We start from the raw sequence: 115343 nt of genomic DNA on the forward strand, positions 1-115343 counted from the left end.
TCCGCATTTCGACCGGGCACCATATGATGGCTTTGCTGTCAGGTCAATTGATACCAGTGAAGCAAATCTTGCAAATCCAATACAATTTGAGGTCATTGATCATATAGGGGCTGGAATGGTTTCACAGAAACAGGTACATAAAAATCAAGCTGTTAGAATCATGACCGGTGCAATTATGCCAGAAGGAACTGATGCTGTGGTCATGTTTGAAGTAGCCAAAACCTTTGAAGAGAATGGTACTCCATACATGTCTATTAAGCGGCAGTTTAAAAAAGGCGAAAATGTTTCGTTTAGAGGGGAAGATGCTAAAGAGGGCGAGGTTCTTGTCAAAAAAGGAACATTGATTAATCCTGGCATTCAGGCAATGCTCGCTACTTTTGGCTATAAGCATGTTCCGGTTGCCAAAAAACCGACCGTTGGCTTATTCGCGACCGGCACTGAACTACTAGAGGTTGAAGAAACGCTCGTACCAGGGAAAATTCGCAACAGTAATTCGCATATGATTGCGGCTCAAATTGAACGAGTTGGTGCTCATGTTCAATATTTTGGGAAACTGCCGGATGAATTTGATACCTGTTTTGAAGCAGTTAGAACTGCACTAGACAAAGTGGATATTTTAATCACGACGGGGGGAGTTTCCGTTGGCGATTTTGATTATCTTCCGGAAATTTATGAAAAACTGAATGCTCAAGTGTTGTTTAATAAGGTAGCTATGAGGCCGGGAAGCGTAACGACTGTAGCACACTTTAACGGAAAGCTGCTGTTCGGATTGTCAGGCAACCCCTCAGCCTGTTATGTCGGATTTGAATTATTTGCCCGGCCGATTATTCGCAGAATGTTATGTTCAGAAAAACCGCATTTAAGAAAAGAAACTGCTATCCTAGATGTTGATTTTCCAAAAGCCAACCCGTTTACAAGATTTGTCCGCAGTGCCGTATCCATTGAAAACGGAAGACTAAAAGTAAGCCCAAGCGGCTTAGATAAGTCCAATATCATCATGAGCTTGGCTGGAGCCAATTCGTTAACCATTTTGCCCGGTGGAACAAGAGGATTTACCGCTGGCAGTGAAGTAGATGTGCTGCTGCTTGAAGACCAAACCGGCAGTGAATGGCCTTGGTAAAACCAATTATTTTTCAGGTTGCTGGTTATCAAAATAGCGGCAAGACCACCTTTACATTGAAGGTAATTCAAGGTCTAAGAGCCGCGGGAATCGCTGTTGCCACGATTAAGCATCACGGCCATGGCGGCAAACCAGAGGTCCAGGAGAATAAGGATTCGCTGAAACATCTTTCAGCAGGTGCCTCCGCTTCGATCGTCGAAGGATGTGGCAGAATGATTCTCCAGGCAGAGGGAACCGATATTGGTTTGCAGGACCAAATTGAGTTGTTGAGTTTTTTTGAATCGGATGTGATTTTAGTTGAGGGGTATAAACATCAACCATTTCCCAAGGTTGTACTGATGAGAACTGAGGCAGATTTGCCATTGCTATCAGAACTAACCAATATTAAAGCCATAATCTATTGGCAGGATGATTTGAGGGAAAACATTGCGGCCCAAATGGATCTGGATGTGCCTAGGTTTCATATTAACGACGGTAACAGCGTGGAGTGGACCGTAGAATTATTAAGAAATTGTGTCGAAGAGAGAGGCTGAGGCCTCTTTTTTGTTTTTTTGTGATGTGATTCACACTTTATTCCCCTGTGCTCCATTATAGTGAAGATAGTTGGATTAAGGAGTGAAATATGATGAAGATATTTCTACCAAAACAGCATGGTGCATGGGCAATGTTAATTATCCCGTTTTGGCTCGGGGTCATTAATGGAGGATTTATTTGGCAGCATATCCCGTTTTTCCTCGGTTGGCTGTTATTATATTTGGCAACCTATCCGATGCTGCTTCTTTTTAAAAAGAAAAAGGTTCCTTTTTATACAAAGTGGACGTTAATTTATCTGGTACCTGCTTTGTTACTGCTATTAATACCTTTGGTCGAACGGCCGACAATTGTCTATTTTGGACTGCTGATGCTTCCATTCTTTGTGATTAATACCTATTATACCGCGATTAACCAAGATCGCGCGTTCATGAATGATATCAGTGCCATTTGCGCCTTTTCCATTGCTGGGCTGGCCAGCAGTTATTTCGGCAGGGGAAACATTACAGTTGAAACGTTATTATATACATTTATCGGCTCAATGCTCTTCTTCGCAGGCTGTACTTTTTATGTAAAAACCATGATCAGAGAAAAGAAAAATTTACAATTTAAGTGGGTTTCGTGGATATATCACCTTATTTTGGTGATTTCATGGCTGGTACTCGGGTTTTGGGTCGTCGCGCTTGCCTATATACCAAGCTTGGTCCGGGCAGTCGTCTTTTATGGAAAAAAACTAACCCCAAAACAAATTGGTATATACGAAATTGTAAACTCGGCGATATTCTTCGTGATTATGGCACTACAAATCCTTTATTTTCACTAATACCAGCAAAAAAATCGGTCCCTTGACAGGACCGATTTTTTTATTCTAATCAACTTTACAAATTTCCGTTGGGCAATCCTCACAATCAATCTCCGTTTTCAAATAATCCAAATCATGAATGGTTATCTGGCCTCGTTCAATCGAGATTACGCCAGACTTTCTTAGGTCACTTAACAAACGATTGACCACTTCTCTTGATGTTCCGCAGAAATTGGCCAATTCCTGATTGGTCAGCGGCAAATCAATATAGATGCCTTTATTGGTCTGTATACCATAGCTGTTGCTGATCCGAATCAGAGTGGAGTAGAGCGCACCTTTTTTTCCGTGTAACACCAAGTCACGGAAACGGGTTTGTGTTTTGCGATATTGCTGGCTCATCCATTTTATAAATTCAAAGGAGAGCGGCAAATCTTGTGAAAGCTTTTCTTCAAATAAATCTCGTTTGATTACAGCTACCTCACCACTCTCAATGACACGTGCACTCAATAAATATTTAGGTGACGGGGAAAATAACTGTAATTCACCGACGAAGTCACCCCCTGAGCACATGCGTAATGTAAGCTCGCGGCCGTCAGGGATTATTTTACTAATCTGAAGAATACCGCTTTGAATGATATACATTTCTTCTGCAGCTGCCCCTTCTTGGAATAGAAAGCAACCTTTCTCCATTTTCTTGATATAATGAATCGTCTCAAAGAGATGTGTCAACTGTACAGGTATTTCTTCAACTAACTGCATAAGAGTAACCACCTTTAACGGGTTAATCAATCTTAGTAAAAGGTTGTATGAATTTGTGCCACTTTTCTATTATCCAAATGACAGCCAATGTTATATTTTTACAAGATTCTACTATCATTATATTGTTAACGGAGAATCTTTAGCAATATCTGTAGAATAAGTTCATACAATCGTCAAATGTTGAAAAATAAAGGGTATTGGAAAATAACGTAAGATTTTTTGAGGACGCATGAAAGAACTTCCAATAATGGTGTGAATGGAAACGGAAATAATAAAGTTGTAACGTTAAGGAGGGAAAAGAATGGGTCAAAATCGTCAGTTTCGCTCAGGGCAAAAAGCCCCCAATAATGGCGTATATATTGAAGTTGGAGACACGGGGAGCAATGTAATCAATCCGAAAAAAATAAAGCTGAAAGCCGGGGACAGATTCCCTGAATCCTCAAACGATGAACGAGTTTGGACGTATCAGCGCAAGCCATAATAGTAAAAAACCAAGAGTCATCCAAACCTGGATGGCTCTTTCTAAATTTTACTTTCAACGCAGTGTTATAATATAATAAAGAAAATAGGTCAAGAAAGGTCAAATAAGGAGTTGAGAAAATGGACTTAAACAAAATGACGGAGAGGCTGCAAAAAGGAATGATGGATGCTCAGAGTCTGGCGGTTAAAAATAATCACCAGGAAATAGATGAGCCTCATTTATTTTTGGCTTTATTGGGCCAGGATGACAGTCTGATTGCCTCAATTATGGAACGGGCTGGGATTTCACCGGAAAAAGTTGAATATCGCTTGAAGGAAAGCATGGGGAAAAAGCCGCAAGTGATCGGCAGCGGGGCTGAACACGGGAAACTGTATATAACTTCTAAATTGCAAAAGCTGCTGGTAAGTGCCGAAGAATTCGCTGCCAAGCTGAGTGACGAGTATTTATCGGTTGAACACATTCTTATGGCCGCTGTGAACGGAAATGATTCTGAAATAAAAAGGATTATTGCAGGATTAGGCGGAAGCCCAGAAAAAATACTTTCCGCCATTAAAGAAATTAGGGGGAATCAAAGGGTGACTTCACAAAATCCTGAAACAGGTTATGAAGCATTAAAAAAATATGGCCGGGATTTAGTGGCAGAGGTAAAGGCAGGAAAAATTGATCCTGTGATTGGCAGGGATACGGAAATCCGCAATGTGATTAGGATTCTGTCAAGAAAAACCAAAAACAATCCAGTGTTAATCGGCGAACCGGGTGTAGGAAAGACAGCCATTGTGGAAGGGCTTGCCCAACGAATTGTTCGCAAGGATGTTCCAGAAGGGCTGAAGGATAAAACCATCTTCTCGCTTGATATGAGCGCCTTGATCGCCGGAGCTAAATTCAGGGGAGAATTTGAAGAAAGACTGAAAGCCGTTTTAAATGAAATCAAAAAAAGCGAAGGGCAAATCCTGTTGTTTATCGATGAAATTCATACGATTGTCGGTGCGGGCAGAACCGATGGTGCCATGGATGCCGGCAATATGTTAAAACCAATGCTCGCACGGGGTGAACTTCATTGTATTGGAGCAACGACACTTGATGAGCACCGGAAGTATATTGAAAAAGACCCGGCATTGGAACGGCGCTTTCAGCAAGTGTTAGTCCAAGAACCTGATGTCGAGGACACCATTTCCATTTTGCGGGGCTTAAAGGAGCGTTTTGAAGTCCATCATGGGGTAAAAATACATGACCATGCTTTAGTAATCGCTGCCACTTTGTCAGATCGCTATATTTCTGACCGTTTTTTGCCTGACAAAGCCATTGATTTAGTTGATGAGGCTTGTGCGATGATTCGGACTGAAATCGATTCGATGCCAACTGAACTTGATGAAGTCACGCGCAGAGTGATGCAACTTGAAATTGAGGACGCCGCCTTAAGAAAAGAGCATGATGAAGTCAGCAAACAAAGGCTTGAAACTCTGCAAAAGGAATTAGCCGATTTAAAGGATCAAGCAAATAGTATGAAAGCCAAATGGCTTGGGGAAAAAGAAACCATCCAAAAATTGCAGGAAAAACGGGAGCAAATCGAAAAGCTACGCCGGGAGCTTCAGCAGGCAGAAGACCGATATGATTTAAACCGGGCTGCAGAGCTGCGGCACGGAAGAATCCCGCAAGCTGAAAAAGAATTAAAGGAGCTTGAGACAGAAACACAATCCGAAAATCGTTTGCTGCGTGAGGAGGTAACCGGCGAAGAAATATCGAATATTATTTCTAGGTGGACAGGCATTCCACTGGCAAAACTGGTTGAAGGCGAACGTGAAAAGCTGCTCAGGCTGGAATCAATTTTGCAAGAACGGGTTATTGGTCAAGATGAAGCGGTCAATCTAGTAACAGATGCGGTCCTCCGCGCCAGGGCGGGAATCAAAGACCCCAACAGACCAATTGGTTCGTTTTTATTTTTGGGACCGACCGGAGTTGGAAAAACAGAACTGGCTAAAGCTCTAGCGGAAGCGTTGTTCGACAGTGAAGAACATATTATTCGCATCGATATGTCCGAATATATGGAAAAGCATGCCGTTTCCCGTCTCATTGGTGCACCTCCAGGATATGTCGGCTATGAAGAAGGAGGTCAGTTGACGGAAGCCGTTAGAAGGCGGCCGTACTGTGTGATATTAATGGATGAAATAGAAAAAGCACATCCGGAAGTATTTAATATCCTCCTGCAAGCTCTCGATGATGGCCGGATTACTGACTCACAGGGAAGGGTGGTTGACTTTAAAAACACCGTCATCATTATGACATCCAATATCGGTTCCCAGTTTTTGCTCGATAGGGCCGAAGATGAGGAAGGGATTTCAGAGAAGGCTAGGGAAAATGTGTTAAGCCAGTTAAGAGCTCATTTCCGTCCGGAATTTTTAAATCGGATTGATGAGACAATTTTGTTTAAGCCATTATCGTTGGGCGATATCAAAAATATCGTTGTGAAGCTGTTAAAGGAGCTTCAAGGAAGATTAAAAGACCAGCAAATTGAAATTTCCATCAATGATGCAGCTAAAGAATTCATTGCCATTAACGGTTTTGATCCTATCTATGGTGCGCGCCCGTTAAAGCGGTATATTCAGAGAAATATCGAAACCAAGCTTGCCAGGGTTATTATTGCCGGAAAGCTGCATGAGGGGTCGAGAGCAGAAATCATTGTCAATGATGGAGAAGTTGATATAAATATAGACTAATGAAAAAAGGTCTTCCACTCATGGAAGACCTTTTCTGAAAATCTAATGTTTGCTGCTGGCCGGTTCATTCGGAATGATCGCAGAAGCGGCGTAAATAAGAATAGTGACAATCACAGAAACGATAGCCCCCGCCTTAAAATCAAATCCAACACCCGACATGGAACTAACTACATATGTAAGCATTTGTACTAAAAGAAAAGTCCAGAAAAATGTCCAAAAGTAACGCACTAAATATCACCTGCCTATTTTACATCATTTCTAATATTACCACATGATAATAAAAATATAAAACGTTTTCTTTATTTATTACCGGGAAATAGGCGAAGTCCCTAGCATCTTTTGTGAAATGACATACATTATCATGAGGAAATATGTAAAAGGAGATATACCAATGGAAACTCGCAGTTTTCAAATTGATACCCAATGGAATATTATTTATTACCCGGAGCAGCCTACCGGATTTGGGATCTTGGTAATCGGTGATGAACGGCATTATGTGGACGAGGGAAAGTGCTTCTGGACGCAAAATGAGGGGAAACAAACGATTATTGAAGATTTAAAAGAAAGTGGGTACACCATTTTTTCCTCAAATCTGTATGGACGCAACTGGGGAAGTGAAAGTGCCGTCGACCTTGCGCAAAGATTATATCAGCACATCATTCGCAGTGAAATCATAAATAACAAGATTCATATTTTGGCAGAAGGTATGGGGGCTTTGGTAGCCCTGCAATTGATGGAGAAAATGAATGAACAAATTAGGTCAGTTGTGCTGCTTAATCCGATTCTTTCATTGAAATATCATCTTGAACAAGAGAAGGAACATAAATTTTTTTATAAGAAGTTAATAAGGGAATTAGTATCTGCCTACGAAAAAGATCAACATGACATTGAAAGCAGGATAGCCAGTATGGAGGATGCTATTAAACTCGATGATGGCTGCCCGGTCAAAATTATTCATATCCTGTCAGGAGGTCGATTATATAATCAATCCAAGCAATATCAACAAGTTACAGTAACCCCGAAACTAAATCCTACCTTTATTCTTCCAGAAAAAAAACTACAGATTGGGAAAGTGTGCATTAAGTTTTTTAAAAATCATGAATATGACCTTTAAAGCTTCCTCCTCTTCCGGTGAAATATTTCCTTATTGATCTGCATAGGATTCAGTAAGGAAGTTGGAGGAGGAAGAACTTATGGACAAGGTCGTAATTTTGGGCGTTTATAACTTTGTCGGCTTTCAAATGTGTAAATCTCTGTTAGATAACGGGATTGAAGTAAGCGGCGTGTCAATTGGAGATATGGAGCGAACATCCTATCATGATGAAAAAAGACTTGAAGTCGGCAGAAATGCAAATTTTTCTGAGTATACCTTAACGAATTTAGTCAATGAGGAAGTGGACCCAACAACAAAGAGAACAGTTATTTTATCATTATATGATTTCTATATGCTTGGCCAGGAACGTACTTTGTTAAATGATGATATAAATGAGGAAATTATTGGATTTATGAGCCGATTTCATACGCAGGCAGATACTGCGGTCATTCTGCCAATCCAATTGCTTCATTCTGACTACCATTTGCCTTTGGACGGGTTGACGGAAAAGTTGAAGGAACAAGCTGGGACCTATCAAGAAATCTACTTACCAACCATCTATGGTCCTTGGCAGCCTTCGGTCTTTCTGTTTCAACAGGCCATCCTGTCCTCGATAAACAAAGGCAGGATTTCTGGCGCGCAAAGGGAATGGCTTGGGGACGCCCTGTTTGTGGAAGATGCAGTTGAAACGATGATTGACATTTTGGAAACCGGAAAGTCTGGGGAGTTTTTATTGGAAAGCGGCAAGGATAACTATTGGCAGCTATGTGCCGACTATTTAAAGATTGAGCCAAGTCTTACCGACTTAAACAATGAACATTTAATTAGCAGGGATATTGTCAGAATGCCGGTAAAAAAAGTTACAGCATTGGCTGATTCGTTCGCAAAACAAAGGGACCATACTAGATTACTTTTTCAAAATCAGGATTGAGGGAATGAGTTATTCCGGAAGAAACAAGCTGCCGTAAGCATGACGGGAGCTTGTTTTTTTGGGTAAGTTAAGAAAAGGTTGCTTAAATAGAGTTTAATCTGCTAAAATTAGTACCAAGTCATAATAATTGATATTAATTAAGGATATATATTCTTCATAAATCCAAAGGAGATGGAAGTATGAGAGCAGGAATAATCGGAATTGGCCGGTATTTACCAGAAAAGATTGTGACTAACGCTGATCTGGAAAAGATGATGGATACCTCCGATGAATGGATCCGTACCCGAACCGGAATTGAACAACGCAGAATTGCTTCAGATGATATTGATACATCCGATATGGCTTTTTTTGCCGCAGAAAAAGCAATTGCGGATGCCGGAATTGGGCCGGAGGACATTGATTTAATTTTAGTTGCAACGGTTACCCCGGATACCCCATTCCCTTCTGTAGCATGCAGAATTCAGGAGCGTCTTGGGGCAATGAAAGCAGCAGCAATGGATATTAGCGCTGCATGTGCAGGATTTATGTATGGGATAGTTACGGCCAAACAATTTATTGAGACCAGCGTATATAAAAATGTCTTAGTCGTTGGCGTTGAGAAGCTTTCGAAAATTACCGATTGGAATGACCGCAATACAGCCGTATTATTTGGCGACGGGGCCGGAGCCGCCGTGATTGGTCCTGTATCGGATCACCGCGGGATTCTTGCGTTCGAGCTTGGTGCCGATGGGACAGGAGGAAAACACCTGTACCAAGACGAATATATTATTATGAATGGACGAGAAGTGTTCAAGTTTGCCGTCAGACAAATGGGCGAGAGCTGTATCCATGTTCTTGACAAGGCTGGACTTAAGAAAGAGGATGTAGACTTTCTGATTCCGCACCAAGCCAATATCCGTATTATGGAAGCATCCAGACAAAGATTGGAGCTCCCAGTTGAAAAAATGTCTAAAACTGTGGATAAATATGGTAACACTTCAGCGGCATCTATTCCCATTTCCATTGTAGAAGAACTTGAGGCAGGAAAGATAAAGGATGATGATTTGATTGTAATGGTGGGATTTGGCGGCGGGCTCACTTGGGGAGCCATTGCCATTCGCTGGGGAAAATAGTAGGTAGATTTGCTAGAAACAAATTTTAGGGAACAGTATGAAAAGAGAGAGACAGAGTATTATTAAAGGAAAAGTTACGTGAAAAAGGAGATGTAAGAATGGTAAATCGCAGGGTTGTCGTAACAGGCGTTGGAGCGGTCACACCACTTGGAAACGATGTTGAAACAACTTGGAAAGGAATCCTGGAAGGGAAATCTGGAGTTGGACCGTTAACAAGATTGAACCCGGATGAGTACTCGGCAAAGGTTGCCGCGGAGGTCAAGGATTTTAATCCGGAACTATTTATCGATAAAAAAGATGTCCGCAAAATGGACCGTTTTACTCAATATGCTGTCGCCAGTTCAATTATGGCAGTTAAAGATGCGAATCTGACTATCAATGAAGAGAATTCACATCGTGTCGGAGTTTGGATTGGCTCCGGTATCGGCGGCATGGAAACGTTTGAACAGCAATTTGAGGTATTTCAAAAACGAGGCTATCGTCGTGTCAGCCCATTCTTTGTCCCGATGATGATTCCCGACATGGCAACTGGCCAGGTATCGATTACCCTTGGTGCAAGAGGCTTTAATTCCTGTACTGTTACGGCATGTGCAACAGGAACTAATTCGATTGGTGATGCCTTTAAAGTCATTCAACGCGGGGATGCCGATGCCATGGTAACCGGCGGAACAGAGGCTCCGATTACAAGAATGGCGGTTGCAGGCTTTTGTGCCAACACTGCATTGTCAACCAATCCGGACCCGCAAACTGCAAGCAGACCGTTTGATAAAAATCGCGACGGCTTTGTCATTGGTGAGGGTGCCGGCATTGTTATATTGGAAGAATTGGAACACGCGTTAGCTCGGGGTGCAAAAATATATGCCGAAATCGTTGGTTATGGTGCTACTGGCGATGCCTATCATATCACCGCTCCTGCTCCTGGGGGGGAAGGCGGTGCCAGAGCGATGAAGATGGCACTTAATGATGCGGGATTGAAGCCAGAAGACATTGATTACATTAATGCTCATGGGACCAGCACAGAATATAACGACAAGTTTGAAACGGCAGCAGTGAAGGAAGTGTTTGGTGACCACGCTTATCATTTGGCAATGAGCTCCACAAAATCAATGACTGGACACTTATTAGGGGCAGCCGGTGGTGTGGAAGCCATTTTCTCAGTGCTAGCTATTAAGGATAGCATTCTGCCGCCAACGATGAATTACGAAACACCTGATCCAGAGTGCGATCTGGACTATGTCACAAATGCCGCCCGTCCAAAAGAAATAAAGGCCGTAATGAGCAACTCATTAGGTTTCGGCGGCCACAATGCCACAATTGTATTAAAGAAATATCAGTAATTGATGAAAGGACCGGGCTAACACACCCGGTCCTTTTTGGCACGAACCTCCTTATCCTTCCTTCATAAACTGTAAAATAGAGATTACAGTAAAATGGGGTGCAAGAATGGGTGTCATTCGTACCGATCAATGGATGGAAAAGAACTTTGATTTACCAATGAAAATCTGTTCCAAGCTGCGGCCCTTTTTTAACAATCAAAAAGCGGCCGAAATATATAATGAACTGTCAAAATTCGGAATGTACAGACCGTCTTGGCAGTCAAAAAAATACTTGGATAAAATGCTTGAGGCTGATGTCTGGAACCTAGTTAACAAAATGTTTTACAAATATAAAGAAAAATGGTCCGGTCCGGATATCCCTGTATTTCTTTTCCCTATGGAAAGAAAAGGTGGACTATTCACAAGAAAAGAGGAGCGGAGGAAAGCGGGAGTATCCTATCCCGACAAAATGTTCCTATTTCTGTCACACTATGATGACGCTAAGGAAATCGAGGCATTGCTTGTTCATGAATATCATCATGTTTGCCGATTGCGAGCATTAAATAAAAAAATGGAAGATTACACGTTGCTGGACTCGATTGTCATCGAAGGCTTAGCAGAGTATGCAGTATTAAAGCATTGCGGGAAAGAATACTTAGCCAATTGGTGCCATATGTATTCAGAGGAAGAACATATAATCTTTTGGGAACGGTTTTTGAAACCGCAATTGAAAAAAAAGAAAAATGAAAGAATTCATGATGAACTGTTATATGGGGGAGGAAGATACCCTCAACTGCTTGGATATTCCTCTGGGTATAATATTATTGGAAAATTTTACGAGAACCATCATTATTCTGCAAAACTATCTTTCACTATTCCAGCAAGCGAATATGTTAAATAAGACAATATTAATCCTAGAGAAAGCCTATTTAAATAGGCTTTTTTTAATTTTGTGTTAACAGAATTGATTTACTTTCCAAAAAAGTCTTGCAATTGTAACAATTCTGTAATAGAATTCTATTTAAATATAACGAATTCACAGAATAATTCAAAAAAGTAAGAAGGTGTACTATGAGCGCAAAAAAAACACTTCTTCAAGAGGCACCATTGCTTGAAGTGAAAAATTTAGAGACAGCCTTCGATATTGATGGGACGTACTATAACGCTGTAGACAATGTTTCGTTTAAGGTAAGACCTAGACAAATCGTCGGGGTTGTAGGTGAATCCGGCTGTGGTAAGTCCGTCATGAGCTTGTCAATCATGCAATTGCTTCCCAAAGGGATTGGTAAAGTAAAATCAGGTGAAATCATTTTTGATGGTATAAATCTTGATAAAATGTCTGAAGCTCAAATCAATAAAATCCGCGGCAAGGACGTTTCGATGATTTTCCAGGAACCGATGACCTCATTAAATCCAGTATTCACGATTGGTTATCAGCTTCAAGAAGTATTATTCAATCATATGAAAATATCGAAACAGGAAGCAAGGCAAAAATCAATCGCGCTTTTAAAAAGTGTTGGAATTTCCAGACCAGAAAAAATTGTCGACGAATATCCGCACCAATTATCTGGAGGAATGCGGCAGCGTGTTATGATCGCGATTGCGATTGCCTGTCAGCCTAAGCTGCTAATCGCAGATGAACCAACAACAGCTTTGGATGTTACAGTTCAGGCGCAAATTCTTGAGTTGCTGAAGGAAATCCAAGAAGTGAACGATATGGCTATTATCCTGATTACCCATGACCTTGGTGTTGTTGCCGAAATGTGCGACGAGGTTATTGTCATGTACGCAGGAAGGATTGTAGAGCGTACCGATGTGGATACCTTATTTTATAATCCAAAGCATCCATATACAAATTTGCTGCTTGGAGCCATCCCGAAAATGGATCAAGAAGAAGAAAGACTTAGTTCAATTCAAGGGATTGTACCATCGTTGACCAATATGCCTCAGGTTGGATGCAGATTCGCCCACCGCTGCCCGAAAGCGATTCCGGAATGCTTTACAACCACACCGCTGCTTGCGGAAAATGAGGAAGGTCACGAGGTTGCCTGCCTGCTCTATGAAACTAGCAAACCAAGAGAAGGGGTGAGGTAATGAGTACCGTTTCTGTACATAAGAATGAGGAAAAACAATCGTCACATTCTGAAAATCTGTTAGAAATACAAAATCTTAAAACCTATTATCCTGTCAAAGGCGGATTTTTCAAGCGGACAGTCGGCCATGTGAAAGCTGTTGATAATATCTCCTTTGAGATAAAAAAAGGGGAAACTTTAGGACTAGTTGGGGAATCAGGCTGCGGTAAATCTACTGCGGGCCGAACTATTCTCAGGCTAATAAAACCAACAGAAGGAAAAATCCTTTTTGACGATAAAGATATTACAAGTCTTTATGGAAAGAATTTACGAGAAATTCGCAAGGATATGCAAATGGTATTCCAAGATCCATATGCCTCTTTAAATCCCATGCAAATGGTTGGGGATATTATTGCCGAACCAATCTATAACTTTTCGAAAAAAAGTAAAGATGAATTAAAACGAGAAGTGATGGATTTATTGGAAAAGGTCGGCCTGCCGCCGGATGCCTATTACAAGTATGCGCATGAGTTTTCTGGAGGTCAGCGTCAGCGGATTGGGATTGCCCGCGCCTTGGCATTACGTCCGAAATTAATCATTGCGGATGAGCCGGTATCCGCATTGGACGTATCTGTTCAATCTCAGGTCTTAAATCTACTAAAAGATTTGCAAGAAGAATTTGATTTGACATTCTTATTTATTGCTCACGATTTAAGTGTCGTAAAGCATATGAGTGATCGAATCGGTGTTATGTATTTAGGGAATATGGTAGAGATAAGTGAAAAAGATAGCCTTTACGCTGAACCGCTGCATCCATATACCCAAGCATTAATTTCAGCCATTCCAAGTCCAGATCCACGTCAAAAGAAGGAGCGGATTATTTTAAAGGGAGATGTACCAAGTCCAATTAATCCACCGTCAGGATGTCCATTCCATCCGCGCTGTCCGATGGCCATGGAAGAATGCTCGAAATCCAAACCTATATTAAAGGAGGTGAAGCCATCTCATCGAGTAGCTTGCCACCTTTATTAAAAAAAATCAATTAAAAACTCTTAGGGGGGAAACCAATGAAGAAGAGAAGTATGCTTTGGCTTGCTGCGTTAATGCTTGTTCTTTCAGCATTTTTAGCAGCGTGTTCAGGCGGCGGTGAAAAAACCGGCACAAAGAACGAAGAAAATAATGGTAAGTCTGGTGAAACAGCAGATAAACCTCAGGATGGCGGTACATTAGTATACGCACTTGATTCATCTCCTGAAGGCAAATTCAACTATTCATTTTATGGAAATGCTACTGATGCATACGTCATCGATTTCTTTGATGAAAACTTAATCGATTACGATGCACAATTAAAAGCACAGCCACATATCGCTTCATGGACTACAGAAGACAATAAGGTTTTCAAGTTCAAGATTAAAGAAGGCGTTAAATGGCACAATGGCGATGAATTATCAGTAAAAGACTGGGAATTCGCATTATACACAATTGCTGACAAGGACTATGACGGTCCACGTTTTGATAACGTGAGAAACATTGTTGGCGCACAAGATTTCCACGATGGTAAAGCTGACAAAATCGAAGGTGTTAAAGTTGTCGATGACTACAACATCGAAATTACTTTTGACAAAGCACGCGTTAACAACTTGGATAACCTTTGGACATACCCAATGAACCGTACTGCATTTAAAGGCATTGCCGTTAAAGACATGATGGGTTCTGACCCGGTTCGTGTTAAGCCAGTAGGCTTGGGACCATTCAAAGTTTCAAAAGTAGTTCCTGGTGAATCCGTTGAAATGGAACGTTTTGATGACTACTTCGGCGGCAAACCGCATATCGAAAAGGTTGTTGTAAAAGTTATCGATCCATCTCTATCTGTTGGAGAGCTGAAGAACGGTACACTTGATATGACTTCTTTCCACCCAAGCATCATCGATCAGGTAAAAGCACTTGATAACGTTGAAGCTGTAACATATCCAGGCGTGAGCTACTACTATGTTGGTTTCCGTTTAGGAACATGGGATGGCGAAAAGAACGTAATGAACGAGCCTAAATACCAAGAAAAGAAACTTCGTGAAGCAATGTACTATGCAATCAACCGTGAAGAGTGGGTTAAGGCGTTCTTCTTCGGTGTAGGTAAGCCGGTTAACCGTCCAATTCCTACTAACCACTGGATTTCTGCAGACAACAAAGATTTAGAGCAATACAAGTACGACCCTGAGAAAGCTAAGCAATTGTTAGACGAAGCTGGATACAAAGATGTAAACAACGACGGTTACCGTGAAGATCCAAATGGTAAAGAGTTCGTTGTAAACTTCTCTCACTATGCAACTCAAAACCCAACATTTGAAGCACGTGCGAAAGCATTGACTCAATATTGGGAAGAAGTTGGCTTAAAATCTAAATTATCTATGACTGATGTAAACCTTTACTACGATATGCTTGAAAAAGCTGACAAGTCTATGGAAGTATTCTTCGGCGGCTGGTCAACTGGTGCCGATCCAGATCCAACTCCACTTTGGGGCTCTAAAGCTCTTTGGAACTACCCTCGCTGGGTAAGTGAAGAGAGCGATAAGTTATTGGATCAAGCACTTGATATCAGCGTAGTTGGTACAGATAACGAAAAACGTAAAGACCTATATGTACAATGGCAAAAAGAATTCATGAAGGAACTTCCAATCCTGCCAATTGCTGAACTTGAAGAAACTATGGCAGTTGCGAAGCGTGTTCAAGACGTTAAATTTGACGTATCTGGTATGAACCGTCCAAATGAATGGTGGATTAAACAATAATTACAGCAGACTAACATGCATTAGACTATGTTAAATGCTACCTAGTTGTTAATTCATGCCTAACATTTAAAGGGGATTAAAGGGGCAGAAGGTTTCAAGCCTTTCCTGCCCCACCCATTTAAACCAATTAGGTTACAAACCTCATTGTATTTTTCAGTATTTGACATAGTTTATAGACAAGGAGAATGCATATGCTGAAGTATTCGTTGCGAAGAATTTTGGGCATGATTCCGATGTTGTTCCTAATCTCGATTGTAGTCTTTACACTGGCAAAATTAATGCCAGGAGACGGAATTAGCGGTGAGATTGATCCTAGAAACACGGATCCGCAATATATCGAGGAAATGCGGGAAAAATTGGGCTATAATGACCCGATGCCACAGCAATATTTCCGATGGATCTCCAATTTTGCTCAAGGCGATTTTGGAAAATCTACGCGCTTTAAAATAGAAGTTTCAGATGTTATTGGTGAACGATTGCCAAACACGATTATGCTGGGATTAACATCCATTCTTATTACCTATATCCTTGCCTTTATCATGGGTACCTATTCAGGACGAAAACCGTATACCATTGGTGATAATCTGATAGGCGGGCTAAACTATTTGGGATTATCTATTCCATCGTTTATTGCCGGGGTTTTTGCTATTTTCCTATTTTCTTTTACACTGGGATGGTTCCCATCCAATGGTTCTGTTGATATCGGAATGACAGAGGGAACATTGGCTTATTGGCTGAGCCGATTCCACCATGTTTTACTGCCAGCTTTGGTTTTAGGTTTATTAAGTACTGCAAGTTACACACAATTTTTGCGTAATGACATCATTGAAAACAGCCGTAAGGACTTTGTCCGGACAGCACGTGCCAAAGGCACACCGGAAAGAAAAATTTATAATGTTCATATTTTAAGGAACTCTATTATTCCACTTATAACCTTTTTAGGATTTGACCTTGTAGCAATCATTAGTGGTGCCATTATAACAGAGACCATTTTTACCTATCCTGGTTTGGGGCAGCTATTCCTGCAATCGGTTGGAACAAGGGATTATCCAGTACTAATGACTTTGACAATGCTATTCTCCTTCTTGACACTAATCGGCAACCTTGTGGCTGATGTACTGTATGGTGTCGTGGATCCGAGAATTCGTTTAGATTAGGGGGAAAGAGAATGGAAATCGTTACTCAGAAGGACACAAAGATGACAGCAGCACCCCCGAAGAAAAGTTTATCACCTTTTGCGATGGCCAGGCGTAAGTTTATAAAAAACAAGCTGGCAATGACAAGCCTATTTTTTCTTATAACGGTTGCCATTATTTCCATACTTGCACCGTATATTACTACAGCGGATATCACCAAGGTTAATATTGGACAAATGTCGTTAGTGCCTTCTGGTGATCATTGGCTAGGTACAGATAAATCGGGCCGTGATGTTTTTACACGCTTACTTTACGGCGGAAGAATTTCACTCTTGGTTGGGATAAGCTGTACCATGTTCGTTATTGTTCTGGGTACCCTGATTGGCTCAGTTGCCGGTTATTTTGGCGGGGCTGTTGACGGGTTATTAATGAGATTTACCGACTTCATCTTAAACTTTCCTTTCCTTGTATTTGTTATCGTATTAAACGCGATACTATTTGGAAAAGTGAATGGCCTTTGGGTGTTGATCATTACTATCAGTATTTTAAGCTGGGGTGGAATCGCCCGGATTGTCCGAAGTAAAATTTTGGCCGAAAAGGAAAATGAATATATTACCGCAGCTATTTCGATTGGATGTTCACCAGCAAAGGTGATTGTAAAACACCTTTTACCAAACATCCTATCAACAATTATCGTTCAAGCAACCATTACCTTCGCAACGATGATTGTTGCCGAAACAGGCTTAAGTTTCTTAGGATTTGGTGTACCGCAGGAAATTCCAAGCTGGGGCAATATGTTAAACTCGGCAAATGAACCTGATGTTCTACAATTTAAGCTATGGATTTGGGTACCGCCAGCATTGATTATCACAATCACTATTCTTTCAATTAACTTTATTGGTGAAGGCCTTAAGGATGCATTTAATCCAAAATCAAGAAGATAAAAATCTACCATCCATATATGGTAGATTTTTTATTTGCTTATTTTGAAATGGAGCAATCTTTATCTACAGGAATAATTTAACTAACGACTGCCCATACTGATTGAAAACAGTTTCTTGAAGTGAGGGGTAGATGTAATGTTATATCTTCATGATGTTTGGGTTAATTGGTTTGAAGGGGAAGAAAATGGTTATAATGTTTGCCATTTTCATGAATGGCGCAAGGATGATGGAGTCGAATTGTTAGACCAGGTACCGCTTTTAAAGGTCGAGCATATTTTGTTTAATTACATAGAAAATGACCTGTCTGAACTGCCTCAACAGCTTATGGATGATATCTATCAAAAAGCATACCTGAGAAAAAACCATGAAAGAATTCAGCTTGACTATTGTTTTGTTGTGACCGATGGTGTTGGTATTCTGGCAGTTGATACAATCGGTTATAATATTCCAATTCGTAAGAGCCGATTAATTCCTAGACAGGAACAACTGGTCTACGAAATGATCAGCACCCATGAACACACAAAATATAAATTTTCCGGACCTTCGATAGATAAGGACTTTCATATTCTATCGCCGGAGCCAATGTTAATGACAGGACTAACAAGGAAAGAACGACAATTAAAACAGCTATTATTTATGGCACTTGATCAATTATTTGCTTCTAACAATGAGGCTGAAATTCGCTATTGGTTCACTGAATGGTGTCCTGAACGCTATCCGGTCATTCAAGAATTGAATTTTGCCGATGCATGGGAGCAGCTTTACGAGGAAATAAAATACGGCTGGACTAAAAAGCATGAAATTTTTTGTGAGAATTTAATAAAGGGACAACCATTTTTTGAAAAGCTTTGGGAGATGGAGCATGGTCCGAAGGTAAATTAAAAAAGCCTGACCCAAAAGGTGTGAACAACATACCTTTTGGAGGTCAGGCTTTTTTATTTCTATTTTCTGCCGCGGCCTAGTCCCATTGCAGTTTCCATTTTCTTTAGGGTAACACTTGCCACTTGATTCGCTTTTTCTGCCCCTCGATCTAAAATATCATCCAATTCAGTTGATTCCATTAAGTTATAGTATCTTTCTTGAATTGGTTTGAAGAAATTCACTACAACTTCAGCTAAATCACCTTTAAATGCGCCATAGCCCTTGCCATCGTACATTGCTTCTAGCTCTGCTATCGATTTTTCGCCCAAAATGGAATAAATCGATAGGAGATTTGAAATGCCGGGTTTATTTTCTCTGTCAAATTTTACAATTCCGTCTGAATCCGTTACGGCACTTTTGATCTTTTTCGCCATTTGCTTTGGATCATCAAGCGGTGTGATAAAGGCCTTAGTATTTGGATCGGATTTGCTCATTTTTTTTGTAGGCTCCTGAAGTGACATAATCCGTGCTCCTACTTTCGGAATGCGGACATCCGGGATTGTTAAAACGTCCTGGAATTTTTTGTTGAAACGTTCAGCTAGATCCCGAGTAAGTTCCATATGCTGCTTTTGATCTTCACCAACCGGGACAAGATCGGCATTATATAACAAGATATCGGCAGCCATTAAAGGCGGGTACGTTAATAAACTTGCAGAAACGGCTTCTTTTCCTGCAGATTTATCCTTAAACTGAGTCATACGTTCCAGTTCACCAATATAGGAAACACATTGCATCATCCATCCAGCTTGGGCATGGGCTGGAACCTCGGATTGAATAAATAAGGTTGCCTTTTCTGGGTCAAGTCCCACTGCAAGATACAACGCAGCTAAACTGCGGATGTTTTTCCTTAATGTCGCAGGGTCTTGGGGAACGGTAATCGCATGCTGATCAACAATACAAAAAAAACAGTTATATTCATTCTGCAATTCAACAAATTGCTTCAAAGCCCCAATGTAGTTGCCAAGCGTAATTGTTCCGCTTGGCTGTATACCTGAAAATATCGTTTTCATGAAAATCCTCCTAAAAAATATGTAAATAAAAAAAGCCACTCATCCCAATACTGTAGGGACGAATGGCTCGCGGTACCACCCTAATTACTCATAAAGAGTCACTTAAGCTCCACATCCATCTTATTTGACGGCGGGATTCTCTTTAACGCAGAGATACGTCTATTCCTACTAGTTCCAATCCTTGATTAAAGGTTCAGAAAGAAGCTCAGGAAGCCCATTCCGTATAATTCACGTGTTTGTTTCCACCAGCCACAAACTCTCTAAAAACGGTATTATACGTACTATTCTTTCGTCATTGCTTTATTCCTATTTTATCATTATTTCCCATTATATATGATTTGTATAGATGTTTTCAAGTTAGTTAACCATAATAAGCGACGAGGGCTAATACCATGAACAGACCAGTCACTAGTCCGTGAAATAAAAGCGGCTTATTATCAAATGTTACTATCTCGGATAAGGAGGGAATCTCTTTGAAATTTCGTTTCCTATCTTTGGAAAAGACAAGATTAAATGACTTTCCAATTACATCATAAAAACCGCTTTGAATCGTATAGACCAATAAGAAGGTAAGTAATAAGGCTGAAGAAACATAAAAAGATATATTAATATAGCTAATTAAGGAAATTTTCCGATAAAAAATAAAGGAAAAAATTAAAATAGCAAATTGTGTAAGCGCAACCAATAATGCTCTTTTCTTTATTTTGGAGAACACGATTAACCTCCGGAATTGTGATATTATAAGGGTTTTTCTTAAAAAAAACACCTTATAAGAGTAAAGTATAACACAGTTATTTCCCAGTCAAACGTAAAAATTGTTGCTATTGTGTAAATAATTTTTAAAAAAGTAATGTACATTAATTTAAAAATATGTATAATAGGGAATGTAGTAATTTTTCAGAATAATAGAAAAGGGAGGTCTACTAGTGAAGAAATCAAAACTTTCACTACTTTTAATTCTAACACTAGTTCTAAGCATGTTCCTTGCTGCATGTAGCGGTGGTGGCAAGAAGAACGAAGGTAAAGAGACAGACAAAGGCGGCGGCGAAAAAGCTGCTGAAGAACAACTTGCAGATGAGCAAGTACTTAACGTACTTGAATCTTCTGAGATTCCAGCAATGGACAGCGTATTAGCAGAAGATACAATCGGTTTTACCATGATCTCTGCGACACAAGAAGGTCTATATCGTTTAGACCCAGACCAAAAGGTTATTCCTGGAATTGCTGAAGCTGCTCCAGAATTTAATGAGGACAATACTGTTCTTACAATCAAATTGAAAAAAGATGTTAAGTGGGCAGATGGTACACCTGTAACTGCAAAGGACTTCGTTTATTCTTGGCAGCGTGCAATTAACCCTGACACTGCTTCTCCATACGGACCATACTTCATGGAAGGCAAAATCAAAAATGCCTCTGAAATCGTTAAAGGTGAAGCAAAAATTGAAGATTTAGGTATTGTTGCGAAAGATGACAACACTTTGGAAATTACGTTAGTAAGACCAATTCCTTATATTGAATCTTATCTGACTTTCCCATTGTTCTACCCGCAAAACCAAAAGTTTGTTGAAGCACAAGGCGACAAATATGCTTCTTCAGCAGCTAACCTGATTTCAAACGGTCCTTTCAAAATGACCAAGTGGGATGGCCCAACTGCAACTGAGTGGGTATTAGAAAAGAACGAAAATTACTGGGATGCTAAAAACGTTACGTTAACTAAAATTAACTTTAACGTATCAAAAGACCCGCAAGCATCTGCTAACGCCTTTACTGCTGGTGAAGCAGATATCACGCCTAAACTTGCACAAGCAGCAATCCTTTCTCAATATGAAGGTGATCCTGCATTATTACAATACCAAGAGCCATCTATTTTCTGGATCAAAATGAACCAGACAAATCCAGCTCTTAAAAACGAAAATATCCGTCGTGCAATTGCACTTGCTGTTGACAAACAAGCTCTAGTTGATGATGTATTAGCAAATGGATCAATTCCTGCTAACTTCGTTGTTCCAAAAGGATTTACTTTCTTTGAAGGTAAAGATTTCCGTACTAAAGAAAACGAATTCTTGAAAACAGATAAAGACGAAGCTAAGAAGCTTTGGGAAAAAGGTTTACAAGAACTTGGTGTTAAAGAAGTTAAGCTAGTTTACGTTGGTGGCGACACTGAAACTTCTAAACTTTCTGACGCATTCGTAAGAGATCAGTTAGAAGGTACACTTACAGGTTTAAAACTTGATGTTCAACCAGTGCCTTTCAAAATCCGTATTGACCGTGAAAACAATAAAGACTATGATCTATTGTTCGGCGGCTGGGGTCCAGACTATGCTGACCCAATGACATTCATGGATCTTTGGTTAACAGGCGGAAGTCACAATAACATGGCGTACAGCAATGCTGAGTTTGACAAGATGATTCAATCTGCAAACGAAGAAACTGACTTAGCTAAGCGTTGGAAGACATTGCAAGACGCTGAAAAAATGATGCTAGAAGATGATGCAGCTGTTGCTCCAATGTATCAGCGTTCAGTTAACCTATTAATCCAACCTACGGTTAAAGGTTTTGCACACCATGCCTTTGGACCAGATTATAGCTATCAGTGGATTAAGATTACAAAATAAGCTATACTAACCAAATAAAGAAAGAGAGTATATTTAAAAGATATACTCTCTTTTTCCCTGTATTGGAATTGTCGAAAAATGACGAATTTTACAAATTAGGAGGTGTAGGCATGGCCAAATATCTTGTGCAGCGTTTTATTTATATGTTACTTACACTGTTCATCGTTGCATCCGTTACTTTTTTCCTCATGAAGCTAATTCCTGGAAGCCCGTTTAATAACTTTCAAAAGCTATCAGTGGTCCAGCAGAACATTTTGTTGGATAAATATAACCTAAATGACCCCGTGCCTGTTCAATATTTCAACTATATGAAGAATCTAGCACAAGGGGATTTAGGCGTATCATTTCAATTTAATAATACCCCTGTATCAGAACTACTTGGAAACCGAATTGGCCCATCTGCTGTATTAGGTGTACAAGCAATGGTATTTGGTGCGATCATTGGAATCTTTTTAGGTGCTATTGCAGCATTAAGGCAAAATACATGGATTGACTACACATCCACTTTCCTTGCGGTTGTAGGTAAGTCTATTCCTTCATTTATTTTCGCCGGGCTGCTCCAATATTACGTAGCAGTTAAGTTAGGGTGGTTACCAGTTATGTTGTGGCGGGGACCGGAATATACCATCCTTCCTACAATCGCCTTAGCCATGTTCCCAATTTCGATTGCAGCACGTTTTATGCGTACTGAGATGATTGAAGTGTTAGGGTCTGATTACATTACATTGGCTAGAGCAAAGGGCGCCAGCTATTGGCAAATAAGCATTAAGCATGCACTTAGAAATGCGCTAATCCCAGTTGTTACGGTATTAGGACCTTTAGCGGTCAGCTTAATGACAGGATCTTTAGTTATTGAAAAAATATTCGCTGTTCCTGGTTTAGGGGAACAATTCGTAAAATCGATTTCCACAAATGATTATCCAGTTATTATGGGTACGAATCTTCTTTTTGCCCTTTTATTTGTGGTTGTCATCTTAGTGGTAGATATTCTATATGGAATTATTGATCCGCGTATTCGTATTTCGGGGGGGAAAGCTAAATGATCAACAAAGAAAACATCATTTCAAAAGATATGTTTGCGCCCGCCCATATCGATCCATCAAAAAGTGAGAAAATTGCTAAACCGAGCTTGAACTTCTGGCAGGATTCTTGGCTTCGTGTCCGAAAAAATAAAGGTGCCGTTTTGAGCATGATCCTTCTTGTGCTTTTCATCATTATGGCCTTTGTTGGTCCGTTACTAACACCTTATGAATACGACGCTCAAAATACAAAGCACAACAATCTGCCGCCAAGAATCCAAGGTCTTGAAAATGTCCACTGGCTTCCTTTTGATGGTACATTACAGAGACGGAATGGCACAGAGTATAACGCCTATGAGGTACGGAAGATAGATGCTTATTATTGGTTTGGTACAGACAGTTTAGGACGTGACCTTTTTGCCCGTGTTTGGAAAGGTACACAAATTTCCCTATTAATTGCGTTTTTAGCAGCGTTAATCGATATGGTTATCGGAGTAACGTATGGAGCGGTATCAGGTTATGTAGGCGGCAAAGTTGATAGTTTCATGCAGCGGATTATTGAGATACTCGTAGGTATTCCAAATCTAATTGTCGTTGTGTTAATGATTATGGTTTTAAAACCAGGTATTTTTCCAATCGTTATTGCGTTAACCATTACTGGGTGGACTAGTATGGCGCGTGTAGTCCGGGCGCAGGTTTTAAAATTTAAAGGTCAAGAATTTGTATTGGCAGCCAAAACATTAGGGGCAGCGGATTCTTCTATCGTTTTTAAGCATATGATTCCAAATATGTTCGGTGTCATTATTATTAATACAATGTTTTCGATTCCAAATGCAATTTTCTTCGAAGCATTTTTAAGTTTTATCGGATTAGGATTACAAGATCCGCATGCATCCTTAGGTTCATTAGTAGAAGATGGTTTCAAATCAATGATTGCATTCCCGTACCAAATGATTATTCCATCGATCATGATTGCATTAATCATGGTATGTTTCAACCTCGTTGCGGACGGTTTACGTGATGCACTAGATCCAAAAATGCGAGATTAGAGGGCAGGTGAATGGTAGTGGAGAAAATCTTAGAAGTAAAAAATTTAAATATATCGTTTCATACCTTTGCTGGTGAAGTAAAAGCAATCAGAGGTGTCAGCTTTGATTTGCTTAAAGGGGAAACGTTAGCAATAGTTGGTGAGTCAGGATCGGGGAAATCTGTCACAACAAAATCAATTATGCGGTTGCTTCCCGAACATAATTCGGAAATCAAAGGTGGAGAAATCCTGTTTGGTGGAAAAGACCTCACAAAATTAAGTGACAAACAAATGCAGAAAATTCGGGGGAAAGAAATTTCAATGATCTTCCAGGATCCAATGACTTCATTGAACCCGACGATGAAAATAGGCAACCAAATCATGGAGCCGTTAATTAAGCATCAAAACATGAGCAGGCATGCTGCCAGACAAAGAGCATTAGAATTGTTAAAGCTGGTTGGTATTCCGAAACCGGAAATTCGTATCGATCAATATCCACATCAATTTTCCGGCGGTATGAGACAAAGGGTTGTTATTGCGATTGCATTAGCATGCAATCCAAAGGTATTAATTGCTGATGAGCCGACAACAGCACTTGACGTGACCATCCAGGCGCAAATTTTAGAATTGATGAAAGACCTGCAAAAGAAAATTGATACATCGATTATTTTTATCACCCATGATTTGGGGGTAGTTGCCAATGTAGCGGACCGTGTTGCCGTTATGTATGGCGGTAAGATAGTTGAAATCGGTACAGCAGACGAAATATTCTATAATCCGCAGCATCCATATACATGGGGATTAATCAGCTCGATGCCGGATATGGAAACAGAAGATGAAGAGTTATATTCAATTCCGGGTACTCCGCCTGATTTATTAGAGCCTCCTAAAGGAGATGCCTTTGCACCGCGGAATGCTTATGCTATGAAAATTGATTTGGAGCAGGAGCCGCCATTCTTTAAGGTATCCGATACCCATTATGCAGCGACTTGGCTGTTGCATCCGGATGCACCTAAGGTGGAACCGCCTGAAGCTGTTAAAAGGCGTCAAAATCAATTTGTTGGCGCAAAGGGGGGGAAATAGATGGCAGAAAGAAAAAAATTACTCGAAATCAAAAATTTAAAGCAATATTTTAATGAAGGAAAACCCAATGAAGTAAAGGCAGTCGATAATGTATCCTTTGATATTTATAAAGGAGAAGTTATGGGACTTGTTGGTGAATCCGGCTGCGGCAAATCGACAACTGGACGGACTATTATTCGTTTGTACGATGCTACTGGCGGGGAAGTCTTGTATGATGGAGTTAATGTTCACGGCAAGAAATCCAAGAAAGACTTGAAGCAATTTAACCGTAAGATGCAAATGATTTTCCAAGACCCATACGCATCATTAAACCCTCGTTTGAAAATTGCTGATGTTATTGCCGAGGGAATTGATATTCATGGTCTTGCTTCTTCCAGACAGGATCGAATGGAACGCGTCTATAACCTGCTTGAAACAGTTGGCTTGAATCGTGAGCATGCTAACCGCTATCCGCATGAGTTTTCCGGCGGTCAGCGTCAACGGATTGGAATTGCCCGTGCTTTAGCTGTTCAGCCAGAGTTTATTATTGCGGATGAGCCAATCTCAGCATTGGACGTTTCCATTCAGGCTCAGGTCGTTAACCTAATGAAAAAGCTGCAGCATGAAAAAGAGTTAACTTATTTATTTATTGCCCATGACTTATCAATGGTTAAATACATTAGTGATCGTATCGGTGTTATGTATTTTGGTAAAATGGTCGAACTGACAACAGCTGAAGAACTTTACCGTAATCCACTGCATCCGTATACTCAATCATTATTGTCTGCCATCCCGGTTCCTGACCCAATCAGTGAACGCACTAGGAAGCGGAAGTCTTATGATCCGGCTAGTCATAATTATGAGGACAATGAACCAGTTGAATTTCGTGAAGTGACTCCAGGGCACTTTGTACTATGTTCAGAAAAAGAGTACAAGCAATATCAAGCACAATCAAGATGAAAAAAGACGATCTCTGCTATTGAGATCGTCTTTATCCTTGATATCAGAAATTATTTTTTCTTGCCGCCAACTTGTTTCCAGCCTGTTTGGAATTTGGCACTTTGATCGACAAATTCAGTGCGTCGTTTTCCACCAAATACCCTTTCACCCAATCCATTTGTAATGGGACCCATTAACGCTGTAATCCCTATGACCAACAGAGCAACAATCGAGAAATCTGTTATGTATGCAACCATGTTCGTCCCTCCATTCGTAGCAATCAATAATTTCCCCTACAGTCTATTTTAAAAGAAATCAACATGGAATGAAAGAGGAAAATAACAAAGGGCAATCTAAGTTAAGTTAAATAATGAATGCGTTTTCAATTAACTGTTTTAAATGAGAATTCTTTCAATTACCCACAAAAAAAGGCCTGTCCAAGCGAATATTATGTGAATGAAAAAAAAGATTTCTATAAATTTTTCAAGAGAATACCCTAAAAAAATGTGAAACTTTTCCGAGACTTATACGTCATATATAGTAGGACTTGTTAAAATAATTGTTTTTTTATGACGTTTAATATTTTTTAAAAAAGGATACCTTTTTCAAGGGTTGTGGTGTATAATTAATGATATAAATTACTTATTTATAATAATTTTAATTTTACATTGTTAGATTAACTTATCTCTATATACTGGTTACCTTATAGATTAGTAAATATTAGAGGAGTGTGAAAAACGGATGGTTACACTTTACACCTCACCAAGTTGTACATCATGTCGAAAGGCAAAATCATGGCTCGAAGAGCATGAGATTCCATACAAAGAAAGAAATATTTTCTCAGAGCCGTTATCTATGGAAGAAATAAAGGAAATTTTACGAATGACAGAAGATGGAACTGACGAAATTATCTCAACGAGATCCAAAACTTTTCAAAAGTTGGATGTAAATTTGGATACTATGCCGCTGCAGGATTTGTTCAAATTAATTAAAGAGAATCCAGGATTGCTGCGCCGGCCGATTATTATCGATGAGAAACGTCTCCAAGTTGGCTATAATGAGGATGAAATCCGCCGCTTCTTGCCAAGAAAGGTTAGAACATTCCAATTGCGTGAAGCGCAAAGAATGGTAAATTAATTGAATAACAAAAGGGCTTCCAATGGAAGCCCTTTTTAAATTGAACCATTTGATGTTTCCTTTTTAATTTGTTATAATAAAAGGAATATCTAATTAAGATATATCCCTTTAAGGTTTCATTAATCCCTGTTCATATGAAAATAGGCAGATGTAGGGTTTTTGTGTTTTTAAGTTTTTTATTTCCCTTATTAGTTTATTTATCATAAAATGTAAGTACCAGAAATGCTTAAGCATTATCTGCTGGGGGTATTTAGTCCCTTCAATATGGACAATGGAAGGGAGAGGTTTAAATGGAAATTGAGCGCATCAATGAGAACACGGTAAAATTTTATATTTCTTATGGTGATATAGAAGAGAGAGGCTTTGATCGCGAGGAAATTTGGTACAATCGAGAACGAAGCGAAGAACTCTTTTGGGAAATGATGGATGAAGTCCACGATGACGAGGATTTTGTCGTTGAAGGTCCGCTTTGGATTCAGGTTCAGGCATTGGATAAAGGACTAGAAGTTTTAGTGACTAAAGCACAGATTTCAAAAGATGGTCAAAAATTCGAACTCCCAATTCCGAATGATAAACTAAAAGATCTTCCTGTTGATGAAAAGATAGAAGAGCTATTAGATCAGCATTTTAATCCGAACTATTCGGAAGACGAGGATTTGCTTGATGAAGAAATATTAGAGTTTATCCTTAGCTTTAGGGATTTTGAAGATGTGATCAGCCTATCGAAGCGTCCTGGACTGGATAATATCGTTACTAAGCTATATCATTTTGAAGGAAAATATTATCTATATACGGAATTTCCGGAAGATTCATTTGAAGAAGATGAAATTGATGACCTGTTAAGTATCCTCCTTGAATATGGGAATGAAACACAGCTGACCATTCATCGACTTCAAGAATACGGTAAAGAAATTATTTCGGAAAATGTTTTTTCAGAGTTGAGAAAACATTTTGGCTAAATAAGATACCGATTTCACATCTGAAATCGGTATTTTAGCTTGAAGTAGGTTTTTTGGTGGGGTGAATTATTTGAAAAACACGGTAAGGGTTGTTATATATTTAGCAGTGCTTTCCGTACTATTGTTTTTCTTTAAGGATCGGTTGGAGAGCGGTGTACTAGGATTCTTAAGTGTATTAATTTCGCTGTCCGTCATCTTTATAGGATTTGTGATTTTTTTAGAAAATCGACACCCGGCCCAAACCATCACTTGGCTGATTGTCCTTGGCAGTTTCCCGCTTGTTGGATTTATTTTTTATTTGCTGTTTGGCCGAAACTATCGAAAAGAACGGATATTTCGCAAAAAGTATTTCCTTGATAAACAGGCCTTTTTGACTGTTGAAGGGGACGATGATCCTAGAAGTGAAGAAAAACTGGAGTTAATGGGTGAGCATCAAGGGAAATTATTTAAACTGGCACAAAAGCTGGCTAACAGCCCGATTTCTTTCGATACTGCCACCAAGGTTTTAACCAATGGGGAAGAAACCTTTCGGCATATTCTTGAAGAATTAAAACGGGCCAGGCATCATATCCATATGGAATATTATATTTTTCGGCATGACCAAATTGGCCAGGAAATAAAAAACATATTAATACAAAAAGCAAATGAAGGTGTAAAAATCCGCTTTATGTTTGATGCAGTCGGTTCCTGGCAGCTTTCAAAGGCCTTTATTAATGATCTTAAAAGCGCAGGTATTGAAACGGTGTCATTTGGGCCTGTTAAATTACCGTTTTTAAATAATAAATTTAACTTTCGCAATCATCGGAAAATTATTGTGATTGATGGAAATATTGGCTTTGTCGGGGGATTAAATATCGGTGATGAGTATTTGGGAAGAGACAAGGATATTGGCTTTTGGCGAGATACTCATTTAATGCTCAGAGGCGAAGCTGTGCGGACACTTCAACTAATCTTTCTTCAAGATTGGTATTACATGACAAATCATAGTTTTTTGACAGCTGAGTATCTATCACCGCAAATTGATGATAAGAGTCATGGCGGAGTTCAGTTAATTGCTGGCGGCCCAGATAATGTACATAGCGTTATAAAAAACATCTTTTTCTCCATGATTGGTTCGGCCAGTCAATCAGTTTGGATTGCCTCACCCTATTTTATCCCGGATGAGGATATCTTTTCAGCGATTAAGGTTGCGGCCTTGAGTGGCATTGATGTAAGGCTGCTGGTTCCAAATCGTCCGGATAAGCGCATCGTGTTTCATGCATCCCGATCCTATTTCCCGGAATTGTTGGAAGCAGGAGTTAAGATATATGAATACGAACGCGGCTTTATGCATAGTAAAATTGTAATTGTAGATGGAGAACTGGCTTCGATCGGTACATCGAATATGGACATGAGAAGCTTTCATTTAAACTTTGAGGTCAACGCTTTCCTGTTCCGGACTAAAAGTGCGCAGAAGCTTGTAGCTGAATATTTAAATGATCTAGAGTACTCGAAACAATTGGACTTAAAAGCATTTCAAAAGCGTCATATTGGATTTAGATTATTAGAATCCACGGCAAGGCTGCTTTCCCCTTTGCTCTAAGAAACTCGCCCGAGAGAGGCGGGTTTTTTTGCTTTTAAAAAGGATTTTGGCAATATTTGTCGAATAATAACTGGGAAAGGAGAGTTGCCAATGTTTACAGCACAAACAAAAGCAGGTAATATCGTCTGTTTGGCAAATGTGCAATCAAAGGAAACGCTAATGAGGCTGAGAAATTATGAAGAGTTTATCTGTCCGGTATGCGGTGAGCCTGTCTTATTAAAATTGGGAGAACTGCGGATGTTTCATTTTGCCCATAAAAGCGGGTATACGTGTCAAGAGGCCTATGAACGGGAAACAATCACACATATGGAAGGAAAGTTTCAGCTATATCAATGGCTTGCAGGCCAAAGAATACCTTGTATTCTTGAATATTACGACAGCAACATTAGGCAGCGGCCTGACATCCTGTTCCATTATCAGGGAAAAAAATATGCGTTAGAATTTCAATGCTCGTCAATACCGGAAACAGTATTTATCAAACGTACGACAACCTATCTGGAACATGATTATACACCGCTTTGGATTCTTTCCAACCACCATCTTCAACCCAATGCTAAGGGGATACTTCCTCTATCTCAGTTTCATTACTTATTCTTACGAACTTCAGCCTCACACCATTCTTATATACCCGCTTATTGTCCAAAAACCAAAAATTTCCATATTGTAAATTCGATCATACCGTATTCCATAAAAAATGCTTTCGTCCGACATTCTCGCTACCCGCTTCAGAAGACAGTAGTAGGAGACCTATTGGAGCCAAATGCCAGCCCAAATTATCAAAGATACACAAGTTGGGTTAGGGAAATTGAAAACTATTCTTTAAAATGGGCGCTACATTCCGGAGCCGGTCATCATGTGTTTCTGCAAGAGCTTTATAAACATCAACTTAATCTCTTTTTATTGCCCCCAGAACTCGGCCTGCCTTTGACCCACTCCTTTTACATTACCACTGCGCCGATCATTTGGCAGACCTATCTTTATCTTGATCTCATTGCGAATAAGAATCCCGGCGATCCCATCACAATAAAAGAAGTAATCTGGAGGTTAAATAAACGAATAAGCACAAAAGAAATTATACCTCGGCATTTGCCTCAGTTGGAAAGGCCAGATCCAATGGTTCCAGTCCTGGAGTATTTCCAGCAACTTATTGCGTTCGGTATTCTTACAAGAAAAAGTGCGACTGTTTGTCAAATATCCCGGAAAATCAATATTCCTAAGTCCAATCGAGAAAAGGAAGAGGCAAAACAAATTTTCCAACAAAAGAATAAGCAGTTTTTAATTTAGAGATAAATGAATACAAGTCAATGGGCATAATATAGGAAACTGCATAACATTTTTTAAGCATAATGAAGGAAATAGATTGAATAAAAAGAATATAATGAAATAGTACTACATTTTTAATGATGAATTGGAATGGAGGGTTTGAAAATGGCAAATGAAGCTGCTGTAAAATCATTGCCGGCAAGAAGTGAAATACCTGTTGAAGATACGTGGAAATTAGAAGATATTTTTGCCAGCGACGAGCAATGGGAAAAAGAATTTCAAGAGGTGAAGAACTTAATCCCTGGAATTAAAGAATTTGAAGGGAAGCTGGGGACCAGTTCTGAAACTCTATACCAAGCACTTCAGTTCCAAGATCACCTAATGGAACGGCTAGGCAAACTATATACATATTCCCACATGAGATATGACCAGGATACAACCAATTCCTTTTACCAGGGGCTGGATGATCGGATAAAAAATCTTTACTCGCAGGCAGCGAGTCAACTGGCCTTTATTGTACCTGAATTGCTGTCTATTGAGGAAACCCAATTGAATGGCTTTCTAACAGAAAAGCCCGAGTTAAAGCTTTATGAGCATGCTTTAGAGGAAATTAACCTGCAACGGCCGCATGTACTGAGCGCAGAACAGGAAGCACTGCTAGCCGAAGCTGGCGAAGTGATGAATGCCTCGAGCAACACGTTTGGCATGTTAAATAATGCTGATTTGGAATTCCCATCCATTAAGGACGAGAACGGGGAAGAAGTGGAGATCACCCACGGCCGCTACATTCGTTTCTTGGAGAGTGAAGACCAGCGTGTAAGAAGGGATGCCTTTAAGGCAGTTTATAAAACATACGGGGATTTTAAAAATACTTTTGCGAGCACACTGAGCGGAAATATTAAAAAGGACAATTTCTACGCAAGAGTCAGGAACTATGATTCTGCCCGTCATTCCGCGCTGGCGGCAAATAATATTCCAGAGTCGGTTTACGAAACACTAGTCAATACAGTAAATGAAAACCTCCATCTTCTGCATCGTTATGTCAAGCTTCGCAAAAAGGTGTTAGGGTTGGATGAACTCCATATGTATGACCTTTATACTCCGCTTGTTAAAGACGTAAAGATGGAAATTAAATATGAGGAAGCAAAAGATTTGGTCATTAAAGGCCTGGAACCGCTTGGTGAAGAGTATTCCGGTATTTTAAAGGAAGGCTTCGAAAATCGCTGGGTTGATGTCCATGAGAATAAGGGTAAGCGCAGCGGAGCCTATTCCTCAGGAGCGTATGGAACCCATCCGTATATCCTGATGAACTGGCAGGATAATGTCAATAACTTATTTACACTAGCTCATGAATTCGGCCATTCCGTGCATAGTTACTATACTCGGAAGACTCAGGCCTTTCCATATGGTGATTATTCGATTTTTGTGGCTGAAGTGGCTTCTACCTGTAATGAAGCACTGCTTAATCATTATCTCTTAAAAACCATCGATGATGAACAGAAACGAATTTATCTGTTAAATCATTATTTAGAGGGCTTTAGAGGGACGGTGTTCCGCCAAACCATGTTCGCGGAATTCGAGCATCTCATCCACCAAAAAGCACAAAATAATGAAGCGCTGACTGCGGACGCATTAACACAACTTTACTATGACCTGAATAAAAAATATTTTGGCGAAGAGGATATTGTGATTGATGAAGAAATTGGCTTGGAATGGGCAAGAATTCCACACTTTTATTACAACTATTATGTTTATCAATATGCTACCGGTTTTAGTGCGGCCACCGCGTTAAGCAAGCAAATCCTGGAGGAAGGCGAGCCTGCGATTAAACGTTATATTGAATTCCTCAGTGCCGGAAGCTCTGATTACCCAATCGAGGTACTTAAAAAAGCCGGTGTCGATATGACAAGCGCTGACCCAATTAAGAATGCATGTAAAGTATTTGAAGAAAAACTGAATGAACTTGAACAGCTTTTATCATAAAGAAAGGGATGGCGTCAAAGTGGCGCCATCCTTTTAAAATCCCTTAAATCTTTTTCTGTCGTTAATCAACACAATTGGAATAAAAATAGCGATTAATAGAAGAGGTATACTGATGAACAACGGGAAAATCTTCATTAAAGCCAATAGATGAAGGAAGAAAGCTATGATAAAAAACAGTACAACTAATACGCTTGAAAACTTTTTCAATATAATTTCACCTCTTTGTAGAATCCTTTTTAAAACTTCTTTATAACATGTCTATTGTCGATTTTGTGAAAGTATGATTATTTGACAATATTGTGAAACAAGACACAAGGATATTGTCATGAACTTGCACCCCGTGCTATATTAAATACGTGAAGTTGATCACAACAAACATATACCCCTTTGTTTGACCGTGAAAAATTTCTCCCATCCCCTTTGTTCGTATTAATAGAAAAATGCCTTGCAGCGGAAACTGCAAGGCATTTTCGTTTTTACGGAATAATAACAAAAATGCCGGACATCTATGCCGGCATTTATCTATTCATCAATGTACCGCCAAAATGTTCCGTATTTTGCCGGGATTTGTTCAACCACTTGCTTTAGGACCAACTTTTTCATTTCCCGCTCAATTTGGGATACCGTCATGTTATAAACAACCGCTATTTCTTTTGAAGCGACAAACCTGAATATCTTCAGGAAGTTCTCCAATGGTGGAGGGGATGATTTAACTGGCACCTCAGTCAACATTTCCTCTAGGATTTGTACATACACTTCATACGGGTAACTGCCAGTAATCTTAATTCCCTCATCCTCGACATTTTCATTAAAAAAGACAAGAGTCGGGATTTCATGGACATCCATTTCGGAAGTGATTTGCAAATCATTTTGAAAGGCCTTCGCCGCTGAATCCGAATGTATATCTTTGAGGAATTCTTCCACATCAAGTCCAGCATTTTCGGCGCAGGCCTTTAATACTTCCATTCTTGAAATATTTTGCTTTTCTAAGAATAACAGTTCCTGCACTCTGCGTAAAAAGCGGATACCTGCACGTCTTCCTTGAAGTTCGGCAGCTTTTATAGCAATTGAAACGTTATAAGGAGCGTCGACAGGATTTTTCTGCCACAGGCTGCCATCACATGACATTCCTGACCTGCTAGCCGTTTTTTCCCATAGTTCAGCCAAACTTTCGTAATTTTTCTTTTTGCTAAGATTTAAATCTGCCAATCTTCCACTTAAAATATGCTTTAGCGAAAAGTATCGTCCGTATTCAATCTGAAGTTTCTTCAAGTTGGGTTCAAGGGCCCAGCATTCCGGACATAACGGGTCAATAAACATGTAGATTTCAAGCGGTTTTTTATCACCGCCGCTGCAATGATGCTTTGAACCTTGAGACCAGAAATTATTCACGGCTTTCACCCATATCTTGTTCATTGTCTGGCGTATTAATCATATGTTGAGCCGTTAAATAAAGGCGGGAATAAAATTCGTTCCTCAAGCTGCCTGATAATCCAACCTCATCCATTGCTTGGGACATGCAGGAAAGCCATGCTTTTGAACGAGTTGGCGTGACTGGAAATGGCAGATGGCGGGCACGCATCATCGGATGACCGTGTTCCTCGGTATATAACGGCGGTCCGCCTAAATACTGGGTTAAAAATTGCTTCTGTTTGCGGGTGATTTCCGTAAAATCATTCGGGAAAATCGGAGCAAGATCAGGATGTTGTGCAACAAGGCCATAAAATGTTTCAACCAGACGATGGAGGGTTTCTTCCCCAATGGCCTCAAAAGGTGTTACGCTTTTCTTAATCATGTTGACAACTCCTCTAATTACTTTATAACAATTTTTTACAAAGCCTTCTATAATATCACTGTTTGTTTTATTTTATCAATGCCCATTTCATATCTCAAATTTCTTGCCTTGAAATAGTAGTTTCTCACCATATTTACAATATTAATCTGCGTATTTTTGCTCGTAAAACCGGCGAATCTTGTTTTTGGTTTTCCGAGTCGGTATGCCAAAGCTCTTAAGTAACGATAAAAAACTATTTTTACCATGCTCTTCGTCATTTACCTCAAGCTCTAGTTCATAATCCTCAGTATTTAGATAAAGGCTGTGGTCAAGAACAAGCAGTCCCTTATTATAATCTACTTCTACACGGTTTGTAATCATGGAACCAAAGTACCCGAGATTTGAAAAAGGAATTCCCAACTTTTCGATTATTTGCTGGATTTCCCCTGTTGGTAGCTTGTTAAACTGTATAGCTTTAAGGGCCTCCTCTTCACTTAATGGCTGATTTGTCTCGAGCAGTCCAACATCTGCTGGTTGCTTTAAGGTCATTTCATACCCATTCGGCTTCTTCCTGATCCTGAGAGCGGAACCAAGTGATTTTAAGGCAAATTCACTACTATCGAAATAGTGGTTTTCCTGAGAAAAAATCTGCCTTTTGTCGATGTTAAATTCGTTGAGCAATTTTTCGTATTCATCTTTTGTAAGCATATTTTTGAATTCTATTTCAATGTTTTGTGACATCATTATGTTCCTTTCGAGGGTTTCATTTCTACATTATCTCATTTTAAAATCAAACTGCAATCCTTGGGAGAAAGGGTGTAATTATGCTAAAATAGGGAGGAAGATGGAGGTGCGCAGCTGAAAATGATGAAGAAGAAACGTATAACTGTAGAGAAGGCGGATATTACTGCCAACAAGCTGCTGATTATTGGAGATGAAACACTTAAAGATCTGCAACCAGCGGGACAGATTCTCGTCGATTCAGATAACTTTTCCTTTATTTACTTAATGGAGGGGCAAGTTGAGTATACATATATCGTTTTACCTGAAGGGATATGGCCGATATTGAAAAAAGCACTTGATGAGGCTTTGCCAGTATATATTACATATGAAGATGTACATATACAGTTAAGTGATTTTCTTGAAGAATTGGACTATGTGATTAGCAACATTAAAGGAAATAGCAATTATGGCAAAGAAATGGTTGCGAAAGTTGAAGAGATTTTTCATTCTTAATTTGTTATCGTTGAGGTGTAGTCATGAAGCATTGGGATCAATTTTTGGCACCATATAAACAGGCCGTTAATGAGTTGAAAATAAAATTAAAAGGGATGAGAGGGCAATTCGAACTCGATTCTAGCCATTCACCAATCGAATTTGTGACCGGCAGGGTTAAACCGATTGCCAGCATCCTTGATAAGGCCAATCAAAAAGGCATCCCGCTTGACAAACTGGAAGAAGAAATGCAGGATATTGCCGGCATGCGAATCATGTGTCAGTTTGTCGAAGATATCCGCCGTGTTGTGGGATTATTAAGAAAGCGCAATGATTTTGAAATTGTCGAAGAAAGAGATTATATTTCCCATGAAAAGACCAGTGGGTATCGTTCTTATCATGTCGTCATCGCCTATCCTGTTCAAACCATACATGGCGAAAAGAAGATTTTAGCCGAAATTCAAATCAGAACCTTGGCTATGAATTTTTGGGCCACAATTGAGCACTCACTTAATTATAAATATAAGGGTGCATTTCCTGCCGATATCAGAATGCGGCTGCAGCGAGCTGCTGAGGCTGCCTTCCAACTAGATAAGGAAATGTCGTTAATTCGTGGTGAGATTCAAGAGGCCCAGGCCTTTTTTTCAAGAAAGAAAGAATTGACCGGGGAAGAAAATAAATGAAAACTCGCGGACTGGCAAGTCCGTTAGGACGAAGACAGAGGCGTAGTTGAATTTATGCGCGCGAAGCTGAGATGAAAAATTCTGATTAGCCAAATGAAAAGCGGAAGCATACCAAAATAAGGGGTTATCGAGATGAAGTTTGCCATTACGTCTAAAGGAGATCAAAACTCAAATATTTTGATGCATAAAATGAGGACCTATTTACTTGATTTTGATCTAAAATACGATGAAGATCAACCGGATATTGTCATATCAATTGGCGGGGATGGGACGCTGCTTTATGCTTTTCATCGCTACAGCAGTCGTTTAGACAAGACCGCCTTTGTTGGGATTCATACAGGACATCTGGGATTCTACGCGGATTGGACGCCGGATGAAATCGAAAAGCTAGTGATTGCGATTGCGAAAACTCCTTATCAAGTAGTCGAATATCCGCTGCTCGAGGTGATTATTCGCTATTCCCATGCTGGGAAGGAGTCCCGTTATTTAGCATTAAATGAGTCGACTGTTAAAAGTGTTGAGGGCACACTCGTTATGGATGTAGAGATTCGCGGGCAGCATTTTGAACGGTTCCGCGGTGACGGACTTTGCGTGTCAACGCCATCAGGGAGCACAGCCTATAATAAGGCTTTGGGAGGGGCAATTATTCATCCGTCGATTTCCGCCATCCAAGTGGCCGAAATGGCCTCTATCAATAACCGAGTGTTCCGTACAGTGGGATCCCCATTAATCCTTCCAGCCCACCATACGTGTATGTTAAAGCCGGTGAATCGTACTGATTTTCAAATTACGGTTGATCATTTGACTTTACTTCATAAGGATGTGAAATCCATCCAATTTAGGGTTCCAGATGAAAAAATCCGCTTTGCCCGTTTCCGGCCGTTTCCATTCTGGAAAAGGGTCCATGATTCATTCATATCTGATTAAGTTGAGGGATAGTAATGGCAGCAGAGTTTCAATTAGAATGGGTCATCGATGGCAGTAATACCGGCCTTCTCATAAAGGACTTTTTAAGAAATTACGAAATATCGCGTACAGCACTGACCGATATTAAGTTTAAGGGCGGGTGCATTCTTGTTAATGGCAAGGAGGTGACTGTACGTTATAAGCTGCTGAAAGGTGATGTATTACGAATTATTTTCCCTCCTGAAACCCCAAGCTTTCAAGGGGAGGACATCCCATTAACAATTTTGTATGAGGATGATTTTCTGCTAGTGGTTACCAAGCCGTATGGAATGAACACTATCCCGTCCAGGGAGCATCCTGCCGGCAGTCTCGCTAATGCTCTGGTCGGATATTACAATAGAATTAACCTAAGCGCCACGGCCCATATTGTAACTAGACTTGACAGGGACACGTCAGGAATCGTCCTTGTTGCGAAACATAGGCATGCCCATCATTTGTTCAGTTTGATGCAGCGTACAGGAAAGATAAACCGGAAGTATGAGGCATTGGCTGGTGGTAATATCTTATTTGATTGTGGGACAATTCGGGAACCAATCGGCCGTAAGGAAGACAGCATTATTGAACGGGAAGTGCGCGCTGATGGTCAGGAAGCCTGTACCCACTATCGGGTTTTAAGGCGGTACCAAGGCTTTACCCATGTAGAGTTGGCCTTGGAAACCGGGCGTACCCATCAAATCAGAGTCCATATGTCCTATCTTGGCCATCCGCTTTTGGGCGACGATTTATATGGAGGGGATACCACTTTACTGGACAGGCAGGCACTCCATTGTAAGAGTATTACCTTTATTCATCCGTTTTCCCGCGAGGAAATGAGCTTTAGCACACCGCTCCCCGCAGATATGAGTGATTTGATACTGGCTGACCCGGAAAGATAAGGGTCAGCCTTTTTTCTTATTTTTAATCAAATCGTTTAAATTTTTCCTCAATATATGGCATAGTAGAAAAAACAGAAACAAGTTCCATTTCCGGATATCGCAATGCCGTTAATTTTCCGCCAAATACACAGCCAGTGTCAATATTATAGGTATGGTTGATGATTCTTGGCTCGGTTACCGGTGTATGGCCGTAGACAATGCAGGCGTTACCGTTATAGTATTTTGCCCAATCTCTTCTGACCGGTGATCCATCGGGGTGCTTTTCGCCGGTAATGTCTCCATAAAGTACAAACGTTTTTACTTTAGAATTTTTTTTACCGATAAATTCTTGTTTTATGCCTGCATGGGCGATTATTAGCCGATTATTATCTAAAACTAAATAAAGTGGGGCAGTTTCATAAAGCTCAATAAATTTTTTGCGAATGGTTTGTTGGTCTTTTTTATATAATGATTCATATTCTGCAACCGTTGTTTCGAGCCCATGGGTAATTTGAACTTTATTACCCAGAAAGTAGCGGTATAACTTGTTGCAATGATTACCCGGTGTATAATGGGCCTGTTTTTGTTTTACAACCAGATTCCAGACGATATCAATCACCTTTAGAGACTCCGGACCTCGGTCGGTCAAGTCGCCGACAAATCCAAGTATTCTGCCTTCTGGATGCAGCGGAATGTTATCCTCCCACAAATAGCCGAGCTTTTGGGTGAGTTCTTTAAACTCGGAGAAGCATCCGTGGATATCACCAATAATATCAATTTTCATGACTTGGCCTCCTTTAACCTTTCTTATTTTTTGTTTGGAGGTATCTTTTAATCCTTTCTTCAAAGGGGGAAGAAAAAATGGAACAGCATGTATCTGTTACATCATTGCTCATTGTCGTGACGATGGCATTCTTAACACCAATCCTGTTGCATCGATTTAAATTAACTGTAATACCTGTTGTGGTGGCGGAAATTATTGTCGGTCTTATCATTGGCAAGAGCGGTTTTGATATTGTGCATCAGGATATGTGGCTTGCCACGCTATCAACTCTTGGGTTTATTTTTCTAATGTTTTTAAGCGGACTGGAAATCGATTTTTCTGCTTTTTCCGGCAGCAAGAAACGAGAAATCTTACCCAACGGAAAAAAAGAACCAAATTCATTTGTAGTATCTTCAATTATTTTTGCAGGAATCTTTATTCTTTCGCTCGGTCTATCTTATTTGTTCGTGCTTGCGGGTTTTATTGATAATGCTTTTCTAATGACCTTAATCATTTCAACCATTTCATTAGGAGTCGTTGTCCCAACGCTTAAAGAAGCACATCTAATGAAAACAGTCATTGGGCAAATTATTTTGCTTGTTGCCGTTATTGCGGATTTGGCAACGATGATTTTGCTGGCAGTTTTTGTATCCTTACAGGAGTCAGAGGGGAATACTTGGCTGTTATTGATTTTGTTCGGTGCGGGAATCATTCTCTATTTTGTCGGAAAGAGATTTAAAACGAAAACCTTTATTGAAACCTTATCAACCGGGACAGTTCAAATTGGAACAAGAGCGGTTTTTACTCTGATCATTGTGCTCGTTGGACTATCGGAAACGGTTGGTGCTGAAAACATCTTGGGGGCTTTTTTGGCCGGGGTGCTTGTTTCGCTCCTGTCACCCAATCAAGAGCTTGTACATAAGCTTGATTCATTTGGATATGGATTCTTAATCCCCATTTTCTTTGTCATGGTTGGAGTAGAATTGGATATTTGGTCGTTATTTAGTGAGAAAAAGTTACTGTTATTAATCCCATTACTTCTTTTGGCATTATTAGTATCGAAAATTCTGCCCGTCTATCTTTTAAAAATTTGGTATGATACGAAAACTGTTACAGCTTCAGCATTTTTACTTACTTCTACCCTCTCGCTGGTCATCGCAGCAGCAACGATTGGGGAGCGGATCGGAGTTATTTCAGAGCAGATGAGAGGGACTTTAATCTTAGTTGCGGTTATCACCTCAATCTTTACGCCAATCGTCTTTAAAAAGCTGTTCCCAAGAGAAGAGGTCGGGAATAAGAAGGTACCGGTAGCATTTCTGGGGGCAAATCAAATTACTTTGCCCGTATCAAGAGAGTTAAAATCAGGTCTTTATGAACCAATTCTTTATCATACAAAAATAGAAAAAACGGAGAAACAAATTTCCAATTCTCTTTTTGAAATTGAGGAAATACCGGACTACTCGTTGGAGTCGATTGCCAAGACAAAAGTGTTTGAATCCGAAATTGTCGTGATTTCTACCGGCAATGAGGAACTTAATGCTAAACTGGCCATTGCCGCAAAAGAACAGGGAGTCCAGCGGGTGATAGCCCGAATAGAAGGTCCTGAATGGGAGAAAAGTCTTAGAGAACAGAATGTTGAGGTATTTTCTGCGATATTGTCGACAAAAGCATTGTTGCGGGCGTTAATCGAATCGCCAACGGTAATTAACATTTTAACAAACACAGAAACTGGCCTTTATGAAATTGTCATGAGAAATGAATTATTTGATGGGATGTCCTTACGGGAATTCCCGTTTACCGGAGATGTAATTTTTGTAAGGATCTTCCGTGGTAAGGATTCAATTGTTCCCCATGGCGACACTGAATTGCAAATGCACGACAGATTAATTGTGACTGGATCAAAGGAGTATGTCGATGAACTGAAGCAAGAGCTTGAATTTCATGAAGCAAGTAAGAGCTTTTATTAATTTCACCTAGCTTTTCATTTTGTAAAGATTAGTGTACAATTAGTACCAAGTACTAATATCTTGTAATATAGTAGGGGGATGTTTATAAAATGAATCTTTCACTAGCTGGAAAAACATTTGTCGTTATGGGGGTAGCCAATAAACGCAGTATCGCATGGGGAATTGCCCGCTCGCTACATAATGCGGGGGCAAGATTAATCTTCACCTATGCTGGAGAAAGACTTGAGGGCAGTGTTCGCGAATTGGCAGAATCACTGGAAGCGGAAGGGACATTGGTACTGCCGTGTGATGTTACTAGTGACGAGGCAATTGCAAAATGTTTCGAAGAAATTAAACAAGCCGTGGCCACTATTCATGGGGTTGCCCACTGTATTGCTTTTGCTAATAAAGAAGAGCTTCAAGGCGATTATATGAATACAACTAGAGATGGCTTTTTATTGGCCCATAATATTAGTTCCTATTCCTTAACTGCTGTCGCAAAAGAAGCCCGCGGCCTTATGACCGAAGGGGGAAGCATTGTGACATTGACGTATCTCGGCGGTGAGCGCGCGATTCAAAACTATAATGTCATGGGAGTAGCCAAGGCGTCACTCGATGCCAGTGTCCGTTATTTGGCTGTAGATCTTGGCAAGGAAAACATTCGCGTCAATTCCATCTCTGCCGGCCCAATTCGCACTCTATCTGCCAAGGGAATAAGTGATTTCAATTTAATTCTAAAAGAAATTGAGGAAAAGGCACCATTAAAAAGAGCAACAACCCCGGAAGAAGTTGGCGATACCGCACTATTCTTGTTTAGTGACTTGTCCCGCGGAATTACCGGTGAAAATATTCATGTCGATTCTGGTTATCATATTCGCTAATCTAAAAGCCCGCTGCTCAAGCGGGCTTTTATCATGCCAAAAAACTGTGAACGAGTATGGGCCATTTGCATACATATAAAGTGTAGGAAAGGGAGGTGTGGTCATGTCAAATAAGAAGGGCAAAGGTCCAACGCTGTTTATTCAACAGTCTTTTTCAAGGACTCCATCCGACACCCATATGCAGGAGATTTATATAAGCAGGCAAGAGCCTGAGCCTGCCCAAGAGGAAATTGTTCCAACTAGTGTGAAGCCTGAACAAAGTGAAAGTATCCCTCCATCAAACGGAGCCACTCAATCTGACAAGATGCATTCCGGCTTCAACCGGGTCAAACCGTTCAAAGAATTGAGTATTCAAGAGCGATTGGACTATTTAATAAACTATCCAAAGGTTCTGCCTATGGTCCCGTGTGTGTTTTATACCGAAGACGAGAAGATATTGGGAACTCTTAGTGGAGCAGATGATCTTCAAGTAATTATTCAAACTGCAGATAAACTAGAAAAAACGATTGCAATAAAGGATATTAAAAATATCATTATGATTGGTATTAAAAGGTAATAAAAAGGCCAGCCGATTACCGACTGGCTAATTTATTTAATCGCAGATTCCAAGGTTTACGTCTGCAATACATTGAATGGCACAGAAGCAGTTTAAGTCTACAGTCACACAATCGTTGCTTGCCATGAAGGCTGTTACTTGACAATGCTTAGATAAATTAATGCAGCATTTATCATCGCAATTAACCAGGTTCACTGGAACAAAGTTTGTGCCTTCTCTTTTTCCTGGAACAAGAACGCGCAGTGTGGCACAGCAGTTGTCAAATACATCTTCAACACGGAAGTAGATGGATACACACGCATTGTCATCATTGTTAAAAAATGCATGGAATGGAGAACCATCTTTTGTTTTTAGTACGAACACGCGAGTGTCTACCGTTTCCCTTACTGGTGAAACAAGTGAACCGAGGGGCTCGTTAAAACAACTGGTACAGGCTTGGCATTCTTCTTCTTGAGCGTTGTCTTGAATATCTTTAATCGCGCGAACTACTTGACATACACAGCCTTCGTGGTCGCGATCGTGACGAGATTTTCCACAACCCATTTATTTTTCCTCCTTAATCCTTAATATATCTTACAGTACTAACATATTTCACGACTGCCTTTTGGGTTACGGACAATTGCCTTATTTAGTAAAATTAGGCTTTTTCCATCCCCTTATATGAGTCCATAAACGAAAGGATTTTTCATTTATGAACATAACCTTTTTCACTTTTCTGCTCCTGTCTCTTGCTGCCTTCCGGCTGACGAGATTGATCGTCTTTGATAAAATTACCGAGTTTATCAGAAATCCCTTTTTTGATGAAATAGAGGAAGTAAACGAAAATGGAGAGATTGAGATTTACTATATTCCCAAAAAATCTGGGTTGAGACATTTTTTTGGTGAACTTCTTAGCTGTTATTGGTGTACGGGGATTTGGGCTGCTGCGGGACTTGTTGGCTTGTATTTTCTACTTCCGGGTATTGCGCAGGTAATCATCCTCATTTTGGCTATTGCAGGCATCGCTGCTATTTTAGAAACAATTGTACAATTATTTTTAGAAAAATAAGGTTCTTTGCCTGAGACATGACTTGTCTCTTAATCATATCCTATAGAAATACCATCAAATTAGGAGGAAAAAAGATGTCAAAGAATAATAAAAAAAGTACAGGCTCAACCAAGAATGGCAAGGTTTCACAGGCGATTAAAAAAGGCGGCTGCGGATGCGGTAAAAAAACAAACAAATAAAAAGCCCTTAAAACTGCTGGTTACGCTGGCAGTTTTTAATTTTTTTTTAGCAAGAGTCATAATTTATCAACTACTCGAAAAAACTATTGTGTAGAGAATCTAATCGTAAAGGGAAGGGAACGTTATGCTGAATTCCTATCGAGTATTGATCATCGCCAGCCTTTTACTCCTTGCAGGCTGCAATCAGGACCAGCAGGCCAAGGATAGTCAATTGGCGCTTGTGAAGACAACAAATCCAAAACCGGTTGTAACGGATGGCAAGAAAACCCCAGCTTGGGTAGAGGAAATTAGGCAAGAGGTAAGCTCTTTCCCGGAACTATATGATGTTGCCGTAGTAAAAGGAAAAGAAGGAACTATTGTCGTTTACAAAGTAAAACATTTACAAAGATTTAAAATGAAGAAGATAGAAAAAGAAGTAACGAAAACCCTCGAAAAGAAGCATCCAAAAGAAAAGTTCACGGTATCGAGTGACTATAAGATTTTTTTGGAAGCAATCAGGCTTGATGAAAAGATGAAATCATCAAAGAAGTATTCTGATAAGGATGCTGAAAAGCGATTCAATGAAATTGTTGAAATGACGGAAGATATGAAGTAAAGAAGGGAGAATCGAGATGGCAAGCAAGCAAAAAAACATGACACCCCAGCAGCAAAATTATCAGCAGCTGCAACAAAAACATGAAAAGAAACGTCCGGTTTTGAAGAATTGTATCAAGGCGTTTTTTGTTGGAGGGTTGATCTGTACAGTTGGCCAAGCCATCAGTTATTTTTATATTTACTTTTTTAATTTCACCGAGCAAAATGTCGGAAATCCTACTGTGGCAACGATGGTATTTCTGTCCATGCTGTTGACTGGTTTTGGAATATATGACAGGCTGGGGCAATTTGGTGGCGCAGGAAGTGCAGTTCCTGTTACCGGATTCGGCAACGCTGTGATCTCAGCGGCAATTGAACACAGGACAGAGGGAATGGTTCTCGGCGTCGGCGGCAATATGTTCAAACTTGCAGGATCAGTGCTTCTTTTCGGCGTGTTCGCCGCCTTCGTGGTAGCACTTATCAAAACGCTGCTTTCCATGTGGGGGGTTTTATAATTGTTAAAAGGACATCAATCATGGGTGTTTGCAAACCGGCCAATGATTACTGCAACCGGGGTTACAGGTGGTCCGTTTGAAGCGAATGGGAACTTGGCAAATGATTTTGATCTCCTGTTTGAAGATCTTTGGATGGGACAGGAATCTTATGAAAAAGCGCATCGAATCTTGATGGAGGAAGCAATTAAAATAGCTTTGAACAAGGCAAAGCTTGAAAAGGAACAAATCCAGTTTTTGTTCGCCGGTGATTTAATTAACCAGATTACGCCAACCAGTTTTGCGGCCAGAACCATGCAGATTCCTTATTTCGGACTGTTTGGGGCCTGCTCCACTTCGATGGAGGGATTGGCGTTGGCATCGTTTGTAATTAACTATCAAGGTGCAAAAAATGTCCTGACGGGTGCCTCAAGCCATAATGCAGCAGTTGAAAAGCAATTTCGCTATCCAACGGAATATGGCAGCCAAAAGCCTCCGACGGCACAATGGACGGTAACCGGGGCTGGTGTTGCCCTTGTTCAGCCAAATGAACCGGGAATGAATTATCCTGTAACGACGGCAGCAACGATTGGCAAGGTCATCGATATGGGCTTAAGCGACCCATTTAATATGGGCGGGGCAATGGCGCCCGCCGCTGCTGACACGATTATTGGTCATTTTCGGGATTTACAACTCGATCCTTCTCATTATGACCTTATTGTTACTGGAGATTTAGGAAGAGTGGGTCATGACACGGCTTTTGAATTGATCAATAAAAGCGGTCTCGAACTTAAACGAGGGCAATTTCAGGATTGCGGCCTCCTGATTTATAAAGATAATCAGCCGGTCCAATCCGGGGCAAGCGGCGCTGCCTGTTCAGCAACAGTTCTTTATGGACATTTACTTAACGAAATGAAAAAGGGTACTTACAAACGAATACTGCTCGTGGCGACAGGTGCCTTGCTATCACCTTTAAGCTTTCAGCAAAAAGAAACAATTCCATGTATTGCTCATGCTGTTGCCATTGAGATGAATGTATAAAGGAGGGATGCTTATGTTGGCCATGTTTTTTTGGGCATTTGTGATTGGCGGGCTCATTTGTGTGATCGGCCAGCTGCTGTTTGATGTTGTCAAGCTTACCCCAGGGCATACTTTAAGCTTGCTGGTAGTGGCCGGTGCGATTCTAGCTGGGTTTGGTTTATATGAGCCGCTTGTCGATTTTGCTGGTGCAGGAGCAACGATACCGATTACCAGTTTTGGGAATTCCCTTGTACACGGAGCGCTTGATGATGCCAGAAATCATGGGTTGATAGGAGTGTTAACCGGAATGTTTCAGGTAACAAGTTCAGGAGTATCGGCAGCGATTATTTTTGGATTTATTGGTTCGTTACTTTTTAAACCAAAAGGATAAATGCTGATTTTTTTCCTGGAAGAGTGAATAGCTTATTCATGCCTATACACTTTTTTTAGTGATTTCATATGTTATTAATGAGATTACTAAAGAGAGGTGAAGATTCTATGTGCTTCGGATACGGAGGTTACGGCTACGGTGGATTCGGATATGGCGGCAGTTTCGTTTTAATCGTAGTTCTATTCATTCTATTGATCATTGTGGGTGCAAGCTTCTATTAATCGGTAAGAGAAGCTAAGGAAAGGGCTGGTCAAAATTTTGGCCGGCCTTTTTCTGTTTTTTTCACCATTTCACTCTTCCTTCATACAATAAAGTAGTTTATGAAGGAGTGTGAATCTTGAACATGGATAATGGTTTCTTTAAAAATATAGAGAAGAAAACGGGCGTAAATATGAAGGACATCTTTGATTTGGCCAACTCCTTGCAGCATGCAAATTTTAAGGACGAAAAAACAGTTCGTAACGTTATTAAAAAAGTGTCCCATTTGGCCAATAAGCCGGTAAGCAAGGATTTAGAAGATCAAATTGTTAACACCATTGTTAAAGATGGAAAAAGTCTCGATTTCAATACTATTTCCAATATGATCAACAAAAAATAAGCCAAAAGGCCGTTTTCCTTAATGGAAATTGGCCTTTTTGGTTTTAAGCAGCGGTGTTAAAAATCTCGAACGATGGGCCTTTTTGCCCCTTCTGTTTTCCGGAACAGAAATGAATAACTGTTCCTGTGCCCTGGTCATAGCAACGTAAAATAGTCTCCGTTCCTCCTCAAGAGCGGAAAAGTCACCATTGCGGGCGGCATCCAAAGCAAAGTCATGCGGCAGGCTGCCATCAACACCTCCCAATAAATAAACGCATTTGTATTCCAGGCCTTTTGCTCCGTGGATGGTACTAAGCGTGATGGCCTCTCGAAAGTGCTTGCTTAAGTTTTTCATTTCCTTGTTCATAGCCGACATATGTTCGGCATGAGCCAAAAGTACATCGATGGTTTCAAAATTTTTAGCGGCTGTTTTTAAATCCTTTAAATCATCTGACCCTTTTTCCAGTTTATTCGATTCATTGCCCCGCTTTTTTAGAAAATCAAGGAACCCAATATCCTTTTCGATTTTTTCAATCGCTGCGGCAGGGGCCATCATTTTTAATCCGCGGATTAGTGGGACTGCCTTTTTTAACTTTTTCTCTTGAAAAGAATGGGTTGTCTTCAGGCAGGTTATTGCCTCCAGCAGGCTGCAATCCTGAAGGATGCTGAGTGCCTTAATATCTTTTAAAACACCTTGCTTCAAAAATAATAACGGCAGGATGTCGGCAATGCTTTGCGAATCCTCTTCATTTAGGCTGATTTTCAAAAATGCCAAGGCACACTTAACAATGTATCGATCATAAAATGCTTCCGTTGCCATGTCGATTTTAAACGGAAGATTTGAGTTGGCCAACCGTTCAAATACAGCACGGGAGGCCGCGTTGGTTCTATACAGTATGGCAAAATCGGCTGGATTAGCCCCTGCAGCAATCTGCTCTTGGATATCGGTAACAATCATGGTCGCTTCCTCTTCTTCATCATAAGGAAAAAACAAGGACGGCTGCAAGCCAGTAGAATATTGTGCAACCATTTTCTTGGTCCTGCGAACTTTATTGGCTGCGATCATTTGATTGGCAGCACTAACAATTTCATGTGAAGAACGGTAATTTTCTGATAATATAACGAGTTTGGAATCCGGAAAGTCATTTTCAAATTCCAGTAAAAATGCCGGATTACTACCCCGGAAGGAGTAGATGGCCTGATCATCATCGCCAACCGCACACACATTTTTGTGTTTATCTGACAATAGTTTAATTAGTTCATATTGAACCTTATTAATATCCTGATATTCATCGATTAAAAAGTAGTGAAAACGGTCCCGATAAAACTGAAGAATTTCAGGGGCTGTTAAAAACAGTTGATAGCAGCCAATCAGCATATCATCAAAATCAAACAATCCCGCTTTTGTTTTATATTCTTCATATTTTTTATATAGTTGGGCGCAGGTCTTTTCCCATTCAGAATTCGGCTTCACGTCTTCTGGCATGATTAAATTATTTTTCCAATTGCCGATTTGTTGCAGTGCTACATCATAGGCAAATTCTTTCTCCGACAAATCCAGCAATTTACCAGCATCCTTAAGGATTTTATCACGCTGCCAATTCTTTTTAATCAATTTATCGGCAGACCAATTGACAGGTTCATGGAACAGTAAAATTCTATAAAAAATGCTGTGAAACGTTCCAGTAACGAGCTGATTAATTCGTTCCCGCGTCATTTTCGGATAGGACAGGAGCCGGTTCTTCATTTCAGCAGCCGCTTTTGTGGTAAAAGTAACGAGCATAATTGAGCGTGGGTCAATCTGTTTGACCTCAAGCATATAGGCTGTGCGGGCAGTAAGGACTCGAGTTTTTCCACTGCCAGCTCCGGCAAGTACTAATAATGAACCGTTTGTTTCCGTTACTGCATCACCTTGATTTTCATCCAAAACTATTCCGTGATTTGCCAGCTCCTGTAAAAATTCCGGAAGATTCTGTTTTTCCGCATACTCCTTTGGCATAAATGGAATAGAGGTGCCAACTGCCCTGGACTGTTTGAAAACCTCAACCGCCTTGGCTGATTCTGTAATCGCCCTTCCTTTAGGGATATTAAATCCATTATGTTCGATAAAGTCAGGATTCTGAACTGGAGTAACAGTTGGCTCGGGACAGTATTGATTGGGTGCATGAGGATGGAAGAAATAAGGCGTTTCGCCCTGAATACCAAGAAAGAGATGAACGTTTTTATGGCAGACTGAACAATGTAAGTTGCCGTTTTTTCCGGCCAGGTAAATTTTTTGATATTCATCCCGGCTTAATTGTTGTAGCGAGATGATGCGCTCGCGGTATAAAGCAGTTTTCATAGTAACTTATACTCCTATTAAAAAAATCGGACATGTTCTATCATAGCAAAACCATTGAAGAGGGGGAAGGGGAAATAAAAAACACTTGCTGAAGTAATAACAGCAAGTGCCCTAATCACTATATAGACTTCATCATGGTTTTATGGGGAATTCCGGCATCGAGGAATTCATCAGAAACCACTTCATAGCCAAGACCGGTATAAAATGGTATTGCATGTGTCTGTGCATTTAGCTTAAGCTTGTGAAATCCTTTTTCGTGCGCATAATCCTCAATTTTCTCCATAATGGCTTTCCCAGCACCAAGTTTTCTTGCCTCTTTTAGGACACAAATCCGCTCGACCTTTCCATAGCCGTCAACCTCACGGAAGCGGCCGGCACCTATTGGGGCGTCATCTTGATAAAGGACGAAATGGGTAGCTTCGTCTTCGTATTCATCGATTTCTTCCTCAACAGGAACGTTTTGTTCATCTACAAAAACGAATTTTCTAACAGAATAAGCATCTTCAAGTTGTTTCGGGTTATTAATAATTTTAACAATCACAAGAATTATTCCTTTCCTAGACGAAATGTTTCATAAACGGTCCAAGACCCATTCTCTAATTGATAGAGTAGGTGAAACCGGTCCACAACCTCTTCAAAATTAATTTTGGTCATTCTGAGGGAGCCGAATACATCGGAGTGCTCGTCATTGGACAGCTTTTGACCAATCGTAATATGCGGAACAAACGCATATTCTTGATTTTGTTCGCTGTATTCTTTATTAATTTCAGCATGTAAGTCAGTAAGCTCTTTTGATGGGTCTATTTTAAAATATATGACATTATTAACTGGGTAAAATGAACTGATTTTAGAAGCTGTTAATGTGAATGGTCTTGAATTGCTGGCGATTTGCCTTAATTTATCCGCAACTGCTTTTGCCTCCTCTTCGGTTGCTTCGAAAGCATTTTTTAAAGTAAGATGCGGAGAGATTAAGGCGTAGTGAGGGTCATAGCGTTTTCGGTAAGAATTTGCAATATCCTGCAATTTTTTTGATGGGAAAATGACAACACCAAATTTCATAGGTAAACCTCCAAAAAATTATTTTTTCTATCAAATGTCAGGCCGTTCCGACAAGAGGAAATAGGGTAAAAAAGCTTTCTAAATATTATAGCAAATTTTCGGAATATAAGAAAATAATATTCTAATTATTGTCTAAAACATCATACGAAGGGCCCGTCTTAAATCAGGCTGCCAGTAGGTCCAGGTATGATTGCCATTAAACTCTTCATAAAAATAGGAGAATGGCTTTTGGATGAGCAGGTTTGAAAGCTTTCGATTTGTCGCGAGGAAATCAATCAGCCTGCCACCTGTTGTTTTCACTTCGGTTTCCTGCTGTCCGATTACATGGTAAATCTCTAGCGGCAGGGGTTCAGTATATTCCCTGACATTCTGCAGCACCTGATTGTCGACATATGGTGATTGCATAATGACCTTCCCAAATGTGTGCGGATATTGCAGCGCTGTCATGAAAGATACAGTAGCAGCAAGTGAATCGCCAATTAATGCTCTTGTTGTCCCCATATGGTAGGTGGGAAACTCCCTATCCAAATAGGGTACAAGTTCATGGGCAAGAAACCGTATGTATTGTTGATTTTGGCCCCCGTCGGGATGGTATTTCCTGTGACGGTCCTCGACATTATTATAGGATACCCCGATAATAATTAAATTTTCTATTTCTCTGTTATATAAATACTCGTCTGCCAACCGCCCAATCCTACCCAGTTGAAAGTAATCGCTTCCATCTTGGGCAATCAGCAGCGAGTATTTATAAAGCGGCGAAAAATTCGCAGGCAGGTAAACTAGCAGTTGAATCTCTTCCTGGAGTTCGTTACTGTGGATCGTGAGTTCTTTCATTGTGCCCTTTGGATATTCCATATTTGAAAAATCCCCCCGTGTTTCATTCATTACAATTTGAATTTTACCATAACATGGGTGGAAATACTTGTATCGAAAGTAAGGGATAGTGGGGGAAGAAGTTTAGTGAAGGTAGCGATGTTTGGTGCGGGCTTCAGGCATAATTGAGAGAATATTATCGCGTTTAAAGGTGCGGACTTGTTTTCGAAGCAGGCAGTAAGCCTTGATATATTCATCTGTCACTTCCTTAATAATAAGGGTCCGCTGGGTAATTTCCTGGTTATCTGCTAGATAAATCATCTCTAAAGGCATATGTTGCTCAATTGAGCGTACCAATAGTCCTTCCATTATGAATCCCTCCTTTCTACACTATCATTATAACCGAACATTCGTTCTTTATGCAAATATTAATTCGAACATACGTTTTGTTTTTGCGCTTGTTGATAAAATTTTGAGAAAAGCTATTGACTATTTTAGTTTTCTAACTATAATTATATTTGTAGCTTAATAAGAGATCTGTTAGCTCAGCTGGGAGAGCGCAACCTTGACAGGGTTGAGGTCGGGGGTTCGAACCCCTCACAGGTCATAAAAAAACCTAACATCTATGATGTTAGGTTTTTTGTTGTGCGCCCGGCATGGGTGCAGTCTATAGGGTGTAAGTCCCGAGCCACGAAGGCAGTAGTAGTGGTTAGCTTAACGCAAGGGTGTCCGCGGTGACGCGGAATCTGAAGGAAGCGAGCGGCAAACCTCCGGTCTGAGGAACACGAACTTCATACAAGGCTATGTACCATTGGATGAGTCTGCAACACAAGACAAAGTCCATACTGCCGAAGGTGGTATAAAGTAAATGAAGCAGATAGATGGAGGGAAAGATTGCACTCTTACCCGGGGAGGTCTGATTGTAACGCCAAGTACACTTGGTAACCTATTTAGTAATGGATAGCTGAACAATCAGAAGTCAGCAGAAGTCATAGTACCATTCTACCTCGAGAAAGAATGGGAAGGACTGAACTGTTAAGAAAGAATGAAATCTGCACATTCGGTGATTGCATTGAACACAGACAATCCGTAAGGACTTACCTAAAGGAGGAAGCGGTGAACCCGCTGGGGACTCTAGGAGGGTGGAGCAAGAATCGGCATAAACAGAAACTTCATTCACGTAGAAAGGAATAACATCATGTTAATGGAACAAATCTTGTCACGAGAAAATCTCTTATCTGCCCTTAAGCGGGTAGAGCAGAACAAAGGAAGTCACGGCATAGACGGAATGTCCGTAAAATCCCTACGACGACATCTCTATGAAAACTGGGATTCCCTTCGGGAAGCTTTGAGAACAGGTAACTATCAACCTTCCCCTGTTCGCCGTGTCGAAATCCCGAAACCAAGCGGAGGGGTAAGGCTCTTAGGAATACCTACTGTGACAGACCGTTTCATTCAGCAGGCAATTGCCCAGATATTAACCCCAATGTATGACCAAACCTTTTCTGAAAATAGTTATGGCTTCCGACCTAATAGGAGTGCTCATGGTGCAATAAGAAAGGCAAAGGGATATATCAAGGAGGGGTTACGCTGGGTAATTGATATGGACTTAGAAAAGTTCTTTGACAAGGTCAATCATGACAAATTAATGGCTATACTCGCTAAAAGAACTGAAGACCGTATGCTTCTCAGACTAATCCGGAAATATCTTCAGTCAGGTGTAATGCTTAATGGTGTCGTTCAATCAACAGATGAAGGTACTCCGCAAGGAGGACCTCTCAGTCCTCTACTTTCAAACATAATTCTTGATAAATTAGATAAAGAATTAGAAGCCAGAGGGCATAAGTTTGTCCGATATGCAGATGACTGCAACATTTATGTTAAGTCATTAAAAGCAGGGCGACGTGTCATGGAATCAGTTACGACATTTATTGAGCAGAAACTAAAGCTGAAGGTAAACAGGGATAAGTCGGCAGTAGACCGTCCATGGAAACGGAAGTTTCTTGGTTTCAGTTTTACTTGGAACAAAGAACCGAAGGTGCGAATTGCGAAAGAAAGTATCAAGCGCTTTAAGTCGAAGATTCGTGAAATTACCTCACGGTCAAAACCTCTTCCAATTGAAATAAGGATTGAAATGTTAAACCGTTACCTAACAGGATGGTGCGGGTACTTCGCTTTAGCTGACACTCCAAGTAAATTCAAAAAATTCGATGAATGGATTAGAAGAAGGCTCAGAATGTGCGAATGGAAACAGTGGAAGAAATCCAAAACCAGAGTTAGGAAACTAATTGGCTTTGGTGTCCCTGAATATAAAGCATATGAATGGGGCAACACCAGGAAGAAATACTGGAGAGTCGCATGTAGTCCAATATTACACAAAACCCTCGATAACTCTTATTGGAGTCATCGAGGGCTTAGAAGTCTATATAATCGTTATGAAATTTTGCGTCAATCTTAATAGAACCGCCGTATACCGAACGGTACGTACGGTGGTGTGAGAGGTCGGGGGTTAGTCACCCCCTCCTACTCGATCGTATTGTAAAAACTTTTATAAGAAATAGGCTATAAAATACCTAGATAGAGGGCTTTATAAGCAAAAAAATTGCCACCCCCTGAAATCTAAGGATAATTGAGGTTACCACACACCCAACAACCTAGATTAAGGAAGTGACAAGTTGTACCCTCAAATTATAACCTATTTATTAACTTTTATTAAGTACCAAGAACAAATAATTCGAACATTACTTACCCTTCTTATTGGGAAGGGGATGTTTGAAAAGCCTGAGGAAAAACCTGTAAATAAACCTTATCGTAAACTCCAGGTGGATGATCTTCCGATCATCGAAACCATTCAGAAACTTGATTACCGAAGCCTCCTAACCGAATACCTGGAGAAGAACGGTAAACAACTAAAACCTGTTCAAAGGCGTTCGAATACAAAGGCATGTGTGCCCAAGTCAATGAAATGTCCGCAGTGTGGTGCTCCAGCGGATTATCTTTATGCCAATAATGGAGGCAAAGGACAGTTTCAATGTAAGGTGTGTGCCTGTCTTTTCAATGATAAAAATCGCTATTCGAAGGAGGCTATTTTGAAGTGTCCTCATTGTTCTAGGACCCTTGAGAAAGTCAAAGAGCGAAAAGACTTTGACGTGTACAAGTGTAAAAATAATGACTGTTCCTACTACCAGCAGAAACTGAATGGCATGTCTGCGAAAGAGAAGAAACAGTTTAAAAAGGATCCACAAGCCTTTAAATTAAGATATATCTTCCGGCAGTTCCACATTGATTTTCAGCCATTGTCAAAGGCTTCTCCTAAGAAACCAAAGGTTGACTTGGCCAGGCTTTATGTGTCGCCACATACATTGGGGCTTATTTTAACCTATCACGTTAACTATGGCCTTTCGGCCCGGAAGACAGCTGCACTCATGAAAGATATCCATGGTGTTTCTATATCGCATCAAAGCATTTTAAATTACGAGAACGCAGTTGCATTAATCCTTAAACCTTACGTAGACCACTATCCCTACGAGCTTTCTGATCAGTTCTGTGGGGACGAAACCTATATTAGGGTTCAAGGTCGTTGGCATTACTTGTTCTTCTTCTTTGATGCGGTAAAAAAGATCATTCTGTCTTATCCAGTGTCAGCAAATCGAGATACAGCGACAGCAATCCGTGCCATTGATGATGTCCTAATGAAATTTAAAGAGATTCCGGAAGATCTTACATTTGTGGTGGACGGCAATCCGATATATCTCTTAGCCCAACACTTTTACGCCCAGCATGATATTCACTTTGACATTACTCAGGTCATTGGGCTTACCAATGAAGATCCTGTATCAAAGGAGTATAGGCCTCTCAAACAAGTGATTGAAAGACTCAATCGCACATTTAAGGGCAATTATCGCTCAACACACGGGTTTGGGTCCGAACATGGGTCTGTTTCGTTTGTGACGCTTTTTGTGGCTTACTTTAACTTTTTACGGCCTCACTCAGCGTTAGAAGGTAATGTGCCAGTGGTTAATCCAGAGCTCTTACTGCGACCGAATATGCCTGCACGCTGGACTAAATTAATAGGTTTAGCTCAAGATTGGATCATTGAACAAACAGTCTAACTTTTTGTTTAGCAGAGCCCTTGAACCCACTAGCAACCGGCGAAGCGAACTCTTGACAAACCGAACTTGCCAATGGTTTAAAATGGAAATACCAAGGGCTATTTGGCATGCCTTCTTTTTGTCCCCGTCGCCCTTGATAAAGGAATCTCAAACCATTGGCGTGTTTGTCAAGAGCGGTTGCGGGGCCGACGCACCCAATATGTGGAAAGGAACCTAACCCCTTAAGGAGTTTTCATAGAACTTTTGACACTACCTACTCGATTATCTACAATGGGATTGGGTTATAACGCTTTAGAAAAAATAGTGATATATCTTGATGTTTATAACTGTCTAGAAGAAAACCAGCTGAACGTCAAGTAAGAGAGGTTACATGACGTATTTGAGAAGAAAATTAGGCGAAACGCGTCATGAGAGCAGGTTGCATGACGTGTTTGAGAAGAAAACCAGGTGAAACGCGTCATGAGAGCAGGGTTCATGACGCGTTTGAGAAGAAAACCAGGTGAAACGAGTCATGAGAGCAGGTTGCATGACGCGTTTGAGAAGAAAACCAGTTGAAACGCGTCATGAGAGCAGGTTGCATGACGCGTTTGAGAAGAAAACCAGTTGAAACGCGTCATGAGAGCAGTGTGCATGACGCGTTTGAGAAGAAAACCAGTCGAAACGCGTCTTGAGAGCAGGTTGCATGACGCGTTTGAGAAGAAAACCAGGTGAAACGCGTCATGAGAGCAGGTTGCATGACGTGTTTGAGAAGAAAACCAGTCAAAACGTGTCATGAGAGCAGGTTGCATGACGCGTTTGAGAAGAAAACCAGTTGAAACGCGTCATGAGAGCAGGGTACATGACGCGTTTGAGAAGAAAACCAGGTGAAACGCGTCATGAGAGCAGGGTACATGACGCGTTTGGGAAGAAAACCAGTTGAAACGCGTCATGAGAGCAGGGTGCATGACGCGTTTGAGAAGAAAACCAGGTGAAACGCGTCATGAGAGCAGGTTGCATGACGCGTTTGGGAAGAAAATCAGTCGAAACGCGTTATGAGAGCAGTGTGCATGACGCGTTTGGGAAGAAAATCATTCAAAACGCGTCAAGAAAGCAGGTTGCATGACGAGTTTGGGAAGAAAATCAGGTGAAACGCGTCAAGAAAGCAGGGTACATGACGCGTTTGAGAAGAAAACCAGGTGAAACGCGTCATGAGAGCAGTGTGCATGACGCGTTTGGGAAGAAAACCAGTTGAAACGCGTCATGAGAGCAGGTTGCATGACGCGTTTGAGAAGAAAACCAGGTGAAACGCGTCATGAGAGCAGGTTGCATGACGCGTTTGAGAAGAAAACCAGTCGAAACGCGTAATGAGAGCAGGTTGCATGACGCGTTTGAGAAGAAAATCAGTCAAAACGCGTCATGAGAGCAGTGCATGACGCGCCTAGCTGAATACGTCATGAGAGCTGGGTACTTGAAATAGATACTACTAATTATTTAATAGTGTTTACATATAAAAGCGATAGTTCCTTTCCCCAACACATTTAAAATTTTGAATTAAGACCCTTCTAATAGTCCTTTTTAACACAACTCCTCCACACCACTCATAAACAACATTGGTCGTTATCCGAATCTCCGGAAACAGCATCATTAACTCCCGCACATTCCGGACAATAGCAGCGTCTACCAGCTCTTCTGTTCCGCAATTTCGACAAACCAGCTTATTTCCATTCACAAAAGTTGAAAGCTTGTGGCACATTCCGCAGCTGTTACCCTTTTTCAAACTCGCAAAGTCATATGGAGGATACGTCGCAAAAGGAGAATCCACTAAATCAAGTGACATTAACAAATCTGCCAGTTTCTCATGACCGTCGTTTAGCTTTGAGTATTCTGTATTTAACTTTTTTAAAAAACGATTTACTTGTGTCGGGAGTATAATAGATTCATTTTTAGGAGCATATAAGGTAAATTCGGGGTTGATATAAACCAAGTAAGATTCAATCGTAAAGTGAAGTCCATATTGTTGGAGTAGTTGGCCGAATAAGTCGTCAGCACGTTGTAATTGATTCAATGGGTTTTTCAAGATTTTATCCGCTTTTCTTAAACGTCCATCAGGGTCGTACTGGTAGTCGCCTTCGTAGTTTTTTACATCAATGAGATAAATCTTTTTCTGGAAAGTCATGACCTTGTCAATCTGAAAAATGCTATCGCCAGACTTGAGCCACAGTCCGTTTATGATGTTGCATTTATTCTGGAGCATCCCATCAGTCATGGAATCAAATTTAATCTCTCCCGCAAAGCCCTTTTCTAATCTCCATAATTCGGATTCTAACAGAACATTCCTTGCATTCAACGACCTTGACATCAATAGTTCCTTTGGCACCTGCCGGGGTTTCTTCAGCATAATTCCACCATCCTTTATTTAAAAAGTACCAACTATAATTTTACAAAAAATTCCCGGCATTAAAGATAGAACAAATGAATCTTTTGTTAACTTTTGTTGATTCAATAAAGTGGTGTTACAAATTTTAAAAAATGAAGCTTCTACATCAAACGAAAACAAAAAACTCACAAAGTGAGGACTAAAAAAACATTCCCAACTTTATGAGTCACGATACTCAAAATATTGAACCGCCGTTAACAAAACCGTACGTATAGTGGTGCTAGAGCTAGTGGATTATATTACCCTCCTACTCAGTTTTATCATAATCGCCCGTAAAATAAGCCCTATGATCAAACCAGGTATTACAGATAACATCGGCAGCCAGACAGGACCAAACAAGATGCCGAGAATCTTTAAATCAGAAGAATAGATACAACCAACGGTGACAAAATAAGCCGCAAATACAAATGGCAGGAAGGAATACTTGTCACGGCCCCCGCCAGCATCCTTAAATGCATCCCACATGGCAAAGAAATATAAACATGGATAAAACATCAGCCACTGGTAATTGGCAAGCGAAATCGCCTTTTCAATCTCCCAGTGAAAACTTAACATAATGATTGAATTAAAATTAGCCTGAGAGTTCACAAGGAATTCCAAAAAAATAAAAACAAGGCCTTTGAGGTATTTTTTATTGAGAAATTGCCCAAATCCTGGAAGGGCAATGCTCCAAAGCAATTTTTCAATCGGGTTAGACACATTTTTTTCTCCTTCCAAGGAGTGTGTGAGATACAAAAGTCCTATGTATGATGCAATGCTATATTTATATTCAATTTGCCCTAAAATTGTAGAGAATATGAATCCTTATGCGTTATAAAATCCATTAGAGCTACAGATTCCCACAAATTTTTTTCCTGTCCTAAGCTATTATATGGGTATGCGATATTTATTTATGTAATGTGTGGAGGGGATTCTAATGAGCGTAGGGATAACCAATTTCAGAACACCACAGAGTATTGTTTTCGGAACAGGAGCATTTGAAAGAATCGGCGAAGAAGCCAAATCAAGAGGAGAGAAAGCCCTAATCATTTCGGATAAGGTGATGGACTCCCTTGGTTTTGTAAAGAGATGTATTGATAGCCTGGCACACCAAGGTATTACTGCCAGAATTTATTTAGGGGTAGACACTGAGCCAACCGATCTGTATGTAACCGAAGCACTTGACCTTTTTATAACTGAGAAATGCGATATCTTGATTTCACTTGGAGGCGGGAGTTGCATTGATACTGCCAAAGCGGTCTCAGTAATAGCGTCGAACGGCGGTGTGATAGGAGATTACGCCGGAGCAGGAGGAAAGGTGGCTTTATTGTGGCCGATTCCCCATATTGCCATTCCGACAACGGCCGGGACTGGTTCGGAAGCAACTGACGTCACCGTGATAACAAATGCGGTGACTGATGTAAAATTAATGGTCAAGCAGGAAACGCTGGCCAATCTGGCAGTGGAATCTGTAAAAAATCTTTGCCTACAGTTGAAAATTCCAAATCTTAAGGACTGGGGTATAAATCATGCTAATTTCACAGCATCCATCGATAAGATGGCACAAGATGCGCTTGATAGCGGCAGCCCGGCTAATAATCCAAGAGTACCAACGAAACAGGAAATCAAAGACTTATATCGGATTTGTTATGATTATGATTTTACTGTTAAAAGTTTTATATAACGGCAGATACTGTTAAAATGGATATGATCGTAAAATAAATCTAAATAAGGAGGGTCAGCAATGAAATACATAAAGATCGCCAACAGTGACTTAAACGTCTCAAACATGATTATGGGCAACATGCGTTTAACTCAGCTTGCCATCCCAGAAGCAAAAAAATTAATTCGCACAGCAATGGAAGAAGGCATCAATTTCTTTGACCATGCGGATATCTATGGGAGAGGAAAGTGTGAGGAAATTTTCTCTGAAGCAATTGGAATGAATCCAAGTATCCGTGACAACATGATACTGCAAAGCAAATGCGGGATTCGCGTACCGGAGGGCTATTTTGATTTCTCAAAGGAGCATATTATCCGGTCTGTAGATGGGATTTTAAATCGGCTAAATACGGATTATCTTGATATTTTACTGTTACATCGACCAGATCCGTTAATGGAGCCTGAGGAAGTCGCGGAAGCATTCCAGCAACTACATAATAGCGGCAAAGTAAAATATTTTGGGGTGTCGAACCACAATCCGGCCCAAATTGAACTGCTGCAAAAGTACATTCCATATAAACTGATTATCAACCAATTGCAGTTAAGCATTGCTCATACACCAATGATTGATGCCGGGATTGCGCTGAATATGAATATCGACCAAAGTATTAATCGTGATAGCAGTATTTTGGAATATTCCCGTTTAAACGAGATGACCATTCAGGCGTGGTCACCATTCCAGCATGGCTTTTTTGAAGGTGTTTTTCTGGGGGATACGGAGCGTTATCAAGAGTTAAACAAAACAATTGATTTGATAGCCGAAAAATATGGTGTAACCAACACGGCTATTGCTGTTGCTTGGATTACTCGTCATCCGGCCAACATTCAGGTCGTCCTTGGCACGACAAACCCGCAGCGGATGAAGGATGCATGCGCCGGTTCCGAACTTAAGTTAACGCGGGAAGAGTGGTACGAAATCTATAAAGCAGCCGGGAATATTGTACCTTAATAATAAAATAAAAACTTGGAGCATATCAATTTTGCTCCAAGTTTTTTCAATTAGAGTATTAAACTTCTTGCGGTGTCAGGCACTGTTTCAGGCTTTGAACTGCCTGAACAGGATTGACGGAAAATCCCATTTCATTCATCGTTTCTCCAATTATAGTAACCGCTTTTTCTAGCATTTCCTCTGTAGTATTGCCCATATGTCCGATGCGGAATGCTTTGCCTGCCAGATGGGCAAGTGATCCGGCAACAATTACGCCTTTTTCTGCAAGCGCGGCACGGAAAGCTGCGTCGTTTAATCCATCCGGATATAATATACAGCTTAATGTTGCAGCCGCGACTTTCTCTTCTGCCAGTGCCTTCATGCCGTATTGAGCAAGGGCTGTCCTTACTGCTTTACCATAGAGTTGATGACGGCGATAGCGTTTCTCCATTCCTTCGGCAAGGACCAATTTCATTCCTTCATCGTAGGCGTAAATCAGGTTGACCGGTGGTGTGGCAAAATACTTACCCGGGTCATTCATAATTGGAATCCAATTATAAATATCACAATAATAAGCAGGTACCCGTTCGATTTGTTCCCGGGCTGCCAACGCTGTTTGGTTGAAAGCAACAACAGCCAGTCCTGGCGGCACACCAATAGCTTTTTGCGATCCGGTTAATACCACATCAATTTTATAATCAGGTTGTCCATAAGTCTTGCTCATATCTTCTTCCATTGCAGCCGTTGCGCAGACTCCGTCGAGAATCACTAACGCACCATGTTTTTTAATGATTGGTACGAGCGCATCCAAATCAGCGGCCACCCCTGTAGAAGTATCGGCATGGGTAATACTTACTGCCTTATAATTTCCATTAGCTAGCTTCGCCTCAACCTCGGACGGCTCAACCTGCTTGCCCCATTCTGATTGCAGAACATCCACCTGTATGCCAAATGCCTTCCCTAAATGGATAAACCTGTCTCCGAAATACCCCTGGCTAATAACAAGAAGTTTCTCATCTGCGGTAACAGTATTTACAAGGGCCATTTCCATTGCCAATGTTCCAGAACCGGAAATAACAAATACTTCTCCATCTGTTTTAAGCATTTCTCTTGTTTTCTCAATTGCATTTTTGTAAATGGTAACAAATCTTGGGTCAGTATGACCTCGTGTTTCTTGACTCAGTGCATCATAAATGGAATCTACGACAGGTGTCGGTCCAGGTATGAGCAGCATCTCTAGGTTACGCATGTATGTATCCTCCTGTCTATCTGATAATAGTTCCTAATAATTAATCTTCGATATGAAAAAAGTAAATCCTCTTTTTTTTTGAAAACTAATAGTTTGTATAAATAATCAGGGGATAAGAATAAGGGGACTTTAAAATGATTAACAGAGTCTTCAAGGGAAATGTGAAACTTTTCTCGAACATTGTCGTATAATCAAATTGTAAAGTTTTTTACATAATTGGAAACAGGGGGTTATACGATGGAAATGCAAAAGAAAGAGAATCCTAGTTTAATAGGGATGTTCACCAGTCCAGGGGAGCAGTTCGAAAGAATCAGACAGAATCCAAAAACTTGGATTCCGTTGCTTCTTATAAGTATCCTTTATGGCGTCGGCATGGGATTAATGGCTTTATCGATGAATGTGACAACGTTAATTGACCAAGGAATCCCTGAGGACCAAGCCGAACTTATTCTTGGTATTACGAGAATTACAGTTGGGGTTACGGGCATTATTACACCGATCATTAGTATTTTGGTCAGCAGTGCGATCTATTTGTTGATTGCCAAAATTTCGGGTTCATCTGTTTCGTTTAAGCAATTATTTTCAATGAATACATTTATTATGTTTATCGGGGCTATTGGTCTCCTGCTTAATATGGTAATCCGCTACGCCATTGGCGGAAATCCGGAAGTCTACTTGACAAGTTTGGCCGGAGTATTAAATCTGGATAAACCAGGAGCTCTAGGGTCCATTGAGGTATTTGGGATCTGGACAACGATTCTAACCGCGATAGGACTTCATAAAACAGGAGGCTTCTCAAAAGGTCTGGCGTGGACGGTGGCCATTGTCTTCTTCCTAATCACCATTGGTTTCGGACTGATTGGGACTGCTCTACAAGGAGCTCCAAAGCTATAAATGAATTGAAATCACCAAAACCTTGCACCAAAAAAATTGGCATCAATTGAAAGGAGATTAAGGTCAAGGCTGCTGACCTGGATTTTACCGGCCTAGCCTTGACCGATTTAATATGAAAAAGAAAACATGGATTGTCATCGGCGTCGTAAGCTTGCTAGTCATTATGATTTCTGTAAGTGTTTACCGTCAGGCGTTTGCCAAGGGACCGGCTGTTAAAACAATAGAGCTAAGCAAGGAGGAAATTTCTTCACTCTTGATGGTCCCGGGGACTGTTAAACTTGAGGCAGAACAGCTTGTATATGCCTCGCCGGAAAAGGGAGAATTTAAGGAGATTTTAGTAGAGGAAGGACAAAGCGTCAAGAAAGACAGTGTTATCGCCCGATTGCAAAATCCTCAGCTTCAATTAGAAATCGAGCAAAATAAAATCGCGATTGAAACGGCAAATTTAAAAATCTCGCAGCTTGATAAACGAACAAAACAATTGAAAGATAAGGAAAAAACACTGATTGATCAAGTTGGGAAGGACCAAGCGAAAAAACAGCTTGATCCTGAATTCGAACAAATTGATATGGAAAAGAAACTGGCCAACCTTGATTTGAAGCAGGCTAACCTGCAAAAAGATATGATTGCAACGCGCCAAAGTGATCTAGAAATAAAAAGTACAATCGATGGCGTGGTGCTAATCGCAAAAAAATTGCCAATATCTTCAGCTGCAAATGCCGGAGCAGAGCCGATTATACATATAGGAAAACTGGATAGTATGAATGCTTCAGGACTATTATCGGAATATGACACCTTAAAGGTAACCGGCGGCCAGAAGGTTGTTATTCGTTCTGATGCGGTCCCGAATCAGGAGTGGCAGGGGGAAATTACCAAGATTGCCGTGCTGCCGCAAGCTAGCCAGGCAGGACTTGCAGATGGCAGCCAAGCCGTCCAATACCCTGTAACTGTAAAAATCACTGGAGACCTAAAATCTTTAAAACCGGGTTTTCAGGTGTTGATGGAAATCGAAACGGAAAATAAGACTGCCTCGGTCCTGCCAATTGAAGCTATTCATGATGATGGTGACGACCCGTATGTGTATCTAGTAAAAGAAGGTAAGGTTTACAAACAGAAAGTGAAAACGGGGATTACCTCCGGTGAGAAAATAGAAATTCTTGAAGGGATTTCTGAAAAAGATATGATTATCGTAAAGGGGCCGGATAAATTGCGTGATGGGATGGAAGTGACAACGCAATGATCCGGTTTGAATCTATCACTAAATCCTTTTTGGTTGGCAAAGAATCCATAGATATCTTGAAGAATATTAGTCTTACAATTGAAGAGGGAGAATTTGTCGCGATTATGGGACCATCGGGTTCCGGAAAGTCTACTTTAATGAATATCATCGGCTGTTTGGATAAGCCGAGCTCAGGGCAATATTTTCTTGGCGGTGAAAATGTTTCGACCTATAACGATAAAGAACTGGCCCGAGTCCGAAATATGTCAATCGGATTTGTTTTTCAGCAATTCCATCTATTGCCCCGGCTGACAGCTTTGAAAAATGTGGAACTGCCGATGATTTACGCCGGTATATCCAAAGGAGAACGTCAGGACCGGGCTGAAGACGCACTAAGAAAAATGGGTCTTGATGATCGCATGGATCACCTTCCGAATGCCTTGTCAGGCGGGCAAAAACAGCGGGTGGCCATTGCCCGTTCGATTGTCAACAGACCAAAACTCATTTTGGCAGATGAACCGACTGGAGCACTTGATACCAAAACAAGTATGTCGATTATGGAACAATTTCGTGAGTTGAATCAAGAAGGGGTAACAGTTGTCGTTGTCACCCACGAGCCAGAGGTGGCACAGTTTGCCAACCGAACCATTTTCGTCAGGGACGGTTTAATTCAGGTGCCGGTTGCTGCAGAAGGGGGGCATTAGCAATGAGTTTTATGGAAAATTTGCTGATGGCGCTGAGCTCCCTTAAGGCGCATAAACTGCGGAGTATACTGACCATGCTCGGGATTATCATTGGTGTCGGCGCAGTCATTATTGTAGTAGCAATTGGTCAGGGTGGAGAAGCAATGTTAAAGTCGCAAATTACCGGCCCTGGAAATACAATCGAAATGTTTTATCAGCCTTCCGATGAGGAAATCCGCGCCAACCCCAATATTTTTATGGAGGCTCCATTTAAGCAGGAGGATATTCGGGCACTTGAACAGCTTCCGGAAGTCAAACAGGTCGTGGCATCAAGTACGAAATTATCGGCAGCCCGGTTTCAGCAGGACAGAGCGGATGTTTCCTCGACTGGGATCAATCAAGCCTACCTTAAATTAAATCAATTAAAGGTGGGGAAAGGCAGGAACTTTTCGACTGCGGATTTCCTCGGTGGCAGACGGGTGGGAGTAATCAGTCATAAGCTGCAGGAAGAACTTTTTAAAGGGAAAAGTGCCGTCGGAAAAATTATTACGCTGGCCAATCAGCCAATTGAGATCATTGGTGTACTTGAGAAACCTACAGGGCTCTTGGCCTTTGGATCGATGGAAGTGTATCTCCCATTTCAAACATGGAAAATTATTTATGGCAGCAGTGATTTTACTCAAGTAACCATTCAGGCTGAATCCTCAGAACAGCTGCAGGTGACTGGTAAAAAGGCTGCTAGTCTATTAAACAAAATGCATAATAGTGAAAAATCCTATCAGGTTATCAATATGGAGGAAATCGCTCAAGGTGTGGGGCAGGTCACAAAAATCATGACCTTGATTATCGGAAGTATCGCCGGCATTTCCTTATTCGTAGGCGGTATTGGTGTTATGAATATTATGCTCGTATCGGTAACGGAGCGGACAAGAGAAATCGGGATACGGATGGCTCTTGGCGCAACAAGGGCACAAGTATTAACACAATTCCTGATTGAATCCATTACCTTAACATTAATTGGCGGAATCCTGGGAATATTTCTTGGCTGGGGCACATCCGAAATTGTCAGCTTCTTTGCCGGATGGCCATCCTTGATTTCGTGGCAAGTGGTAGTGGGCGGTGTTTTATTCTCGATGATCATAGGCGTTATTTTCGGTATCCTGCCGGCCAATAAAGCTTCTAAGCTGGATCCAATCGAATCATTGAGGTATGAATAAACGAATGCTTGAATCGAAAGTGTCCACTTTCGGTTCTTTCTTTTTTAAACAAGCCTGCAGGTTTTGAACATTTTGAGGCGAATCATGTATATACTTGAAAGTTCATAAGAAGAATGAGATGGTTAATCAAATAAAGTTAAAATGGTCGTGATGACAATGATTAAAAGGAAAGTTCGGCAAATCTCACGTTCCCGTGATATTGTTTATGCCTTTACCCGACATGGTTTTGGGTTTCTGGTAAAGGAATTAGGGCTGCTGGATTTGTTGGCAGTCCCCAAAAGACTTTTTGTTGAAGGAAGCAAGAGCAGTGAGGGAAAATCGACTGGTGAACGAGTCAGACTATTTCTGGAAGAGCTTGGACCAACATTTGTGAAGATTGGCCAAATTGCCAGTACCAGACCCGATATCATTCCTCCTGAAATCATTAAAGAGCTTGTAAAGCTTCAGGAACAGGTGCCGCCATTTCCCTTCGAAGAGGTGAAGGCAATCGTCGAACAAGAATTGGCAGACTCCCTGGATAACACCTTTGCACAGTTCTCAGAAGAGCCAATTGCCGCAGCCTCGATCGGACAAGTACACGCTGCTACCTTGCTTACAGGGGAAAAAGTAGCGATAAAGGTGCAGCGACCTCAAGTAAAGCAACTGATGGAAACGGATTTGGAAATCCTGCAGGAGCTGGCCAGGCTGGCGGAAGCAAGGATTGAATGGGCAAGAAGATATCAGGTACGGGAAATTATGGAGGAAATTGCGGCTTCCTTGAAATTGGAGCTGGATTATAAGATTGAAGCACGGAATTCAGAAAGAATCGCCAAGCAATTTATTGACAACCCGAAAGTGCTGATCCCCAAAATCTATTGGGAATATACAAACTCGAAAATGATTACCATGGAGTATATTGAAGGAATTAAACTAAATGAAGAGAACATGCTGCACCAAGCAGGCTATAACATTAAAAATCTTGGGGAAACGGTGGTTAATTCTATATTTAAACAAATATTAATACATGGATTCTTCCATGGAGACCCCCATCCAGGCAATATTCTAGCTCTGCCGGGCGAAGTGATTGCTTTAATGGATTTTGGAATAATCGGGCGGCTTAGCCCCGATATGAGAAATCATCTAGCCTCATTTGTTATTGCGTTAATGAATCGAAATACCGATGAAGTTGTCCGTGGGATTACCAATATGGGCCTGGTACCGGACGATGTCAACCACAAACAGCTTCGGCAGGATGTTGATCGGCTGCGTGAAAAATATAGTGATGTTCCGTTTAGTCAGATGAGCATGGGCAAGACTGTCAATGATTTATTTACTGTTGCATTTCGGCATCGGATTCAGTTGCCGACAGATTTGACTATTCTCGGTAAAACACTGCTGACAATTGAAGGTGTCATTGAAAAGCTGGATCCGGAATTAAATATTGTTAAGATTGCCGAACCTTTTGGCCGCCAATTGCTGAAAGAACGGTATCATCCTAAAAATATGGCTGAAAAAATGTGGAGTCAAGTCAATGAGTATGGAGATATATTAACCGAATTGCCTAAACAAGTTAAAGAAATGGCGGCGATCATGTCAAAAGGCAAAATGAAAATTGACCTGACGACTCCGGAAATAGATTTTTTCGTCAAAAAATTAAATCGAATCAGCAACCGAATCTCTTTCAGTATGATCTTCCTTTCTGTCAGCATATTAATGGCCGGAATTATTATCGGGATTTCCATTTCAGGGCAGACCTCAAGTTTTCTGCAGGAATTTCCGATAGTAGAAATTGGCTTTACTGTTGTCATCATCATGTTTCTTTGGTTATTATTTTCCATTTTTAAATCCGGAAGGTTTTAAATAAAAACTGCCAACTGTGTCATTTGCTGTTGGCAGTTTTTTTGCTGTCAAAAGTTATTCACAAAATAATGTTAAGATTTTGTGAACACTCTCTATCTATTTGACAATCTTCGACGACATTACTAGGTTGACAATTTAATTAAGTTGATTTTATCACTGCCCAAAATAAGAAAATCAAGGATACTTGCTGAATCCTGTCGAGATAAGTGCGTTTACATTTTTTCGATTCATACCAATAATTTAAATTGTATTATGCTTCATTAAGTATTTTTATTATTGAAATTTCACAGTGAAGCATGAGGAAGAAACTTATCTTTAAGGAGGATGTGTTTATGGTTTATCAGCAAAAGCCTTGGTTAAAGTGGTATGACCCCAGAGTGGATGAGCATGTAAGTGTAAAGTACGAGTCGCTGTATGATTTTCTGGAAAATGCTGTTACGCGGTTCGGAACAAAACCAGCCTTTACGTTTTATGGCAAGGTATTTAGTTACATTGAAACCAAAATGATTGTCGATCGTCTTGCGGCAGCATTACATAGAGAGGGCTTGAAAAAGGGTGACCGGGTCGCGATCATGCTGCCGAATTGCCCGCAGTACATCTTTACCTTATTTGCGATTTTTCGGTTGGGAGGAATTGTTGTCCAGGTAAATCCAATGTATGTGGAACGGGAAATCGAATTCGTTCTCGAGGATTCCGGGGCCAAGTTCATGGTTGTTCTGGATGGTTTTTATCCGAAGGTGAAAAAAGCACAATCCACTTCCTCCTTAAAGAAAATGTTCGTTGTTAGTTTTGGCGGGGAAAGAATGGAGATTGACGAAGAGGATGTTTACTTTGATGCAGCCCTTCAAGGGGAAACAACGGTCCTGGAGGTTGAAATCAATCCACACGAAGATGTTGCTGTGCTGCAATATACTGGCGGCACTACCGGTGTTCCAAAGGGAGTAATGCTGACCCACTATAATTTGTTGGCCAACTTTAACCAAGTTTGTGATTTTATTTATAATACATGGGACGAAGTGCCAGAATCCTTTAAAATGATTACGGTCCTGCCAATGTTCCATGTGTACGGACTTTCAAGTGTCGCCCTTTGTGGAATTCGGGAAGGTGCCAACCAAATTATCCTTCCGCGGTTTGATGTAAAGGAAGTCATGGAGACGATCAAGCGGGAGAAGCCATTAATCTTTGCGGGGGTCCCAACGATGTTTTTTGCACTAAATAGCCAGCCTGAAGCATTAAAGCAATGCTCATTAGAAGAAGTGCATTATATTGGAAGCGGCGGGGCGCCGTTGCCAGTGGAACAGGCGAAAATATTTGAAAAAATCACTGGCACTACTCTAAGAGATGGGTATGGGCTTTCTGAGGCAGCACCGACGGTTGCTTTTAATCCTCCGTTCTTGCCAAGGAAATATGGCAGTATTGGAATACCGGTTCCAAGTACGGTGATTAGAATTGTTCGCGAAACGGAGGACGGTGGATTTGTCGATGTATCGGTGGGTGAATCAGGTGAATTAATTGTCAAAGGTCCTCAAGTAATGAAGGGATACTGGAATCGTCCGAAAGATACTGAAGAGGTATTAAAGGATGGCTGGTTGTTTACGGGGGATATCGCGAAAATGGATGAAGATGGCTATTTCTATATCCTTGACCGTCAGAAGGATATGATAATCGCCAGTGGTTACAATGTTTATCCGCGCGAAGTTGAGGAAGTGCTCTATAAACTTGACGGAGTTGAAGAAGCTATTGTCGTTGGCGTGCCTGATTCATATCGAGGAGAAACGGTAAAAGCGTTTATAAAGCTTAAGGCCGGCTTTACGCTTTCTTCTGAGCAAATTATTCAGTTCGCAAGGGATAACCTGGCGCCATATAAGGCACCGAAGGAAGTGGAAATCCTTGCTGAGCTGCCGAAATCATCGGTTGGAAAATTGCTTAGACGGGTATTGCGTGATCAGGAAATCTCAAAGGTAAAGGCTTAATGCTAGATTAATAGATCGATAGGGGAAATCGCAGAGCAGTGAATGGTCAAAAAAGGGGAATCTTATACAAACGGCCCGGTCGAGATTGGCCGGGCTGTTTCCATCCTTATTGTTTCTTTAAAAATTCTAACACCTTTGTGTTTACTAAATCATTTGCTTCGGTTACATAAATATGGCCCGCGCCGTGAATTGTTAAAAATTCGGCATTTTGTATACTTTCAGCCAATGTCACGCCGTTTTCATATGGGACCAGTTTGTCCTCATCACCGTGTATTACCAGTGTCGGTACCTTGATTTGATCCATTTCGTTAAAAGTATCATGAGCCATGCAGGCTTGTAATTGAAGCAAGTAGGCGAAAGGAAGCACCGGTATTTCAATTCGCCGTTTGATGTCTTCAGCCACTAAATCACGATGATTATTGATAAAGTCCTGACTGTATAAAATTGGGGCAGTTGCCCACGCCATCTCCTCTGGGGTTGCAGTTGAAGAGGCTCTTGAAAGCATCTGCATGGAAACATCCGCACTTGGTTGAACGTGGTTTGTGCCTCCTGATGTGGTACAGCCGAGAATTAAAGACTTTACCCGTTCTGGGTACTTTAACGCAAACCTTTGGGCAATCATACCGCCCATGGAAATGCCATACACATGTGCCGCTTCAACACCTGCCGCATCGAGAACGGCTTTGGTATCGTCCGCCATAAGCTCGATTGAATAAGGGGTATTCGGTTTCCCGCTCATACCAACCCCACGGTTATCAAAAATAATAACTTTATACTGTTCACTTAAAGCGGGCAGAGTTCGAAACCATGATTTGGAGGTAAGTGATAATCCCATAATCAATAATAAAGGTTCTCCTTCACCATGAATTTCATAATAAAGGTCAATTCCAATTGCTCTCGTTATTGGCAATTAAGCACACTCCTTCAATTAATGATAGTAAATGTATATGACAGATGTCCTATAAGCATGTTTATTTAATAAACATAAATACTTAAAAGTTAAGGTGAAGGGTGCCGTTGTTATCCTGAAAAAAGAAAGCGCTTTCCTGACAAAAAGAGATTTTTCATTAATAGTGAAATTGGAGGCAGTTTCCTAAATATTACTAATGACTTTCCGACAAATTTCTACACCTTCCATCTATCGGAGAGAGTACTAATGGCTTTCTGTGTCGACATCTAACTTGGTCTTTCAATCGTTTTATTAGTAGTTATATAGGAATATGTTAATTAATAGGGGATTTTGTCGAGAATGTTAGGTTTACAAATCCAATATCACCATTAATAATTAAAATTATATTAATATTCTAATTATTGTTTTGTTACATAAAGAGCCGCAAAAGTCCCTCTTTTTCTATTTGGAATATTAATGGGATAAAAATCATGAGGAGGCATCAAGTATTTATGGTCTATCAGCAAAAGCCGTGGCTAAAATTCTATGATTCAAGAATTGAAGAGCATGTCAGTATTGAACACGATTCACTTTATGACTTTTTGGAGGCTTCAGTTAAGCGTTACAATACCAAGCCTGCATTTACTTTTTTCGGCAATGTATGGAGCTATAACGATACAAAAGCGATAACCGACCGCTTTGCTTCCGCTTTGTATAAAGCCGGATTCAACAAAGCTGATCGGTTGGCAGTTATGCTTCCAAATTCCCCGCACTATCTATTTAGTTTATTCGGGACTTTCTGCCTTGGAGGGATTACAGTCCAGGTGAACCCGATGTATGTGGAGAGGGAAATTCAACATGTTATAAATGATTCAGGAGCGGAATACATGGTCGTTCTTGATGCCCTTTATCCAAAGGTAAAAAAAATCCAAACAGAGACTAGCTTAAAAAAGGTGATTGTAGTAAGTTTTAGCGGCACTAAATATGAACTTGCGCCTGGGGACCAATATTTTGATGAATTCCTAAACACAGAGGTAGTGATCCCTGAAGTTGAAATCAATCGTGATGAAGATGTTGCCCTGCTTCAATATACCGGGGGAACCACTGGGCTATCTAAAGGTGTCATGCTGACGCACACAAACCTTCTTGCCAATTTCAACCAAGTCTGTGATTTTGCCTATAAGGCATGTGACCATAAACCAGACAATTTAAAGATGATCACGGTTCTGCCATTTTTCCATGTTTATGGACTTTCTAGTGTTGCCCTTTGCGGGATTAGGGAAGGGGCAAATCAATTTATCCTGCCGCGATTTGATCCGCAGGAAATCATTAAAATCGTAAAGGAAGAAAAACCATTCCAAATGTCAGGTGTCCCGACGATGTATTTTGCTTTAAACAGCCAGCCCAATTTGGAAGAGAGCGGCTTTGGCGAACTTTATTACATAAGCAGCGGCGGAGGTCCGCTACCGGTTGAAGCCTCCAAATTGTTTGAAAAAAGAACAGGAGCCATGCTGTTAGATGGGTACGGCCTCTCAGAAGCAGCACCGACAGTTATTTTCAATCCGCCATTTGTGCCAAGAAAATTCGGAAGCATTGGAATACCGGTACAAAGCACGGTTGCGAGAATTGTTCAGGAAACTGATAATGGCTATGTTGATGCCCCGGTTGGGGAAGAAGGGGAATTGATTATTAAAGGGCCGCAGGTGATGAAAGGATATTGGAACCGACCTGAAGAAAGCACTATGGTTCTGAAGGATGGCTGGCTGTTTACAGGGGATATCGCCAAGATGGACGAGGATGGATATTTTTATATGTTAGACCGAAAAAAGGACATGATTATTGCGAGCGGCTACAATGTATATCCGCGTGAAATTGAGGAGGTCCTTTATCAGCTTGATGAAGTCGAAGAAGCGCTGGTGATCGGAGTCCCTGATGCATACCGCGGTGAGACCGTAAAGGCTTACGTCAAACTGAAACCGGGAAAATCGATTTCACCTGAGTCAATCAAACAATTTGCCAAGGAAAACCTCGCGCCATATAAGGCTCCGAAAGAAGTTGAAATTCTCGCTGAACTGCCAAAATCAACGGTTGGGAAGTTGCTCAGGAGAGTATTGCGAGACCAAGAAAAAACGAAAGTCAAAGCTTAATAGTTTATTAGTAAAGGAGAAACCCATTATGAATCTACAGGACTTATTTAGTCTCAAAGGAAAAACAGCGATTATAACTGGCGGCGGAAGAGGTTTGGGCCAGCAAATTGCCACTGTTTATGCTGAAGCAGGGGCAAATGTGGTTGTTTGCTCTAGAAATCTTGATGCCTGCCAAGCATTTGCAGATGCACTTCGGGAAAGAGGAGTTCGTGCCTTGGCATTTAAATGCGATGTCTCCAATCCAGATGATATTCAGTATGTTGTCGATGAAACGGTGAAGGTGTTCGGCACGATAGACATTCTAGTCAATAACAGTGGAACAAGTTGGGGAGCACCAGCATTGGAAATGCCGGCTGACAAATGGGATAAAGTAATGGACATTAATCTGAAGGCAGTGTTCCTTTTCTCCCAGGCAGTTGGGAAAATTATGAAGGAGCAACGTTCAGGTAAAATCATCAATATTGCCTCAATTGCCGGAATGGGCGGTCAAGACCCATTAGTCATGGATGCCATCGGTTATACTGCAAGTAAAGGGGCGGTTATCGCCTTTACCAAAGATTTGGCCGTCAAGCTTGCACCACATAATGTTCATGTTAATGCCATTGCACCAGGGTTTTTCCCTACTAAAATGGCAAAAGCAATTTTGGATTATTCAGGGAAAAAAATTCTCGAGCGTACTCCAGCTGGCCGGTTTGGCTCTGATGATGATATGAAGGGTCCTGCACTATTTTTGGCGACTAAGGCATCCGACTATGTTTACGGCCATGTTTTGGTTGTCGATGGTGGAACAACGGCAGGAGTGCAATAGTTTTTCGAAAAAATTTGCCACTTTTGAAACTTTTCTAAATTTAGCGCCGATTCTCTTGCTGGCTTCCGGTAAATGTGATTAGATAAACATAATAATGTATATGTTTATTAATACATACCTACTGGTTAGTTAAGAGGGGTTTAAATGGAAACCAAGCATCAAGATTCTGTTGAATATTTTAAACACCTAGAGGCCGAAATGAATAAAAGAATCCATTCCCTTATGAATTGCCGCAGCTTTACGTTAGCCTTTGGCAGGGCAATGGAATTCCATTTAAAACAGGTAAAAGTTCACAAAAGATTAACAACCAGATGGTTAAAAGAGTTGGATCTTCCTAATAAAGATGAATTAGCAGCTATTTCAATAAGATTAGTAGATTGTGAGGATCGATTAGATGTGCTCGATGAGACCATTTACCTCATTAGTAAAGACCAGCGTGCAAATCTAGAGCAATTGAAAATCGTCAGACAAACCTCGAAAGAACTGTTGGTATTCTTGAAACAAGAAGCAATAGATATCCACAATGGTAAATTAATGACATTGGAAGAGGAATTGTTGGACCTAAAAAAAATATTCGAGACATAGGATGCGAATGGAAGGGGTATGAATATGACAGAAAAATTAGAAAGAGAACAAGAAACAACTGCTGATGGCGAAAAGCAGCTATCAAGTCTTGAGCTTATTTGGAAGCTGGGATTTGATGAATTGGATGCTTGGGCAGAACGCTACAATAAGCGGGATGAGCTGTTTTTGGAAGCAGTCAAAAATTATGTTGAAACCATTAAACGAAATCAGGAAAACGTTAAGGCTGTTTCGGAGCAATTCAGCCAAGAGCTAAAGGCTTGGGAAAAGAGCGCTCGTGAGGAACTGCTGGTAACAACAACCACACTTCAGCATTTCTTTCCTGTAAAATCGTACGAAAATATTAGTGAAGTAGTAGATGATATTCAAACGAAGACCACTTCTATCTTATTAACACCATTCCGTTCAGTGAACAGTTCACAAGCACTAGATAAATATTTGGAGACTGTTGAAAAATATCTTGCTGTTAGAAAAAACGGCAGGGAAAAATATATTGAAAGTGTTAAAAAAACAACCAATATCGTATATGGAAATCAGAAAGTGTTTGTGGATCTATTTTCAAAGCAAGTAAAATCGGCCTTGTTCCCATTTCAAAAATATATGAAAAACGTTGTAGAACCAACCAAATCCTAAATGAGGTGAAAAGGAATGTCGGATAAAAAAACTTTCGACCCATATGATTCTTTCCATAAAATAAGTTTATTATGGGAAAAGCAAATTAATGATTTTATCTATCTTTGGACGAACAACAACGAGTTTGTCAAAATGACCGGTATGGGAACGGAACTCCAATCCCGATATCTGGAAACCTTGAAAAGAAATCAGGAAGCTCTTGCAGGTGTTCTTAATTTGCCAACGAAAAGTGATGTCACCAATGTTGCAAACCTGACGATCCAAGCCGAGGAAAAAATGGAGGCACTGGAAGAACAAATTTGGGAACTTCAGGATTCTGTCAAATCGCAAAGCAAAGAAATTGAGAGTGTCGTAGAAGTATCCAAGGAAATTATTAAACTGACAAAACAACTAAAAACTGAATTAGTAAAAACAAAAAAAGAGCTTGCAGATACAAAGAGCTTGCATGCCGAGCTGCAAGAAATGAAGTTTGAATTGTTGAAATTAAGCAATTTTAAAGACGAATTTGATGAGCTAAAGGGGCTAATTACAAAGGAACAAACAGCGGAGCCTGTGTTAACTGGGGCAGGTCAGGCTAAATAATTAGAGGGGAGTGAGTTGGAACCGTGGCAACAGAGACACCTAGTAAAAATTTGATTCCGGAATTTGATTATAAAAAAGAAACTAATCGGTGGAAGAATGTGTTCAAAGCTTTAACAGAACCTGAGCCCAAGATGGGTCACACACCGAAAACAGAAGTGTGGAGAAAGAATAAATCGGTCCTATGGCATTATCCAGCCAAGCAAAAAAAATATCAGATTCCTTTATTTTTTGTCTACTCCTTATTTAATAAACCATACATTCTTGACGTCGCCCCTAATACAAGTGTTATTGAAGGACTGACGAACATGGGCTATGAGGTTTATCTGCTTGACTGGGGTGCACCAGGCTATGAGGATAAAAAAATTGGTCTCGATACGTATATCGATAAGTACCTCCGCACTGCCGTAAAACGGGCAATCCGCCATTCAGGTGCGGACGAGATTACCTTGGTTGGCTATTGCTTGGGAGGGACAATTGCGTCGATTTATGCTGCAGTAGCGGTTGAACCGATTAAAAATCTAATCGTAGCAACGGTGCCGATTGATTTCGGGCCATTTATCGGACCAGATAAATGGGCTGAGGGTATAAGAAATGGTGATATTAATTTCGATCATTTTATTGATGTCTATGGTAATATTCCGCCTAAAATGGTGGAAGGTATGTTCCGAGCTATGGGCGCGCCGATTTATTTTACCAACTATACGATGCTGCTAGCGAGAGCCCATGACCATCGCTATGTTGATAAATGGCGCCGGATGAACAAATGGACCCTTGATCAGGTGCCGTTTGCCGGTGAAGCTTATCGCCAATTGGGGAATGATCTTTTTAAAGAAAATAAGCTGGTCAAAGGGGAATTAGTGATTGGCAATAAGAAGGCTGATTTGAAAAATATTAAGGCCAATCTCTTCGTCGTTTCCGGTTCAAGAGACAATTTAATCTTAGAAGAACAAAGTAAGCCGATTATGGATTTAGTGTCCAGTGAAGATAAAACCTATGTGACAGTGGAAACAGGGCACGTCGGCTTGGCGTTATCAGGTTTGTTTGCCAAGATTGTTGATCAGTGGGCAGCAAGCCGTTCCAATAAGCTTTCATAAAAATTAGGAATAAAGTCAGGTACAAGGTCATATATAAAGTATGGGGAGTTAGGAGAGGAAGGAATGTTCCTTCCCTTCTAACTTGCCATTTTGTGTTTATTTAAAAATTCTCTCAGTACTCGATTAAAGGCATCCTTGGCCTCAAGTTTAGCGACATGACCGGTATTCCTGAATATCACGAATTCGGAGTGACGGATTTGTTTATGCATTAAATATTGGATCCAAACAGGTGTGACTGAATCATATTGACCGCCGATAATCAGGGTTGGTACATTAATTTTTGGCAGCAACGTCAAATTATTTACTTTAAGGCAGGCGGCCATAGAGTCCAAGTAATATTCACGATTAGGCCGATAGAATTGATAAAACTTCTCAAGATTTTCTTCCGACCAGGAATATAGGCAAACCTTTGCCGCTGTTTCCCTTATTAATTCAGGTGTATTATTTACAGAACGCGCCTTACGATAAGCTAAATATAATTTGCCAAGCCGCTTGGGGGCATAATGGAATGTGCTCACCAACAATAAGGAGCGGCATATTTCAGGAGCCTGACGATAAATTTCTTGGGCTACCATTCCACCCATCGATAAGCCACAAATGTGGGCGCTTTCAATCCCTAGACCTTTTATTAGGGCAATGACATCACGGGCAAAATTTTTGATTGATATTTCTCCAGGTGATTGATATTCACCGTGCCCGCGTAAATCAGGGATAATCAAGTCGTACTGATCGGCTAACTCAAACTGATTTGACCAGCCCTCTTTGACTTCTCCCAGTCCATGAATAAAAACTAAAGGTTCACCGGCACCAAGACGCAAATAAGGAATCTCAAAACTACACTTGAATACATGATTCAAATTTTATTCCTCCCAGTGATTATTTAATACCTTTGTTCCCATCATTTTCACTATATAAACATTAAAAAAATGAACTGATTATTTAATTATATAACTAAGGTTGACAAAATATTACACATAGGTGTAAATTACATATATAGACTAGCATGGATGAACATCATTGAAAAAATAAATTTTCCGGGAGCGGAACAGACATTTAAGGAGGAATGAACAGTGGGTGCTGCATCAAAGCAAGATGGACAAGCAGAAGTTCGGAATAACCAATTCGTAGATACGCTTTGGAATCAATACGAACAATCGGTTGAACGTGCAAGAAAGCTCAGTGAAAGAAGAGAAGACGCTTACCTTAATACCGTTAAAGAAGTTGTGAAATTCAATCAGGAATTCAGATTTTCACTAGGAAATCTCTTTCAAACCACAAGGAAAACCAATAGTGAATTAGTAAAAGGAGTATCTGGCAGACTCAGTAAAAATGCTGAAGCAAAACAAGTTATCGGCCCGGAAGTAAAGGAACAATTTGGTGAAGTTTCCGAACGCCTCGAGCAGCTGGCAGCAGCTCCAATCGCAGCAGGTCTTGACTTAATTGCCCGTTTGGAAACTAATTTCATCGAGAGCAGCGAAAATTATGTTAAAGGAGCAAGAGCACGCCGCCAAGGCTGGCAGCAGGTTACTGACGAGTATGTTAAGCTGGCGAGAGTAAATAATCAAAAATTAGTTAACCGCGTTGAAGATAGCCTTAAGGTATTTGTAAAATAATCGATGATAAAAACTCCACGGTTCTGGCGGCCGATGGAGTTTTTCTGTTATGATAAAGGATAATGATTTATGCGAAAAAAGAGGTACCAAACATGATCAAAAGGTATTTAACATTTCAAAAAAATAATGGAATCGCCCCGTACATTTGGACGATTCTTTGTATTTTGCCGTTTTATTTTATTTTCCAGGCTCCCACAACGGCGCAGATTGTCGTGGGAATATTACTCACATTAGCGTTCTTTATCCTTTATCGTATCGCGTTTATTTCAAAAGGCTGGCTTGTTTATGTCTGGACATTAATCTTAATCGGAATATCGATTACGGCCACAAGCGTTTTTAGCTATGTCTATTTTGCCTTTTTCTTAGCTTACTTTCTTGGCAATATAAAAGACCGGGTTGCTTTTTTTACTCTGTATTTTATTCATTTATTAAGTACTACCATTTCGATTAATTTCAGTATTGTCATGAATGAGAAATTATTTTTGCAGCAATTGCCGTTTGTTGTAATTGTTTGGGTCAGCATCATTTTGCTCCCGTTTAGTATCTATAATCGGAAAGAACGTGGCCAACTTGAAGAAAAGCTCGAGGATGCCAACAAACGGATTTCCGAACTGGTGAAAATAGAAGAGCGGCAGCGGATTGCCCGCGATCTTCATGATACACTTGGGCAAAAGCTCTCCCTTATTGGGTTAAAATCTGACTTGGCTAGAAGACTAATTACTAAGGATCCCGAGCAGGCCAAGAGTGAATTGAAGGATGTTCAGCAAACAGCCCGGACGGCGCTAAGCGAGGTAAGAAAAATGGTTTCCTCAATGCGGGGAATTCGCTTAAAAGATGAGATTGGGCGAGTAAAGGAAATCCTTAAAGTTGCTCAGATTGATATAGTCTGCAGCGGAGATTTTTCACCGTCGAATGTCTCGCCGTTTACCGAAAATATATTAAGCATGTGTTTAAAAGAGGCTGTGAATAATGTTGTTAAGCACAGCGGAGCGAAAACCTGCTTTATTTCCATAAGGCAAATCAGCGATGAAATTGTCATGGTGATAAAGGATGATGGAGTATTTAAGGAGACGTCAGGTCGTTTGAACGAGGGCCATGGATTGCTCGGTATTAAAGAGCGGCTTGAATTTATTAATGGAAGTTTGGACGTGGAAACAAGTAAAGGAACAGAATTAATCATTAAAGTGCCGGATGTAGTGACACCTCGTCAGGAAAGAGGGATTGGAAATGATTAAGATTGTCATTGCCGAGGACCAGAAGATGCTTTTAGGTGCTTTTGGTTCCTTGCTAAGTTTGGAAGACGATATGGAAGTGGTCGGGAAGGCAGCAAATGGAGAAGAGGCTGTCAAGCTTGTGAAAAGCCTGAAGCCTGACGTTTGCATTATGGACATTGAAATGCCTGGAAAAAGCGGACTAGACGCTGCAGAAGAGTTAAAGGGATTAGACTGCAAGGTAATCATTTTAACCACATTTGCCCGTTCCGGCTATTTTCAACGGGCCTTGAAGGCCGGCGTCAGCGGTTACTTGTTAAAGGACAGTCCCAGTGAAGAATTGGCCAGTTCCATTAGAAGTGTCATGGCAGGCCGGCGCATCTATGCCCCTGAATTAATGGATGATGTTTATTCGGAAGAAAATCCTCTTACAGATCGGGAAAGGGAAGTGCTAGAATTGGTGGCAGACGGTAAGAATACGAAAGAAATTGCCGAAGAACTTAGCATTAAAACCGGAACAGTCCGTAACTATATCTCGATTATTCTCGATAAACTTGAGGTTAAAAATCGGATTGAAGCGATCACACAATCGAAAGAAAAAGGCTGGTTTAAATAGAATACCTATGAAGCTTTAAAAGGATGCCCGGGAGGCATCCTTTTTGTTGAGTGCCGATGTTAGGGTATCGTTTAAATATTTTATTGGGATAAAGCGTGACATTTTCCCAGAAATCCTTTGATAAACTCATAAACCTCCGTTGGCCGTTCTTCAGGGAGGGCATGACCGGTCTCTTTTAATATAATGAGCTCCGAATTGGACAAATCTTGATTTAATTTTTCGCCAATCTTTAGCGGCACCGATTTATCGTGATCTCCCCAAATCAGCAGGCAGGGAGTCTGTATTTGCTTTAGTACATCTGGAGGCAGATCACCCTCGCGGTCTCGAATCATCCTAGTAAGTGCAACAAATATTTCATCCTGCAAGAACGGCTGAAGATAACCGTTAATCATTTCTTCATTAATAATAGAGTGATTATAAAGTGCCGATTGTAGATTCTTTTCCACGCCTGTTCGGGCAAAGTAGTATTTCACGAAACGGTGAAAATAGGGAAGATAGCTTGACAGGATCAGCGGAAGCTTCGCTCGTTTCAGGTAAGCTGAGCTGCAAAGCAGAATGGCTTTTTCCGCAAGCTCCTGTCGTAAGTGGAGAATATTCAAGACGATTTGCCCGCCCATGGAATGCCCGATAAATATCATCTTTTTTAATCCCAGCGACTCGATTAGTCCAATGACGGTTTGGGCCAAATTCTTGTAGGAATACTCGTAGGTGCTGCATTTTGCACTTTTTCCGAACGGGGGCAGGTCCACAGACAGAACCTGATAATCACGTTTCAATAAAGAAATTAAATGGCGAAAGGTGAAGGTGGATGAGAGAAATCCATGCAGCAGGACAAACGTTTTGTCTGCTGTTTGATTAGGATAAAATTCATAATAGACATCCATGTTATTTACCGCTTTAAAATCAGCAAGGACAGTTGTCATCAAGCCTTCCTCCTCATGAGCACTAGATAGATAGAATTTAATGTTCCCCCAAATTTAACACCTTACACCCGAAAAAAAACTGGAACTGGTACATATTACCTATTAAATCTAAAAACTTTAAGAAAATACACTACTTGTCTGGGGGAAATCTGATAAAATTAAACTAAAATGGTGAATATTGGCGAAATGTTCACCTGTGGTGGACACAATAGGGGGAGTGCAGGGTGGATATCATTGAGGTGTTGGGTGTGGAGAAGGCGTTTGCGGGGCGGTCAATACTAAGTGATGTGTCTTTTACTATTCGTGAGGGAAGTATAAATGGACTGCTAGGGCCGAATGGTGCCGGCAAGACGACGATGATTCGTTTGTTAAATGGAGTGATTGATGCGACAGGCGGTTCCATGAAGGTGATGAATTACGACCCAAAAACGCATGGGGATGAAATCAGAAAGAGGGCAGGAATTGTGACAGAGAGTGCCGCACTTTATCATGACATGAGTGCGTGGTACAACCTGGTGTTTTTTTCAAAAGTTTATTCTGCTTACGATCCTAAGCGCATTCGACAGTTACTGGAACAATTCGAAATGTTTGATAAGAAGGATCAATTAGTTGGTACATTTTCTACAGGGATGAAAAAGCGAATAACTTTAGCTAAGGCACTGCTGCATAAGCCAAGGCTCTTGTTTCTCGATGAGCCAACAAATGGCCTGGACCCTGAAGGGATAAATGATGTGATTCATTATTTAAAACAGGTGAATGAAGAAGAAAAGGTAACCATTGTCATTTGTTCGCATGTGCTTCATCAGCTTGAAACGATATGTGACTCCTTCCTGTTTTTAAAGGAAGGCAAAATAATTGAAAAGGGAACAAGAAGGGAACTGGAGGACAAATATTTGTCTGAAATTAAACTGTTAGTTGAAACAGGACTGCAAACAGCTGATCCTAATGTATTTCTAGGGTTCCCTTACAAAAGGAAAGGTCCAACACAGCTTGAATTCACCTTGAACGGCAAAACGGAGATTACCAGGCTGCTTAAAGGGATTTTAAATGAATCCTGGATTCATTCCTGTGAAATCACAAATAGAAGTCTGGAAGCCCTTTATTTCAAAATACGAGGTGAGAGTCATGAATAAGCAAATTATCTCGGCCATAGCCAGAAAGGATTTAAAAGCGACGTTCTCCTCAAAAAAGGTGTGGTTGCCAATGATCATTCTCCCGTTATTATTGTGCATCCTGTTTCCGGCTATCTTTACATACCTAGGTCTCCATACGGGCATCATGGCCGATGAAAGCGCCAAAGATTTGGAGAAACCAATTAATGTCTTTATTCAAAGTTTTCCTAATTCGGATCTGCGGGATACATTGGTGGCATTGCCAACGCTGGGGATGAAATCGATTTATTATTTCTTAAATTTTATGATGATCCCATTTTTCTTGATTGTTGCCATCATCAATTCGATGGTTACCTCTTCTAACAGCTTTGCTGGGGAGAAAGAGAGAAACACATTGGAAACATTATTGTTTGCTCCTATTTCAGTTGCTGAATTATTTGTGGGTAAGGTTATTGCCTCACTCATTCCATCTGTAGTGATTACCTTTGCTGCCTTTTTGGTTAATGCGCTGATTGTAAATATTATTGCTTATCCGTTTTTTAAAGAGGTATTATTTTTCAATGCAAACTGGCTGATATTAATGTTTTGGGTGATACCAACCTTAGTACTATTCAACATTGTCCTGAATGTTTTAGTATCAGCAAGAGTAAAATCGTTTCAAGAGGCACAGCAATTTGGTGGTTTGATGGTACTGCCTGTCGTTGGCATCATCGTCAGCCAGGCAAGTGGATTCTTCTTCTTAAGCCCGCTCATTTTGCTGCTGATCGGTGCCGGATTTTTAATTGGGAATGTACTGTTGTTAAAACTCATTACCAAATTCAATCAGCGAAACGCATTATTTGAAAGCCAAATTCATTAACAAGGGTTTGGGTGTCCACCATAGACGGACAAATGTCCACAGGTGGTGCCTGACACCCTTTTTTGTTTTCAAAAATTTTTGAATTTCCAGCATAAAGTGTTTGAATTTTTCGAAAACTGACTGTATAATGATAAAAAGCTTAAGGAGTTGATTTCCATGGAGAGAAAATTACTTAACTCACCACAACATTCGGATGAAAACACAGATGCTGTTATTGCAGAGATGTTCTTAAACAATGCCCTTCTAGAATTTAAAAGGGAGAAAATCCGCAAGGAAATCGACCAAACATTACTTGAGGGAAATAAAGAACTTTTCCTACAACTAACGGAGCAACTAAAAAAGATCAGCTAATTGATTATTAACTAACTGCCTATGGCTATAAGAAGCCCTATCCAAATTGGATAGGGCTTCTTGGCCTTTATGAAACTATCTTCACTACCGCTTTTTACCTGATGTTAATTTCCATTATTATGGAATCAATGGTTGATTTGGGACGTGTATCCTTGTAGTAAGGAGTGAATTTGTGATGAGGGAAAAAATTATTGAGGAGATAAGGAATATTGAAGTGGACCATGAGGTGAAAATTTGCTTTGCCGTGGAGTCCGGGAGCAGGGCATGGGGATTTCCTTCAAAGGACAGCGATTATGATGTTCGGTTCATTTATGTTCATAAACCTGAGTGGTATTTATCGATTGAGCAAAGACGGGAAGTTATTGAGCTTCCTATTAACGATTTACTGGATATAAACGGCTGGGAATTGCGAAAAGCACTTAGGCTGTTTAAGAAGTCCAATCCGCCGCTGATGGAATGGCTTCATTCCGGCATTGTATATTATCGGGCTTTTTCTTTGGTAGACAAAATGCTTTCGATTCAAAATGAGGTATTTTTACCTCAATCCGCATTGTATCATTATTTAAATATGGCCAAAGGGAATTATCGGGACTACCTGCAAACCGAACATGTTAAAATTAAGAAGTATTTCTATGTCTTGCGGCCAATTCTAGCCTGCAACTGGATTGAAAAATACAACAGTTTTCCACCGATTGAGTTTCAGGCATTAGTTAACGATATTCTTGAGGACGGGCAGTTGAAACAGGAAATACTCACATTATTAAATAGGAAAATCAATGGGGATGAACTAAATCTCGAACCCAAGATTACCGTCATCAATGATTTTTTGGAAAGGGAAATCATTCGTCTGGAGGACTACACCAAGACTCTTTCAGTCGTAAAACAAGACATCACTCCGCTGTTGGATGAATTATTCAGGGATATCCTAAACGAGGTATGGGCTTAACTAATTTATTGTTTGGCAGCCATAGTCACTATTTTTATGATAGTGGCTTTTTGTTTTAAAAAGGAAAATAGCAAGTTGACAGCGAAATAAATATACTACATTAATTGTAACTATCAGCCTTGAGACCTAGTGCAAATTCAATCTCAAGATTGTTTCATAATAACTGGAAAATTCTTAAGCTTAACTAAAAGGGGAAGATGCAAATAGGGGGAGCAATCATGACTAGGAAGGTATATATACTTCTTACCGATACTGGTTCGGTTTTAACAAGATTAATAAAATTATATACAAAAAAACCACTTAACCATGCTTCGATTGTACTCGATGACCATTTCAGCCAAGTCTATAGTTTTGGCAGAAAAAAACCGAGCAATCCGTTTTTTGGGGGTTTTGTCCAGGAAAATATCCGGGGTGGATTATTTCGTGATGCTGACTGTGCCATTTTTTGCTGTACGCTAAATGAGCAGCAATTCCTCCAGCTAAAAAACAAGATTAAAGTAATGGAGGAAAATAAGCATGCCTACAAATATAACTTTATCGGATTATTTGCGGTGATGCTAAACAAGGAGTTTAACAGAAAAAATGCGTTCTTTTGCTCGCATTTTGTCGCTGATCTGCTGCAGGAATCCGGGGTTCCTATTAATCGCCAAAAACCTTTATCCTTGATTACACCACATGATATTAAGGAATCACCATCATTAGAATTCCTTTACGAAGGAAAGTTGTCTTCCTATGTAAATGAGCCGGCCAGCCAGAGGGAAAAGCCGCAGCCAGCACTGAAAAGATATTATACAAAGCTTATCCTCGAACGTTTAAAAGCCATATAAATAAAAACTCGCCCCAAAATGCACGCTGGCGAGTTTTTATTTATAAAGGGATCTCTTCACTTGTCCGCGCCTGTTTTCTTTGTAAATATACCACCAAATGCTTAAATACCAATAGGGACCTTTGGAAAACAGGACTTTGAATAAAGGTATAAAAGAACGTGGCAATAAAAACCGGCCCGCCTAATAAAAATCCAATAATAAGCACAAAGCTTTCTACAAGAATCCGAGCCTGACTGACCGAAAACCGAGTCCTGTCTGCAATGGAAAGCATAAAGCCATCGCGGGGTCCGGCACCGATTCCTGCAGCAACATACATTCCGCCACCAATTCCTGTAATCACGATACCGGAAAGCAGAATGAGGTAATCCAACCAGGTGTTCGTTGCTTTTGGCAGGAAGTCAAGCCAGAGGAAAAAATCCATAATTGGTCCAATGAGCAAGGCGTTTAAAAAAGTTCCAATGTTAATGTATCTTCGCGCTGCAAAATAGGAAATCCCAATCAATACCAACCCACAGACTACACCCCATGTTCCAATCGTTAGACCAAAATGCTGATAAAGCGCTACATTCAGTACTTCCCAAGGATGTAGTCCAAGGAATTTGACGTTTACGGCAATAGCGTTGCCTAAGCCAAACAACGTTAATCCTGTAAAAAATAAGCTATAACGAAAAACTTTCAATCCAGTAACCCCCAACAACCGGCTTAACTATCAGAATTTTACAAATCTATCTTCCTATCTTAAAATACGAATCTCAAATAATCAATGATAAAATGGATGTACGATTGATACAGCATTTGAATGAGGGATGATTGAAAAACCTTCTTCTACAAACCATATTCTAATCATATACCTTTACAGAAGACCTTCACTACCCAGAGGGTCTTTTACTATGAAAAAGGAAAGAGGGAAGTTATGCCAAGCGGAATACACCAAGAAGATCTGGATGTGCCAATTGATGTGATATGGGATTTCGTGAAGGATATGGACAATTGGGCACCACTGGTTCCTAATTACATTAACCATGAAAAAATAACAGAGCGTCAATCCACGTGGGAGTTTAAAACAGACATCGGCATATTAAAAAAGAAGATTAGTTTAATCATAGATATAAAAGAGTGGAATGAGCCAACAAAAATCAGTTTTACCTTAACTGGAAAAAGTGATAGATACTCCGGAGAAGGATATTTTGAAGCAAAAGCCATTAATGTAAGCAAGACAAAATTAACCGGGTATTTAGAAGTCAACTTAAACGGAAAAATGGCTTCAAAATTGAATGCGAAATTGGAAAATGACCTGCCAGAATCCGTAAAGGAAATGGCTAAGGCTATTTCGTTAAAGCTGGAAGAATTAGTGAGAAAGTGAAAAATTGCATAAATCATCGTGGCGAATCTGTCTCTTCAGATTCGTCATTTTACTTTTTTTCAGAGTAATGAAATAAAATACTAAACATGCTTCCCAAAGATATGTTATAGTAATATTTAAAAAATTGAGGGAAGGTGAGAGAATGGCAACTGAACTAAGAACCAATGACAGCAATCTTCCATTACGTCGCGATGTGAAATTACTTGGAAACATGTTAGGGGAAGTTCTTAAGAATCATGGCGGCACTGAACTGTTTGATACAGTCGAGAATATCCGTCATATGACAAAATCGCTTCGAACCCGCTATGACGAGAAAACGTATTTGGCGTTAAAACAGGAAATAGCCAACCTAAGCGGTCCAAGGCGTATACAAGTGATCAGGGCATTTTCTATGTATTTCCATTTAATTAATGCCGCAGAACAAAATCACCGTATTCGCAGAAGAAGAGACTACCTTCTTCAAGATGGCTCAATTGCTCAGCCAGGCTCCATTGAGAGAACAGTGCTATTACTAAAAGAAAACAATGTTCACGAGGACATCGTCCAAGACGTAATAAATTCTATGTCTCTTGAACTGGTGATTACTGCCCACCCCACAGAGGCGACAAAGCGGTCCATTCTTGAAATTCAACAGCGAATTGCCGGGATTTTGAAAAGTCTTGACCAGCCGTTACTTTCACGAAGGGAAGAAAAGCAGCTGGAAGAGCGGCTATTTAATGAAGTGGCGATACTCTGGCAGACGGATGAATTAAGGCATAACAAACCAACTGTAATGGATGAAGTGCGCAACGGACTTTATTATTTTGATCAAACACTATTCGATGTTTTGCCTGATATTCATCAGGAAGTGGCAGACTGCCTGGAAAAAAATTATCCGAACGTATCATGGGTGGTTCCTAATTTCCTTAGTTTTGGTTCTTGGATTGGCGGGGATCGTGATGGCAATCCCAATGTTACTCATAATTTGACATGGGAAACACTTAATCGGCAGCGCCGGCTTGTATTAAAGAAATATAAAGACGTATTAGTTGATTTAATGAAACGATATAGCCACTCCACTACCCGGGTTGAAGTCAGTGAAGATCTGTTTGCTTTTCTTGAGAAATATGAGGCCCGAATTTTACCAGAAGACAAAAGATGGCCGAACCAAAACGAGGTGTATCGCCGGGCGTTTGCCATCATGATTGAACGGGTAAAACACGTTGGAAAATCAGATTTGGGTTATCGGACAGCTGATAAGCTCTTAGAAGATCTCGAAATGATTGCCAGAAGCTTAAAAAAACATCATCCTGTCAAACATGAATTGAGGATTATTCGCAAACTGATTCGCCAGGTCCAATTATTTGGGTTTCACTTGGCTACACTTGATATTCGTAATCATAGCGGTGAACACGAGGCAGCGATCACCGAAATCCTGAAAAAAGTTGGTATCTCAGAAAATTATCCTGGTCTTTCCGAGGATGAAAAGATAAACATATTACAAGATATTCTTCGTGACCCGCGGCCGCTATTGTTGCTCCATGAGGATTATTCAGCCGAAACACAGGAAATGATTAAAGTATTTCAGATGATCAAGCAGGCACATGAAGAATTTGGCCGGCGTTCAATATCCGTATATCTCGTTAGTATGACAAAATCTCCAAGCGACTTGCTTGAGGTACTTGTACTAGCGAAAGAGGCCGGGCTATATCGTCTTCATGCTGATGGGAAATTGGAGAGCCATTTAAATGTGGCACCGCTTCTAGAAACAATTGACGATTTAACGTCAGGTCCAAAAATTATGGAAACACTTTTCAATATGCCAGTGTATCGGCAACATCTGACTGTACTCGGTGACCATCAGGAAATTATGCTCGGCTATTCAGATGGAAGTAAAGACGGTGGGACATTAACTGCAAACTGGAAACTTTATAACGCCCAGATTGAAATTCACGAAATGGCAAAGCGTTATCAGATTCGCTTGAAATTTTTCCATGGCCGAGGCGGTTCATTAGGCCGGGGCGGCGGGCCGTTACATAGAAGCCTTCTATCCCAGCCAGCGGAGACCATTGGTGACGGAGTGAAAATTACCGAACAAGGAGAAGTCTTATCATCACGCTATCTGCTTGAGGATATTGCATACCGAAGTCTGGAACAGGCAACCTCCACGTTTCTGTTAGCTTCTGCTCGAGTATCAAAGGCTGCCATTTTGGGGCAAGTTCGAGAAAAAGAGTGGGAAATTGCAATTGAGGAAATTTCTGATGCCGCACTGGCCAAATATCAGTCTCTAGTCTTCGAAAACCCAGATTTTCTTAGCTACTTCCATCAGGCAACCCCATTAAAGGAATTGGCTGAATTAAACATTGGCTCAAGGCCGATGAGCCGTAAGAATAAAGGAAGATTTGAGGACTTGCGAGCGATACCTTGGGTGTTCGCATGGACACAAAGCCGTCAGCTGCTTCCAGGCTGGTATGCTGCAGGGACTGGACTCGAGACATTTGCAGTCAAGGGTGAGCAGAATTTGAAGCTGCTCCGGCAAATGTATCAAAATTGGCCATTCTTCCAATCGACCATTGATAACTTGCAAATGGCCTTAATGAAAGCCGATATTCCAACCGCAAAGGAGTATTTATTACTGGTTGACGATAAAGTAATGGGCGAAAGAATTTTTTCAAATATTCTTGAAGAGTATGAGCGTACAAAAGCCATCCTGCTAAAAATCACGGAGGATCAAGAGTTGCTTGACCATACACCGAATATTAAGGAATCGGTATTTAGACGGAACCCTTATGTTGATCCGTTAAATTTCTTGCAAGTTGAGCTAATCAGCGAGCTGCGAAAACAAGATGAGCTCAGTGAAGAACTATTAATGGAAGTATTACTGACCATTAGCGGGATTTCCGCAGGGTTAAGGAATACAGGCTGATTATTATTCCGAGCCATAAACTCTATTCCAATAGGGTTTATGGCTTTTTTTATTGGTGCATGCAACATTTGAATTTTTTGTGAACTTTTGAAAAATGAATGGGTATTCATTCATTTTTGCGCAAGATTCGACAATATTCGAAAATCTGACATGATATATTTTTTCCAGAAGCGCAAGGAAAGCTCAAATCTATATTTCTGGAGGGAATATAAAAATGGCTGTAAAAGAAAAAGTGGTTCAGGAGAAGCAGCAAATTGCTGAGATGATTGATGTGTTGGCAGGTAATGCTGCCAAGGCGTTAAACGAATTCCGCGTGTTTAGTCAAGAAATGGTTGATGAAATTGTCAAACAAATGGCATTGACTGCGCTTGAAAATCACAGATACTTGGCGAAACTCGCCATAAAAGAAACCCAAAGAGGGGTTTATGAAGATAAAGTCTTCAAAAATATGTTTGCTACCGAGATGATTTACAACAATATCAGGGATATGAAAACTGTAGGGGTGATCAGTGAAAACGAAAATGAAGAGATGGTGGAAATGGCAGAACCGGTCGGAGTGATTGCGGGTATCATTCCAATTACAAATCCGACTTCTACGGTCATTTTTAAATCGCTAATTTCACTAAAAACCCGCAATCCAATCATCTTTGCGTTTCCCCGATATGCACAAAAATGCTGTACTATTGCAGCCCAGCTCTTGCGGGATGCGGCATTGAAGGCCGGGGCACCAGAGAACTGTATCCAGTGGATTGAAACCCCTTCACACGAAGCGTTTCAAGCTTTAATGATACACCCGAAGGTTTCACTTATTTTGGCAACGGGTGGTCCGAATCTAGTAAAGGCTGCTTATAGTTCCGGAAAACCTGCACTGGGTGTCGGTGCCGGTAATGTTCCTGCTTATATTGAAAAAAGTGCAAATATTAAGCGGGCTGTCAATGATATTATCCTGTCAAAAACCTTTGACAACGGCATGATCTGCGCCTCCGAACAAGCTCTTGTCATTGATCAGGAAATTTATGATGAGGTACGAAACGAATTTATCTCCAATAATTGCTATTTCTTAAATGACGAGGAACGGCATCTGGTGGAACAGGTTGTCATTGACTCTAAACATGCAGCGTTGAATCCAATGATTGTCGGTCTTCCGGCCTATATGATTGCGAAAATGGCCGGTGTCAATGTTCCGGTCAATACAAAGATACTAGTTGCAGAAATCGAGGGTGTCGGACCGAAGTATCTCCTTTCATGCGAAAAATTAAGTCCGATCCTTGCCTGTTACAAGGTGAGCAGTTTTGCAGAAGGGCTGCTAGTTTGTGAACAAACGCTCGAATACGGAGGGCTGGGCCATTCGGCAGCTATCCATACCGAAGACAAGGATGTTATCGACAGCTTTGCTGTAAGAATGAAAGCGGGCAGAATCATGGTTAATGCACCGACTACACATGGGGCCATGGGGGATGTCTATAACACTTCGTTACCGTCACTAACCATCGGGTGCGGAACATATGGAGGGAACTCAGTGTCACAGAATGTTGGGGCAGCAAACCTGTTGAATATTAAAAAAGTACCGAAAAGAAGAACCATGACCCAGTGGTTTAAGGTACCATCGCAAATATTTTTTGAGAAAAACTCGATTCAAATGCTCGCAGCGATTCCGAAAATCTCGAGAGCGTTTATCGTTACAAGCGGAAGTGCGCTTTCGAACGGTTATGTCGATAAAGTTCAATATTATTTAAAAAAGAATACTAACAATGTTCTTTGTGATGTTTTTTGGGATATTGAACAAGAACCAAGCATCGATACAGTCATGGCAGGGGCTGAAAGGATGAGAAAGTTCCAGCCGGACTTCATTATTGCCCTTGGCGGCGGCTCGGTCATGGACGCGGCAAAAGCGATGTGGTTATTCTATGAACATCCTGATACAGATTTCAAGAGCCTGACTCAGAAGTTCTTTGACCCAAGCAAGAGGGTTGTAAAGTTTCCGGCACTTCGCAGTAAAGCGAATTTCATTGCGATTCCAACAACATCAGGCACAGGCTCAGAGGTTACATCTGCCTCTGTCATCTCTGACAAAAATGGCAATATAAAATATCCATTAGTCGATGCCCAGCTTACACCCGACGTGGCCATTGTCGATCCCCAGTTTGCCTTGACCGTTCCGAAACATGTGACGGCTGATACTGGCATGGATGTGCTTACACACGCGATCGAGTCATATGTCTCCGTTTTGGCAAATGATTATACGGACGGACTGGCCATGAAAGCTAGTCAGCTTGTTTTTGAATATTTGCCAAGAGCATATCGGGATGGAAGTGATGAACTCGCCCGTGAAAAAATGCATAATGCCGCAACGATAGCAGGAATGGCATTCGGGAACGCCTTCCTGGGAATCAATCATAGCCTTGCCCATGTGCTTGGTGCCCAGTTTAATATCCCGCACGGACGGGCTAACAGTATTATGCTGCCATATGTCATTCGCTACAACGCGATGAAGCCCAATAAGTTTATGACCTTCCCTAAGTATGAGCGCTTTATTGCAGATGAGCGGTACGCTGAAATTGCCAAAATGCTTGGACTGCCTGCAAGTACGACTGAAGAGGGGGTAGAAAGTTTAATTGGAGCCGTGATAAAACTGGCCAAAGAATTGGAAATGCCGCTGTCCATAAAAGAATACGGGGTAAATCAAGAAGATTTTGAAGGGAAAATGAATGACCTTGCCGAGCGCGCATTTGATGACCAGGATACAATCGCCAATCCAAAGATGCCGCTAGTGACTGAACTTGCCGAAATATATCGCCAAGCCTATAAGGGATTATAGGAACCACAGCCCTATTTCGATAGGGCTGTATATAAATCAAATTATCGAATTTTCTGTGAACATTAACAAATCGCATGTCAAAATTTGACTAAATTCCTAACAGACAATTCTAAAATTTGTTATAATTTAAAAAACTCTTCAAAAGGAGAGATTAACATGGAAAAAAAGGAATCTGAAAAACAACCAAAGCGAAAAAAACAAGCGGAAGCACCGGAGCAATCGACAGAAAGAGAAAATGTAGAATTAACAGCAGCAGATCAATCAGAAGAAAGGCCTAATGCTCCAGAAGCAGAAGAAAACTTGGACCAACAGGAAATAGCAGCAGAAGAAATCAATCAGGAACAGCTTTCAAGCCTTGATTTATTGTGGCGTCTTGCTTTTGGAGAATTAGATGAATGGGCGAAAGCCGCTGATTTTCGCGATGATGCATTCTTGACAGAGGCGAAGATTTTTGCAGAAGGAATTGAACGGAATCAGGCGAATTTGAAACAGATTTCCGAGAAGTTTAGCAAAGAGTTTTCTGTATGGGAACGGACCGCCCGTGAAGAATTTTTAATGTCCACCACCAGCCTGGCACACTTTTTCCCGATAAAATCTTATGAGGAAATCAATCAGCAAATTGATAAGATTCAGGAGAGGACTCTTTCGAGTCTAAAGACTCCTTGTCAAAATGTCATGAATCACCAGGGAGCGGAAAAGTATTTTGAAATGATTAACCAATACATCCTCCTCAGGAAAAAATTTAGATCACAATACTTAAAAACGGTGAAACAAGCAGGGAATCTGATTTATGAAAATCAAAAAGGGCTGGTCAATTTGGTTTCCAGACAGATTAAAACAATGATATTCCCGCTAAATAAATATCTGGAAAAGTCTGAAGAGCTTACCAAATCATAAACAAGGGGTGCAATCAACATGAGTAATGACAAATCATTTGACCCATTAATGGGTTATAAGCTGATAGGGGAAATGTGGGAAAAGCAATTAATGGGTCTCTTATTTAAGCTGACTGATAACAAAGAATTTGTCCGTACAGCAAATTTGGGACTTGACCTTCATTCACGATATGTCGAGCAATTAAAAAGAAATCAGGAGCTTATCGCGGCCGTTATGAATATTCCTACCAAAAAGGATGTCACCAATGCTGCGAAGCGGTCGATACAGGCAGAGGAAAAAATTGATAGTTTAGAAGAGTTAATATGGAGTTTGCAAGACGGTTTAGCGGAATGGAGCAAGGAGAATTTATCTTTCCTGCAAAACGTTGTAGACACTGTCAATCAGATGAAAACTGAATTACAAGAAACCAGATTAGAACTACAAGAAACCAAAAAAATAAGTGCCGATTTTCATGAATTGCGCCAAGGGATGGTTGATCTGAAGATTATGCAAGTAAACCTCCAAGAGATGAGGAAAGAGCTTGCCCAGTTGGATGACATCAAACAAGAACTAGCGGCCTTTAAGGAAATGGTTGGCAAAGAGAGTGAGAAAGAGAAAGAGAAAAAAACAAAAAAGGAAAAAGAGTTAGTTCTACCCGGGGCTGGCACTTCTAACTGACATGAAAGGGGGATATGACAATGAGTAATAGAGTATCAGCCAAAAGCTTTCTGCCGCAATTAAATTTAGAAAAAGAAACGAAAAGATGGAATCAGCTTTATAAAGTTATGACCGAGCCTAAGCCGGATATCAAACCTACACCGAGGGAAGTGGTGTGGAAGAAAAATAAAGGGACGCTTTGGTATCATCCCGCCAAGGAAAAAAAGTATGACATCCCGGTATTCCTGGTATATTCATTATTGAATAAGACGTACATTTTGGATGTTGGTGAGGGGAGCAGTGTAGTCGGGGGCCTTGTTGACCGGGGCTATGATGTGTACCTTCTTGATTTTGGTACCCCAGGTCTGGAGGATGCTGATATTACCCTCGATAATTATATTGTTGATTATTTGGAAACGGCCCTTAGACGTGCAATTAGGCACTCTAAAGCAAAAGAAATCTCGTTGATGGGTTATTGTTACGGAGGGGCGATGGCAGCCATGGTTGCTTCGATTACAGACCTCCCTATAAAAAATTTGGTACTGGCTGCAGTCCCAATCGATTTTAGTGTTTCGACTGTGCCGCAAAAATGGCTTGAAGGATTTCAAAAGGGAGAGATTAGCTTTGACCGTTTCGCCAATGCCTATGAAACACTACCTTCGGCGTTCCTTTATTTGATGTTTAAATTGATTACACCACTAGAAGGAACGAAGTATGTTAATTTGTTTAACCGGGCCCATGATGAGAAATATGTTGAAAAATGGCGCCGGATGGACAAATGGACGAAGGATTCACAGTCATTTGCTGGTGCTGCCTTCAAGCAGTTATTTAATGATCTGTATAAGGAGAACAAACTTTTAAAAGGCGAATTGATGATAGGCAGCAGAAAAGTAGATTTAAAGAATATCAAATGTCCATTGTTCGTATTCTCTTGTTCTCGTGACACCCTGGTAGCCGAGAAGCAAAGTCTGCCGATTATGGACCTTGTTTCAAGCGAGGATAAGACATATGAGGTATATGAAGGCGGCCATGTTTCGCTGGTGGTAACAGGTACCTTTGCCGAGATTATGGATCCATGGCTATCAACACGTTCGCACCAAAGTAAGGAAGTCCTCGTATAAACAAGTCGGCACTTGAATAAATTATTAACGGGAAGATTAAGGTGGGGGCCCTGTCTTCCCGATAATAAATAATTATCCAGCACATTGGTGTTGGTCGAGGAATCTACGCAGCAGGGTGTTGAACCGGTCTTTTGCCTCTAGTTTGGCGAGATGACCGGTATTCCTCATAATAATAAACTCAGAGTGCGGTATCAGCTTATGCATGCAGGCTTGAATCCAAACTGGAAGCACAGAATCATATTGTCCTCCGATAATAAGTGTTGGAACTGTAATCTTTGGCAGCAGTGACCGATTATTGACTTCAAGACAGGTTTTTAATGATTTTATAAACGTTTCGTGTTTTGGCTTAAATAGTTGGTTGAATTTTTCAACCGTTTCCTTGTTCCAGGAATAAAGCGCCATCCGGGACAAATACTCTTTTTCATTACCTGAAGCCGTGACAGAATCGAACTTTGCCTTGCGATTTTCAAATAATAATCCTTTAAGTTTTTCCGGAAAAAAGTGAAAGGTACTAACTAACATAAGAGATCGGCAGAGAGAGGGTGACTGGCGGTATATTTCCTGTGCAACGGCTCCACCCATTGACAACCCAAGAATGTGAGCGGTTTCAATATTGAGTTCGTTTAATAATGAAATGACATCAGCAGCGAAGTTTGGTATGGATATTCCATCGCTTCTAGTACACTCTCCGTGTCCACGGAGATCAGGGATGATTAATTCATATTGATCAGCCAGTTCATATTGATGCTGCCACCCCTCTTTTACTTCACCCAACCCATGGATAAGTACCAATGGTTCACCCCTGCCAAAATGCAAATAAGGAATCCCCGATTTACTTTTTTTCGCTTTTTCCATTTCACACCACCTTTTCATTTTTATTAGTGTATAACCAAGTTAATAAAATTGTAAACATTTTACTCCAACTTTTAGTAATATTTATTTCTAAGATTGACAAAATATTACCGATAGGTGTAAAATACATATAGGTGAGGTGATAAAGATATGGTAAACCAAGATAATCAATCAGTCAATCCTTCTAAAAATTTTGTGCTGCCATTTATTTTATTGCTTCTAAGCAAGGTTTCTCTACACGGATATGAACTTAGCCAGAAGCTTGAGTCATTCGGATTTAAGACTCTCGATCAGGGGAATTTATACAGGATGCTTAGACAGCTGGAAAAAGATGAGCTTGTTTCTTCTGAATGGGATACAACCGGGGCAGGGCCGGCAAAAAGAAGATATTCTATTACCCAAGCTGGTATTACATACTTAAAGGGCTATGCTAATCAACTGGAGACTTATCAATCTATACTTGATCAATTTTTCAAAATGTATACCAGTGTCCTAGAGCTCTATTTTCCTTCATTTCAAAAGAGGGATGGTATAGAGAAAGTCAATACTAGTAGGAGGAGGAAAGACGATGGCTCAGAAGAAAATGGAAACGGTACCGGAAGTTGAGGAAAAAGTAACTCCGGAAGAAAAGGGTTCGTTTGTCACAACTTTTTGGGATCAATACGAGCAATCCCGTAAACGTTCGGAAAAACTTCGTGAAAGCCGCGAGGATGCTTACCTAACTGCCATTAGGGAAGTGATCAAGTTCAATAAGCAATACAGAAAGTCTTTGGTCAAATTATATGATCAGACAAAAAAGACAAACAAAGAAGTGGTTTCAGAGGTTGTTCATCAGTTAAATGCCCGAAAAGAGGAAACCGAAGAAGAAGCAATCCCAGTCAATGCCAATGATCGGGAGGAATTAAAGAAACAGCTGAAAGAGGTTTCCGGTCAACTGGAGAAATTGGCGATAACACCAATTAAATCATTTGTCCAGATTGTCGAACAGCTGGAAGAAAATTTTGAAAAGAATACGGAATCTAATATTGCCTTTGCTCGTGAGCGCCGTAAAGCATGGCTTGAAGTGAGAAAGGAATATGTGAAATTAGCAAGGGACACTCACTTAAATCTAGTGGAACGCAGCAAAAATAGCTTGAAAGAACTTGTTAAAACCCGCTAAATCCGATTTGTAAAAGGAGTTTAGACACCATTGTTTTTCAACCAATGCAGGTTTAATGAATAGGGCCGCAATTTTCTGATAAAGGGAATTGTGGCTTTTTTGTTCTTGCCATAAGGACTGGTTAATGAGAAAATGGGAAAGTTGAAAATATTATTGCCAGTAAGGAGATTTACAACGTGGATTTACTAATGATAATAAAAGCAATACTATTGGGCCTTGTTGAGGGGCTGACAGAATTTGCCCCCGTTTCGTCAACTGGCCATATGATTATTGTTGATGATATGTGGCTTAAATCAGAGGCATTTTTGACAAAACACGGTGCAAATACGTTTAAAGTTGTGATACAGTTGGGTTCAATTTTGGCCGTAGTTGTCACATTTAAAGAACGATTTATCAATTTATTAAGTTTTGGACGCATGGCAAAAGCAGAAATTCAAGGTGAAGGACGGCTTAAATTATCTCAAGTCATTGTCGGACTTATTCCTGCTGGTGTTCTAGGGTTACTTTTCGAAGACTATATTGATGAACATTTATTTTCTACTGAAACAGTACTGATTGGTCTCGTTATTGGTGCTGTATTAATGATTGTAGCTGATGTTTTTGGGCCTATCCGGCCAAAAACACGGTCAGTGGATGAAATTACGTATAAACAGGCATTAATTGTTGGCTTGGTCCAGTGTTTTTCCCTATGGCCAGGATTTTCAAGATCCGGTTCCACGATTTCTGGGGGTGTGTTAGCGGGGATGAGCCATCGCGTCGCCTCAGATTTTACATTTATTATGGCCGTTCCTATTATGGCAGGCGCAAGCTTCATTTCTTTATTAAAGAACTGGGAATATATGACGATCGATGCCCTGCCGATTTTCATAGCAGGTTTTATCAGTGCTTTTGTGTTTGCCCTTTTCTCAATCCGCTTTTTCTTAAAATTAATTAATAAAGTTAGACTTATTCCGTTTGCCATTTATCGAATTTTACTGGCAGCCATCATTTATTTTGTCTTTCTATAACGACATTAAACAGTTTCCTTTAGGGGAACTGTTTTTTTGATTAAAAATATGGGCTTATACCTTTTTTTCAATTCTGGGTATTAGGGATATGTGTCTATTGCACATTTTTATCTAGGTGAATAGGATATATAGAATTCAGAAAAGGAGGTAATGTTAAATGTCAGGTGCAGTAGGCGGCTACGGTGCAGGCTTTGCCCTAATCGTTGTTTTGTTTATCTTGTTAATTATCGTTGGGGCTTCTTGGGTTATATAAAAAATAAGGAGGTAATAAATATGGCATTTGGATATGGCGGATTTGGTTACGGCGGTGGCTTTGGCGGCTGTGGTTACGGCGGCTTCGGTTATGGCGGCGGCTTCACTTTAATCGTAGTATTATTTATCCTGTTGATTATTGTTGGAGCAGCTTGCTACTATTAATTAATTGAAAAAATAAACCCGTCTGGCTAAACAGGCGGGTTTTTACTACTATATGGCAGCATTCAGTCTGCCCCAAACAATATTTTCGACTTCAAATCCCTCTAGTGTTTCTTTTTTTAATAAAGCATCAACTAATTGCTGATACTGAGGTTGATGGTCTGCAATCAGCTTTTCCGCCTTTTTAAGACCCGTGGAAAACAGTTCCTGCATTTTTGCTTCTTTATCCTGCTTGCTGAACATTAAGGTAAATCCATCTTGAAGCATCCCAATTTCAACCATTTGTTCAATAATATGTTTGGCCTGCTGCACATCGCCGCTTACGCCAATGCTATGTTCACCCAGAAGCAGTCGTTCCGCTACGCCGCCCGCTAAAACAAAAGCCACACGATCCAGCAAATCGCTAGTCGTCGATAAATGAAGTTCTTTTGGGATTGGGGCTACATAACCAAGTGCCTCCCCGCGTGGTATAATCGTTGCTTTTCTTACTGAACCTGGCTTCGTTAAGGACGCAACAAGGGCATGCCCTGCCTCATGGATAGCTACACGACGTTTCGTGTCAGGATCTTGAAGCGAACGGGATGTACTACCTAATATCGTTCTGTCAAGCGCATAATCTAAATCTTGCTTTTGTATCATTTCATGCTGATTGCGAACCGCATGACGGCTTGCAGTTTCAAACAGCGAATTTAATTCAGCCCCGGAGAAGCCTGAAGTACTTTCAGCCAATTCATCTAATGAAGCGAGAACATCCGGGGCAAGTGCCTTGCCTCTTGTTTGAATGTCAATAATTTCTCTGCGCCCTTTTGTATCCGGAAGTGGTACATGGAAGGAAAAATCGATTCTCCCAGGGCGGACAAAGGCTTCATCAAGCATATCCTTACGGTTTGTTGCCGCAATAAATAAAATGCCATCATTCGAATGGCCGCCATCCAACTGAACCAGCAGCTCAGTTAATGTCTTTTCCGCTTCTTCGTTACCATGAGCTTTCCGTCTGCCGGCAAGCGCATCCACCTCATCAATAAATATGACGGCAGGACGTTGTTTTCTTGCTGCTTGAAACAGGGAACGGACACGGCTTGCACCGACACCGACAAACAACTCATTAAACGCTGATCCACTTGCTGAATAAAATGAAGCATTTAATTCTCTGGCAATTGCTTGAGCAAGCAGGGTTTTACCTGTACCTGGTGGTCCGTATAACAAGATACCTTTCGGTGGTTTAATGCCTAATTTGTCGGCACGTTCCGTATCTTTTAAGGTAGTTAATGTTTGCAAAATTTCTTCTTTCATTTCCTCCCCTAGGCCGCCCACATCATTTAATGTAATGTCTGGCAGCGGTCGTGCTTTGGCTACACTGTTTTTCATGGAATTACCCGGGCCGAAGCCGCCCTTGGTTTTATATACGGCAAAAAGGGCTCCTGCGAGCAGGAGAAGGATGCCGCCCATCACCCATTTGCCGTAACGGCTGCTTGATGAAAAGGAATAGTTTATATTATATTGTTCTACAAGTTTTTCAATCATTTGGCTATTTGGCGGGATATGTGAGACATATTCTTTTTGACCAGCCTTTAAATACAGACTGCCATTTGTTCTTTCGATAATTGTTACAGCTTGTCCGTTTTGTTCTTTAACAATATTTTCAACAGATGAGAAGGGAATTTCAACTTCTTTATTTGATGATTGGATGGACCAGATGATTCCAGCGATAATGATCAGCAATGCCGCAAATAACGGAATGTATTTGGTAACGGTTTTTTTGCTTTGATTCATGTTGCATAACCTCCCATTAAAAGAGTCATATTTTATTATAATGGTATTTCCAGTAAAATGGATGTGGGAATCGGTGGAAGTTGGACAATAAAAATAGAGATGAAATATTGCAAACTGACCGCTTGCGAGATAAGATTGAAGTTATGGGCAAAATTTTTAACTTGTCAAAAGAGAGGACGAAAAGATGGGTAACGATTTGAAGAAAGAAGTGTTATCGCGCCGGACGTTTGCGATTATTTCTCACCCGGATGCCGGTAAGACGACATTAACCGAAAAATTATTATTATTTGGCGGAGCAATCCGTGACGCAGGAACGGTAAAGGCAAAGAAAACAGGGAAATTTGCTACAAGTGACTGGATGGAGATTGAGAAGCAACGTGGAATCTCCGTTACATCCAGTGTGATGCAATTTGACTATAATGGCTTTCGTGTAAATATTTTAGATACCCCTGGACACCAGGATTTTAGTGAGGATACGTATCGAACATTAATGGCTGTTGACAGCGCCGTAATGATTATCGATTCCGCCAAGGGGATTGAAGAGCAAACCCTTAAACTGTTTAAAGTCTGCCGGATGCGGGGGATTCCGATTTTTACGTTTATTAACAAGCTGGACCGCCAAGGCAAGCCGCCGCTTGAATTGCTTGCGGAATTGGAAGAGGTGCTCGGTATTGAGTCCTATCCAATGAATTGGCCGATTGGGATGGGAAAAGAGTTTCTCGGAATTTATGACCGATATTATAATCGGGTTGAACAATTCCGCGTGGATGAGAATGAACGCTTTATCCCTTTAAATGACGATGGAGAAATTGAAGGCGACCATAAGCTGAAAGACTCGGGTTTATATGACCAAACACTTGAGGAAATTATGCTGCTTGATGAGGCCGGAAACGAGTTTTCAGCGGAAAGAGTGGCAGAAGGAAATTTAACACCTGTTTTCTTCGGCAGTGCGCTGACCACTTTCGGGGTACAAACGTTTTTAGAGACTTATTTGCAATTTGCTCCGCCACCGAAGGCTCGTAATTCATCAATTGGTGAAATCGATCCGCTTTCAGAGCAATTTTCCGGATTCATCTTTAAAATACAGGCAAACATGAACCCGGCCCACCGCGACCGGATAGCATTTGTCCGGATTTGTTCCGGAAAATTTGAACGCGGAATGTCCATTAATATACCTCGTTTAGGGAAACAATTAAAGCTTTCCCAATCCACTTCCTTTATGGCGGAGGAGCGTAATACCGTTGATGAGGCAGTAAGCGGTGATATTATTGGGTTATATGACACGGGAACGTATCAAATTGGCGATACTTTGACTACAGGAAAGAGTGACTTCCAGTTCGAAAAATTGCCGCAGTTTACTCCTGAACTATTTGTCCGGGTTTCGGCGAAAAATGTTATGAAGCAAAAATCGTTTTATAAAGGAATCCAGCAGCTTGTTCAAGAAGGAGCGATTCAGCTATATAAAACGGTACGAATGGAAGATTATATCCTAGGGGCTGTAGGGCAGCTTCAGTTTGAAGTATTTGAGCATCGAATGAAAAATGAATACAATGCCGAGGTCTTAATGGAACGGCTTGGTTCAAAAATTGCCCGCTGGGTAGAAGATGATGCTGTTGATGAGAATCTGTCGAGCTCGAGAAGCCTATTGGTAAAAGACAGTTATGAACATTATGTATTCCTTTTCGAAAATGAATTTGCCCTAAGATGGTTCCAAGAAAAAAATCCAAATGTAAAACTTTATAATCCAATGGACCAACATGACTAAAAAGGCGGAATTTTTTCCGCTTTTTTATTGGGAAAAAATTTCTATCACCCCCATAACCAAATAGGGACACACGTAACTATTTAGTAAAAGCAATGCTTAACTCCAAAAGGCCAATTTCTATGTTATAATTGGTCGAATAGAGGTGAGCAAATGCTGGGTTTATTATTTATGGCCAAAAAGAAGAATCGGACTTTAGAAGAGACAGTTACCCTCATACAACAAGGTGATCAATCATTACTTAATGAGTTAATTGAAGCATATAAACCATTTATAGCTAAAACAGTATCCTCTGTATGTAGGCGTTATATCTATGAAACCGATGATGAATTTAGCATTGGGCTTATCGCATTCAATGAAGCAATAGATAAGTATTCACCTAAAAGAGGCAGTTCTTTGCTAAGTTTTTCCGAAGTGGTCATTAAACGACGAGTCATTGATTATATACGTAAGCAAACAAAGAACCAACATATTAGTATTGATATCACCAATGAATTGCAAGAAGATGAGTCGCCTGGTGCTGCCATCGTAAATGAGCTTTCGCTAGAGGAATTTGATAAAAAGAATGATGAACAGCTTAGAAAAGAAGAAATTCTTCAATTTCAAAACCTATTGGTGTCCTTTGGTTTGAGTTTCAGCGATTTGGTGGAAAATTCGCCAAAGCATGCAGATGCGAGGCTCAATGCCATATTAACTGCAAAAACATTAGTGGAACATGATGAATTAAAAACAATATTACTAGAAAAAAAGCGTTTGCCCATTAATCAGCTTGTGGAATTGGTTAATGTGAGCAGAAAAACGATTGAACGAAATCGCAAGTACATTATTGCGATTGCCTTAATACTTACAAATGATTATGTGTACTTGAAGGATTATCTGAAGGGGGTAGGAAGTTGAATCATGAAAAAAGGAATAGTTTTGGAAATTGATGATGGCTTACTTACGCTCTTAACCCCTGAAGGAGAATTCTTACGTACGAAAAGACAAGACCGGTCCTATACCATCGGTGAGGAAATAAGTTTTTTGCCAATGAAAAACGCAATGCAGCGAAAATTGTTCATCCATGTACTTAAAATGAAACCTGTATGGGTGGCGGCTGCGGCCTTAATCATAACGTTGGGATCCCTTTTTCCCATGTATCAGGGTAATCACGCCTATGCCTACATGTCAATCGACGTGAATCCTAGTATAGAACTTGGGATTAACAAAAAAATGCAAGTGGTGGAATTAACTGGTTTTAATGAAGAAGGCAGACAAATCATTTCCCATCTTGAAGCCTGGAAGAAACAGGATGTCTCGAAAATAACTGAATCCATTATCTCGGAAATAGAAAAGGAAGGTTATTTAAAGGACAATAAGCAATTAATTATTTCTACAGTACAAACTGAAAAGACGGAAAATCAGTTTAACAAGCAACTTGAAGCGAATATGAAGGAAATAAAGGCCGCTGTGAGCGAACAACAGGTAGAGTTAACTGTAGTATCAGGCACAGAAAAGGATTTGGAAAAAGCTCATGAGCTGGGGCTCACAACTGGAAAATATCAAACCAAAAGCTTCCATAAAGATAACGGAAAAGAAATATCGAACAAAAACCGTAAAAGTAAAGGGGATTCACCACAGGAGGATATTACTGCTGCACCACCTGGGCAATTGAAAAAGCAGGATAACCAAAGTCTCAATCTAGACAGTAGTACAGTTGAAACAGCACCACAGGCTGGTAATGGCAACGCTAATCAGACTGGTAGAGAAAATAACTCTGGAAATCCAATTCCTCCGGGCCAATTAAAGAAGATAGACGGTCAAAATGCAAAGCCAGGCAATGGCCAATTTAAAAAGATGGAAGAGCAATCGACAAAAAATAACTACGGGCAATTGAAAAAGCAGCAGAATCAAAATAATAATCCTGGAAAGACGAAGAAATCAACTCCTGATAACAATAAACAAAAGTAAAGTCCGGCTTCCGCCGGACTTTTTGCCATTTTATATGAAATTTTTATTGATTGTTTTGCCCGGCCATTTGAGCCTGTGCCTGCTTTACAAGTCGTTTTGTAATTTCGCCGCCCACGGATCCGTTTGCGCGTGATACGGTATCTGAACCCAATTGGACGCCAAATTCTTGGGCGATTTCATATTTTACCTGATCTAGGTACTGCTCAATGCCAGGTACTAATAATTTGTTACTGCTGTTTGCCATTTTTCTTTCACTCCTTTCCTTACAGGGGCTCTAATTCACCTCTGTAAAGGTAGTATTAAATGTTTGCCTTATTTTCATTAGTGGTAATGTTTGTTCAAACTGGTTATGAATTCAATCCGTCCCTTTGCTGACATCCTTAGTTGGATGCATAAAGGGAGAAGCTTGAGGTTTGCGTTTACTTTCAAGCAGCTCACGGTTCTCCGTTGTATTCCAACCGATATCATTCGTTGGATGAACCCATTCATCGCCAGACATGATCGCAGGGTCCGTTTCCTCTGACCAGTTTTCCAACGGGGAGTTTTCCGAGGCATAAAGGCTATCACCAATCACAACCCCATGTTCATTGACAAATGGAGCTTGCATTTTTATTCCCGTTCCTTCAAAACTCGGAGCGTTGATTTGGTGCGGCATGGTTTCATCAATACTTACTTTTTTCTGCGCTTGTTTTTCCTTGTCCATTATAATCACCCCTGTTTTACCTTATTTTTCTCCTAATTAACCATAATATTTATGAAAAATAAGGAAACGAATGTTTAAATTCAATTTGATTAAAACTATAAGCGTAACAAAATTTTAAGGGGGATTACTGATGGCGAAGCGCAAAGCAGAATTTGATGCAGTCGAGAAATATTCGAAAACACCAAAGAAAAATATTCAAGAGAGTGAATTCTCGGCGGAATTTACCGACAACAACAATGCCATTAGATTTCAAAATCGAAATTCAAAACAAGGACAAAAGGGTAGAAGCTAAATGGCAAGCCGTCGAAAGACTCCGCCAAGAATTCCGATTGAGGAATTCAGTGTGGAAATCGGGGATGTTAATGGTATACCGCTAAAGGAAAAGAGAAAGTGGTTCAGTAAAAAAGCATCAAAAAAATAAGCCTGGATATCCGGCTCAGATTGTCGAGAAATGGGTGTTTTTTCTCGGCAATTTTTTTGTGAATTAAAATAAGGCTTTAGAGAGCAAGCTTTGTAAACATAGACGGACGAATTCCGCTTATTTATAAAATTGGACTGAAAAAAGCTTAAACATACTAACATTAGTAGCACAAACCAAGGCCATGGTTTGTGCTACTATTTTTTTATAGTAGAAGTGAAGGAAGGTCGATCCGTCTATGGGACCATGTAAGAGTCCGTATCTTAAACAGACCAACTTCACACCCTTGTTTGAATCAGTTTAGTATGTTGGGTCCTAGAGACCGTGTATAAGAAAATGGAATCGATAAGGCACTGTGAAGACTTCTATGATTGGTTATAAAAGGAGAATATTTATATGAAACATGTCATCGCTCTTGATGTAAGTAAAGGGAAAAGTACCATTGCCATTTATGATGGTTATAGACAATGTGAATTTGAAGGGGAATTGTATCATACACGCATTGATTTTGAGCAGCTACACCTTCGTATTAAGGAAATAACAGCTCTTGATGGACAAGCCCCCGAAATCGTATTTGAGGCGACGGGTGTCTATTCAAAATCAGTTGAAAAGTTTCTACAGGATCACGGACATACATACTGTCGCATGAACCCGCTTGAAGCGAACCTACAAATGGCTTCAATGCGTCGACACAAAACTGATGTTAGCGATGCCCATGAGTTAGCGAAAACCCACTTCAAATTGGAACGTGAAACGACGTATGTGCAGAATGATTATTATGAACAGATGCGGGCGATTACTCGTTATTATGACGAGATTGAAGAGGAATTTATCCTTTTACGCAATCGTATGCATGCCATTTTACATATTTCATTTCCAGAGTTGGAACGACTTATTACACCGAGTTCAGCCCTATTTTTAAATTTTGTGCAATTGTATCCACATCCAACACTATTATTAGCTCATTCAAAGACAATTATTAAAAATCGTTTAAAAAGCAATACACGAAAAAAACTTTCACTAGAACGTGCAGAGAAAATAGCCATCGTGTTATTAGAGGCTGCGAAAAATTCATATCCTGCCATTGAATCAACGGATATTCGATGTAATCAAGTACGCGATTATGCCCAACGTATTGCGGATTTAATGGAAAAGAAAGACCAGCTTGTGAAACAAATGGTTATGATGTCTGAAGGAAGAAAGGAATATACCGTATTACGCTCTTTTCCAGGGATTGGTGATACAACAGCGTGCAGGCTTATTGGCGAACTAGGTGATATTCGCCGATTTAAAAACGCGAAACAACTGAACGCTTACGTTGGCATCGATATTATGCGCTATCAATCTGGCAATACACAATACCGTGATCGTATTAATAAACGAGGAAATAAGAAGCTACGGAAGATTTTATTCTTTATGATTTGTACGATGATTATGGCCAAAGGTAAGCCTAATCATTTAGTAGACTATTATTACAAATTAAAAACGCAACCTCAGAGAAAGCCTCATAAGGTCGCGATTGTGGCGTGTATCAATAAGTTTCTGAAAGTGACGTTTCAGTTACTGACACACGGCATACTTTACGATTATGAGTCCGCACTACCAGCTCAGAAATCGTAGCCAAGTTTATATTCACTATAGCACACTGACCTTTCGAAAAAAAGAATATCGTGAGGTCTTTTAGTCATGGAAAAATTTAGATGTATTTGGGAGGGGTACCCCTCCCAAATACATCTAAATAAAAAAACACAAATGATTAACTGAAATACACTTGACTAATCGTAAGAAATAGACGGACAATTTCCGACTATTAACTCCAAAAACGGAAAAAAGGATGATTTTGGCCTACTTAATCGGAAAATCTCCGCTTATTTGCCCCGAAACAAGCTCCATTTTCCGCATAACCGGAAAATCTCCGCTTATTAAAATAGAGCGGAAATCAACAGACATATCGAATAGGCATCACGTTAATAAAATTGAATTCATTAATCAAAAAAAGGCTGTCGAAAGTTTTTCGACAGCCTGAGCCGGATTAATCCGGCTTTTATTGTGCATTAAAGGAATAGACATGTGTATTTTGATTGGCGGAATCGAAATAGGTCAATAAATAGCCGGGGTGGTTGTCAAGCTCTCCGGTTTCTAGGTATTTCGCTAAATCAAAGGTAAGTAATTCAAGTACCGTATGCTTAAATAATTCCTGCTCATTCAGTTTAAGCTGGGAAAATTGCTTCCCAAGCAGCATTGGCGATTCAGAAATGAGCTTGTAGATTTTCGCCCGGTCATTTTTTTCCATTACCTGATCCCACCAAGGCTTCCTCGGCTTATACTTATGGTTTTTCAGATAGTCATACTTCATTAACCCTATGACAATATCCAAATCTTCAATTGATCTTTGTTCCAGGAACGAGAATAGGCGAAGGAACAAGTCTTCAAGTTGATGGCCAATTCTAGACCAGCCTTGTTCATCCCAATACGAGCCAAATTCCTGAAAGAAATCAAACGGAGTCGAAAAAACATGGGTTACAAGATATTCTACAGTTGTATCCATCCGATGGTCATTCCAATATTTCTCCAACACATCCTCAACCTGTTTTATCCTGACAATATCATCAAAAGACAAAACATTATTGCTTAGAATTTCGTAAGGAGAATGATCCATGTAAACATAATCATGCTGGGCTGCGCTAAGCCTTACCCCTGTGCCGCGCAGCATTTTCAAAAATCCCAGCTGCAATTCTTCCGGCCGCATTTCAAAAACATCGTTAAATGTTTTCCGAAACGAGCTATAGTCTTCTTCGGGAAGACCGGCAATCAAATCAAGATGCTGGTCAATCTTCCGACCTTCTTTTACCATCGTGACCGTTCTTGTCAGTTTGGCAAAATTTTGTTTTCGCATGACAAGTTCGTTTGTAAAATCATTGGTGGATTGGACGCCAATTTCAAAGCGGAATAGGCCTTTAGGAGCCTCATGATTCAAAAACTCAATAACTTCAGGGCGCATAATATCAGCAGTGATTTCAAATTGAAAAACAGTGCCAGGCAGGTGTTCATCAATTAAAAAGTGGAACATTTCCATTGCATAGCTGCGGCTAATATTAAAGGTACGGTCGACAAACTTTATTGTTTTTGCGCCGTTTGCCATCAAGTAGCGAATGTCCTCCTTAATCCTTTCGCGGTCAAAATACCGAACACCAACTTCAATAGAAGAAAGGCAGAACTGACAGCTAAATGGACAGCCGCGGCTTGTCTCAATATAGGTAACCCGTTTGCCTAACTGTGGGATATCTTCAGGGAAACGGAATGGGGAAGGCAGCTCTTTTAAATCGAGTTTATTCTGTTGAGGTGTCATGACTATCTTACCAGCACTGTCACGATAGGCAACACCAGGAACAGTTTGAAAATCACTGGAGGCTTCCAATTCAGTAAGTAACTGTTTAAATGTTTGTTCTCCTTCACCCATTACAATAAAATCGATATCCTGATATTTCTCCAGCCACTCCCGTGTATCGTAGGACACTTCAGGTCCCCCTAAGACTATTTTTAGCTCAGGGTCTATTTTTTTAAGCATATTGATCACTTTCAATGTTTCCTCAATATTCCAAATGTAACAGCTAAAACCAATAACGGCGGCCTTTTGTTGATGAAGATCGGAAACAATATTCAAGACTGGATCCTTGATAGTATATTCTTTGAGTTTCAAATCAAATTCCGGAGCGGCGTATGCCTTTAGACACCGTATCGCCAAATTAGTATGGATGTATTTAGCATTTAGAGTTGCAAGAATGACCTTCATGATAAAGCTCCTTTTACAAAAATAAAACAATATATTATTATAACTTATTTTTGCCGTAATAGATAGTAGCCAAACCTTTGCAATACTTAACCTAGAAGGTCCCCTTAAACATAACGCTGCAGTTCACATTAGCATCACAATAACAGCTGTTATATTACAAGTGAAAAACTGTTATATAAATAGAAAGTTTGATTTGGTAATAAATTTTTCAAAAAAATATGAAGTGTTTCATATTTTATTTGCTAATGTTTGATTTTTGTCACAGCTAATAAGTTTTAAAGGTCCTACAATAATTTTGGAAGTTAATTTTTTATGTCTTTTTCGTGTAGTTTTTTTGAACGAAGTGAGGAGGGACATTATGTCTATTTTACCGAAAAAAAATGATCTCGGATTCTATGAAATCCGTCTTGAGTCGATTGGTGGTTTAGGGGCAAACCTGGCCGGGAAAATGCTTGCCGAGGCTGGCGTCCTAAGTCTTGGGTTAAAGGGGTCGAACTTTTCATCCTATGGTTCGGAGAAAAAAGGTTCTCCAGTAAAAAGCTTTATCCGCTTTTGTGATCCCGATGTAGAAATTCGTGATCACAGTCCAATTGAACAGCCGCATGTTGTTGGTGTCTTTCACGAAGCATTGTATAAAACAGTGAATGTCGCCAGCGGATTGCCTGCTGATGGAATTGTCCTGGTCAATACAACAAGAGATTTTGATGAAGTAAAGAAGGATTTGCGGCTTGAGTATGGAACGTTAGCCATTGTCGACGCGTTGACTATTGCCGTAGAGGAAAAAACAAAAGTAAATACTGCGATGCTTGGGGCATTATTTAGAATTTGTGATTTCCTTGATCCAGACGCGATGAGAAATGTTATTCGTAAGACATTTGAAAAGAAATATCCGCATTTGGTTGAACCGAATATTCGTACCTTTGACCGCGGATACAATGAAGTTCAATTCAAATCCTATGAAGTTCCTGCCGATGCTGAAGGGAAAGCATTTGTTCGTCCACAGCCACAGCTAGGGTTTCTAACCCAAGAACTCGGTGGTGTGATTACGACGCAGGCAAATAGTATTTTAAAAGACTTAAGCGGTTCGAGACAGGGGTTTCTTCCTGAATTTAATCGTGAAAAATGTATTGATTGTGCTGCCTGTGATAACGTGTGTCCAGATTTCTGTTTTGTTTGGGAAGAGGGAGAGGACAAACGCGGCAGAAAGCAAATGTTCCTTAAGGGGATTGATTATCAATATTGCAAAGGCTGCTTAAAATGCGTAGAGGCATGTCCAACAGATGCGCTTAATGACCTTCGTGAAATGATTGGCTATGCCGATGGGCATCGCGTAAAGCAAAACTTTCCATATGCAGCAGTAGGAGGTAGTTTATAATGGCTATTTTAGAAGATAAATTGACTTCCAAAGGGGTTGCCGAACAGGTTTCAACCTTTGAATCTGGAAATGAAATGGCTGCAATGGCGGCGGCACAAATTAACTATCATATCATGGGCTACTTCCCAATTACGCCTTCAACAGAAGTAGCACAATTTTTGGATCAGATGAAAGCTCGCGGCGAGCATGACATTAAACTGATTCCGGCTGATGGTGAGCACGGGTCAGCAGGCATTTGCTATGGAGCAGCTGCAACCGGCGCTCGCGTGTTCAATGCGACTAGTGCAAATGGTTTCTTATATATGATTGAACAATTGCCGGTCCAGGCAGGAACCAGATTCCCAATGGTTATGAACCTGGTCACTCGTGCGGTCAGCGGCCCGCTTGATATCCGCGGCGACCATTCCGACCTTTATTACGGCTTAAACACGGGCTGGGTGATTTTGACGGCAAAAACTCCTCAGGCTGTTTACGATATGAATATTATGGCATTAAAAGTAGCAGAGCATTCAAAAGTTCGTCTTCCGGTTATCGTTGCTTATGATGGATTCTTTACATCCCACCAGAAGCGCAGAGTAGAATACTTTAAAGACCGCCGTGTCGTTCAGCAGTTTGTTGGCGAATGTCCAACCGACTATAATTTTATCAGAGATCCGAAACAGCCGGTTACTGTCGGTGCCCATATGAACGGTGAGGATTTAATGAATAACCATTTCCAACAATCTGAGGCGATATATAACGCTGCGGAGGTATTTAGGGAAGTTGCTGCTGAGTATGCAAAGCTGTCAGGAAGAGAATACCCTGTCCTTGATTTATATAAAATGGAAGATGCAGAAGTTGCTCTATTCCTAATAAATTCTGCAGCTGAATCTGCAAAGGATGTCGTTGACCAGCTTCGTGCTCAAGGAATAAAAGCAGGGGTCATCAGCCCTAATATTATTCGACCATTCCCTGCCAAGGAAATCCGTGAAGCCTTGAAAAATGTAAAGGCATTATTGGTTGGTGAGCGTGCCGATTCTTACGGTGCCCATGGCCCTAATTTAACTCATGAAGTGAAATCTGCACTTCAGGATGATAAGAACAACCAGACTATTGTACTTAGCCGCGTATTCGGTCTTGGCGGCAAGGATTTCTATGCTAGTGATGCACAAGAATTTTTTAATATGGCGATTGACGCGATGGAAAAAGGCTATGCTGAGAAGCCATTTGACTACTTCGGTGTTGTACCGGGTAATCCTGAAAAAATCCTTAAGCCTGTTATTACTCCGCAGCATGGAGATGTTTATAAATCTGGTTTAATTGATGTCAAGATGGATGAAGAAACAAATAAGTTAAAGGTCAAAATTCCACCACTAAGAATGCTTACAACCAAGCCGAAACGGATTGCATCCGGGCACGGAGCTTGCCCTGGCTGCGGTATTTTCGGCGGACTTGAACTATTTTTTAAAGGAATTGAAGGCGATATTGTTACATTATTTCAGACTGGATGTGCCTATGTAACAACCACTGCCTATCCACACAGTTCTCATAAACAAACGATGATGCATAACTTATTCCAGAATGGTGCGGCCACTCTATCAGGAACAGTTGAAGCATTTATGGAATTAAAGCGCCGCGGGGAAATTAATGTCTCGGATGATGCGACATTTGTAATGATTACTGGCGACGGCGGCATGGATATTGGGATGGGTTCGGCAATTGGTACGGCTCTAAGAGGTCATAAATTGATTATGCTGGAGTACGATAATGAAGGCTATATGAATACCGGTTCACAAATGTCTTATTCCACACCTCTTGGACATATGACGAGCACATCTGGTGTTGGAAAAACACAAAAAGGGAAGTCCTTTCACCATAAAGATACTGTTCAAATCATGGCAGCAACCAATATACCTTATGTGTTTACTGGTTCTGAAGCATTCCCGCAGGATTTGGTCAAAAAAGGTGCCAAAGCCCAGTGGTATGCACAAAATGTTGGACCAGTTTACGGGAAATTGTTAATTACTTGTCCGCTAAACTGGAAATCCGAAGATCGCTACGGAACAAAAATTCTAGAAGAAGCTACAAACTCTTGCTTCTTTCCGCTTTACGAGGTTGAGCAAGGGGTAACGAGCATTACCTATAATCCTGAGGATAAGAAAAAACGCGTTCCGGTTACGGAATGGTTTAAGTACATGGGTAAGACAAAGCATTTATTAAAAGAAGAAAACAAACATTTAGTCGATGAATTTGAAGCTGAAGTCGAAAAGAGATGGCAGCGTCTTAAAGCTAAGCATGAAAATCAATGGTTATAGAGATATAAACGCAAGCAGTCAAGGGCATCGCGCCCCTGGCTGCTTGCGTTTGTTCGGGAACTCATTTATAAAAATCCGGTTTGCGATCGGCAAAGATTGGGATTTGGCTTCGGATTTTCTTTACGAGATCTAAATCTATTTGTGCTGATAGAACTTCCTCGGTATCACCGGCCTCTGAAAGCACTTCCCCCCATGGGTCAATCACCATCGAGTGGCCGGCAAATTGATTATTTGGATCGCTTCCGGCTCTGTTGCAGGCTATGACATAGCATTGGTTTTCGATTGCTCTTGCCGTTAACAAAGCCCGCCAATGCGATAAGCGGGGGGCAGGCCACTGGGCAACAACAAACAACACTTCTGCTCCTTGTGAAGTATGGGCAGTAATCCATTCCGGGAATCGGATATCATAGCAAATAACGCCGGCAAAACGACGATTATCCAACGAAAACAATCCTTTCTCACTGCCTCCCTCTAAATAAAGATGTTCGTCCATCAGCTTGAATAAATGCAGTTTACTATATTGGCAAACAAGCTCGCCTTCACGGTTTATGATGAGAAGTGTATTTTTCACTCCACTATCACTCCGGGTGGCAACAGAACCGCCAACAAAATGAACATGATATTTCTTTGCAGCTCTTTGCAGGAATTGGGTGGTTTGCAAGGCTTGGGGGTCGGCAATTTCCTCAAGTCTTGTTAAGTCATAACCAGTTGTCCAAAGCTCTGGGAGGACGATGATATCCGGGCACATCGCCGCAGCTTTTTCAATCATTGCTTCTGCCTTATAGTAATTTTTATTTGGATTCCCAAAGGCAACGTCCATTTGTAAACAAGCAATTTTAAAATTCAATTTTTTCTCTCCCTCATAATTAAATTCAGAATTTTCCCTTTACAAGCTGTTATAAAAGTTATATCATTTTTGACTAGAATTTCAACTAAAAAAAGATGTTAAAGTGGGTGTGAATATGACACAATTTCCGCAATCGGAACTATTAAAGGGCTTGCCAAAACAATTTTTTGCCTCATTAGTCAAAAAGGCAGGCCAGTACATGGAAGAGGGATATGATGTGATCAACCTTGGGCAGGGAAATCCAGATCAACCGACACCTAAACATATCGTAACAAAATTACAGGAAGCTGGTGCCAAGCCGGTGAATCATAAATATTCACCATTCCAGGGGTTTCGTTTCTTAAAGCAGGCTGCGGCCGATTTTTACTTGCAGGAATATGGTGTTGACATCAACCCTGATAAAGAGGTAGCCATTTTATTTGGAGGCAAGGCTGGATTAGTCGAGATTCCGCAATGCTTGCTCAACCCAGGTGACAAAGTTCTAGTCCCTGACCCAGGTTATCCGGATTACTGGTCAGGAGTTGCTTTGGCAAGGGCAGAAATGGTGAAAATGCCATTAACAGAAGAAAATCAGTTTTTGCCTGCGTATGAAGAACTTTCCGCTGAAATTTTAGCTGAAGCAAAATTAATGTTTCTCAATTATCCTAACAATCCAACTGGCGCGCAAGCAACCAAGGGATTTTTCGAAGAAAGTGTAAAACTTGCAGCGGCGAATCAAATTTGTATTGTTCATGATTTTGCCTACGGTGCCATTGGCTTTGACGGAATCAAACCGCCAAGCTTCTTGCAGACCAATGGGGCTAAGGATGTAGGCATCGAGATTTACACACTGTCCAAAAGCTATAATATGGCAGGCTGGCGGGTCGGATTTGCTGTTGGTAACGAAAGTGTAATATCTGCATTGGAGCTATTGCAGGACCACCTTTATGTCAGTTTATTTGGGGCGGTACAGGAGGCAGCAGCAGAAGCGCTGACAGGTCCACAGGATTGTGTTAGAGAATTAACCGGCATGTATGAGCGCAGACGAAATGTTTTTATTAATGGACTCCGATCATTAGGCTGGGATGTCACAACACCACAGGGATCGTTTTTTGCGTGGCTCAAGGTACCTGAAGGTTTCTCATCCGAGGGTTTTTCTAATTTGCTGCTTGAACAGGCCCACATTATGGTGGCGCCGGGGATTGGTTTTGGCGCTTATGGTGAAGGCTATGTCCGTGTCGGTTTACTTTCGACGGAGGAACGTCTCTTGGAAGCGGTCCAAAGAATTAGCAAGTTAAAACTCTTTAATGGAAGTTAATTGTAGACCCTAAAAAAAACTGGCTATCACTCCCTGATAGCCAGTTTTTTTACTAAATTTAAAATAGGGACTTTTGTCACAAAAAATATTTCAAAAAAACTTGTGAGATAACTCCGAGTCAAAAAGTCAAGGAATATTTATGAAATATGCTGGATATTTTCTCAACTTAGGCAAACTGAGTTTTTGTCGTAAAACCGAGAAAATACGAAGAAAAATTGTCGAAAACCGAAAGTTTTAGAATGTTTTGTCTACTTTTGCGAATGTATTTACTTTTAGAAGAATTCTTGTCATAATTCATCAAGTAGTCTATTTTTTTAGCGAATTAAAGTAAGAGTGTATGAGGCAGGGGGATAAAATTGTACGAGTATAGTAATGGCGAAAGCCAGAATCATGTTCATCTCGATATTATTGAAGAAATTAAAGCCAAAAGGGAATTAATGATAAAAAGTGCAAATGCTTACGGATTTACGAGTGAAGAAACAATAAAATACAGTCAGGAATTGGATGAATTAATTAATGAATATCATAAATTAATGGGACAAGCTTCCCGGCCGAATGAAGAGGTGCGATTCGCCTTTAAGGAAATGATCATGGTTTGGCCCAAGGTTTTAGTTTGAAACTATTTATTAATATAATAAGGATTAAAATAATATCATATCAAGTTTATCTACATGAAGGTCTTTATTTTGCTTAAAAGCTCAAGCATCTAAAGACCTTCAGGCGTGATGCCGCTTTATTTCTCCATTACATCCTATTTTCTTCTATATGTTTTATATTAGCTTTCTCCTTTTATACCTTCAATTTTAAACATTTCTACAATATTAGACAGTTGCTGTGATTTTTATCATTGTTTATATCTCAATATTTCTTATAGTTAAATTAGTACAATTTCTCGAAATACTACACCATGATCTACTTCAAATGAAATCTTCCTACTATGAATAAACTCCCAAATGAAACTGACGGAAGCGTACAGCTTTATTTGAAATTCTGTCTTTTTTTAAGCTTTTATTTAATGCAAATTAGAAAACTATCAATATTGGGTAATATGCTTTTATTTCGATACATATATCGTAAATAATAGCATTTTAA

113 protein-coding genes, 1 tRNA gene and 1 other annotated feature (1 of these 115 only partly in view) are annotated in these 115343 nt (G+C 40.5%); of the genes, 86 read left to right on the plus strand and 28 right to left on the minus strand.

Going from position 1 to position 115343, the window contains the following annotated elements; genetic code table 11:
- The 3 genes from ACZ43M_RS08515 to ACZ43M_RS08525 all read left to right on the plus strand — a co-directional run.
- A protein-coding gene (locus ACZ43M_RS08515; protein ID WP_464506976.1) for a molybdopterin molybdotransferase MoeA crosses the window boundary here: on the plus strand, nt 1-1120 show its 3' portion. The gene continues 146 nt to the left of window position 1, outside the view; the window shows 1120 of its 1266 coding nt (coding positions 147-1266); its start codon lies off the left edge, out of view; it ends in the stop codon at nt 1118-1120.
- Nucleotides 1108-1653, plus strand: a complete 546-nt coding sequence (mobB, locus tag ACZ43M_RS08520) for a molybdopterin-guanine dinucleotide biosynthesis protein B (RefSeq protein ID WP_464506977.1) — start codon at nt 1108-1110, stop codon at nt 1651-1653. Before ACZ43M_RS08515 ends, mobB begins: the two co-directional genes overlap by 13 nt.
- A 92-nt stretch (nt 1654-1745) precedes the next feature.
- Nucleotides 1746-2474 carry a YwiC-like family protein gene (locus ACZ43M_RS08525; RefSeq protein WP_464507989.1) on the plus strand — a complete coding sequence of 243 codons (729 nt, stop codon included), beginning with the start codon at nt 1746-1748 and terminating at the stop codon, nt 2472-2474.
- A gap of 45 nt (nt 2475-2519) precedes the next feature.
- On the opposite strand, the gene ACZ43M_RS08530 is transcribed toward ACZ43M_RS08525, so the two are convergent.
- Complete coding sequence (locus tag ACZ43M_RS08530; protein ID WP_464506978.1) at nt 2520-3212, minus strand: Crp/Fnr family transcriptional regulator; 693 nt, start codon at nt 3210-3212, stop codon at nt 2520-2522.
- A gap of 301 nt (nt 3213-3513) precedes the next feature.
- Here ACZ43M_RS08530 and ACZ43M_RS08535 point away from each other — a divergent pair, with 301 nt between their 5' ends.
- Both ACZ43M_RS08535 and clpB read left to right on the plus strand, forming a co-directional pair.
- A complete protein-coding gene (locus tag ACZ43M_RS08535) occupies nt 3514-3693 on the plus strand; it encodes a YjzC family protein (protein ID WP_464506979.1) in 180 nt (59 codons plus the stop codon).
- A 119-nt stretch (nt 3694-3812) separates the two neighbouring features.
- Complete coding sequence (gene clpB / locus ACZ43M_RS08540; RefSeq protein ID WP_464506980.1) at nt 3813-6407, plus strand: ATP-dependent chaperone ClpB; 2595 nt, start codon at nt 3813-3815, stop codon at nt 6405-6407.
- A 42-nt stretch (nt 6408-6449) separates the two neighbouring features.
- On the opposite strand, the gene ACZ43M_RS08545 is transcribed toward clpB, so the two are convergent.
- Entirely contained in the window at nt 6450-6635 is a 186-nt protein-coding gene (locus tag ACZ43M_RS08545; RefSeq protein ID WP_464506981.1) for a YjzD family protein, read from the minus strand.
- 163 nt (nt 6636-6798) lie between these two features.
- Between ACZ43M_RS08545 and ACZ43M_RS08550 the strand changes: the two genes are divergently transcribed.
- The 11 genes from ACZ43M_RS08550 (at nt 6799) to ACZ43M_RS08600 (ending at nt 18679) form a co-directional block, all read left to right on the plus strand.
- Complete coding sequence (locus ACZ43M_RS08550; protein WP_464506982.1) at nt 6799-7521, plus strand: hydrolase; 723 nt, start codon at nt 6799-6801, stop codon at nt 7519-7521.
- A gap of 79 nt (nt 7522-7600) precedes the next feature.
- A complete protein-coding gene (locus ACZ43M_RS08555) occupies nt 7601-8431 on the plus strand; it encodes a hypothetical protein (RefSeq protein ID WP_464506983.1) in 831 nt (276 codons plus the stop codon).
- Between the two features lie 179 nt (nt 8432-8610).
- Complete coding sequence (locus ACZ43M_RS08560) at nt 8611-9543, plus strand: beta-ketoacyl-ACP synthase III (protein WP_464506984.1); 933 nt, start codon at nt 8611-8613, stop codon at nt 9541-9543.
- Nucleotides 9544-9641: 98 nt separating this feature from the next.
- Complete coding sequence (gene fabF, locus ACZ43M_RS08565; RefSeq protein WP_464506985.1) at nt 9642-10880, plus strand: beta-ketoacyl-ACP synthase II; 1239 nt, start codon at nt 9642-9644, stop codon at nt 10878-10880.
- Between the two features lie 106 nt (nt 10881-10986).
- The gene (locus tag ACZ43M_RS08570) at nt 10987-11760 is read left to right on the plus strand and encodes a DUF2268 domain-containing putative Zn-dependent protease (RefSeq protein ID WP_464506986.1); all 774 of its coding nucleotides are present in this window, start codon (nt 10987-10989) and stop codon (nt 11758-11760) included.
- 170 nt (nt 11761-11930) lie between these two features.
- Nucleotides 11931-12953 carry an ABC transporter ATP-binding protein gene (locus ACZ43M_RS08575; protein WP_464506987.1) on the plus strand — a complete coding sequence of 341 codons (1023 nt, stop codon included), beginning with the start codon at nt 11931-11933 and terminating at the stop codon, nt 12951-12953.
- Nucleotides 12953-13963 (plus strand): ABC transporter ATP-binding protein, encoded by a 1011-nt coding sequence (locus ACZ43M_RS08580; RefSeq protein WP_464506988.1) that lies wholly within the window; start codon nt 12953-12955, stop codon nt 13961-13963. The genes ACZ43M_RS08575 and ACZ43M_RS08580 overlap by 1 nt, the downstream gene beginning before the upstream one ends.
- Nucleotides 13964-13998: 35 nt before the next feature.
- Nucleotides 13999-15717 (plus strand): oligopeptide ABC transporter substrate-binding protein, encoded by a 1719-nt coding sequence (opp4A, locus tag ACZ43M_RS08585; protein WP_464506989.1) that lies wholly within the window; start codon nt 13999-14001, stop codon nt 15715-15717.
- Between the two features lie 191 nt (nt 15718-15908).
- The gene (opp4B, locus tag ACZ43M_RS08590; RefSeq protein WP_464506990.1) at nt 15909-16874 is read left to right on the plus strand and encodes an oligopeptide ABC transporter permease; all 966 of its coding nucleotides are present in this window, start codon (nt 15909-15911) and stop codon (nt 16872-16874) included.
- An 11-nt stretch (nt 16875-16885) separates the two neighbouring features.
- Complete coding sequence (gene opp4C / locus ACZ43M_RS08595) at nt 16886-17797, plus strand: oligopeptide ABC transporter permease (protein ID WP_464506991.1); 912 nt, start codon at nt 16886-16888, stop codon at nt 17795-17797.
- Nucleotides 17798-17932: 135 nt separating this feature from the next.
- Nucleotides 17933-18679 carry a DUF3603 family protein gene (locus tag ACZ43M_RS08600; RefSeq protein WP_464506992.1) on the plus strand — a complete coding sequence of 249 codons (747 nt, stop codon included), beginning with the start codon at nt 17933-17935 and terminating at the stop codon, nt 18677-18679.
- 59 nt (nt 18680-18738) lie between these two features.
- Here ACZ43M_RS08600 and trpS read toward each other — a convergent pair whose 3' ends face one another.
- Nucleotides 18739-19728 (minus strand): tryptophan--tRNA ligase, encoded by a 990-nt coding sequence (gene trpS / locus ACZ43M_RS08605; RefSeq protein WP_464506993.1) that lies wholly within the window; start codon nt 19726-19728, stop codon nt 18739-18741.
- Nucleotides 19729-19779: 51 nt separating this feature from the next.
- Nucleotides 19780-20033: a binding site (T-box leader), on the minus strand.
- A gap of 56 nt (nt 20034-20089) precedes the next feature.
- Complete coding sequence (locus tag ACZ43M_RS08610; protein ID WP_464506994.1) at nt 20090-20443, minus strand: DUF3899 domain-containing protein; 354 nt, start codon at nt 20441-20443, stop codon at nt 20090-20092.
- A 211-nt stretch (nt 20444-20654) separates the two neighbouring features.
- On the opposite strand from ACZ43M_RS08610, the gene ACZ43M_RS08615 reads away from it, so the two are divergent.
- The 5 genes from ACZ43M_RS08615 to ACZ43M_RS08635 all read left to right on the plus strand — a co-directional run bounded on the left by ACZ43M_RS08615 (nt 20655) and on the right by ACZ43M_RS08635 (nt 26411).
- Complete coding sequence (locus ACZ43M_RS08615; protein ID WP_464506995.1) at nt 20655-22343, plus strand: peptide ABC transporter substrate-binding protein; 1689 nt, start codon at nt 20655-20657, stop codon at nt 22341-22343.
- A gap of 110 nt (nt 22344-22453) precedes the next feature.
- On the plus strand, nt 22454-23386 hold the full coding sequence (gene opp3b, locus ACZ43M_RS08620; protein ID WP_464506996.1) for an oligopeptide ABC transporter permease: 933 nt from the start codon (nt 22454-22456) through the stop codon (nt 23384-23386).
- The gene (gene opp3C, locus ACZ43M_RS08625; RefSeq protein ID WP_464506997.1) at nt 23383-24411 is read left to right on the plus strand and encodes an oligopeptide ABC transporter permease; all 1029 of its coding nucleotides are present in this window, start codon (nt 23383-23385) and stop codon (nt 24409-24411) included. Before opp3b ends, opp3C begins: the two co-directional genes overlap by 4 nt.
- A 17-nt stretch (nt 24412-24428) precedes the next feature.
- Nucleotides 24429-25472 (plus strand): ABC transporter ATP-binding protein, encoded by a 1044-nt coding sequence (locus ACZ43M_RS08630; protein ID WP_464507990.1) that lies wholly within the window; start codon nt 24429-24431, stop codon nt 25470-25472.
- Nucleotides 25473-26411, plus strand: a complete 939-nt coding sequence (locus tag ACZ43M_RS08635) for an ABC transporter ATP-binding protein (protein WP_464506998.1) — start codon at nt 25473-25475, stop codon at nt 26409-26411.
- Between the two features lie 50 nt (nt 26412-26461).
- Here the strand turns inward: ACZ43M_RS08635 and ACZ43M_RS08640 are convergent, their stop codons facing one another.
- Nucleotides 26462-26647: a hypothetical protein gene (locus ACZ43M_RS08640; protein WP_464506999.1), complete on the minus strand. Its 186-nt coding sequence runs from the start codon at nt 26645-26647 to the stop codon at nt 26462-26464.
- A gap of 484 nt (nt 26648-27131) precedes the next feature.
- Between ACZ43M_RS08640 and spxA the strand changes: the two genes are divergently transcribed.
- From spxA to pepF, 5 genes are all read left to right on the plus strand, one after another.
- Nucleotides 27132-27527, plus strand: coding sequence for a transcriptional regulator SpxA (spxA, locus tag ACZ43M_RS08645; protein WP_066317391.1), 396 nt, complete (start codon nt 27132-27134; stop codon nt 27525-27527).
- Between the two features lie 290 nt (nt 27528-27817).
- Nucleotides 27818-28486 (plus strand): adaptor protein MecA, encoded by a 669-nt coding sequence (gene mecA, locus ACZ43M_RS08650; RefSeq protein WP_464507000.1) that lies wholly within the window; start codon nt 27818-27820, stop codon nt 28484-28486.
- Between the two features lie 70 nt (nt 28487-28556).
- A complete protein-coding gene (gene cls / locus ACZ43M_RS08655; RefSeq protein WP_464507001.1) occupies nt 28557-30068 on the plus strand; it encodes a cardiolipin synthase in 1512 nt (503 codons plus the stop codon).
- 90 nt (nt 30069-30158) lie between these two features.
- On the plus strand, nt 30159-31352 hold the full coding sequence (locus ACZ43M_RS08660) for a competence protein CoiA (RefSeq protein WP_464507002.1): 1194 nt from the start codon (nt 30159-30161) through the stop codon (nt 31350-31352).
- A 144-nt stretch (nt 31353-31496) separates the two neighbouring features.
- Nucleotides 31497-33314, plus strand: a complete 1818-nt coding sequence (gene pepF, locus ACZ43M_RS08665) for an oligoendopeptidase F (RefSeq protein ID WP_464507003.1) — start codon at nt 31497-31499, stop codon at nt 33312-33314.
- A 522-nt stretch (nt 33315-33836) separates the two neighbouring features.
- Here pepF and ACZ43M_RS08670 read toward each other — a convergent pair.
- From ACZ43M_RS08670 to ACZ43M_RS08680, 3 genes are all read right to left on the minus strand, one after another.
- On the minus strand, nt 33837-34730 hold the full coding sequence (locus ACZ43M_RS08670) for a ClpXP adapter SpxH family protein (RefSeq protein ID WP_464507004.1): 894 nt from the start codon (nt 34728-34730) through the stop codon (nt 33837-33839).
- The gene (locus ACZ43M_RS08675; protein WP_464507005.1) at nt 34699-35109 is read right to left on the minus strand and encodes a globin domain-containing protein; all 411 of its coding nucleotides are present in this window, start codon (nt 35107-35109) and stop codon (nt 34699-34701) included. The genes ACZ43M_RS08670 and ACZ43M_RS08675 overlap by 32 nt, the downstream gene beginning before the upstream one ends.
- 141 nt (nt 35110-35250) lie before the next feature.
- Complete coding sequence (locus tag ACZ43M_RS08680; RefSeq protein ID WP_464507006.1) at nt 35251-35832, minus strand: CYTH domain-containing protein; 582 nt, start codon at nt 35830-35832, stop codon at nt 35251-35253.
- A 120-nt stretch (nt 35833-35952) separates the two neighbouring features.
- On the opposite strand from ACZ43M_RS08680, the gene ACZ43M_RS08685 reads away from it, so the two are divergent.
- The 4 genes from ACZ43M_RS08685 to ACZ43M_RS08700 all read left to right on the plus strand — a co-directional run bounded on the left by ACZ43M_RS08685 (nt 35953) and on the right by ACZ43M_RS08700 (nt 38827).
- On the plus strand, nt 35953-36324 hold the full coding sequence (locus ACZ43M_RS08685; protein ID WP_464507007.1) for a UPF0738 family protein: 372 nt from the start codon (nt 35953-35955) through the stop codon (nt 36322-36324).
- Between the two features lie 23 nt (nt 36325-36347).
- The gene (yjbM, locus tag ACZ43M_RS08690; protein ID WP_464507008.1) at nt 36348-36986 is read left to right on the plus strand and encodes a GTP diphosphokinase; all 639 of its coding nucleotides are present in this window, start codon (nt 36348-36350) and stop codon (nt 36984-36986) included.
- A gap of 132 nt (nt 36987-37118) precedes the next feature.
- Nucleotides 37119-37913, plus strand: a complete 795-nt coding sequence (locus ACZ43M_RS08695) for an NAD kinase (RefSeq protein WP_464507009.1) — start codon at nt 37119-37121, stop codon at nt 37911-37913.
- 14 nt (nt 37914-37927) lie between these two features.
- On the plus strand, nt 37928-38827 hold the full coding sequence (locus tag ACZ43M_RS08700; protein ID WP_464507010.1) for an RluA family pseudouridine synthase: 900 nt from the start codon (nt 37928-37930) through the stop codon (nt 38825-38827).
- A 22-nt stretch (nt 38828-38849) separates the two neighbouring features.
- On the opposite strand, the gene prpE is transcribed toward ACZ43M_RS08700, so the two are convergent.
- Nucleotides 38850-39590, minus strand: coding sequence for a bis(5'-nucleosyl)-tetraphosphatase PrpE (gene prpE, locus ACZ43M_RS08705; protein ID WP_464507011.1), 741 nt, complete (start codon nt 39588-39590; stop codon nt 38850-38852).
- Between the two features lie 77 nt (nt 39591-39667).
- On the opposite strand from prpE, the gene ACZ43M_RS08710 reads away from it, so the two are divergent.
- The 3 genes from ACZ43M_RS08710 to ACZ43M_RS08720 all read left to right on the plus strand — a co-directional run bounded on the left by ACZ43M_RS08710 (nt 39668) and on the right by ACZ43M_RS08720 (nt 42952).
- Nucleotides 39668-41536, plus strand: coding sequence for a cation:proton antiporter domain-containing protein (locus tag ACZ43M_RS08710; protein ID WP_464507012.1), 1869 nt, complete (start codon nt 39668-39670; stop codon nt 41534-41536).
- Between the two features lie 89 nt (nt 41537-41625).
- Nucleotides 41626-42396 (plus strand): enoyl-ACP reductase FabI, encoded by a 771-nt coding sequence (gene fabI / locus ACZ43M_RS08715; RefSeq protein WP_464507013.1) that lies wholly within the window; start codon nt 41626-41628, stop codon nt 42394-42396.
- Between the two features lie 103 nt (nt 42397-42499).
- A complete protein-coding gene (locus ACZ43M_RS08720) occupies nt 42500-42952 on the plus strand; it encodes a CotO family spore coat protein (protein ID WP_464507014.1) in 453 nt (150 codons plus the stop codon).
- A 36-nt stretch (nt 42953-42988) separates the two neighbouring features.
- Here ACZ43M_RS08720 and ACZ43M_RS08725 read toward each other — a convergent pair whose 3' ends face one another.
- Nucleotides 42989-43495, minus strand: a complete 507-nt coding sequence (locus tag ACZ43M_RS08725) for a CotY/CotZ family spore coat protein (RefSeq protein ID WP_464507015.1) — start codon at nt 43493-43495, stop codon at nt 42989-42991.
- Nucleotides 43496-43643: 148 nt separating this feature from the next.
- Here ACZ43M_RS08725 and ACZ43M_RS08730 point away from each other — a divergent pair, with 148 nt between their 5' ends.
- The 7 genes from ACZ43M_RS08730 to spoVIF all read left to right on the plus strand — a co-directional run bounded on the left by ACZ43M_RS08730 (nt 43644) and on the right by spoVIF (nt 47252).
- Entirely contained in the window at nt 43644-44000 is a 357-nt protein-coding gene (locus ACZ43M_RS08730) for a DUF1360 domain-containing protein (protein WP_464507016.1), read from the plus strand.
- A 303-nt stretch (nt 44001-44303) separates the two neighbouring features.
- Nucleotides 44304-44774 carry a sporulation protein gene (locus ACZ43M_RS08735; protein WP_464507017.1) on the plus strand — a complete coding sequence of 157 codons (471 nt, stop codon included), beginning with the start codon at nt 44304-44306 and terminating at the stop codon, nt 44772-44774.
- Between the two features lie 16 nt (nt 44775-44790).
- On the plus strand, nt 44791-45267 hold the full coding sequence (spoVAC, locus tag ACZ43M_RS08740; protein ID WP_464507018.1) for a stage V sporulation protein AC: 477 nt from the start codon (nt 44791-44793) through the stop codon (nt 45265-45267).
- Nucleotides 45268-46284 (plus strand): stage V sporulation protein AD, encoded by a 1017-nt coding sequence (spoVAD, locus tag ACZ43M_RS08745; protein ID WP_464507019.1) that lies wholly within the window; start codon nt 45268-45270, stop codon nt 46282-46284.
- Nucleotides 46285-46297: 13 nt separating this feature from the next.
- On the plus strand, nt 46298-46654 hold the full coding sequence (gene spoVAE / locus ACZ43M_RS08750) for a stage V sporulation protein AE (RefSeq protein ID WP_464507020.1): 357 nt from the start codon (nt 46298-46300) through the stop codon (nt 46652-46654).
- A 107-nt stretch (nt 46655-46761) separates the two neighbouring features.
- Nucleotides 46762-46875, plus strand: coding sequence for a YjcZ family sporulation protein (locus ACZ43M_RS08755; protein WP_464507021.1), 114 nt, complete (start codon nt 46762-46764; stop codon nt 46873-46875).
- Between the two features lie 122 nt (nt 46876-46997).
- Complete coding sequence (gene spoVIF, locus ACZ43M_RS08760; RefSeq protein ID WP_464507991.1) at nt 46998-47252, plus strand: sporulation-specific transcription regulator SpoVIF; 255 nt, start codon at nt 46998-47000, stop codon at nt 47250-47252.
- Between the two features lie 18 nt (nt 47253-47270).
- Here spoVIF and ACZ43M_RS08765 read toward each other — a convergent pair whose 3' ends face one another.
- The 5 genes from ACZ43M_RS08765 to ACZ43M_RS08785 form a co-directional block, all read right to left on the minus strand.
- Nucleotides 47271-49571 (minus strand): ATP-dependent helicase, encoded by a 2301-nt coding sequence (locus ACZ43M_RS08765; protein WP_464507022.1) that lies wholly within the window; start codon nt 49569-49571, stop codon nt 47271-47273.
- Nucleotides 49572-49689: 118 nt separating this feature from the next.
- Nucleotides 49690-50112 (minus strand): GNAT family N-acetyltransferase, encoded by a 423-nt coding sequence (locus ACZ43M_RS08770; protein ID WP_464507023.1) that lies wholly within the window; start codon nt 50110-50112, stop codon nt 49690-49692.
- A gap of 5 nt (nt 50113-50117) precedes the next feature.
- Nucleotides 50118-50630, minus strand: coding sequence for a YjcG family protein (locus ACZ43M_RS08775; protein WP_464507024.1), 513 nt, complete (start codon nt 50628-50630; stop codon nt 50118-50120).
- A gap of 132 nt (nt 50631-50762) precedes the next feature.
- Entirely contained in the window at nt 50763-51485 is a 723-nt protein-coding gene (locus tag ACZ43M_RS08780) for an alpha/beta hydrolase (protein ID WP_464507025.1), read from the minus strand.
- A 102-nt stretch (nt 51486-51587) separates the two neighbouring features.
- The gene (locus tag ACZ43M_RS08785; RefSeq protein ID WP_464507027.1) at nt 51588-51812 is read right to left on the minus strand and encodes a hypothetical protein; all 225 of its coding nucleotides are present in this window, start codon (nt 51810-51812) and stop codon (nt 51588-51590) included.
- Between the two features lie 165 nt (nt 51813-51977).
- On the opposite strand from ACZ43M_RS08785, the gene ACZ43M_RS08790 reads away from it, so the two are divergent.
- From ACZ43M_RS08790 to ACZ43M_RS08800, 3 genes are all read left to right on the plus strand, one after another.
- Nucleotides 51978-52050, plus strand: a tRNA-Val gene (locus ACZ43M_RS08790).
- 591 nt (nt 52051-52641) lie between these two features.
- Nucleotides 52642-53901, plus strand: a complete 1260-nt coding sequence (gene ltrA / locus ACZ43M_RS08795) for a group II intron reverse transcriptase/maturase (protein WP_464507028.1) — start codon at nt 52642-52644, stop codon at nt 53899-53901.
- A gap of 217 nt (nt 53902-54118) precedes the next feature.
- Nucleotides 54119-55555 (plus strand): IS6 family transposase, encoded by a 1437-nt coding sequence (locus ACZ43M_RS08800; RefSeq protein WP_464503290.1) that lies wholly within the window; start codon nt 54119-54121, stop codon nt 55553-55555.
- A gap of 1480 nt (nt 55556-57035) precedes the next feature.
- On the opposite strand, the gene ACZ43M_RS08805 is transcribed toward ACZ43M_RS08800, so the two are convergent.
- On the minus strand, nt 57036-57932 hold the full coding sequence (locus tag ACZ43M_RS08805) for a nuclease-related domain-containing protein (protein WP_464507029.1): 897 nt from the start codon (nt 57930-57932) through the stop codon (nt 57036-57038).
- Between the two features lie 273 nt (nt 57933-58205).
- Nucleotides 58206-58670, minus strand: coding sequence for a hypothetical protein (locus ACZ43M_RS08810; protein ID WP_464507030.1), 465 nt, complete (start codon nt 58668-58670; stop codon nt 58206-58208).
- A 217-nt stretch (nt 58671-58887) separates the two neighbouring features.
- On the opposite strand from ACZ43M_RS08810, the gene ACZ43M_RS08815 reads away from it, so the two are divergent.
- A complete protein-coding gene (locus ACZ43M_RS08815) occupies nt 58888-59634 on the plus strand; it encodes an iron-containing alcohol dehydrogenase (protein WP_464507031.1) in 747 nt (248 codons plus the stop codon).
- A 60-nt stretch (nt 59635-59694) separates the two neighbouring features.
- Nucleotides 59695-60621, plus strand: a complete 927-nt coding sequence (locus tag ACZ43M_RS08820) for an aldo/keto reductase (protein ID WP_464507032.1) — start codon at nt 59695-59697, stop codon at nt 60619-60621.
- 58 nt (nt 60622-60679) lie between these two features.
- Here the strand turns inward: ACZ43M_RS08820 and ACZ43M_RS08825 are convergent, their stop codons facing one another.
- The gene (locus tag ACZ43M_RS08825; protein ID WP_464507033.1) at nt 60680-61849 is read right to left on the minus strand and encodes a pyridoxal-phosphate-dependent aminotransferase family protein; all 1170 of its coding nucleotides are present in this window, start codon (nt 61847-61849) and stop codon (nt 60680-60682) included.
- A 237-nt stretch (nt 61850-62086) separates the two neighbouring features.
- On the opposite strand from ACZ43M_RS08825, the gene yknW reads away from it, so the two are divergent.
- From yknW to ACZ43M_RS08855, 6 genes are all read left to right on the plus strand, one after another.
- Nucleotides 62087-62743 (plus strand): YknW family membrane protein, encoded by a 657-nt coding sequence (gene yknW, locus ACZ43M_RS08830; RefSeq protein WP_464507034.1) that lies wholly within the window; start codon nt 62087-62089, stop codon nt 62741-62743.
- Between the two features lie 112 nt (nt 62744-62855).
- Nucleotides 62856-63983: an efflux RND transporter periplasmic adaptor subunit gene (locus ACZ43M_RS08835; RefSeq protein WP_464507035.1), complete on the plus strand. Its 1128-nt coding sequence runs from the start codon at nt 62856-62858 to the stop codon at nt 63981-63983.
- A complete protein-coding gene (locus ACZ43M_RS08840) occupies nt 63980-64666 on the plus strand; it encodes an ABC transporter ATP-binding protein (protein ID WP_464507036.1) in 687 nt (228 codons plus the stop codon). The genes ACZ43M_RS08835 and ACZ43M_RS08840 overlap by 4 nt, the downstream gene beginning before the upstream one ends.
- Before the next feature lie 2 nt (nt 64667-64668).
- A complete protein-coding gene (locus ACZ43M_RS08845) occupies nt 64669-65862 on the plus strand; it encodes an ABC transporter permease (protein ID WP_464507037.1) in 1194 nt (397 codons plus the stop codon).
- Between the two features lie 156 nt (nt 65863-66018).
- On the plus strand, nt 66019-67701 hold the full coding sequence (locus tag ACZ43M_RS08850) for an ABC1 kinase family protein (protein WP_464507038.1): 1683 nt from the start codon (nt 66019-66021) through the stop codon (nt 67699-67701).
- A 332-nt stretch (nt 67702-68033) separates the two neighbouring features.
- On the plus strand, nt 68034-69674 hold the full coding sequence (locus tag ACZ43M_RS08855; RefSeq protein WP_464507039.1) for a long-chain-fatty-acid--CoA ligase: 1641 nt from the start codon (nt 68034-68036) through the stop codon (nt 69672-69674).
- Between the two features lie 106 nt (nt 69675-69780).
- On the opposite strand, the gene ACZ43M_RS08860 is transcribed toward ACZ43M_RS08855, so the two are convergent.
- A complete protein-coding gene (locus ACZ43M_RS08860) occupies nt 69781-70584 on the minus strand; it encodes an alpha/beta fold hydrolase (protein ID WP_464507040.1) in 804 nt (267 codons plus the stop codon).
- Between the two features lie 491 nt (nt 70585-71075).
- Between ACZ43M_RS08860 and ACZ43M_RS08865 the strand changes: the two genes are divergently transcribed.
- The 6 genes from ACZ43M_RS08865 to ACZ43M_RS08890 all read left to right on the plus strand — a co-directional run bounded on the left by ACZ43M_RS08865 (nt 71076) and on the right by ACZ43M_RS08890 (nt 76409).
- Entirely contained in the window at nt 71076-72710 is a 1635-nt protein-coding gene (locus ACZ43M_RS08865) for a long-chain-fatty-acid--CoA ligase (protein WP_464507041.1), read from the plus strand.
- A 28-nt stretch (nt 72711-72738) separates the two neighbouring features.
- The gene (locus ACZ43M_RS08870) at nt 72739-73518 is read left to right on the plus strand and encodes an SDR family oxidoreductase (protein WP_464507042.1); all 780 of its coding nucleotides are present in this window, start codon (nt 72739-72741) and stop codon (nt 73516-73518) included.
- A gap of 144 nt (nt 73519-73662) precedes the next feature.
- On the plus strand, nt 73663-74103 hold the full coding sequence (locus ACZ43M_RS08875) for a hypothetical protein (protein WP_464507043.1): 441 nt from the start codon (nt 73663-73665) through the stop codon (nt 74101-74103).
- A 24-nt stretch (nt 74104-74127) separates the two neighbouring features.
- Complete coding sequence (locus tag ACZ43M_RS08880; RefSeq protein ID WP_464507044.1) at nt 74128-74733, plus strand: hypothetical protein; 606 nt, start codon at nt 74128-74130, stop codon at nt 74731-74733.
- A gap of 15 nt (nt 74734-74748) precedes the next feature.
- Nucleotides 74749-75315, plus strand: coding sequence for a polyhydroxyalkanoate biosynthesis repressor PhaR (locus tag ACZ43M_RS08885; protein ID WP_464507045.1), 567 nt, complete (start codon nt 74749-74751; stop codon nt 75313-75315).
- Between the two features lie 23 nt (nt 75316-75338).
- The gene (locus tag ACZ43M_RS08890; protein ID WP_464507046.1) at nt 75339-76409 is read left to right on the plus strand and encodes an alpha/beta fold hydrolase; all 1071 of its coding nucleotides are present in this window, start codon (nt 75339-75341) and stop codon (nt 76407-76409) included.
- A gap of 77 nt (nt 76410-76486) precedes the next feature.
- Here the strand turns inward: ACZ43M_RS08890 and ACZ43M_RS08895 are convergent, their stop codons facing one another.
- Nucleotides 76487-77266 (minus strand): alpha/beta fold hydrolase, encoded by a 780-nt coding sequence (locus ACZ43M_RS08895; protein WP_464507047.1) that lies wholly within the window; start codon nt 77264-77266, stop codon nt 76487-76489.
- Nucleotides 77267-77479: 213 nt separating this feature from the next.
- Here ACZ43M_RS08895 and ACZ43M_RS08900 point away from each other — a divergent pair, with 213 nt between their 5' ends.
- From ACZ43M_RS08900 to ACZ43M_RS08910, 3 genes are all read left to right on the plus strand, one after another.
- Nucleotides 77480-78022, plus strand: coding sequence for a hypothetical protein (locus tag ACZ43M_RS08900; RefSeq protein ID WP_464507048.1), 543 nt, complete (start codon nt 77480-77482; stop codon nt 78020-78022).
- A 92-nt stretch (nt 78023-78114) separates the two neighbouring features.
- On the plus strand, nt 78115-79257 hold the full coding sequence (locus tag ACZ43M_RS08905) for a sensor histidine kinase (protein WP_464507049.1): 1143 nt from the start codon (nt 78115-78117) through the stop codon (nt 79255-79257).
- Complete coding sequence (locus ACZ43M_RS08910; RefSeq protein ID WP_464507050.1) at nt 79250-79849, plus strand: response regulator; 600 nt, start codon at nt 79250-79252, stop codon at nt 79847-79849. Before ACZ43M_RS08905 ends, ACZ43M_RS08910 begins: the two co-directional genes overlap by 8 nt.
- Nucleotides 79850-79929: 80 nt before the next feature.
- Here ACZ43M_RS08910 and ACZ43M_RS08915 read toward each other — a convergent pair whose 3' ends face one another.
- Nucleotides 79930-80772 carry an alpha/beta fold hydrolase gene (locus tag ACZ43M_RS08915; protein ID WP_464507051.1) on the minus strand — a complete coding sequence of 281 codons (843 nt, stop codon included), beginning with the start codon at nt 80770-80772 and terminating at the stop codon, nt 79930-79932.
- Between the two features lie 224 nt (nt 80773-80996).
- Between ACZ43M_RS08915 and ACZ43M_RS08920 the strand changes: the two genes are divergently transcribed.
- The 5 genes from ACZ43M_RS08920 (at nt 80997) to ACZ43M_RS08940 (ending at nt 84867) form a co-directional block, all read left to right on the plus strand.
- Entirely contained in the window at nt 80997-81905 is a 909-nt protein-coding gene (locus ACZ43M_RS08920; protein WP_464507052.1) for an ABC transporter ATP-binding protein, read from the plus strand.
- Entirely contained in the window at nt 81898-82743 is an 846-nt protein-coding gene (locus ACZ43M_RS08925) for an ABC transporter permease subunit (RefSeq protein ID WP_464507053.1), read from the plus strand. The genes ACZ43M_RS08920 and ACZ43M_RS08925 overlap by 8 nt, the downstream gene beginning before the upstream one ends.
- A gap of 156 nt (nt 82744-82899) precedes the next feature.
- A complete protein-coding gene (locus ACZ43M_RS08930; RefSeq protein ID WP_464507054.1) occupies nt 82900-83094 on the plus strand; it encodes an IDEAL domain-containing protein in 195 nt (64 codons plus the stop codon).
- 175 nt (nt 83095-83269) lie between these two features.
- A complete protein-coding gene (locus ACZ43M_RS08935) occupies nt 83270-84040 on the plus strand; it encodes a nucleotidyltransferase domain-containing protein (RefSeq protein WP_464507055.1) in 771 nt (256 codons plus the stop codon).
- A gap of 218 nt (nt 84041-84258) precedes the next feature.
- A complete protein-coding gene (locus ACZ43M_RS08940) occupies nt 84259-84867 on the plus strand; it encodes a hypothetical protein (RefSeq protein WP_464507056.1) in 609 nt (202 codons plus the stop codon).
- 40 nt (nt 84868-84907) lie between these two features.
- Here ACZ43M_RS08940 and ACZ43M_RS08945 read toward each other — a convergent pair whose 3' ends face one another.
- A complete protein-coding gene (locus tag ACZ43M_RS08945) occupies nt 84908-85546 on the minus strand; it encodes a YczE/YyaS/YitT family protein (RefSeq protein ID WP_464507057.1) in 639 nt (212 codons plus the stop codon).
- A gap of 234 nt (nt 85547-85780) precedes the next feature.
- Between ACZ43M_RS08945 and ACZ43M_RS08950 the strand changes: the two genes are divergently transcribed.
- The 6 genes from ACZ43M_RS08950 (at nt 85781) to ACZ43M_RS08975 (ending at nt 94607) form a co-directional block, all read left to right on the plus strand.
- Nucleotides 85781-86230, plus strand: coding sequence for a CoxG family protein (locus tag ACZ43M_RS08950; protein WP_464507058.1), 450 nt, complete (start codon nt 85781-85783; stop codon nt 86228-86230).
- Between the two features lie 142 nt (nt 86231-86372).
- Nucleotides 86373-89135, plus strand: coding sequence for a phosphoenolpyruvate carboxylase (gene ppc, locus ACZ43M_RS08955; RefSeq protein ID WP_464507059.1), 2763 nt, complete (start codon nt 86373-86375; stop codon nt 89133-89135).
- A gap of 214 nt (nt 89136-89349) precedes the next feature.
- The gene (adhE, locus tag ACZ43M_RS08960; protein ID WP_464507060.1) at nt 89350-91953 is read left to right on the plus strand and encodes a bifunctional acetaldehyde-CoA/alcohol dehydrogenase; all 2604 of its coding nucleotides are present in this window, start codon (nt 89350-89352) and stop codon (nt 91951-91953) included.
- A 156-nt stretch (nt 91954-92109) separates the two neighbouring features.
- Entirely contained in the window at nt 92110-92850 is a 741-nt protein-coding gene (locus ACZ43M_RS08965; RefSeq protein ID WP_464507061.1) for a hypothetical protein, read from the plus strand.
- A gap of 18 nt (nt 92851-92868) precedes the next feature.
- Nucleotides 92869-93507: a hypothetical protein gene (locus tag ACZ43M_RS08970; RefSeq protein WP_464507062.1), complete on the plus strand. Its 639-nt coding sequence runs from the start codon at nt 92869-92871 to the stop codon at nt 93505-93507.
- Nucleotides 93508-93527: 20 nt separating this feature from the next.
- Nucleotides 93528-94607 (plus strand): alpha/beta fold hydrolase, encoded by a 1080-nt coding sequence (locus tag ACZ43M_RS08975; protein WP_464507063.1) that lies wholly within the window; start codon nt 93528-93530, stop codon nt 94605-94607.
- Between the two features lie 72 nt (nt 94608-94679).
- Here the strand turns inward: ACZ43M_RS08975 and ACZ43M_RS08980 are convergent, their stop codons facing one another.
- Nucleotides 94680-95462: an alpha/beta fold hydrolase gene (locus tag ACZ43M_RS08980; RefSeq protein WP_464507064.1), complete on the minus strand. Its 783-nt coding sequence runs from the start codon at nt 95460-95462 to the stop codon at nt 94680-94682.
- Between the two features lie 147 nt (nt 95463-95609).
- Between ACZ43M_RS08980 and phaQ the strand changes: the two genes are divergently transcribed.
- The 5 genes from phaQ to ACZ43M_RS09005 all read left to right on the plus strand — a co-directional run bounded on the left by phaQ (nt 95610) and on the right by ACZ43M_RS09005 (nt 98042).
- Entirely contained in the window at nt 95610-96065 is a 456-nt protein-coding gene (gene phaQ, locus ACZ43M_RS08985; RefSeq protein ID WP_464507065.1) for a poly-beta-hydroxybutyrate-responsive repressor, read from the plus strand.
- Nucleotides 96028-96618 carry a hypothetical protein gene (locus tag ACZ43M_RS08990; protein ID WP_464507066.1) on the plus strand — a complete coding sequence of 197 codons (591 nt, stop codon included), beginning with the start codon at nt 96028-96030 and terminating at the stop codon, nt 96616-96618. Before phaQ ends, ACZ43M_RS08990 begins: the two co-directional genes overlap by 38 nt.
- A gap of 176 nt (nt 96619-96794) precedes the next feature.
- On the plus strand, nt 96795-97625 hold the full coding sequence (locus ACZ43M_RS08995) for an undecaprenyl-diphosphate phosphatase (protein WP_464507067.1): 831 nt from the start codon (nt 96795-96797) through the stop codon (nt 97623-97625).
- A 157-nt stretch (nt 97626-97782) separates the two neighbouring features.
- Nucleotides 97783-97878 carry a YjcZ family sporulation protein gene (locus ACZ43M_RS09000; protein WP_464507068.1) on the plus strand — a complete coding sequence of 32 codons (96 nt, stop codon included), beginning with the start codon at nt 97783-97785 and terminating at the stop codon, nt 97876-97878.
- A gap of 20 nt (nt 97879-97898) precedes the next feature.
- Entirely contained in the window at nt 97899-98042 is a 144-nt protein-coding gene (locus ACZ43M_RS09005; protein ID WP_464507069.1) for a YjcZ family sporulation protein, read from the plus strand.
- 48 nt (nt 98043-98090) lie between these two features.
- On the opposite strand, the gene ACZ43M_RS09010 is transcribed toward ACZ43M_RS09005, so the two are convergent.
- Nucleotides 98091-99812: an AAA family ATPase gene (locus ACZ43M_RS09010; protein WP_464507070.1), complete on the minus strand. Its 1722-nt coding sequence runs from the start codon at nt 99810-99812 to the stop codon at nt 98091-98093.
- Nucleotides 99813-99996: 184 nt separating this feature from the next.
- Between ACZ43M_RS09010 and ACZ43M_RS09015 the strand changes: the two genes are divergently transcribed.
- From ACZ43M_RS09015 to ACZ43M_RS09025, 3 genes are all read left to right on the plus strand, one after another.
- The gene (locus ACZ43M_RS09015; protein ID WP_464507071.1) at nt 99997-101577 is read left to right on the plus strand and encodes a peptide chain release factor 3; all 1581 of its coding nucleotides are present in this window, start codon (nt 99997-99999) and stop codon (nt 101575-101577) included.
- 150 nt (nt 101578-101727) lie between these two features.
- Nucleotides 101728-102471, plus strand: coding sequence for an RNA polymerase sigma factor SigI (sigI, locus tag ACZ43M_RS09020; RefSeq protein WP_464507072.1), 744 nt, complete (start codon nt 101728-101730; stop codon nt 102469-102471).
- 3 nt (nt 102472-102474) lie between these two features.
- Complete coding sequence (locus ACZ43M_RS09025; protein WP_464507073.1) at nt 102475-103524, plus strand: anti-sigma factor domain-containing protein; 1050 nt, start codon at nt 102475-102477, stop codon at nt 103522-103524.
- A gap of 43 nt (nt 103525-103567) precedes the next feature.
- Here the strand turns inward: ACZ43M_RS09025 and ACZ43M_RS09030 are convergent, their stop codons facing one another.
- Together ACZ43M_RS09030 and ACZ43M_RS09035 are read right to left on the minus strand one after the other, a co-directional pair.
- The gene (locus ACZ43M_RS09030; RefSeq protein ID WP_464507074.1) at nt 103568-103768 is read right to left on the minus strand and encodes a small, acid-soluble spore protein, alpha/beta type; all 201 of its coding nucleotides are present in this window, start codon (nt 103766-103768) and stop codon (nt 103568-103570) included.
- A 111-nt stretch (nt 103769-103879) separates the two neighbouring features.
- Nucleotides 103880-104227 (minus strand): DUF3905 domain-containing protein, encoded by a 348-nt coding sequence (locus ACZ43M_RS09035; RefSeq protein WP_464507075.1) that lies wholly within the window; start codon nt 104225-104227, stop codon nt 103880-103882.
- A 130-nt stretch (nt 104228-104357) separates the two neighbouring features.
- Between ACZ43M_RS09035 and ACZ43M_RS09040 the strand changes: the two genes are divergently transcribed.
- The 3 genes from ACZ43M_RS09040 (at nt 104358) to ACZ43M_RS09050 (ending at nt 106265) form a co-directional block, all read left to right on the plus strand.
- Nucleotides 104358-104519 (plus strand): hypothetical protein, encoded by a 162-nt coding sequence (locus ACZ43M_RS09040; protein ID WP_464507076.1) that lies wholly within the window; start codon nt 104358-104360, stop codon nt 104517-104519.
- Complete coding sequence (locus ACZ43M_RS09045) at nt 104520-104648, plus strand: hypothetical protein (RefSeq protein WP_464507077.1); 129 nt, start codon at nt 104520-104522, stop codon at nt 104646-104648.
- 393 nt (nt 104649-105041) lie between these two features.
- Nucleotides 105042-106265: an IS110 family RNA-guided transposase gene (locus ACZ43M_RS09050; RefSeq protein WP_464503521.1), complete on the plus strand. Its 1224-nt coding sequence runs from the start codon at nt 105042-105044 to the stop codon at nt 106263-106265.
- Nucleotides 106266-106689: 424 nt separating this feature from the next.
- On the opposite strand, the gene ACZ43M_RS09055 is transcribed toward ACZ43M_RS09050, so the two are convergent.
- Nucleotides 106690-108438 carry a B12-binding domain-containing radical SAM protein gene (locus ACZ43M_RS09055; RefSeq protein ID WP_464507078.1) on the minus strand — a complete coding sequence of 583 codons (1749 nt, stop codon included), beginning with the start codon at nt 108436-108438 and terminating at the stop codon, nt 106690-106692.
- Between the two features lie 358 nt (nt 108439-108796).
- On the opposite strand from ACZ43M_RS09055, the gene ACZ43M_RS09060 reads away from it, so the two are divergent.
- Together ACZ43M_RS09060 and ACZ43M_RS09065 are read left to right on the plus strand one after the other, a co-directional pair.
- The gene (locus ACZ43M_RS09060) at nt 108797-109813 is read left to right on the plus strand and encodes a 2-oxoacid:acceptor oxidoreductase family protein (RefSeq protein ID WP_464507079.1); all 1017 of its coding nucleotides are present in this window, start codon (nt 108797-108799) and stop codon (nt 109811-109813) included.
- Nucleotides 109813-112107, plus strand: coding sequence for a thiamine pyrophosphate-dependent enzyme (locus tag ACZ43M_RS09065; protein WP_464507080.1), 2295 nt, complete (start codon nt 109813-109815; stop codon nt 112105-112107). The genes ACZ43M_RS09060 and ACZ43M_RS09065 overlap by 1 nt, the downstream gene beginning before the upstream one ends.
- Nucleotides 112108-112168: 61 nt before the next feature.
- Here ACZ43M_RS09065 and ACZ43M_RS09070 read toward each other — a convergent pair whose 3' ends face one another.
- Nucleotides 112169-112954, minus strand: a complete 786-nt coding sequence (locus tag ACZ43M_RS09070; RefSeq protein WP_464507081.1) for a carbon-nitrogen family hydrolase — start codon at nt 112952-112954, stop codon at nt 112169-112171.
- A 115-nt stretch (nt 112955-113069) separates the two neighbouring features.
- Between ACZ43M_RS09070 and ACZ43M_RS09075 the strand changes: the two genes are divergently transcribed.
- Nucleotides 113070-114251, plus strand: a complete 1182-nt coding sequence (locus ACZ43M_RS09075; protein WP_464507082.1) for an aminotransferase class I/II-fold pyridoxal phosphate-dependent enzyme — start codon at nt 113070-113072, stop codon at nt 114249-114251.
- Between the two features lie 356 nt (nt 114252-114607).
- Nucleotides 114608-114868: an aspartyl-phosphate phosphatase Spo0E family protein gene (locus ACZ43M_RS09080; RefSeq protein ID WP_464507083.1), complete on the plus strand. Its 261-nt coding sequence runs from the start codon at nt 114608-114610 to the stop codon at nt 114866-114868.
- Nucleotides 114869-115343 lie beyond the last annotated feature (475 nt).

Source organism: Neobacillus sp. B24 (assembly GCF_055381825.1).

What these genes read in the sequence shown, in the direction of transcription:
- mobB (WP_464506977.1), top strand. Translation starts at nt 1,108, where the DNA reads ATGGCCTTGGTAAAACCAATTATTTTTCAGGTTGCTGGTTATCAAAAT.
- ACZ43M_RS08525 (WP_464507989.1), top strand. Translation starts at nt 1,746, where the DNA reads ATGAAGATATTTCTACCAAAACAGCATGGTGCATGGGCAATGTTAATT.
- ACZ43M_RS08530 (WP_464506978.1), bottom strand. Translation starts at nt 3,212, where the DNA reads ATGCAGTTAGTTGAAGAAATACCTGTACAGTTGACACATCTCTTTGAG.
- ACZ43M_RS08535 (WP_464506979.1), top strand. Translation starts at nt 3,514, where the DNA reads ATGGGTCAAAATCGTCAGTTTCGCTCAGGGCAAAAAGCCCCCAATAAT.
- clpB (WP_464506980.1), top strand. Translation starts at nt 3,813, where the DNA reads ATGGACTTAAACAAAATGACGGAGAGGCTGCAAAAAGGAATGATGGAT.
- ACZ43M_RS08550 (WP_464506982.1), top strand. Translation starts at nt 6,799, where the DNA reads ATGGAAACTCGCAGTTTTCAAATTGATACCCAATGGAATATTATTTAT.
- ACZ43M_RS08555 (WP_464506983.1), top strand. Translation starts at nt 7,601, where the DNA reads ATGGACAAGGTCGTAATTTTGGGCGTTTATAACTTTGTCGGCTTTCAA.
- ACZ43M_RS08560 (WP_464506984.1), top strand. Translation starts at nt 8,611, where the DNA reads ATGAGAGCAGGAATAATCGGAATTGGCCGGTATTTACCAGAAAAGATT.
- fabF (WP_464506985.1), top strand. Translation starts at nt 9,642, where the DNA reads ATGGTAAATCGCAGGGTTGTCGTAACAGGCGTTGGAGCGGTCACACCA.
- ACZ43M_RS08570 (WP_464506986.1), top strand. Translation starts at nt 10,987, where the DNA reads ATGGGTGTCATTCGTACCGATCAATGGATGGAAAAGAACTTTGATTTA.
- ACZ43M_RS08575 (WP_464506987.1), top strand. Translation starts at nt 11,931, where the DNA reads ATGAGCGCAAAAAAAACACTTCTTCAAGAGGCACCATTGCTTGAAGTG.
- ACZ43M_RS08580 (WP_464506988.1), top strand. Translation starts at nt 12,953, where the DNA reads ATGAGTACCGTTTCTGTACATAAGAATGAGGAAAAACAATCGTCACAT.
- opp4A (WP_464506989.1), top strand. Translation starts at nt 13,999, where the DNA reads ATGAAGAAGAGAAGTATGCTTTGGCTTGCTGCGTTAATGCTTGTTCTT.
- opp4B (WP_464506990.1), top strand. Translation starts at nt 15,909, where the DNA reads ATGCTGAAGTATTCGTTGCGAAGAATTTTGGGCATGATTCCGATGTTG.
- opp4C (WP_464506991.1), top strand. Translation starts at nt 16,886, where the DNA reads ATGGAAATCGTTACTCAGAAGGACACAAAGATGACAGCAGCACCCCCG.
- ACZ43M_RS08600 (WP_464506992.1), top strand. Translation starts at nt 17,933, where the DNA reads ATGTTATATCTTCATGATGTTTGGGTTAATTGGTTTGAAGGGGAAGAA.
- trpS (WP_464506993.1), bottom strand. Translation starts at nt 19,728, where the DNA reads ATGAAAACGATATTTTCAGGTATACAGCCAAGCGGAACAATTACGCTT.
- opp3b (WP_464506996.1), top strand. Translation starts at nt 22,454, where the DNA reads ATGGCCAAATATCTTGTGCAGCGTTTTATTTATATGTTACTTACACTG.
- opp3C (WP_464506997.1), top strand. Translation starts at nt 23,383, where the DNA reads ATGATCAACAAAGAAAACATCATTTCAAAAGATATGTTTGCGCCCGCC.
- ACZ43M_RS08635 (WP_464506998.1), top strand. Translation starts at nt 25,473, where the DNA reads ATGGCAGAAAGAAAAAAATTACTCGAAATCAAAAATTTAAAGCAATAT.
- ACZ43M_RS08640 (WP_464506999.1), bottom strand. Translation starts at nt 26,647, where the DNA reads ATGGTTGCATACATAACAGATTTCTCGATTGTTGCTCTGTTGGTCATA.
- spxA (WP_066317391.1), top strand. Translation starts at nt 27,132, where the DNA reads ATGGTTACACTTTACACCTCACCAAGTTGTACATCATGTCGAAAGGCA.
- mecA (WP_464507000.1), top strand. Translation starts at nt 27,818, where the DNA reads ATGGAAATTGAGCGCATCAATGAGAACACGGTAAAATTTTATATTTCT.
- ACZ43M_RS08660 (WP_464507002.1), top strand. Translation starts at nt 30,159, where the DNA reads ATGTTTACAGCACAAACAAAAGCAGGTAATATCGTCTGTTTGGCAAAT.
- pepF (WP_464507003.1), top strand. Translation starts at nt 31,497, where the DNA reads ATGGCAAATGAAGCTGCTGTAAAATCATTGCCGGCAAGAAGTGAAATA.
- ACZ43M_RS08670 (WP_464507004.1), bottom strand. Translation starts at nt 34,730, where the DNA reads ATGAACAAGATATGGGTGAAAGCCGTGAATAATTTCTGGTCTCAAGGT.
- ACZ43M_RS08675 (WP_464507005.1), bottom strand. Translation starts at nt 35,109, where the DNA reads ATGATTAAGAAAAGCGTAACACCTTTTGAGGCCATTGGGGAAGAAACC.
- ACZ43M_RS08680 (WP_464507006.1), bottom strand. Translation starts at nt 35,832, where the DNA reads ATGATGTCACAAAACATTGAAATAGAATTCAAAAATATGCTTACAAAA.
- ACZ43M_RS08685 (WP_464507007.1), top strand. Translation starts at nt 35,953, where the DNA reads ATGATGAAGAAGAAACGTATAACTGTAGAGAAGGCGGATATTACTGCC.
- yjbM (WP_464507008.1), top strand. Translation starts at nt 36,348, where the DNA reads ATGAAGCATTGGGATCAATTTTTGGCACCATATAAACAGGCCGTTAAT.
- ACZ43M_RS08695 (WP_464507009.1), top strand. Translation starts at nt 37,119, where the DNA reads ATGAAGTTTGCCATTACGTCTAAAGGAGATCAAAACTCAAATATTTTG.
- ACZ43M_RS08700 (WP_464507010.1), top strand. Translation starts at nt 37,928, where the DNA reads ATGGCAGCAGAGTTTCAATTAGAATGGGTCATCGATGGCAGTAATACC.
- prpE (WP_464507011.1), bottom strand. Translation starts at nt 39,590, where the DNA reads ATGAAAATTGATATTATTGGTGATATCCACGGATGCTTCTCCGAGTTT.
- ACZ43M_RS08710 (WP_464507012.1), top strand. Translation starts at nt 39,668, where the DNA reads ATGGAACAGCATGTATCTGTTACATCATTGCTCATTGTCGTGACGATG.
- fabI (WP_464507013.1), top strand. Translation starts at nt 41,626, where the DNA reads ATGAATCTTTCACTAGCTGGAAAAACATTTGTCGTTATGGGGGTAGCC.
- ACZ43M_RS08720 (WP_464507014.1), top strand. Translation starts at nt 42,500, where the DNA reads ATGTCAAATAAGAAGGGCAAAGGTCCAACGCTGTTTATTCAACAGTCT.
- ACZ43M_RS08725 (WP_464507015.1), bottom strand. Translation starts at nt 43,495, where the DNA reads ATGGGTTGTGGAAAATCTCGTCACGATCGCGACCACGAAGGCTGTGTA.
- ACZ43M_RS08730 (WP_464507016.1), top strand. Translation starts at nt 43,644, where the DNA reads ATGAACATAACCTTTTTCACTTTTCTGCTCCTGTCTCTTGCTGCCTTC.
- ACZ43M_RS08735 (WP_464507017.1), top strand. Translation starts at nt 44,304, where the DNA reads ATGCTGAATTCCTATCGAGTATTGATCATCGCCAGCCTTTTACTCCTT.
- spoVAC (WP_464507018.1), top strand. Translation starts at nt 44,791, where the DNA reads ATGGCAAGCAAGCAAAAAAACATGACACCCCAGCAGCAAAATTATCAG.
- spoVAE (WP_464507020.1), top strand. Translation starts at nt 46,298, where the DNA reads ATGTTGGCCATGTTTTTTTGGGCATTTGTGATTGGCGGGCTCATTTGT.
- ACZ43M_RS08755 (WP_464507021.1), top strand. Translation starts at nt 46,762, where the DNA reads ATGTGCTTCGGATACGGAGGTTACGGCTACGGTGGATTCGGATATGGC.
- spoVIF (WP_464507991.1), top strand. Translation starts at nt 46,998, where the DNA reads ATGGATAATGGTTTCTTTAAAAATATAGAGAAGAAAACGGGCGTAAAT.
- ACZ43M_RS08765 (WP_464507022.1), bottom strand. Translation starts at nt 49,571, where the DNA reads ATGAAAACTGCTTTATACCGCGAGCGCATCATCTCGCTACAACAATTA.
- ACZ43M_RS08775 (WP_464507024.1), bottom strand. Translation starts at nt 50,630, where the DNA reads ATGAAATTTGGTGTTGTCATTTTCCCATCAAAAAAATTGCAGGATATT.
- ACZ43M_RS08780 (WP_464507025.1), bottom strand. Translation starts at nt 51,485, where the DNA reads ATGGAATATCCAAAGGGCACAATGAAAGAACTCACGATCCACAGTAAC.
- ACZ43M_RS08785 (WP_464507027.1), bottom strand. Translation starts at nt 51,812, where the DNA reads ATGGAAGGACTATTGGTACGCTCAATTGAGCAACATATGCCTTTAGAG.
- ltrA (WP_464507028.1), top strand. Translation starts at nt 52,642, where the DNA reads ATGTTAATGGAACAAATCTTGTCACGAGAAAATCTCTTATCTGCCCTT.
- ACZ43M_RS08805 (WP_464507029.1), bottom strand. Translation starts at nt 57,932, where the DNA reads ATGCTGAAGAAACCCCGGCAGGTGCCAAAGGAACTATTGATGTCAAGG.
- ACZ43M_RS08815 (WP_464507031.1), top strand. Translation starts at nt 58,888, where the DNA reads ATGAGCGTAGGGATAACCAATTTCAGAACACCACAGAGTATTGTTTTC.
- ACZ43M_RS08820 (WP_464507032.1), top strand. Translation starts at nt 59,695, where the DNA reads ATGAAATACATAAAGATCGCCAACAGTGACTTAAACGTCTCAAACATG.
- ACZ43M_RS08825 (WP_464507033.1), bottom strand. Translation starts at nt 61,849, where the DNA reads ATGCGTAACCTAGAGATGCTGCTCATACCTGGACCGACACCTGTCGTA.
- yknW (WP_464507034.1), top strand. Translation starts at nt 62,087, where the DNA reads ATGGAAATGCAAAAGAAAGAGAATCCTAGTTTAATAGGGATGTTCACC.
- ACZ43M_RS08835 (WP_464507035.1), top strand. Translation starts at nt 62,856, where the DNA reads ATGAAAAAGAAAACATGGATTGTCATCGGCGTCGTAAGCTTGCTAGTC.
- ACZ43M_RS08840 (WP_464507036.1), top strand. Translation starts at nt 63,980, where the DNA reads ATGATCCGGTTTGAATCTATCACTAAATCCTTTTTGGTTGGCAAAGAA.
- ACZ43M_RS08845 (WP_464507037.1), top strand. Translation starts at nt 64,669, where the DNA reads ATGAGTTTTATGGAAAATTTGCTGATGGCGCTGAGCTCCCTTAAGGCG.
- ACZ43M_RS08850 (WP_464507038.1), top strand. Translation starts at nt 66,019, where the DNA reads ATGATTAAAAGGAAAGTTCGGCAAATCTCACGTTCCCGTGATATTGTT.
- ACZ43M_RS08855 (WP_464507039.1), top strand. Translation starts at nt 68,034, where the DNA reads ATGGTTTATCAGCAAAAGCCTTGGTTAAAGTGGTATGACCCCAGAGTG.
- ACZ43M_RS08865 (WP_464507041.1), top strand. Translation starts at nt 71,076, where the DNA reads ATGGTCTATCAGCAAAAGCCGTGGCTAAAATTCTATGATTCAAGAATT.
- ACZ43M_RS08870 (WP_464507042.1), top strand. Translation starts at nt 72,739, where the DNA reads ATGAATCTACAGGACTTATTTAGTCTCAAAGGAAAAACAGCGATTATA.
- ACZ43M_RS08875 (WP_464507043.1), top strand. Translation starts at nt 73,663, where the DNA reads ATGGAAACCAAGCATCAAGATTCTGTTGAATATTTTAAACACCTAGAG.
- ACZ43M_RS08880 (WP_464507044.1), top strand. Translation starts at nt 74,128, where the DNA reads ATGACAGAAAAATTAGAAAGAGAACAAGAAACAACTGCTGATGGCGAA.
- ACZ43M_RS08885 (WP_464507045.1), top strand. Translation starts at nt 74,749, where the DNA reads ATGTCGGATAAAAAAACTTTCGACCCATATGATTCTTTCCATAAAATA.
- ACZ43M_RS08905 (WP_464507049.1), top strand. Translation starts at nt 78,115, where the DNA reads ATGATCAAAAGGTATTTAACATTTCAAAAAAATAATGGAATCGCCCCG.
- ACZ43M_RS08910 (WP_464507050.1), top strand. Translation starts at nt 79,250, where the DNA reads ATGATTAAGATTGTCATTGCCGAGGACCAGAAGATGCTTTTAGGTGCT.
- ACZ43M_RS08915 (WP_464507051.1), bottom strand. Translation starts at nt 80,772, where the DNA reads ATGACAACTGTCCTTGCTGATTTTAAAGCGGTAAATAACATGGATGTC.
- ACZ43M_RS08925 (WP_464507053.1), top strand. Translation starts at nt 81,898, where the DNA reads ATGAATAAGCAAATTATCTCGGCCATAGCCAGAAAGGATTTAAAAGCG.
- ACZ43M_RS08930 (WP_464507054.1), top strand. Translation starts at nt 82,900, where the DNA reads ATGGAGAGAAAATTACTTAACTCACCACAACATTCGGATGAAAACACA.
- ACZ43M_RS08935 (WP_464507055.1), top strand. Translation starts at nt 83,270, where the DNA reads ATGAGGGAAAAAATTATTGAGGAGATAAGGAATATTGAAGTGGACCAT.
- ACZ43M_RS08940 (WP_464507056.1), top strand. Translation starts at nt 84,259, where the DNA reads ATGACTAGGAAGGTATATATACTTCTTACCGATACTGGTTCGGTTTTA.
- ACZ43M_RS08950 (WP_464507058.1), top strand. Translation starts at nt 85,781, where the DNA reads ATGCCAAGCGGAATACACCAAGAAGATCTGGATGTGCCAATTGATGTG.
- ppc (WP_464507059.1), top strand. Translation starts at nt 86,373, where the DNA reads ATGGCAACTGAACTAAGAACCAATGACAGCAATCTTCCATTACGTCGC.
- adhE (WP_464507060.1), top strand. Translation starts at nt 89,350, where the DNA reads ATGGCTGTAAAAGAAAAAGTGGTTCAGGAGAAGCAGCAAATTGCTGAG.
- ACZ43M_RS08965 (WP_464507061.1), top strand. Translation starts at nt 92,110, where the DNA reads ATGGAAAAAAAGGAATCTGAAAAACAACCAAAGCGAAAAAAACAAGCG.
- ACZ43M_RS08970 (WP_464507062.1), top strand. Translation starts at nt 92,869, where the DNA reads ATGAGTAATGACAAATCATTTGACCCATTAATGGGTTATAAGCTGATA.
- ACZ43M_RS08975 (WP_464507063.1), top strand. Translation starts at nt 93,528, where the DNA reads ATGAGTAATAGAGTATCAGCCAAAAGCTTTCTGCCGCAATTAAATTTA.
- ACZ43M_RS08980 (WP_464507064.1), bottom strand. Translation starts at nt 95,462, where the DNA reads ATGGAAAAAGCGAAAAAAAGTAAATCGGGGATTCCTTATTTGCATTTT.
- phaQ (WP_464507065.1), top strand. Translation starts at nt 95,610, where the DNA reads ATGGTAAACCAAGATAATCAATCAGTCAATCCTTCTAAAAATTTTGTG.
- ACZ43M_RS08990 (WP_464507066.1), top strand. Translation starts at nt 96,028, where the DNA reads ATGGCTCAGAAGAAAATGGAAACGGTACCGGAAGTTGAGGAAAAAGTA.
- ACZ43M_RS09000 (WP_464507068.1), top strand. Translation starts at nt 97,783, where the DNA reads ATGTCAGGTGCAGTAGGCGGCTACGGTGCAGGCTTTGCCCTAATCGTT.
- ACZ43M_RS09005 (WP_464507069.1), top strand. Translation starts at nt 97,899, where the DNA reads ATGGCATTTGGATATGGCGGATTTGGTTACGGCGGTGGCTTTGGCGGC.
- ACZ43M_RS09010 (WP_464507070.1), bottom strand. Translation starts at nt 99,812, where the DNA reads ATGAATCAAAGCAAAAAAACCGTTACCAAATACATTCCGTTATTTGCG.
- ACZ43M_RS09015 (WP_464507071.1), top strand. Translation starts at nt 99,997, where the DNA reads ATGGGTAACGATTTGAAGAAAGAAGTGTTATCGCGCCGGACGTTTGCG.
- sigI (WP_464507072.1), top strand. Translation starts at nt 101,728, where the DNA reads ATGCTGGGTTTATTATTTATGGCCAAAAAGAAGAATCGGACTTTAGAA.
- ACZ43M_RS09025 (WP_464507073.1), top strand. Translation starts at nt 102,475, where the DNA reads ATGAAAAAAGGAATAGTTTTGGAAATTGATGATGGCTTACTTACGCTC.
- ACZ43M_RS09030 (WP_464507074.1), bottom strand. Translation starts at nt 103,768, where the DNA reads ATGGCAAACAGCAGTAACAAATTATTAGTACCTGGCATTGAGCAGTAC.
- ACZ43M_RS09035 (WP_464507075.1), bottom strand. Translation starts at nt 104,227, where the DNA reads ATGGACAAGGAAAAACAAGCGCAGAAAAAAGTAAGTATTGATGAAACC.
- ACZ43M_RS09040 (WP_464507076.1), top strand. Translation starts at nt 104,358, where the DNA reads ATGGCGAAGCGCAAAGCAGAATTTGATGCAGTCGAGAAATATTCGAAA.
- ACZ43M_RS09045 (WP_464507077.1), top strand. Translation starts at nt 104,520, where the DNA reads ATGGCAAGCCGTCGAAAGACTCCGCCAAGAATTCCGATTGAGGAATTC.
- ACZ43M_RS09050 (WP_464503521.1), top strand. Translation starts at nt 105,042, where the DNA reads ATGAAACATGTCATCGCTCTTGATGTAAGTAAAGGGAAAAGTACCATT.
- ACZ43M_RS09055 (WP_464507078.1), bottom strand. Translation starts at nt 108,438, where the DNA reads ATGAAGGTCATTCTTGCAACTCTAAATGCTAAATACATCCATACTAAT.
- ACZ43M_RS09060 (WP_464507079.1), top strand. Translation starts at nt 108,797, where the DNA reads ATGTCTATTTTACCGAAAAAAAATGATCTCGGATTCTATGAAATCCGT.
- ACZ43M_RS09065 (WP_464507080.1), top strand. Translation starts at nt 109,813, where the DNA reads ATGGCTATTTTAGAAGATAAATTGACTTCCAAAGGGGTTGCCGAACAG.
- ACZ43M_RS09075 (WP_464507082.1), top strand. Translation starts at nt 113,070, where the DNA reads ATGACACAATTTCCGCAATCGGAACTATTAAAGGGCTTGCCAAAACAA.